This window comes from Poritiphilus flavus (genome assembly GCF_009901585.1).
In the GTDB taxonomy this organism is placed as follows: Bacteria; Bacteroidota; Bacteroidia; order Flavobacteriales; family Flavobacteriaceae; genus Poritiphilus; species Poritiphilus flavus.
Window position 1 is genome coordinate 1 of sequence record NZ_WXYO01000007.1, and the last position, 115343, is coordinate 115343.

General features: G+C 44.5%; 115 protein-coding genes and 1 other RNA gene (1 of these 116 running past the window's edge). 57 read left to right on the forward strand and 59 right to left on the reverse strand.

Annotated elements, in window-relative coordinates; translation table 11 throughout:
• Positions 1-783 precede the first annotated feature (783 nt).
• Both GTQ38_RS15075 and trhA read left to right on the forward strand, forming a co-directional pair.
• A complete protein-coding gene (locus tag GTQ38_RS15075; RefSeq protein ID WP_161436392.1) occupies positions 784-2121 on the forward strand; it encodes an amidohydrolase family protein in 1338 nt (445 codons plus the stop codon).
• The gene (gene trhA / locus GTQ38_RS15080; protein WP_161436393.1) at positions 2118-2744 is read left to right on the forward strand and encodes a PAQR family membrane homeostasis protein TrhA; all 627 of its coding nucleotides are present in this window, start codon (positions 2118-2120) and stop codon (positions 2742-2744) included. Before GTQ38_RS15075 ends, trhA begins: the two co-directional genes overlap by 4 nt.
• 5 nt (positions 2745-2749) lie before the next feature.
• On the opposite strand, the gene GTQ38_RS15085 is transcribed toward trhA, so the two are convergent.
• Both GTQ38_RS15085 and GTQ38_RS15090 read right to left on the reverse strand, forming a co-directional pair.
• The gene (locus GTQ38_RS15085) at positions 2750-3667 is read right to left on the reverse strand and encodes a ThuA domain-containing protein (protein ID WP_238857966.1); all 918 of its coding nucleotides are present in this window, start codon (positions 3665-3667) and stop codon (positions 2750-2752) included.
• Between the two features lie 47 nt (positions 3668-3714).
• A complete protein-coding gene (locus GTQ38_RS15090) occupies positions 3715-4386 on the reverse strand; it encodes a ZIP family metal transporter (protein WP_161436394.1) in 672 nt (223 codons plus the stop codon).
• An 80-nt stretch (positions 4387-4466) separates the two neighbouring features.
• Between GTQ38_RS15090 and GTQ38_RS15095 the strand changes: the two genes are divergently transcribed.
• Both GTQ38_RS15095 and GTQ38_RS15100 read left to right on the forward strand, forming a co-directional pair.
• On the forward strand, positions 4467-5630 hold the full coding sequence (locus GTQ38_RS15095) for a THUMP domain-containing class I SAM-dependent RNA methyltransferase (protein ID WP_161436780.1): 1164 nt from the start codon (positions 4467-4469) through the stop codon (positions 5628-5630).
• A gap of 3 nt (positions 5631-5633) precedes the next feature.
• A complete protein-coding gene (locus tag GTQ38_RS15100) occupies positions 5634-5864 on the forward strand; it encodes a hypothetical protein (protein WP_161436395.1) in 231 nt (76 codons plus the stop codon).
• Position 5865: 1 nt separating this feature from the next.
• Here GTQ38_RS15100 and GTQ38_RS15105 read toward each other — a convergent pair whose 3' ends face one another.
• The 3 genes from GTQ38_RS15105 to rlmD are packed head-to-tail and all read right to left on the reverse strand — an operon-like array spanning position 5866 to position 8594.
• Entirely contained in the window at positions 5866-6651 is a 786-nt protein-coding gene (locus GTQ38_RS15105; RefSeq protein ID WP_161436396.1) for a DUF6048 family protein, read from the reverse strand.
• Complete coding sequence (locus GTQ38_RS15110; RefSeq protein ID WP_238857967.1) at positions 6632-7183, reverse strand: DUF6452 family protein; 552 nt, start codon at positions 7181-7183, stop codon at positions 6632-6634. The genes GTQ38_RS15105 and GTQ38_RS15110 overlap by 20 nt, the downstream gene beginning before the upstream one ends.
• A complete protein-coding gene (gene rlmD, locus GTQ38_RS15115) occupies positions 7167-8594 on the reverse strand; it encodes a 23S rRNA (uracil(1939)-C(5))-methyltransferase RlmD (protein WP_161436397.1) in 1428 nt (475 codons plus the stop codon). Before rlmD ends, GTQ38_RS15110 begins: the two co-directional genes overlap by 17 nt.
• Before the next feature lie 208 nt (positions 8595-8802).
• Here rlmD and rocD point away from each other — a divergent pair, with 208 nt between their 5' ends.
• A complete protein-coding gene (rocD, locus tag GTQ38_RS15120) occupies positions 8803-10092 on the forward strand; it encodes an ornithine--oxo-acid transaminase (protein ID WP_161436398.1) in 1290 nt (429 codons plus the stop codon).
• Between the two features lie 77 nt (positions 10093-10169).
• On the opposite strand, the gene rplS is transcribed toward rocD, so the two are convergent.
• The 7 genes from rplS to GTQ38_RS15155 form a co-directional block, all read right to left on the reverse strand.
• On the reverse strand, positions 10170-10520 hold the full coding sequence (rplS, locus tag GTQ38_RS15125; protein ID WP_161436399.1) for a 50S ribosomal protein L19: 351 nt from the start codon (positions 10518-10520) through the stop codon (positions 10170-10172).
• A gap of 132 nt (positions 10521-10652) precedes the next feature.
• The gene (locus GTQ38_RS15130; RefSeq protein ID WP_161436400.1) at positions 10653-10976 is read right to left on the reverse strand and encodes a hypothetical protein; all 324 of its coding nucleotides are present in this window, start codon (positions 10974-10976) and stop codon (positions 10653-10655) included.
• A 72-nt stretch (positions 10977-11048) separates the two neighbouring features.
• Positions 11049-11726 (reverse strand): tRNA (guanosine(37)-N1)-methyltransferase TrmD, encoded by a 678-nt coding sequence (gene trmD, locus GTQ38_RS15135; RefSeq protein ID WP_161436401.1) that lies wholly within the window; start codon positions 11724-11726, stop codon positions 11049-11051.
• Between the two features lie 27 nt (positions 11727-11753).
• Positions 11754-12197: a GNAT family N-acetyltransferase gene (locus tag GTQ38_RS15140; RefSeq protein ID WP_161436402.1), complete on the reverse strand. Its 444-nt coding sequence runs from the start codon at positions 12195-12197 to the stop codon at positions 11754-11756.
• Positions 12198-12237: 40 nt separating this feature from the next.
• Positions 12238-12858 (reverse strand): tRNA (guanine-N1)-methyltransferase, encoded by a 621-nt coding sequence (locus tag GTQ38_RS15145; protein WP_161436403.1) that lies wholly within the window; start codon positions 12856-12858, stop codon positions 12238-12240.
• 139 nt (positions 12859-12997) lie between these two features.
• Positions 12998-14449: a glyceraldehyde-3-phosphate dehydrogenase gene (locus tag GTQ38_RS15150; RefSeq protein WP_161436404.1), complete on the reverse strand. Its 1452-nt coding sequence runs from the start codon at positions 14447-14449 to the stop codon at positions 12998-13000.
• A gap of 116 nt (positions 14450-14565) precedes the next feature.
• Positions 14566-15957 carry a trypsin-like peptidase domain-containing protein gene (locus GTQ38_RS15155; RefSeq protein ID WP_161436405.1) on the reverse strand — a complete coding sequence of 464 codons (1392 nt, stop codon included), beginning with the start codon at positions 15955-15957 and terminating at the stop codon, positions 14566-14568.
• Positions 15958-16092: 135 nt separating this feature from the next.
• Between GTQ38_RS15155 and dapF the strand changes: the two genes are divergently transcribed.
• From dapF to GTQ38_RS15175, 4 genes are all read left to right on the forward strand, one after another.
• A complete protein-coding gene (gene dapF, locus GTQ38_RS15160; RefSeq protein WP_161436406.1) occupies positions 16093-16869 on the forward strand; it encodes a diaminopimelate epimerase in 777 nt (258 codons plus the stop codon).
• On the forward strand, positions 16863-17387 hold the full coding sequence (locus GTQ38_RS15165) for a GNAT family N-acetyltransferase (protein WP_161436407.1): 525 nt from the start codon (positions 16863-16865) through the stop codon (positions 17385-17387). Before dapF ends, GTQ38_RS15165 begins: the two co-directional genes overlap by 7 nt.
• A 6-nt stretch (positions 17388-17393) precedes the next feature.
• Positions 17394-18437: an endolytic transglycosylase MltG gene (gene mltG, locus GTQ38_RS15170; RefSeq protein WP_161436408.1), complete on the forward strand. Its 1044-nt coding sequence runs from the start codon at positions 17394-17396 to the stop codon at positions 18435-18437.
• 147 nt (positions 18438-18584) lie between these two features.
• Entirely contained in the window at positions 18585-19217 is a 633-nt protein-coding gene (locus GTQ38_RS15175; protein ID WP_161436409.1) for a hypothetical protein, read from the forward strand.
• 57 nt (positions 19218-19274) lie between these two features.
• Here the strand turns inward: GTQ38_RS15175 and GTQ38_RS15180 are convergent, their stop codons facing one another.
• The 3 genes from GTQ38_RS15180 to dnaA are packed head-to-tail and all read right to left on the reverse strand — an operon-like array spanning position 19275 to position 21898.
• A complete protein-coding gene (locus tag GTQ38_RS15180; RefSeq protein WP_161436410.1) occupies positions 19275-20000 on the reverse strand; it encodes an SAM-dependent methyltransferase in 726 nt (241 codons plus the stop codon).
• A 1-nt stretch (position 20001) separates the two neighbouring features.
• On the reverse strand, positions 20002-20466 hold the full coding sequence (locus tag GTQ38_RS15185; RefSeq protein ID WP_161436411.1) for a low molecular weight protein-tyrosine-phosphatase: 465 nt from the start codon (positions 20464-20466) through the stop codon (positions 20002-20004).
• Positions 20467-20473: 7 nt separating this feature from the next.
• Positions 20474-21898, reverse strand: a complete 1425-nt coding sequence (dnaA, locus tag GTQ38_RS15190; RefSeq protein ID WP_161436412.1) for a chromosomal replication initiator protein DnaA — start codon at positions 21896-21898, stop codon at positions 20474-20476.
• Between the two features lie 207 nt (positions 21899-22105).
• On the opposite strand from dnaA, the gene GTQ38_RS15195 reads away from it, so the two are divergent.
• Positions 22106-22507: an acyl-CoA thioesterase gene (locus GTQ38_RS15195; RefSeq protein ID WP_161436413.1), complete on the forward strand. Its 402-nt coding sequence runs from the start codon at positions 22106-22108 to the stop codon at positions 22505-22507.
• Positions 22508-22520: 13 nt separating this feature from the next.
• On the opposite strand, the gene GTQ38_RS15200 is transcribed toward GTQ38_RS15195, so the two are convergent.
• Genes GTQ38_RS15200 through ribD form a run of 4 tightly spaced genes read right to left on the reverse strand, consistent with a single transcriptional unit; the run spans position 22521 to position 25681 of the window.
• Positions 22521-23123: an IMPACT family protein gene (locus GTQ38_RS15200; RefSeq protein ID WP_161436414.1), complete on the reverse strand. Its 603-nt coding sequence runs from the start codon at positions 23121-23123 to the stop codon at positions 22521-22523.
• Between the two features lie 11 nt (positions 23124-23134).
• Positions 23135-23998 carry an EamA family transporter gene (locus tag GTQ38_RS15205; RefSeq protein ID WP_161436415.1) on the reverse strand — a complete coding sequence of 288 codons (864 nt, stop codon included), beginning with the start codon at positions 23996-23998 and terminating at the stop codon, positions 23135-23137.
• 1 nt (position 23999) lies between these two features.
• Positions 24000-24602 carry an HAD family hydrolase gene (locus tag GTQ38_RS15210; protein WP_161436416.1) on the reverse strand — a complete coding sequence of 201 codons (603 nt, stop codon included), beginning with the start codon at positions 24600-24602 and terminating at the stop codon, positions 24000-24002.
• Positions 24599-25681: a bifunctional diaminohydroxyphosphoribosylaminopyrimidine deaminase/5-amino-6-(5-phosphoribosylamino)uracil reductase RibD gene (ribD, locus tag GTQ38_RS15215; RefSeq protein ID WP_238857968.1), complete on the reverse strand. Its 1083-nt coding sequence runs from the start codon at positions 25679-25681 to the stop codon at positions 24599-24601. The genes GTQ38_RS15210 and ribD overlap by 4 nt, the downstream gene beginning before the upstream one ends.
• Positions 25682-25865: 184 nt before the next feature.
• Here ribD and prmC point away from each other — a divergent pair, with 184 nt between their 5' ends.
• From prmC to GTQ38_RS15240, 5 genes are read left to right on the forward strand one after another with little or no spacing between them, the layout of a single operon-like run.
• Positions 25866-26732, forward strand: a complete 867-nt coding sequence (gene prmC, locus GTQ38_RS15220; protein WP_161436417.1) for a peptide chain release factor N(5)-glutamine methyltransferase — start codon at positions 25866-25868, stop codon at positions 26730-26732.
• Positions 26729-27310 (forward strand): LOG family protein, encoded by a 582-nt coding sequence (locus GTQ38_RS15225; protein ID WP_161436418.1) that lies wholly within the window; start codon positions 26729-26731, stop codon positions 27308-27310. Before prmC ends, GTQ38_RS15225 begins: the two co-directional genes overlap by 4 nt.
• Positions 27310-29304 carry an NAD-dependent DNA ligase LigA gene (gene ligA / locus GTQ38_RS15230; protein ID WP_161436419.1) on the forward strand — a complete coding sequence of 665 codons (1995 nt, stop codon included), beginning with the start codon at positions 27310-27312 and terminating at the stop codon, positions 29302-29304. The genes GTQ38_RS15225 and ligA overlap by 1 nt, the downstream gene beginning before the upstream one ends.
• Before the next feature lie 33 nt (positions 29305-29337).
• On the forward strand, positions 29338-29922 hold the full coding sequence (locus tag GTQ38_RS15235; RefSeq protein ID WP_161436420.1) for a M23 family metallopeptidase: 585 nt from the start codon (positions 29338-29340) through the stop codon (positions 29920-29922).
• A 24-nt stretch (positions 29923-29946) separates the two neighbouring features.
• Entirely contained in the window at positions 29947-30243 is a 297-nt protein-coding gene (locus GTQ38_RS15240; protein WP_161436421.1) for a hypothetical protein, read from the forward strand.
• A gap of 25 nt (positions 30244-30268) precedes the next feature.
• Here GTQ38_RS15240 and GTQ38_RS15245 read toward each other — a convergent pair whose 3' ends face one another.
• The 6 genes from GTQ38_RS15245 to GTQ38_RS15270 form a co-directional block, all read right to left on the reverse strand.
• Complete coding sequence (locus GTQ38_RS15245) at positions 30269-30721, reverse strand: hypothetical protein (protein WP_161436422.1); 453 nt, start codon at positions 30719-30721, stop codon at positions 30269-30271.
• A gap of 71 nt (positions 30722-30792) precedes the next feature.
• Complete coding sequence (gene ahr / locus GTQ38_RS15250) at positions 30793-31803, reverse strand: NADPH-dependent aldehyde reductase Ahr (protein WP_161436423.1); 1011 nt, start codon at positions 31801-31803, stop codon at positions 30793-30795.
• A gap of 106 nt (positions 31804-31909) precedes the next feature.
• Entirely contained in the window at positions 31910-34225 is a 2316-nt protein-coding gene (locus GTQ38_RS15255) for an FdhF/YdeP family oxidoreductase (RefSeq protein WP_161436424.1), read from the reverse strand.
• A gap of 15 nt (positions 34226-34240) precedes the next feature.
• A complete protein-coding gene (gene fdhD / locus GTQ38_RS15260) occupies positions 34241-35065 on the reverse strand; it encodes a formate dehydrogenase accessory sulfurtransferase FdhD (RefSeq protein ID WP_161436425.1) in 825 nt (274 codons plus the stop codon).
• 9 nt (positions 35066-35074) lie between these two features.
• Positions 35075-35989: a bifunctional metallophosphatase/5'-nucleotidase gene (locus GTQ38_RS15265; protein ID WP_161436426.1), complete on the reverse strand. Its 915-nt coding sequence runs from the start codon at positions 35987-35989 to the stop codon at positions 35075-35077.
• 3 nt (positions 35990-35992) lie between these two features.
• The gene (locus tag GTQ38_RS15270) at positions 35993-36757 is read right to left on the reverse strand and encodes a 5'-nucleotidase C-terminal domain-containing protein (protein ID WP_161436427.1); all 765 of its coding nucleotides are present in this window, start codon (positions 36755-36757) and stop codon (positions 35993-35995) included.
• A 66-nt stretch (positions 36758-36823) separates the two neighbouring features.
• Between GTQ38_RS15270 and GTQ38_RS15275 the strand changes: the two genes are divergently transcribed.
• The 6 genes from GTQ38_RS15275 (at position 36824) to porD (ending at position 41635) form a co-directional block, all read left to right on the forward strand.
• Entirely contained in the window at positions 36824-37363 is a 540-nt protein-coding gene (locus tag GTQ38_RS15275; RefSeq protein ID WP_161436428.1) for a DUF6913 domain-containing protein, read from the forward strand.
• On the forward strand, positions 37360-38250 hold the full coding sequence (gene dapA, locus GTQ38_RS15280; protein WP_161436429.1) for a 4-hydroxy-tetrahydrodipicolinate synthase: 891 nt from the start codon (positions 37360-37362) through the stop codon (positions 38248-38250). The genes GTQ38_RS15275 and dapA overlap by 4 nt, the downstream gene beginning before the upstream one ends.
• A 129-nt stretch (positions 38251-38379) precedes the next feature.
• Positions 38380-39210 carry an outer membrane protein assembly factor BamD gene (locus GTQ38_RS15285; protein ID WP_238857969.1) on the forward strand — a complete coding sequence of 277 codons (831 nt, stop codon included), beginning with the start codon at positions 38380-38382 and terminating at the stop codon, positions 39208-39210.
• The gene (locus GTQ38_RS15290; RefSeq protein ID WP_394350969.1) at positions 39207-39542 is read left to right on the forward strand and encodes a DNA-directed RNA polymerase subunit omega; all 336 of its coding nucleotides are present in this window, start codon (positions 39207-39209) and stop codon (positions 39540-39542) included. Before GTQ38_RS15285 ends, GTQ38_RS15290 begins: the two co-directional genes overlap by 4 nt.
• A gap of 1 nt (position 39543) precedes the next feature.
• Positions 39544-40749 (forward strand): bifunctional phosphopantothenoylcysteine decarboxylase/phosphopantothenate--cysteine ligase CoaBC, encoded by a 1206-nt coding sequence (coaBC, locus tag GTQ38_RS15295; protein WP_161436431.1) that lies wholly within the window; start codon positions 39544-39546, stop codon positions 40747-40749.
• Positions 40742-41635, forward strand: coding sequence for a type IX secretion system protein PorD (gene porD / locus GTQ38_RS15300; RefSeq protein ID WP_161436784.1), 894 nt, complete (start codon positions 40742-40744; stop codon positions 41633-41635). Before coaBC ends, porD begins: the two co-directional genes overlap by 8 nt.
• 53 nt (positions 41636-41688) lie before the next feature.
• On the opposite strand, the gene GTQ38_RS15305 is transcribed toward porD, so the two are convergent.
• On the reverse strand, positions 41689-42729 hold the full coding sequence (locus GTQ38_RS15305; RefSeq protein ID WP_161436432.1) for a GyrI-like domain-containing protein: 1041 nt from the start codon (positions 42727-42729) through the stop codon (positions 41689-41691).
• A 162-nt stretch (positions 42730-42891) separates the two neighbouring features.
• Here GTQ38_RS15305 and recN point away from each other — a divergent pair, with 162 nt between their 5' ends.
• The 7 genes from recN to GTQ38_RS15340 all read left to right on the forward strand — a co-directional run bounded on the left by recN (position 42892) and on the right by GTQ38_RS15340 (position 50480).
• Positions 42892-44544, forward strand: a complete 1653-nt coding sequence (recN, locus tag GTQ38_RS15310) for a DNA repair protein RecN (RefSeq protein WP_161436433.1) — start codon at positions 42892-42894, stop codon at positions 44542-44544.
• A gap of 102 nt (positions 44545-44646) precedes the next feature.
• On the forward strand, positions 44647-45456 hold the full coding sequence (locus GTQ38_RS15315) for an enoyl-ACP reductase FabI (RefSeq protein ID WP_161436434.1): 810 nt from the start codon (positions 44647-44649) through the stop codon (positions 45454-45456).
• Between the two features lie 70 nt (positions 45457-45526).
• The gene (locus GTQ38_RS15320; protein WP_161436435.1) at positions 45527-46561 is read left to right on the forward strand and encodes a glycosyltransferase; all 1035 of its coding nucleotides are present in this window, start codon (positions 45527-45529) and stop codon (positions 46559-46561) included.
• 4 nt (positions 46562-46565) lie between these two features.
• Positions 46566-47519 (forward strand): CdaR family protein, encoded by a 954-nt coding sequence (locus GTQ38_RS21195; protein ID WP_161436436.1) that lies wholly within the window; start codon positions 46566-46568, stop codon positions 47517-47519.
• Entirely contained in the window at positions 47516-48115 is a 600-nt protein-coding gene (gene coaE, locus GTQ38_RS15330; protein ID WP_161436437.1) for a dephospho-CoA kinase, read from the forward strand. The genes GTQ38_RS21195 and coaE overlap by 4 nt, the downstream gene beginning before the upstream one ends.
• 67 nt (positions 48116-48182) lie before the next feature.
• Positions 48183-49763: a sensor histidine kinase gene (locus GTQ38_RS15335; protein WP_238857970.1), complete on the forward strand. Its 1581-nt coding sequence runs from the start codon at positions 48183-48185 to the stop codon at positions 49761-49763.
• Positions 49764-49769: 6 nt separating this feature from the next.
• Positions 49770-50480, forward strand: coding sequence for a response regulator transcription factor (locus GTQ38_RS15340; protein WP_161436438.1), 711 nt, complete (start codon positions 49770-49772; stop codon positions 50478-50480).
• A gap of 48 nt (positions 50481-50528) precedes the next feature.
• Here the strand turns inward: GTQ38_RS15340 and GTQ38_RS15345 are convergent, their stop codons facing one another.
• The 8 genes from GTQ38_RS15345 to GTQ38_RS15380 form a co-directional block, all read right to left on the reverse strand.
• Positions 50529-51035 (reverse strand): gluconokinase, encoded by a 507-nt coding sequence (locus GTQ38_RS15345; RefSeq protein WP_161436439.1) that lies wholly within the window; start codon positions 51033-51035, stop codon positions 50529-50531.
• Positions 51022-51951 carry a tRNA (adenosine(37)-N6)-dimethylallyltransferase MiaA gene (gene miaA, locus GTQ38_RS15350; protein WP_161436440.1) on the reverse strand — a complete coding sequence of 310 codons (930 nt, stop codon included), beginning with the start codon at positions 51949-51951 and terminating at the stop codon, positions 51022-51024. Before miaA ends, GTQ38_RS15345 begins: the two co-directional genes overlap by 14 nt.
• Positions 51951-52799: an ion transporter gene (locus GTQ38_RS15355; protein ID WP_161436441.1), complete on the reverse strand. Its 849-nt coding sequence runs from the start codon at positions 52797-52799 to the stop codon at positions 51951-51953. The genes miaA and GTQ38_RS15355 overlap by 1 nt, the downstream gene beginning before the upstream one ends.
• Positions 52796-53914 carry an exonuclease domain-containing protein gene (locus GTQ38_RS15360; RefSeq protein ID WP_161436442.1) on the reverse strand — a complete coding sequence of 373 codons (1119 nt, stop codon included), beginning with the start codon at positions 53912-53914 and terminating at the stop codon, positions 52796-52798. Before GTQ38_RS15360 ends, GTQ38_RS15355 begins: the two co-directional genes overlap by 4 nt.
• Before the next feature lie 41 nt (positions 53915-53955).
• Positions 53956-54606, reverse strand: a complete 651-nt coding sequence (locus GTQ38_RS15365) for a YggS family pyridoxal phosphate-dependent enzyme (protein ID WP_161436443.1) — start codon at positions 54604-54606, stop codon at positions 53956-53958.
• A gap of 74 nt (positions 54607-54680) precedes the next feature.
• Positions 54681-55916, reverse strand: coding sequence for a DUF1015 domain-containing protein (locus GTQ38_RS15370; RefSeq protein WP_161436444.1), 1236 nt, complete (start codon positions 55914-55916; stop codon positions 54681-54683).
• A 3-nt stretch (positions 55917-55919) separates the two neighbouring features.
• A complete protein-coding gene (locus GTQ38_RS15375) occupies positions 55920-56810 on the reverse strand; it encodes a 3-hydroxyacyl-CoA dehydrogenase family protein (protein ID WP_161436445.1) in 891 nt (296 codons plus the stop codon).
• 44 nt (positions 56811-56854) lie between these two features.
• The gene (locus tag GTQ38_RS15380; RefSeq protein ID WP_161436446.1) at positions 56855-57814 is read right to left on the reverse strand and encodes a Gfo/Idh/MocA family protein; all 960 of its coding nucleotides are present in this window, start codon (positions 57812-57814) and stop codon (positions 56855-56857) included.
• 184 nt (positions 57815-57998) lie between these two features.
• Here GTQ38_RS15380 and GTQ38_RS15385 point away from each other — a divergent pair, with 184 nt between their 5' ends.
• The gene (locus GTQ38_RS15385; RefSeq protein ID WP_161436447.1) at positions 57999-58640 is read left to right on the forward strand and encodes a protein-L-isoaspartate(D-aspartate) O-methyltransferase; all 642 of its coding nucleotides are present in this window, start codon (positions 57999-58001) and stop codon (positions 58638-58640) included.
• A gap of 25 nt (positions 58641-58665) precedes the next feature.
• Here the strand turns inward: GTQ38_RS15385 and smpB are convergent, their stop codons facing one another.
• Positions 58666-59127 (reverse strand): SsrA-binding protein SmpB, encoded by a 462-nt coding sequence (gene smpB / locus GTQ38_RS15390; protein WP_161436448.1) that lies wholly within the window; start codon positions 59125-59127, stop codon positions 58666-58668.
• 113 nt (positions 59128-59240) lie between these two features.
• On the opposite strand from smpB, the gene GTQ38_RS15395 reads away from it, so the two are divergent.
• Positions 59241-59987, forward strand: a complete 747-nt coding sequence (locus tag GTQ38_RS15395; protein WP_161436449.1) for a DUF6503 family protein — start codon at positions 59241-59243, stop codon at positions 59985-59987.
• Here the strand turns inward: GTQ38_RS15395 and GTQ38_RS15400 are convergent.
• Positions 59965-60510: a SixA phosphatase family protein gene (locus GTQ38_RS15400; RefSeq protein ID WP_161436450.1), complete on the reverse strand. Its 546-nt coding sequence runs from the start codon at positions 60508-60510 to the stop codon at positions 59965-59967. The two genes, GTQ38_RS15395 and GTQ38_RS15400, sit on opposite strands and share 23 nt — an antisense overlap.
• Before the next feature lie 92 nt (positions 60511-60602).
• Between GTQ38_RS15400 and GTQ38_RS15405 the strand changes: the two genes are divergently transcribed.
• Complete coding sequence (locus GTQ38_RS15405) at positions 60603-62483, forward strand: PorP/SprF family type IX secretion system membrane protein (protein WP_161436451.1); 1881 nt, start codon at positions 60603-60605, stop codon at positions 62481-62483.
• A gap of 4 nt (positions 62484-62487) precedes the next feature.
• Here GTQ38_RS15405 and GTQ38_RS15410 read toward each other — a convergent pair whose 3' ends face one another.
• Positions 62488-63084 (reverse strand): TetR/AcrR family transcriptional regulator, encoded by a 597-nt coding sequence (locus GTQ38_RS15410; protein ID WP_161436452.1) that lies wholly within the window; start codon positions 63082-63084, stop codon positions 62488-62490.
• Positions 63085-63205: 121 nt separating this feature from the next.
• Positions 63206-65806, reverse strand: a complete 2601-nt coding sequence (gene clpB / locus GTQ38_RS15415; RefSeq protein ID WP_161436453.1) for an ATP-dependent chaperone ClpB — start codon at positions 65804-65806, stop codon at positions 63206-63208.
• 168 nt (positions 65807-65974) lie between these two features.
• On the opposite strand from clpB, the gene ytxJ reads away from it, so the two are divergent.
• Positions 65975-66370, forward strand: coding sequence for a bacillithiol system redox-active protein YtxJ (ytxJ, locus tag GTQ38_RS15420; protein ID WP_161436454.1), 396 nt, complete (start codon positions 65975-65977; stop codon positions 66368-66370).
• A 46-nt stretch (positions 66371-66416) separates the two neighbouring features.
• Here ytxJ and GTQ38_RS15425 read toward each other — a convergent pair whose 3' ends face one another.
• The gene (locus GTQ38_RS15425; protein WP_161436455.1) at positions 66417-67604 is read right to left on the reverse strand and encodes a hypothetical protein; all 1188 of its coding nucleotides are present in this window, start codon (positions 67602-67604) and stop codon (positions 66417-66419) included.
• A gap of 131 nt (positions 67605-67735) precedes the next feature.
• Complete coding sequence (gene fahA, locus GTQ38_RS15430; RefSeq protein WP_161436456.1) at positions 67736-69013, reverse strand: fumarylacetoacetase; 1278 nt, start codon at positions 69011-69013, stop codon at positions 67736-67738.
• A gap of 112 nt (positions 69014-69125) precedes the next feature.
• Between fahA and glyA the strand changes: the two genes are divergently transcribed.
• On the forward strand, positions 69126-70400 hold the full coding sequence (gene glyA, locus GTQ38_RS15435; RefSeq protein WP_161436457.1) for a serine hydroxymethyltransferase: 1275 nt from the start codon (positions 69126-69128) through the stop codon (positions 70398-70400).
• A 55-nt stretch (positions 70401-70455) separates the two neighbouring features.
• Here glyA and GTQ38_RS15440 read toward each other — a convergent pair whose 3' ends face one another.
• The 8 genes from GTQ38_RS15440 to GTQ38_RS15475 form a co-directional block, all read right to left on the reverse strand.
• A complete protein-coding gene (locus tag GTQ38_RS15440) occupies positions 70456-71130 on the reverse strand; it encodes a hypothetical protein (RefSeq protein WP_161436458.1) in 675 nt (224 codons plus the stop codon).
• Positions 71131-71295: 165 nt separating this feature from the next.
• Positions 71296-71967 carry a response regulator gene (locus GTQ38_RS15445; protein WP_161436459.1) on the reverse strand — a complete coding sequence of 224 codons (672 nt, stop codon included), beginning with the start codon at positions 71965-71967 and terminating at the stop codon, positions 71296-71298.
• Between the two features lie 11 nt (positions 71968-71978).
• Positions 71979-74057, reverse strand: a complete 2079-nt coding sequence (locus GTQ38_RS15450) for a tetratricopeptide repeat protein (RefSeq protein ID WP_161436460.1) — start codon at positions 74055-74057, stop codon at positions 71979-71981.
• A gap of 111 nt (positions 74058-74168) precedes the next feature.
• Positions 74169-74330 carry a hypothetical protein gene (locus GTQ38_RS15455; protein ID WP_161436461.1) on the reverse strand — a complete coding sequence of 54 codons (162 nt, stop codon included), beginning with the start codon at positions 74328-74330 and terminating at the stop codon, positions 74169-74171.
• A gap of 155 nt (positions 74331-74485) precedes the next feature.
• Positions 74486-75217, reverse strand: coding sequence for a LytR/AlgR family response regulator transcription factor (locus GTQ38_RS15460; protein ID WP_161436462.1), 732 nt, complete (start codon positions 75215-75217; stop codon positions 74486-74488).
• Positions 75218-75367: 150 nt separating this feature from the next.
• The gene (locus GTQ38_RS15465) at positions 75368-76921 is read right to left on the reverse strand and encodes a hypothetical protein (RefSeq protein ID WP_238857971.1); all 1554 of its coding nucleotides are present in this window, start codon (positions 76919-76921) and stop codon (positions 75368-75370) included.
• A gap of 2 nt (positions 76922-76923) precedes the next feature.
• On the reverse strand, positions 76924-77322 hold the full coding sequence (locus GTQ38_RS15470; protein ID WP_161436463.1) for an acyl-CoA thioesterase: 399 nt from the start codon (positions 77320-77322) through the stop codon (positions 76924-76926).
• On the reverse strand, positions 77309-78379 hold the full coding sequence (locus tag GTQ38_RS15475; protein WP_238857972.1) for a glutaminyl-peptide cyclotransferase: 1071 nt from the start codon (positions 78377-78379) through the stop codon (positions 77309-77311). Before GTQ38_RS15475 ends, GTQ38_RS15470 begins: the two co-directional genes overlap by 14 nt.
• A 212-nt stretch (positions 78380-78591) precedes the next feature.
• On the opposite strand from GTQ38_RS15475, the gene ffs reads away from it, so the two are divergent.
• The 3 genes from ffs (at position 78592) to fsa (ending at position 80287) form a co-directional block, all read left to right on the forward strand.
• An RNA gene (ffs, locus tag GTQ38_RS15480) (signal recognition particle sRNA small type) lies at positions 78592-78690 on the forward strand.
• Between the two features lie 71 nt (positions 78691-78761).
• Positions 78762-79571, forward strand: a complete 810-nt coding sequence (locus tag GTQ38_RS15485) for an SDR family oxidoreductase (RefSeq protein WP_161436464.1) — start codon at positions 78762-78764, stop codon at positions 79569-79571.
• 62 nt (positions 79572-79633) lie between these two features.
• Positions 79634-80287 (forward strand): fructose-6-phosphate aldolase, encoded by a 654-nt coding sequence (fsa, locus tag GTQ38_RS15490; protein ID WP_161436465.1) that lies wholly within the window; start codon positions 79634-79636, stop codon positions 80285-80287.
• 103 nt (positions 80288-80390) lie between these two features.
• Here the strand turns inward: fsa and GTQ38_RS15495 are convergent, their stop codons facing one another.
• Positions 80391-81770 (reverse strand): transaldolase, encoded by a 1380-nt coding sequence (locus GTQ38_RS15495; RefSeq protein WP_161436466.1) that lies wholly within the window; start codon positions 81768-81770, stop codon positions 80391-80393.
• Positions 81771-81945: 175 nt separating this feature from the next.
• Here GTQ38_RS15495 and GTQ38_RS15500 point away from each other — a divergent pair, with 175 nt between their 5' ends.
• Positions 81946-83574, forward strand: coding sequence for an ABC-F family ATP-binding cassette domain-containing protein (locus GTQ38_RS15500; protein WP_161436467.1), 1629 nt, complete (start codon positions 81946-81948; stop codon positions 83572-83574).
• Positions 83575-83600: 26 nt separating this feature from the next.
• On the forward strand, positions 83601-84734 hold the full coding sequence (locus GTQ38_RS15505; RefSeq protein ID WP_161436468.1) for a hypothetical protein: 1134 nt from the start codon (positions 83601-83603) through the stop codon (positions 84732-84734).
• 45 nt (positions 84735-84779) lie between these two features.
• On the opposite strand, the gene GTQ38_RS15510 is transcribed toward GTQ38_RS15505, so the two are convergent.
• Positions 84780-85499 carry a hypothetical protein gene (locus GTQ38_RS15510; RefSeq protein WP_161436469.1) on the reverse strand — a complete coding sequence of 240 codons (720 nt, stop codon included), beginning with the start codon at positions 85497-85499 and terminating at the stop codon, positions 84780-84782.
• A gap of 212 nt (positions 85500-85711) precedes the next feature.
• Between GTQ38_RS15510 and GTQ38_RS15515 the strand changes: the two genes are divergently transcribed.
• Positions 85712-86266, forward strand: a complete 555-nt coding sequence (locus GTQ38_RS15515) for a fasciclin domain-containing protein (RefSeq protein WP_161436470.1) — start codon at positions 85712-85714, stop codon at positions 86264-86266.
• A gap of 1 nt (position 86267) precedes the next feature.
• On the opposite strand, the gene pheT is transcribed toward GTQ38_RS15515, so the two are convergent.
• Positions 86268-88691, reverse strand: coding sequence for a phenylalanine--tRNA ligase subunit beta (gene pheT, locus GTQ38_RS15520; RefSeq protein WP_161436471.1), 2424 nt, complete (start codon positions 88689-88691; stop codon positions 86268-86270).
• Between the two features lie 126 nt (positions 88692-88817).
• Between pheT and GTQ38_RS15525 the strand changes: the two genes are divergently transcribed.
• Positions 88818-90038 (forward strand): peroxiredoxin family protein, encoded by a 1221-nt coding sequence (locus tag GTQ38_RS15525; RefSeq protein ID WP_161436472.1) that lies wholly within the window; start codon positions 88818-88820, stop codon positions 90036-90038.
• Positions 90039-90100: 62 nt separating this feature from the next.
• Here the strand turns inward: GTQ38_RS15525 and leuB are convergent, their stop codons facing one another.
• Together leuB and GTQ38_RS15535 are read right to left on the reverse strand one after the other, a co-directional pair.
• The gene (gene leuB, locus GTQ38_RS15530; RefSeq protein WP_161436473.1) at positions 90101-91219 is read right to left on the reverse strand and encodes a 3-isopropylmalate dehydrogenase; all 1119 of its coding nucleotides are present in this window, start codon (positions 91217-91219) and stop codon (positions 90101-90103) included.
• The gene (locus tag GTQ38_RS15535; protein ID WP_161436474.1) at positions 91220-92392 is read right to left on the reverse strand and encodes a 2-isopropylmalate synthase; all 1173 of its coding nucleotides are present in this window, start codon (positions 92390-92392) and stop codon (positions 91220-91222) included.
• A 146-nt stretch (positions 92393-92538) separates the two neighbouring features.
• Between GTQ38_RS15535 and GTQ38_RS15540 the strand changes: the two genes are divergently transcribed.
• Entirely contained in the window at positions 92539-94083 is a 1545-nt protein-coding gene (locus GTQ38_RS15540; protein WP_161436475.1) for a hypothetical protein, read from the forward strand.
• Here GTQ38_RS15540 and GTQ38_RS15545 read toward each other — a convergent pair.
• The 4 genes from GTQ38_RS15545 to panB all read right to left on the reverse strand — a co-directional run bounded on the left by GTQ38_RS15545 (position 94073) and on the right by panB (position 97628).
• On the reverse strand, positions 94073-94600 hold the full coding sequence (locus GTQ38_RS15545) for a DUF4252 domain-containing protein (protein ID WP_161436476.1): 528 nt from the start codon (positions 94598-94600) through the stop codon (positions 94073-94075). The genes GTQ38_RS15540 and GTQ38_RS15545 overlap by 11 nt on opposite strands.
• Before the next feature lie 48 nt (positions 94601-94648).
• The gene (locus GTQ38_RS15550; protein ID WP_161436477.1) at positions 94649-95335 is read right to left on the reverse strand and encodes an RluA family pseudouridine synthase; all 687 of its coding nucleotides are present in this window, start codon (positions 95333-95335) and stop codon (positions 94649-94651) included.
• A 196-nt stretch (positions 95336-95531) separates the two neighbouring features.
• Positions 95532-95915 carry a four helix bundle protein gene (locus GTQ38_RS15555; RefSeq protein WP_317169080.1) on the reverse strand — a complete coding sequence of 128 codons (384 nt, stop codon included), beginning with the start codon at positions 95913-95915 and terminating at the stop codon, positions 95532-95534.
• A gap of 894 nt (positions 95916-96809) precedes the next feature.
• Positions 96810-97628, reverse strand: a complete 819-nt coding sequence (gene panB, locus GTQ38_RS15560) for a 3-methyl-2-oxobutanoate hydroxymethyltransferase (protein WP_161436478.1) — start codon at positions 97626-97628, stop codon at positions 96810-96812.
• Positions 97629-97743: 115 nt separating this feature from the next.
• On the opposite strand from panB, the gene GTQ38_RS15565 reads away from it, so the two are divergent.
• The 3 genes from GTQ38_RS15565 (at position 97744) to GTQ38_RS15575 (ending at position 101337) form a co-directional block, all read left to right on the forward strand.
• The gene (locus GTQ38_RS15565; protein WP_161436479.1) at positions 97744-98196 is read left to right on the forward strand and encodes a nuclear transport factor 2 family protein; all 453 of its coding nucleotides are present in this window, start codon (positions 97744-97746) and stop codon (positions 98194-98196) included.
• 190 nt (positions 98197-98386) lie between these two features.
• The gene (gene dnaK, locus GTQ38_RS15570; RefSeq protein WP_161436480.1) at positions 98387-100294 is read left to right on the forward strand and encodes a molecular chaperone DnaK; all 1908 of its coding nucleotides are present in this window, start codon (positions 98387-98389) and stop codon (positions 100292-100294) included.
• Between the two features lie 101 nt (positions 100295-100395).
• Entirely contained in the window at positions 100396-101337 is a 942-nt protein-coding gene (locus GTQ38_RS15575; RefSeq protein WP_161436481.1) for a hypothetical protein, read from the forward strand.
• A gap of 58 nt (positions 101338-101395) precedes the next feature.
• On the opposite strand, the gene GTQ38_RS15580 is transcribed toward GTQ38_RS15575, so the two are convergent.
• Together GTQ38_RS15580 and GTQ38_RS15585 are read right to left on the reverse strand one after the other, a co-directional pair.
• The gene (locus GTQ38_RS15580; RefSeq protein ID WP_161436482.1) at positions 101396-101944 is read right to left on the reverse strand and encodes a GNAT family N-acetyltransferase; all 549 of its coding nucleotides are present in this window, start codon (positions 101942-101944) and stop codon (positions 101396-101398) included.
• On the reverse strand, positions 101941-102588 hold the full coding sequence (locus GTQ38_RS15585) for an alpha/beta hydrolase (RefSeq protein WP_161436483.1): 648 nt from the start codon (positions 102586-102588) through the stop codon (positions 101941-101943). Before GTQ38_RS15585 ends, GTQ38_RS15580 begins: the two co-directional genes overlap by 4 nt.
• Before the next feature lie 67 nt (positions 102589-102655).
• Between GTQ38_RS15585 and GTQ38_RS15590 the strand changes: the two genes are divergently transcribed.
• The 13 genes from GTQ38_RS15590 to GTQ38_RS15650 all read left to right on the forward strand — a co-directional run.
• A complete protein-coding gene (locus GTQ38_RS15590; RefSeq protein WP_161436484.1) occupies positions 102656-103078 on the forward strand; it encodes a PaaI family thioesterase in 423 nt (140 codons plus the stop codon).
• 1 nt (position 103079) lies between these two features.
• Positions 103080-104138 (forward strand): chorismate-binding protein, encoded by a 1059-nt coding sequence (locus GTQ38_RS15595; protein ID WP_161436485.1) that lies wholly within the window; start codon positions 103080-103082, stop codon positions 104136-104138.
• A gap of 46 nt (positions 104139-104184) precedes the next feature.
• Positions 104185-105930 (forward strand): 2-succinyl-5-enolpyruvyl-6-hydroxy-3-cyclohexene-1-carboxylic-acid synthase, encoded by a 1746-nt coding sequence (gene menD / locus GTQ38_RS15600; RefSeq protein WP_161436486.1) that lies wholly within the window; start codon positions 104185-104187, stop codon positions 105928-105930.
• A gap of 36 nt (positions 105931-105966) precedes the next feature.
• Positions 105967-106311, forward strand: coding sequence for a DUF2853 family protein (locus GTQ38_RS15605; RefSeq protein ID WP_161436487.1), 345 nt, complete (start codon positions 105967-105969; stop codon positions 106309-106311).
• Between the two features lie 69 nt (positions 106312-106380).
• A complete protein-coding gene (locus tag GTQ38_RS15610; RefSeq protein WP_161436488.1) occupies positions 106381-107211 on the forward strand; it encodes a CvfB family protein in 831 nt (276 codons plus the stop codon).
• A 154-nt stretch (positions 107212-107365) separates the two neighbouring features.
• A complete protein-coding gene (locus GTQ38_RS15615; RefSeq protein ID WP_161436489.1) occupies positions 107366-107962 on the forward strand; it encodes an SPOR domain-containing protein in 597 nt (198 codons plus the stop codon).
• A gap of 7 nt (positions 107963-107969) precedes the next feature.
• A complete protein-coding gene (menA, locus tag GTQ38_RS15620; protein WP_161436490.1) occupies positions 107970-108878 on the forward strand; it encodes a 1,4-dihydroxy-2-naphthoate octaprenyltransferase in 909 nt (302 codons plus the stop codon).
• Between the two features lie 58 nt (positions 108879-108936).
• Positions 108937-109689: a LytR/AlgR family response regulator transcription factor gene (locus GTQ38_RS15625; protein ID WP_161436491.1), complete on the forward strand. Its 753-nt coding sequence runs from the start codon at positions 108937-108939 to the stop codon at positions 109687-109689.
• Positions 109690-110429: 740 nt separating this feature from the next.
• Entirely contained in the window at positions 110430-112388 is a 1959-nt protein-coding gene (locus GTQ38_RS15630; protein WP_161436492.1) for a sensor histidine kinase, read from the forward strand.
• 22 nt (positions 112389-112410) lie between these two features.
• Positions 112411-113091, forward strand: a complete 681-nt coding sequence (locus tag GTQ38_RS15635; protein WP_161436493.1) for a metal-dependent hydrolase — start codon at positions 112411-112413, stop codon at positions 113089-113091.
• A gap of 75 nt (positions 113092-113166) precedes the next feature.
• The gene (locus tag GTQ38_RS15640; RefSeq protein WP_161436494.1) at positions 113167-114219 is read left to right on the forward strand and encodes an o-succinylbenzoate synthase; all 1053 of its coding nucleotides are present in this window, start codon (positions 113167-113169) and stop codon (positions 114217-114219) included.
• Positions 114210-115148 (forward strand): CPBP family intramembrane glutamic endopeptidase, encoded by a 939-nt coding sequence (locus tag GTQ38_RS15645; RefSeq protein WP_161436495.1) that lies wholly within the window; start codon positions 114210-114212, stop codon positions 115146-115148. Before GTQ38_RS15640 ends, GTQ38_RS15645 begins: the two co-directional genes overlap by 10 nt.
• Positions 115129-115343: the beginning of an AMP-binding protein gene (locus GTQ38_RS15650; protein ID WP_161436496.1), read on the forward strand. It continues 865 nt past the right edge of the window; only the first 215 of its 1080 coding nucleotides appear in the window; its start codon is at positions 115129-115131; the stop codon falls past the right edge of the window. The genes GTQ38_RS15645 and GTQ38_RS15650 overlap by 20 nt, the downstream gene beginning before the upstream one ends.

Below are 115343 nucleotides of genomic sequence, written 5' to 3' on the forward strand. Positions count from 1 at the left end.
ATCATGGATAGGCCGCCGCCTTCTTCAAAGACCCTTCACACTAGTGTGAGGGGTCTTTTTATTTTAAAAGGATAAAGACCAGGTGAGAGAGCCGCTGACGAAGCCCCTGGCTCGTCAGGGTCCTGATTCGCTAAAAAGGCAACGCCTTTGGCGACATCATGGATAGGCCGCCGCCTTCTTCGAAGACCCTTCACACTAGTGTGAGGGGTCTTTTTATTTTAAAAGGATAAAGACCAGGTGGGAGAGCCGCTGACGAAGCCTCTGGCTCGTCAGGGTCCTGATTCGCTAAAAAGGCAACGCCTTTTGCTGAATCATGGATAGGCCGCCGACACAAAACTTCCTGACCTATGGCGTCAGGATTTTTATTTAAAAGGATAAAGACCAGGTGAGAGAGCCGCTGACGAAGCCCCTAGCTCGTCAGGGTCCTGATCCGCTAAAAAGGCGAAGCCTTTGGCGACATCATGGATAGGCCGCCGCCTTCTTCGAAGACCCTTCACACTAGTGTGAGGGGTCTTTTTATTTTAAAAGGATAAAGACCAGGTGGGGAGAGCCGCTGACGAAGCCCCTGGCCCGTCAGGGTCCTGATCCGCTAAAAAGGCAACGCCTTTGGCGACATCATGGATAGGCCGCCGCACAAAACTTCCTGACCTATGGCGTCAGGATTTTTAATTCTCCGCCCAAAGCCGGAACCCCATGCACCTTTGGAAAACCCCAAACTTTCCCCTTGGTATTCTCCCCAAGAATAAGTAGGTTGTAGCATCTTTTAAACCAATCCTTTTAAGTATGCGAAATACTCTTTTATGCGCCGCATTCGCGTTCTGCGCTTTCCTGGGTTTTGGGCAAACGGAAAATATCAAGGCCCTGGTTGGAGGTACCCTGATAGACGGTTATGGTTCCAATCCAATCAAAAATAGTGTGATCATTATAGAAGGAGAACGCATTAAGGCGGTAGGCGACCAGAACAACACAGCAATACCTGAAAATGCAGAAGTGATCTCCACTGAAGGAATGACCGTACTGCCCGGATTGTGGGATATGCATGTGCACACCATGATCAATGGTCATGCGGATTACGCCTATTGGGATAGGACCTATCCCCCCTTATTCAAAGATGTGATCATGCCGGCCTCAGCTCATCAATTGCTTCTCGCAGGCGTAACCAGTGCCCGTGATCTTGGAGCTCCATTAGAGGAAAGCATTGCGGTTAGGGATGCTATTAACAAAGGTGAAATACCTGGCGCTACCTTGTATGTCTCAGGCCCTTTTATCCAGCACAAGCCTTACCCAAATACCGAAGCTTTTCGCTGGGGGGTAAATGGCCCGGAGGACGGGAGAAAGAAAATAAGAAAACTTGCCAATGCCGGAGTAGATGTGATCAAGTTGATAGATCAGGACCAAATGTCTATGGAAGAACTCAATGCGGTTGTAGATGAAGCCCACGAACATAATCTGAAAGTAGTCGCTCATGGTCATCGCCCGGAAGAGATCCGCCGGGGGCTGCAAGTTGGTGTTGATTGCTTTGAACATACCGGACTTTCTTCTGCTCCCAGATATCCTGAAGACGTCATGGAAATGATCCGGGAAAGGACGGCGCAAATGAATAAAGGCCCTCTTTTTTGGTGCCCTACAGTAGAAGGGCTTTATAATTATGAGTATGTAAGGGATAATCCGGAAAAACTGGATAATGATTCCTGGCATCTGGGTTTGCCAGACAGCATTATTACTGACATTAAGGAAAGTATTAAACACCCGGACCGATTACCTTACTTTCAACTGACACCTTCAAGAAAACCTACTCTGAAAACCAAGATCCATCAATTGCTGGATGCGGGAGTCGTACTGCTCATAGGGACAGACAGTGGTATCCCTATGAAATTTCACAGCCAGTCTACCTGGAATGAACTGGATGTATGGGTCAATGAGTTTGGTATTGATCCGATGTATGCGATCCGCGCAGCCACTTACTGGCCGGCATTGTGGATGGGTGTAGCAGATGATGTCGGGACGGTTACTCCGGGAAAATATGCGGATATCATAGCCGTAAATGGTGACGTCTTAAGGTATATCAGCCTACTCCAGGATGTTGACATGGTTATCAAACACGGAAAACGTTACAAGTGAGTTTATCCTATAGGGAAGAAGAAACCCTGAATGCAATTTCTCACGGCTTTGGGGCAGTACTGGGCCTGGTTGGCTTCGTATTGCTGCTCAAAAACAATACCCGCCACACAGAATACGCAAATTTTGCGATTATAACATATAGCTTATCCCTTATACTGCTGTTTGTCGCATCTGCCTGGTATCATTCTATTGCAGAGCCATCGCTAAAGAAAAAGCTACGGGTGCTGGATCACATCAGCATTTACTATCTGATCGCGGGAACCTATACCCCTGTATCATTAATTACTTTAGAATCTGGAAATGGCTGGACTATTTTTTATGTCGTCTGGGGGATGGCATTAGTAGGGACCTTGTTAAAGCTCTTTTTTACCGGAAGATTTGAAGTTTTCTCCCTGTTGCTCTACCTCTTTATGGGATGGATGATTGTTTTTGATTTCCGGAATCTTACCACTCAGTTATCGAAAGAAGGACTTTGGCTCATGGGACTGGGAGGAGCGTTTTATACATTGGGGATCCTATTTTATGCCATCAGACGGATCCCCTATAACCATTTGATCTGGCACATTTTTGTGTTGGGAGGAGCCATAAGTCACTGGTTTATGATATACCTGCATGTCATTTAAGTCTATCACGGCTTACCCATAGGAGCATCATCGCAGGCCAATTCTCCCGCCGCATACCGCATTCCGTCCGATAAAAACTTGAGAAGGCCACTATTATCGTAACTCTGAGCGTTGTGAGACAGTGAAGAGTAGAAAACACGCCCGTTTCCGTAGCGTTTTATCCATGAAATGTACTTTATGTTATCTTCTACCGGTTCCCTAAGGTCCGTAAGAGAATTGGCGTCCATATATAGCAAAGGCCTGAAGTCATAGTCAAAATAGGCGTTGTTGAAAAAGTATGGTTCGTCAATATGTTCAAACCCCTTGCCCTCAAAAGCACTTAACAATGGATGATCTGCGTCTACTAATTCAACTTTAATGTTTTGTTGTTTTGGATGATAGTCAAAACTCCCGCCTACCAGTTCACTAAAAGCATCCGATTTGTTCTGCATGGTAATGCCTCCGTGAAGTACGATTAATCCGCCTCCGGATCTTACGTATTCTAAAAGGTTGTTCTCCATCGCATTAGCCTGCTTTTCTGCCTGCTCTTTAGAAAGTGATTTGTTCTGGCTAAGCACATCCCAAAAAAGATTCCTTTTGTCTCTTTTAGAGCAATTATTGTTGAGTATTACCGCATCGTACTTCTTTAGGTTTTCCATTTGAAATTCCTGAATATCGAAACTGGTAACACTATTATAACTTTCAATTTTATCCACCAGTATTTCCATAACCGCGGCAGTATGCGGTATAGTCCAATGTTCATAGCCGGTATGAAGGGAGAAGATCAGGATTTGTTTTTCGGCACTGCCAGGCTCTTTAGCGGTCTCAGGAACCAGGTCCGAAATTTTGTTAAGCCAATCCTCGTTAAGTTCTATCGGTTTTAAATTTTGAGCAGATAGAACAAAGGAAAACAAGAACATTAAAACAAACAGGGATTCTCGCATGGCAAATGGTGTAATGGTTCATCTCCTAAATTACGATTTATGCCCCACTAAATGAAATAGGCCAATAGCACACCCAATAGAATTACCAATAGCTTTCTGAGATTGAATGTATGCCCCTCCGAACTCTCAAATAGTATTATGGTTGAGATATGAAGGAAAACCCCGATGACCAAAGCTGTTATCCAATCTGAGTACTTGCCTATTAACCCGTATTCACCGGCAAAGAGATATCCAAGCGGGGTCATAAGTGAAAATAACACAATAAATAGAAATACGTAAACCCTCTTGATCTTGGAGTTTATCAGAAACAAACTTAATATTAATGCGATAGGGATCTTATGCACCAGTATTCCGTAAAGTATCCCGCCATGCTGGTCTAAGGGGATCCCTTCAAGGAACGCGTGTAACGAAATACTTACGAAAAGTAAGAGCGGGAAATTCACATTATTGCTGTCCAGATGAACATGTCCATGTTCAGCGCCTTTAGAGAAAAACTCCAGAAAGATCTGGAGCACTATCCCTAAAATGATAAAACCGCCAATGGTCTTCGCATCGCTATTCTGATACACCTCCGGAAGCAATTCAAAAGTGGTCAGGGCCAATAGATAAGCTCCGCTAAAGGCCAGGAGTAACCGCATTCCTTCACCTTTTTCCGGACGAAAGGCATAAACAAAACCAAAGGGAACAAGAACGGAAAGAACTAATAAAAGATAGGTCATAAAGTATTTTGGCCAGGTATTGGACTAAAATTAATCCGAGCCAAAATTAGTGTATTTTTGTGGCATTCTTTCAGAAGTTTATGGACGGTAATTTTAGAATGGTCGCAAAGACCCTTTACGGCTTTGAAGAAATTCTTGCCAGGGAGTTGAGGAACCTTGGGGCGGGAGAGGTCAGAATAGGTGTACGCAACGTTTCGTTCTCCGGAGACCTTGGGTTTATGTACAAGGCCAACCTCTGCCTTAGAACGGCCTTAAAGATACTGAGGCCCATTACTTCTTTTTACGTTAGGGATGAAAAGGACCTGTACAAAAAGATCCACAGACTGCCATGGGAGCAATTTCTCAGTACAAAAAATACCATTCTGGTAGATAGCCTGCTTAAGTCGGACCACTTCAGGCATTCCTTATTTGTTTCACAGAAGGCAAAGGATGCGATTGTGGACAGATTTATGGAACGACAGGGTAGTCGTCCAAGTGTAGATCTGAAGACACCGGACATTAGGATCCACCTGCACATTCAAAGGAATCAATGCGAGGTTGCCCTGGACAGTTCAGGTAGTTCCCTACATCACAGGGGCTACCGCAAAGCCACTAACATTGCCCCGATTAACGAAGTGCTTGCCGCTGGCTTACTATTACTTAGTGGCTGGGATGGAAGAACTCATTTCCTGGACCCCATGTGCGGTAGTGGCACCTTATTGGTAGAGGCGGCCATGATCGCGTGTAACATACCGGCTAACATCAATCGAACGCATTTCGCATTTCAAAACTGGCTTGATTATAACCAGGAGTTGTTTGAGAAAATCGTTCAAGCCAGTCTAAACAGGACCAGGGAGTTTAATTTTAAGATCACCGGATTCGACAAGGCGCCGTCGGCTGTACGAAAGGCTATTGAAAATGTGGAGAACGCCAATCTCTCCGAATACATTAGCATAGATCAGCAGAATTTCTTTGAATCTTCTAAGTCTACAGACGGACCCTTACATATGGTATTCAATCCACCTTATGGCGAGCGTTTGAGTATCGATATAAAGGAATTTTACGGTAATATTGGGGATACGCTAAAGAAAGGATATCCCGGCACGGAGGCCTGGCTGATCTGTTCCAATATGGAGGCGCTGAAATATGTGGGACTACGGACCTCCAGAAAGATCAAAGTATTCAATGGAAAACTGGAATCGCGTTTTGTTAAATACGAAATGTACCAGGGAAGTAAAAAGGCTAAATACCAAAAAGAGATCTAAACTATGAGACCAAAATACAAAGCGTTATTATTTAATTTCATAGGGTTTGCCCTGCTTTTTATTGTGGTCCGCCTGTTACTTGGCTATTACTGGCCAATTAACCCCATTTTTCTGGCGGTTACCTCAGCCATCGTTGCCAATATCCTTGCGCCAAAATTCGGTGCAATCACAACAGAGCAAGGCGAGAAGATCATGATGAAATGGATCTTTATCAAAGGTATTCGGGAGATTTAGGTCATTGGCCCTGAGGAGCCTCTTCCACCTTTTTCTTTTTAGCTTTTTTATAAAGGGGCAAAAAGTAGCTAAGTGTATAGTTATAGCCCACACCGAAATTACTACCATCAGTGACTTTATTGAATCCCGGGATCCAGAGATTGGGAAATCGATCAGCTTCTTTATTTGTCACCAGGAAGGCTAGCCGTACGCTGGCACCCAGGAAGATATTTGCGAAGAGCTCCACTTTGGTTCCGAAGACGAACTCAAGCCAGGAGGCGCTCAAACCCCCAAATTCCTCAGGCTCAAGTGACCCGGGCACAAAACCATCCGGACTCCAATACCGATTACTGTCAAAAAGCGTATAATTGTTCAGGGTCTGGCTATGACTGCTGATGGCGTAACGGCCACCGATAAAAATGGAATTGTTCATTCCATACCAGTTTTCATAAGTGTTGTAATCCACCCCAAGCTTTAGGTAGCTTCCTGAAGTGGTAAAATTGTAAATCTCGAATTGACCCTCGTTAAGATCATTTCCCAATAATTCGCTCCGGGTCTTCTTTTCGTTTCCGAGTTCTGCCGCCAGGTAAAGTTTCCTGGTGATGCGGTAATCTCCGACGATCTCAAATCCCGTGTAATCATCATTCAGGAAAGTGATCAATGGCCGGTTAAGATCAATTCCCACCCTGATGCCGTAGGGTTCATCATAGCGCACGGTGTCTTTGGGTTGCAGATCAATGGATTCCTGTTGGGCCAATCCGCTAACTATCCAAAACAATCCTATAAGACTAATGAAATATCTTGACATGCGCGCTTATTTGGTTCGTAACCGTAGAAGTGACAACCTCAATTTCCTGTATCCAATTAGACGAATCGGAAGTAAGTTCAGGAGTTACTTCCTCATAATTAGCCACAAAACCACAGGCCCTCGAAACATATACCTCCTGGGTATTGTAGGAGAAGCTCAGGGTATCAATGTTTCCTGTTTCCACATCGTTCTCGTCGTCTTCGGACTCAAAGATCAGTTGAAAGGAAGTTGTGGGCTGATTTATTTGCAGGGGCAAACCTATGGAATCAATGCTACTCCGATCAGTAAAGGTATTCAAGGTACTTCCCTGACCCAGGCCAATTACCCTTAAGTTGGTTACCGCTTTGAATTCTGTAGTATCTTCTGCATCGTAAAAGCGGATCACTAAAAGCGGAGTATCCCCGTCCACGCAGATATCGTCTTTTTCACAAGCTTCAAATACCATAGCAGTCAAAAAGAAAAGGAAAACGTATTTCATTTTCCCCTCAGGTCCAAGGTTTGTACTAAGTATCCGTTTAATTACTCGCCTCATGCTTTTTACGTTCCAAAAGTACTACATTTTCCACATGATAAGTCTGTGGAAACATATCAACAGCTTGTACCTTTTTAATTATATAATCTTCCTTCATCAGGCTTAGGTCCCTGGCCTGGGTGGCACTGTTACAGCTTACATAAACCACTCGTTCCGGGTTAATATCCAGGATTTGCTGGACCACGGCTTTATGCATTCCATCACGTGGCGGGTCCGTAATAAGTACATCAGGTTTCCCGTGCTCCTTTACGAAATCGGCCGAGAAGATATGGCGCATATCCCCAACATAAAAGTCTGTATTGGAAATCCCGTTGAGAACAGCATTGGATTTTGCGGCTTCAATTGCATCAGGAACGGCTTCAATACCTACAACTTTGCGTGCCTTTGATGCCAGAAACTGCGCTATAGTACCGGTTCCGGTATAGAGATCGAAAACCAATTCCTCACCGCTAAGCCCCGCGAAATCTCTCACCACTTTGTATAACTCATAGGCTTGTTCTGAATTGGTCTGATAAAACGACTTTGCATTAATTTTAAAACGCAGCCCTTCCATCTCTTCAAAGATGTGATCCCTTCCCTTGTAGCAAATCACCTTCTGATCATATAGGGTATCGTTCTGCTTTTGGTTGATCACGTAAAGCAGGGAGGTAATCTCAGGGAATGAGTCGTAAAGATGTTCCAACAATCCTTCTCGCGCCACCTTATCATCCTCAAAGAACTGTATGAGTACCATTAGTTCACCTGTGGAGGCGGTACGGATCATCAAATTGCGAAGTAGGCCCCGCTGTTCTCTTAGATTGAAAAAGGACAAACCTTCTTTCCTGGCATAATTTTTAATCGTTGTTCTCAAGGCATTGGAAGGATCCCGCTGTAAATGGCACTTATCGATATCCAGGATCTTGTCCCACATTCCGGGAATATGAAAACCAAGGGCGGTACGGTCTTCTATGGGATCTTTGGATTCTATTTCTTCAGGGGTAAGCCAACGGCTGTCCGAAAAAGAGAATTCCATTTTGTTCCTGTAGAAGTATTGCTTTTCAGACCCCAGTATAGGTAATAATTCGGGAAGATCTAATTGACCAATGCGTTTGAGGTTGTTCTCTACTTCCCGTTGCTTGTAATAGAGCTGGTGCTCATAGGCCATATGTTGCCATTTACAACCACCGCACACTCCAAAATGCGAGCACTCCGGAGATACTCTTTTTTCGGAATAAGTATGAAAGGCGGTAGCCACCCCCTCAAAATACGCCTTGCGCTTTTTTGTAGTTTGAACATCGACTACATCACCCGGTACAGCATTCGTCAGGAAAATTACTCTGCCGTCAGGGGCTTTACCGATGGCCTTACCTTTAGCTCCCGCATCGGTAATCAGGACATTCTCAAAATACTTTTTCACGCGGTTTTTTCGCATGAGGCAAATGTAAGCTCTTTTTTAAGAAGATATGATGCCCATAAGATACTGTTAACAAAGTAAGCCTGCTCATGGGGTATTCCGGCCGTGGATTCATTTGATGAAAGTATTTTGCACCACTGATAAAATTTGTAATTTAGCCTTACTGCATGGATGATTTCTCTCCGTAAGAAGGAATTGCTGAAGTCTTATTTAAATTTTTAGAATCATGTCTGTAATGGAAAGAATCACTTCCGCAGATGCGATCGCTCTGGAAGAAAAGTACGGAGCGCAGAACTATCATCCGCTACCAGTTGTTTTGAGTAGGGGTGAAGGCGTCTATGTATGGGATGTGGAAGGTAAGAAATACTATGATTTCTTATCTGCCTATTCCGCGGTTAACCAGGGGCATTGCCACCCAAAGATCATTGCTGCCTTAAAGGAACAGGCTGAAAATCTCACCCTTACTTCACGTGCATTTTACAACGATATGTTGGGAAGGTATGAGAAGTATATGTCGGAGTACTTTGGTTTTGATAGGGTACTACCCATGAATACCGGTGCTGAGGCGGTGGAAACAGCCATAAAGATCTCCAGGAAATGGGGATATGAGAAAAAGGGGATCCATTCCAACCAGGCCAAGATAGTGGTGTGCCAGAATAATTTTCACGGGCGTACCATTACCATAATTTCGGCCTCGAATGACCCTATTGCCACGGAAAATTTCGGACCTTTTACGCCTGGTATATTGTCCATTCGTTACGATGATATCAATGCCTTGCGTGAAGCTCTTGAAGATCCGAATATTGCGGCATTCCTTGTAGAGCCTATTCAAGGTGAGGCAGGGGTCTATGTACCAGACGAAAACTATCTAAAAGAAGCCTACGATCTCTGCAAACAAAAAAATGTGTTATTCATCGCAGACGAGGTGCAAACCGGAATTGCCAGGACCGGAAGGCTTTTAGCTTCTTGTGGCGACTGTGGTTGTAGTGACAAGAATTGCAGTGGGGAGCCTGAAGTAAAGCCCGATGTGCTTATTTTGGGTAAGGCGCTTTCCGGAGGAGTGCTGCCAGTCTCCGCTGTGCTCGCGAACAATGAGGTCATGGAAGTAATCCGTCCCGGTAATCACGGCTCTACCTTTGGAGGCAACCCGCTTGCCTGTGCAGTGGCCATGGCTGCCTTAGACGTGGTGAAAGAAGAGAACCTGGCGGAAAATGCGGAATATCTCGGAGAGATATTCAGGCAGGGAATGGAAAAACTGATGGCTAAATCCTCATTAGTCAAATTGGTTAGGGGTAAAGGATTGTTGAACGCGATAGTGATCAACGATACTGAAGATAGTTCCACAGCCTGGGACATTTGTATAGCCCTTAAGGAAAACGGACTGCTGGCTAAACCCACCCATGGGAACATCATTCGCTTTGCGCCGCCACTGGTTATGACAGAGGAGGAACTCCTGGATTGCATCGCAATCATCAGTAAGACCATTCTTGATTTTGAAAAGAAAACTGGGCAATAAACACCATCCGGAAGAAAACAAGTCAAATAAAAAACCCTGGCCTAGGCCAGGGTTTGATTTTTTATCCGTTGGGGAGATTAAGAACGTACTTCTTTGATCCTCGCTTTCTTACCGGTAAGACCCCTGAAGTAGAAAATACGAGCTCTTCGCACTTTTCCTTTCTTGTTTATCTCAATCTTTTGCAGCGCAGGCATATTGATCGGGAAGATTCGCTCAACACCCACAGTTCCGGACATTTTGCGAATGGTAAAGGTCTCAGTAGCCCCGGTACCTCTTCTTTGAATAACTACTCCCTTGAAAAACTGGGTTCTTGTTTTTTCCCCTTCCTTGATCTCATAGTATACTGTGATGGTATCTCCGGATGAGAATTCAGGAAATTCTTTTTTTGGAACAAATTCGTTTTCAACAAATTTTACTAAAGATTCCATGATATTTTGTTTAATGGGTTTGTCAAAACCAACATTCACGGACCTCGTCAGAGGTTGATTTTAATCGACTGCAAAAATAATCAATAAATGTCAATCCACAAGTACCCGGCTTGCTTTTTTCCTATTTGTAAATCAGGCCTGTAATAAACGGTATTGCCTGATGTACTGTAGTATCAGTAAAAGCAGCCCAACAGCAAATATCAAATAACACAATTCCTTGAGAATTATTGTGATCCCCTGATACAGCACCAGATCTTGAGGGCTGTCCGCTAAAAGGCCGGAGAAGGCACTCAGTCCACTGAGCATCAAGGTGGTCAGGCTACCTATAAGCATGAGGATAGCTGCCAGAGAGCGTCGCCTGAACAGTAAAATAACACAGGCTACCAATACAGCGAACTGCGTAAGGAAGCCAAGTATGTATCCAATGCCGTATAGGGTCAAATGATTTTCATCCATTTTTCTGCGGTTTTAATGCGTTGACAGGAAATCTACCTGTTTCACATTACACTAACGCAAAAAGGCCCTGACTTATTTTTCCAGGAGGTCTGGCCTTAATTCCTGTGTTCGTTTAAGCGCTTCCTCCTCACGCCATTTTTCAATCTCAGGGAAATTCCCTCCTAGTAAAACTTCGGGAACTTTTAGGCCCTTGTAATCTCTGGGCCGCGTATATACCGGTGGTGCCAGGAGATTGTCCTGGAAGGTATCCGTCAAGGCCGAAGTTTCGTCATTAAGCACACCGGGAAGCAGTCTGATGATAGAATCGCATAGCACCGCGGCTCCCAATTCACCGCCTGAAAGGACGTAGTCTCCGATGGAGATCTCACGGGTAACCAAAGTATCTCTTACCCTCTGATCCACTCCTTTGTAATGCCCGCAGAGAATGATCAGGTTTTTCCGAAGTGACAAACTGTTGGCTGTTTTCTGATTCAGGGTTTCACCGTCAGGGGTTAGATAGATGACCTCGTCATAGGTTCTTTCCTTTTTTAGTGCAGTGATACATTTGTCAATAGGCTCAATCATTAAGACCATTCCGGCACCTCCGCCAAATTGGTAGTCGTCTACCTGCTTGTAGTTATCCTCGGTATAGTCCCTCAGGTTGTGCAAATGAACCTCCACCAAACCTTTTTCAATGGCCCTTTTTAGTATAGATGCCTCAAACGGACTTTTCAGGAGTTCCGGCAGAACCGTGATTATATCAATTCTCATGTCTGCAAAATACGATTTTCCTCAGGATCAGCCTGCCGTCCAGAAATAATGGAAGCAATGGGAATCCTTTACCCAGCCCAGGCGTTCGTATAGCTTTTGGGCCGGATTATCTACCGCGGTCTCCAGCGCTAAACCTTTGTAGTTGTTCTCTATACAAAACTCCTTGGCCCTGTTCAGCAACAATTCACCAACTCCTTGTTTTCGAAAATTATGATCTACAAAAAGATCATTGAGAATGTAAACAGCCTGCATGCTTACTGAAGAAAAACTGGTGAATAATTGGGTAAAACCTATGGCAGTTTCATTGGAATAGGCCAAAAAAACCACCGTTTCTTCGCGATAAAAGCGATCTTCCAAGAATTTTACAGCACCGCTGAGATCAGACTTTTGCTCATAAAAGACCCTGTAGGCGTCGAACAGCGGGGCTAATTCCGGAATATCTGATTTGTTGGCTTTGCGGATGTTGATCATATCGATGCCATTAAAAAAGCTCCCCGGAGGGAGCTTATCATTATTTCATTTTTTTGTACTTGTTTATCTCATCCTGGAGTTGTCTGCTTATTCTTTGCTCCCTTTCCAGTGCCCTTCGTCGGTGATCCTCATATTCTGTCTCCAGTTCGCTAAGGTTGGATTTGGCAATCTGGGTCAGGATGTTACTTCTTCTGAATTTATAAATAAAGAGAAGTAGCAACGCGAGCAACCCGGCAATGATGGTCCAGAGAATGCCGTTATAAGTTCCTTTTGAAACTTGTATACCCAGGAAAGACATACTATCCTTTTCGGCGGTAACTGAATTCAGGTTGCTGGTAGTATCCTCCAGCTTTTTATTCAGTGATGATATGGTAGCCTCATGAGTGGCTATTGTAGCGTTCAGCTCAGATTTTTTAGCATTTGCAGCGTTGATCGAATCTATGACGTTCTTTCTCAGTTTGTCCAGATTAATTACCCGAACCACCTCATATCGCTTTCCCTCAGCCCGGTAATTCCCGGACTTCTTGTAAATGAATTCAAACTGGCTGTCTATAGAGCCCTGGTCCAGGGAAAGTTCCTGCTGCGCCCCCGCATCTTGAGCATACTGTAAGTTAAAGGTCCACAAAGCAATTATAATGGATAGTATTTTATAACCCTTCATTTGTAGTTATTCTTGTATTATTAAATGATTTAGAGTGAGGCTAAAGTACTTCAATAAAATCAATTAAGAAAAAAATTCAACCACAACGTTTATCGCCCCCCGATAGGGACTTTAAACTTTCTGCCTCCGGTCAAAGGTATTAATAGTAAGTGAAACGGCGGACTTTTGCAATGTATTTTGCAAGCCTGATCACCTGATGGGCATAGCCGTACTCGTTGTCATACCAGACATACAAAATCAGGTTTTTGCCATCGGGGGATACAATGGTGGCCGTGCTGTCGTAAATGGCGGGAGCGGAGGTCCCGATAATATCGGTAGACACCAGCTCGTTGCTCAGTGAATATTTGATCTGCTCTACAAGATCGCCTTCCAGGGCGTATTTCTTTACAATGGTATTCAGGCTTTCCTTAGAGGTCTTGTGCTTTACTTCCAGGTTGAGTATGGCCAGGGATCCGTTGGGTACCGGCACCCGTATGGCATTAGAGGTAAGCTTGCCTTCCAGGTTGGGTAATGCCTTGGCCACGGCTTGGCCTGCACCGGTTTCGGTAATGACCATATTCAAGGCTGCTGCCCTTCCGCGTCTGTATTTGCCGTGCATATTGTCTACCAGGTTCTGGTCGTTGGTATAGGCATGAATGGTTTCCAGATGTCCTTTTTTAATACCCAGGGAATCGTCCACTACCTTGAGGATTGGCGTGATGGCATTAGTAGTGCAGGAAGCCGCGGAATAGATCGAGGTGATATCCGGATCGAATTCCTTCTGATTAACGCCGTGTACAATATTCGGTACTTCCTTTCCGGGAGCTGTAAGCAACGTTTTGGACACACCTTTGGCTTTCAGATGACGCCCCAGACCTTTTTTGTCCCTATAGGCTCCGGTATTGTCAATGACCAAGGCATCGTTGATGCCGTATTTGATATAGTCTATTTCTTCCGGTTTTTGGGCGTTGATAAGGTGTACGGTGGTCCCGTTTATGATAAGGGCTTTGTTCTGATAGTCTGCATCAACCGTTCCCATAAACTGTCCGTGAACGGAGTCTGTACGCAGTAAAGTGGCTCTTTTTTCCAGGATCTCTTCGGTAAACTCACCCCTGGTAACAATTGCCCTTAGGCGTAATTGATTTCCTTTTCCGGTTTTCGCCATTAATTCACGGGCCAAAAGTCGTCCTATCCTTCCAAAACCATAGAGCACTACATCTTTAGGGACAATTTCTTTGGTATCGTTCGCTCCCTTGAGCTTGTCAAGTACAAAGGCCTTTACATTGTGGTAGTTGTTATGATCATCGGTATGATATTCATAGGTTAACTTTCCAATATCAAGCTTTGAAGGTGGTAGTTTAATGTCGCCAATAGCCCTTAGGATCTCTACCGAATCAAAAATAGAGATGGGCTTTTGGACAAATTCGCCGGCATACTCATGCAGGTTTATGATATCGCTGACGTTCTTGTCGATGATCTGATTCTTGAAAAGGACTACCTCAATGGCCTTGTCATACCAGAGGTCGCTTACGATCTTAATAAACTCGGTAGTTGCCTTTCGTCTGTCTGCCTGAAAAGCTAGCTCCTTTTCATAAGATTTGATGCTGTTCATTAATTGTAGGGTTTAATTTTTGTTGCAAAATTATTCATTTCAAACGTTTTCGTCCAAGGAATTTGAACAAAAAAAAGCACCCTTTGCAGAGTGCTTTACTATAATGCTTTGTTCAATTATTGGAATATAAGCCTTTCGCGCTCCCCATCTTCGTTGAGCATGGTGATACTCGTTTTTCCATACCTGGAGATCTCACCGAAGAGTCGGCGTGCATCCTGAATATCTTTTACCTCCTTATCGTCTACTGCAACGATTATCTTGCCCTGAAGCCCATAACCCCTGTAAGTTTCCGGCACCCCGGTTATCTTGACGCCTTTTTTGGTTTTATAGGTCTTTTGATCGTCTTTTGAAAGATTCTTGACTTCCAGTCCCATTACAGGAACAACAAGGGACTGCCTCGCTTTCAACATTACCGGAATGGTGAGCAGATCTCCTTCTCGCTTCACTTTGACCTGTACTTCATCTCCAGGCCTTTTGGAAGAAATATATCCTGTAAGATCAGCAAATCGCCTTACTTTAACATCGTCAATTTGTCTTATAATATCGCCGGATTGCAAACCTGCCTCTGCGGCACCGGAGTCTTCCACCACATTGTCAATATATACTCCATCAATTTCGTTGACACCCTTCTCAACCGCATAGGGTGTATTTACTGGAATGGTATTGATGCCCAGAATTCCGTTTTGTACGTTCCCATACTCCATGATATCCTCAACTACCTTCTTGGCAATATTACTTGGAACGGCAAAAGAATAGCCTACATAAGACCCTGTTTGCGAGGTGATCGCGGTATTGATCCCTATAAGGTCTCCATTGGTATTTACAAGCGCACCCCCGCTATTTCCCGGATTTACAGCCGCATCTGTCTGAATAAAAGACTGCCTTCTACCCAGATCCCGGGCTTTTGCACTCACAATACCGGCCGTAACCGTAGAAGTTAGGTTGAACGGATTGCCAACCGCCAGCACCCATTCCCCGATCTTGGCATTATCTGAGTCCCCAAATGCAAGGTATGGAAGGCCCGTTTCAGCTTCAATCTTGATCAGGGCGATATCGGTATTCTGATCGGCCCCTATGATCTCTGCATCGTAGGTTTTATTGTTGTTAAGGGTAACCTTAACTTCTTTGGCTTTTGCTATAACGTGATTATTGGTTACTATATAACCGTCGGGTGAAATGATCACACCAGATCCGGTACCTACCTGAGGCTGCTGATTGCGTTCCGTACCATAGAAAAAGTCCCAAAGACTTCCGGAACCACTGCTCATAGTAACATTTTTTACGTGTACCACGGCATTTACCGTGTTTTCAGCTGCTATGGTAAAATCTACTTCGTTAATGCCAGACCCCTTATTAGAGGTGGGTGTATTGCTGGTAGTAAAAACGGGCATTTTGTCATCTGTAGAGACCAGCTGATAATCGGTTTTTTCAAAAAAAAGTTTGTAGGCTCCTAGGGTTATCGCTCCTGCAAAAAGGGCCATGAGGAGCAAACTTGCAATTTTCTTCATTTCTACTTAAGTTTTTTTAAATTTTTCCGCATGTTAAAATTAACAGTTTTCGTGCTTCTATATTTTGCTTTAACGACTTTTTAACTGCTAAAATAAGCTTAAATAAAGTACTATCTTTGTTGCTTATCGCAGAGGATGAATTACACATTCTTTAAATATCAGGGCACGGGTAACGATTTCGTAATGATCGACAATCGGGATAAATCCTTCCCCAAAGATAATGCCAAATTGGTGAAGCACTTTTGCGATCGCAGGTTCGGGATAGGCGCGGATGGGCTGATACTACTGGAAGATGACGAAGCGTCTGATTTCCGGATGATCTACTTCAATGCAGACGGCAATCCCGGCAGTATGTGTGGGAATGGAGGAAGGTGTGCGGTTGCCTTTGCGAATTTCCTGGGCATAATAAAAGACAAAACAACCTTTATGGCCGTGGACGGACTGCATCAGGCAGAGATCAACAAGAGCCAGGTAAGGCTTTATATGCAGGATGTTTCGGAGATCAGGGAAAAACCTCAGGCGGTATTTCTCGATACCGGTTCTCCACATCACATACAATTAGTTGAGGGGCTTGAGGATTTTGACGTATTTAAAGAGGGCCAAAGACTGCGCTATACCATCTACGGCGAATCCGGAAGCAATATCAATTTTGTGGAACAACAAAGCAAAGATGTTTTCGCTGTCAGAACCTATGAACGGGGGGTAGAAGACGAAACTTTGTCCTGTGGTACAGGGGTAACCGCTGTCGCCCTGGCGATGCACAAGTCCGGAAAAACGAAAAATAACCAGGTAACTGTAAAAACCAGGGGAGGGGATCTACATGTAGCCTTTGTAAACGGAGGAGGTACTTATACTTCCATCTATCTTGAAGGACCGGCAGAACAGGTATATAAGGGCCAGATATCATGGTGAACTTAAAAGGGGAACATATTTACCTAAGGGCCCTGGAACCTGAAGATCTGGATTTTTTGTACGAACTGGAGAACAATCCTGATATCTGGGAGATCAGCGGTACAGTTGCTCCCTATTCCAAACATGTTCTCAAACTTTATCTGGAAAATGCACATAGGGATATTTACGAAGTAAAGCAGTTGCGACTTTGTATTTGCAATGGCTCAGATGATTTAGTAGGTTTGATAGACCTTTTTGATTTTGACCCAAAAAACAGGAGGGCCGGAATAGGTATTGTAATAAGGAATGAAAAGGACCGAAACAAAGGAATGGGGGCAGAGGCCATTGAGTTGTTGTACAAATACGCCTTTTCTATACTCAACTTAAGGCAATTGTACGCCAATGTTGGTGAAAACAATACGGCGAGTCGCAATTTGTTCGAGAAATTGGGTTTTGAACAGACAGGGATCAAAAAGGACTGGGTACTGTCCGGGGGAAGCTTTAAAAACGAAATCGTTTATCAGAAGATCAATAATTAGAAATTAATGTATATCCGTAAGATCCTTATAACTGTAGTATTGCTGGGGCTTGTTGCCGCGGGCGCATTCGCATACTTTGTTTACAACGCCTTGTTTACACCTAATACCAGCTTCAATAATGATGAGGCTTATGTTTATATACCTTCTGATGCCGGTTTTAGTGAGCTAAGGGAACTGGTAACGCCTTTGATTGAAGATATGGATACCTTCGATGCGGTTGCCAGGCGCAAGAAGTACGACCAGAATGTCAAAGGTGGAAAATATGCGATACGCAAGGGTATGAATAACAATGACATCATAAACGCCTTGCGCAGTGGGAATATCCCTGTAAAGGTATCCTTTAACAACCAGGAAAGACTACCGGACCTGGCAGGACGCATATCAGAGCAGATAGAAGCAGACAGCATTTCGCTTCTACGGACCATGTCTTCAACAGAATTTCTCGAATCAAACGATTTTGATGAGAACTCGGCAATTTCCCTCTACATTCCCAACAGCTATGAGTTCTTCTGGAATACTAATGCCGAGGAGTTCAGGGCAAGGATGCTAAAGGAATACAATAGGTTTTGGAACGATGAGCGACGGGAAAAAGCCAGTGCCCTCGGACTGGATATCAAGAAAGTGAGTGCTCTGGCCTCTATTGTGCAAAAAGAAACGGCCAAAGTAGACGAACGCCCAAGGGTGGCCGGCCTCTATCTGAACAGGATAAAAAGCAATATGCGTTTGCAGGCAGATCCTACGGTAATTTTTGCGATCAAGCATCATACGGGTAATTACGATACCATTATTAAAAGAGTGCTTTACAGGGATTTAGAGTTAGATTCACCCTATAATACCTATAAATACCCGGGTATTCCACCGGGACCCATTACCATGCCTGATATTTCTTCAATTGATGCGGTTCTCAACGCTGAAAACCACAATTACTACTATATGGTGGCGAATGTCTCCAATTTTGGTTACCATAAATTTGCCCAAACCATTCAACAGCATAACCGAAATAAGTCGCAATACATCCGATGGATTAATGCGCAAAATATCAATCGTTAGGCTATTAGCCGGAAAATTCGCACAACTCGTCTAAAATCAGGTCGATTTTAAGAAAATCTTGGGTTTTTTGGAGGAATTGCGGCGTATCTTTACCCCCTGGAATTTGAAGTAGTTTTTTATTAAATACTGCTTTAAAAAATCAAATCTATGAGAAGGTGGATAAGCTTTTTTTGTCCTCTTATCATGATCTTTATTTTAGCGAGTTTCGGGTTTAAGTCCGGTGAAACCGTTCGAGTTCCCGAAAGCCTAATAGTCAGAGAACCTACACCGGTTTTGTATCCCAAAAACAAGACCGAATTTAAAACAGCTATGGTAGTGCCTCCCTTTGTGGGAAGCTCTTTCATTGGTTTTAGAGAAGCCTTGGCATTTAAAGAATCTCAAGGTAATTACTTTACTATCAATACGTTCGGATATCTTGGTAAATACCAGTTCGGTATTGGTACCCTGCAACTTATGGGTGTGTACAACGCTACTCAGTTCCTTAATAATCCTGAATTGCAGGAAAAAGTGTTCAGGACCAATATTGCGAGGAACAAGTGGATACTGAGAAGGGATATTGACCGTTTTGTCGGTAAAAAGATCCGCGGCGTTGAGGTAACTGAATCCGGCATACTGGCAGCAGCCCATCTGGCAGGAGCAGGAAACGTTAAAAAGTACCTCCGTTCGTATGGAGCTGTGGATGTAAAAGATGCATATGGTACCACAATTGCGAAGTATCTGAAGAAGTTTTCGGGCTACGACGTATCCGAGGTACCTCCTAAGAAGAATCCCAGGATATAGGACTTACATTGTAAAAACAGAACAAAGGCTCGAATTTTAAGGAATTCGGGCCTTTTTTTAGGCCTGAAAAATAAAAATTGCCGGTCTCTTGTGTAACTCGGGTAAATTCATGGACTTCCATTCTGTAATGGAACGGGTAAGGACAAATTCTGAATCAAGGGTTAAATCGGCCGCTACACAGAGTTGGGTGTGCTTTCCCAATACCCTGAGCAGTTCGGCCAGTAACTTATCGTTTCTATAGGGCGTTTCTATGAATATCTGTGTCTGCTGGCGTTCTTTGGAAATGCGCTCAAATTGCTTGATAGCAGATTTGCGGTCTGCGCTCTCTATAGGCAAGTAACCGTTAAAAGCAAAGTTCTGGCCATTCAGACCACTGGCCATCAAACCGAGAATAATAGAGGAGGGGCCCACAAGGGGTATCACACGGATGTTCTTTTCATGAGCTATTCGCACCACTTCAGCTCCGGGATCGGCAATGCCAGGGCAACCTGCCTCCGAAAGTATACCGACAGGGTATCCCTCCAGGCAAGGATCTAAAAAGCTTTGGATCTGTTCCGCTTCGGTGAATTTATTCAATTGCTCAATATGCAATCCGGGCTGTGACTTGCGAGGGCTGACCTTTTTAATAAAGCGCCGCGCAGATTTCTCGTGCTCCACAATATAATGGTCGATATCCTCTATAGCCCTTTTGATGGAAATAGGAAGTACCACAAGGGGTTCATTATCTCCCAGGGTAGTGGGGATAAGATAAAGCTCACCATAGTCATTTGAAAACCCTGTCATTTTACTTTCCTTTTGCCCTTAGCATTTCAGCAATTTCATCGCAGGCCTCATCGATAAGTGCGTAAACCTGTTCAAATCCCTCAGCACCTCCATAATAAGGGTCTGGAACCTCGCGGGTATCCGAAGCCACTACATCCAGTAGCAGTTGCACTTTGTCTCTTTCCTCCTGGTTCCGGGCCAAAACCACAATATCCCGATAGTTGTTTTGATCCATGGCATAGATGAAATCAAACTTTTTGAAATCCTCAGCCGCGAATCTCCTGCAATACTGATCGGAGATGTCAATACCGTATTTCCGCGCCACAGCCACAGACCTTCTGTCGGGGCTACTACCTACATGGTAGCCCGCCGTTCCGGCAGAGTCTACAAACACATTTTCGGTTTTGACTTTGGATTTGAGGATTCCTTCGGCCAATGGTGATCTGCAAATGTTGCCGAGGCACACCATTAAGACCTTCGTTTGCATAAGAAAATCAGGAAAATTTCTTGGTTAGATCTTCAATGTATTTTCGGAACTGTTTGTCCGTTTCAGCCAGGTTATCTACTGTTTTACAGGCATGTAAGACGGTAGCATGGTCTCTTTTTCCAATCTGAGAACCAATACTGGCCAAAGAAGCTTTTGTAAATTTTTTGGCAAAGAACATGGCCAGCTGTCTCGCCTGGACAATATGTCTTTTCCGGGTTTTGGATTGTAGGGTGGCCACATCCATTTCGAAATAATCTGAAACCACCTTCTGTATGTAATCGATAGAAACTTCGCGCTTGGTATTCTTTACAAACTTTTCTACCACCTGCTGAGCCAGTTCCAGGGTAACTTCCTTTTTGTTGAATGAAGACTGTGCGATCAGGGAGATTATTGCGCCTTCCAGTTCCCTTATATTTGTTTTGATGTGCTTCGCTACATATTCTACAATGTCTTCAGGCATTTCCACACCGTCGCGGTATAGTTTGTTCCTCAGAATAGATATTCTGGTCTCGTAATCCGGATTCTGAAGTTCCGCGGATAAGCCCCACTTGAATCGGGATAACAATCTTTGTTCTATATCCTGCATATCTACGGGCGCCTTGTCCGAGGTAAGGATTACCTGCTTTCCATTTTGGTGTAAGTGATTGAAAATATGGAAGAAAACATCCTGAGTACCCGATTTTCCGGACAGAAACTGTACGTCATCAATAATGAGTACATCAATCAACTGATAGAAATGAATAAAGTCATTTCTAGTGTTCTTTTTAACCGATTCAATATACTGCTGGGTGAATTTCTCAGCGGAAATATAAAGGACCGTCCTTTCAGGGTACTTGTCTTTGATCTCTACGCCAATGGCGTGGGCCAGGTGTGTCTTCCCAAGTCCAACACCTCCAAAGATCAAAAGGGGATTAAAAGATGTACCTCCTGGTTTATTGGCAACGGCCATTCCGGCAGATCTCGCAAGGCGATTCGAGTCGCCCTCGAGGAAATTGTCAAAATTGTAATTCGGATTTAATTGCGATTCAATTTTGATATTTCTTATCCCGGGTATGACGAAGGGATTCTTAAGCTCCGGATTTTTTGATTTGATCGGTACGTCCATTTCCTGCGGCATTACATTACCTCTGTTGGAACTCGGGATTCGCTCTGTAAATGGAGCCCGGTTTCCATAGGTATTTTCCATCTTTATAATATAGACCAATTTTGCATTCTCTCCTAATTCTTTTGTCAAAGCCACCTTAAGGAGTTTCACATAGTGCTCTTCAAGCCATTCGTAAAAAAATTTACTGGGAACCTGGATGCTTAATGCGTTTTCAGATAATTTAATGGGTTGGATTGGCTCGAACCAAGTTTTGAATGCCTGCGGTTGGATGTTATCTTGGATAAAAGCCAAACAATTGTTCCATACGGAATTCGCAGTAACACCCATCTTAAAAATTATCTTATTTTGTTGGTTAGTGACTTGTTAGTTGGTTGAAGAAAGGATAGCCTGACTGTCCCTCTTAAAGTGTGACAAATATGTGAACAAAAAACCTAAAAAAAAAATCATTTGATCTTGAATTTTTTCTTTTTTTTTTGCATGTTCTCGACCAATTTGGCCTAACCTCTTAAATATATAATTTTTACCCGAAACATTATGCATTTTAACAAAATTTCTTTCCGGGTTCGCTACGCTGAAACCGATCAAATGGGAGTGGTGTATCACGGAAACTATGCGCAATACTTGGAGTTGGGAAGGGTTGAGTGGTTAAGGGACCTGGGTTTTTCCTACAAAGAGATGGAAGAAAATGGTGTCGCCCTCCCTGTCATTTCTTTAAGGCTAAATTTTAAAAAATCGGCGGTTTATGACGAGCTGATAACTGTCGTAACCCGACTTGCAAAAACGCCCTCGGTTCGCATAGAATTCGACTATGAAATTTTCAATGAAATGGGTGAGATTTTAGTGGAAGCAAACACGGTTTTGGCCTTTATGGATACCCAAAAAAACAAGCCGGTAAAATGCCCGGAATACCTACTTAAAAAAATAGAAAGCGACTGATTTTTTGACCTTTCTATTCTGTAATTGCAATCTGAACTTCACGCAGATTGTTTAAAAGGTCCAGGGCTTTTTCCTTATCGCTTTTCCGTACGGAAAAACGAATTACACATTGGCTTCCCTGATCTATGGATCGGACATTCCATTTTTCCCGTTTTAGTAGCTGCATTACCTTGTTCATGGAAGGGTAGTCAAAAGTGATCTCAAAACCAAGTTCGACGGTAAATTCAGAAACATCAGCAGCCTCCAAAGCCAATCTTGCCGTGGATCTATAGGCGTTTATGAGTCCGCCAACTCCCAGTTTAACACCTCCGAAGAACCTGACCACAACCACCAGTACGTTTGTGAGATCAAAAGACTGGATCTGACCGTATATGGGCATACCCGCGGAATTCTTCGGCTCTCCGTCGTCATTTGCGCGATACCTGATCCTTTCAATGCCCAGTTGCCAGGCATAGCAGTAATGATTCGCATTCGGATGCTTTTCCTTAAGGGTATCAAGGCACTTATTGATATCGTCTTCTCCGTTTATCGGAAAGGCATATCCGAAGAACTTGCTTTTCTGATCTTTAAAAAGTACTTCAGCACCAGGCCGGGATATGGATCGGTATACATCCATCGAATCAAAAATTAAAACAAAGCAACCAAAATGATGCTTACTACTGCAAGGGCAACCCCCATCCAGTTTTTGGTACTTACCTCTTCTTTAAAGAGCAAAATACCCAAAATGGTAGAAAGCATTACAATAGCCACATTATTTATCGTAAATATAGAAGCACTGTTGAGGGTTTCGTGCTGTAATGCCTTGAGCAGAAAAAAAATCGAAAAGAAGTTTGGAACGCCAAGGGCTATACCTCCAAGCAGATTCCGCGAATTAAAGCTAAGTGGGGTTTTAAAGCTTTTAAACAGTATAATAACCAAACCTGCGCAGGCGGCACATCCAAATACCATGGCTGAGAACAATGGAAATTCCTCCGGTGGCACCTTCCGGTCCTCCATAAACTTTAGACTGGTATCTATGAGGCCGGAACTCAGGAATACCAATACCGGGAGAAACAGCACTCTTTTATCCAGCTTAAAGGAATTCTCCTTTACAGATGCATAGTAAACAGCCACCAGAGCCAGAACAATTCCCAGTATCTTAAGAATTCCCAGTTTTTCGTTATAGAGGAAGACCCCAAAAATTACGGGAATGGCCAAAGACATTTTTGTTGCTACAGATGCCACGGACACTCCCAGCTTTTGAGAGGTGATAGCCATAATATTAAAAACAAAAATAAACAGTACTCCAAGCGCGGCTGCCCCTGGAATCCAGGGTTTATTTATGATCTGACCCACTGGTACGGGATTCTCGAAGAAGATCAGACCAACAGTACAGGCCACCATATAATTCATAATGATGGCGTAAAAGGTCTGTACCTTATGAACTGCATAAAGCTTGAATATCACAAAAATAAGGCTGGAAGACAGTATACTCAGTACCAGTGGCAGCATATCAGATCTTGGTTTTTAGCTGAATGATGTCTTCCTGGCCCACCTTGAGGTTCCAGGTATGGATCCCCAGTTTCCTGGCTGCATTTGTATTTTCCTCAGTATCGTCAATAAAAAGGGTTTCCGAAGCTGGAAGGCCATTTTCATTAAGTACGAATTCGTATATCTCCGCTGATGGTTTTCTAAGTTTGATCTCATGAGAGAGGTAGAATTGCTCGAAGCTGTTGCGGAAGCGATTAAATCTAAGTTCACCCATTTGTTTTCTAAAATGAGGTATATGTAAGGCATTGGTGTTACTAAGCAAAAACAGCCGGTATTTCGCTTCCCTTGCCAGATCCTCCAAAAACTCCAGGCGATATTCGGGAAGATCCAAAAGCATACCATTCCAAACAGCGGCAATTTGATCTTTGGTCAGCTGGGGGAGGTAGTCTTGAAGCTGATCTAAAAAGGACTCCGGTGAAATCGCTCCCACCTCAAAGGCTTTGTTCAGTTCATCCAATTGCGGAAGCAAATGAAGTACGTTGAGCTTTTGCATTTCACGGAAAACGACCACCTTATCGAGATTGATAAAAACGTCTCCGAAATCGAAAATAATGTTTCTGATCATGGTTTTACTATTGTTAACTGATCCCGGTCCAACATACGGGTTTGTACTTCATGTCCACTAATTACAGGAGCCTTTAAACCTTTTTCGAAATTCACTGACCCCCGGAATATCCGGGCTTCATCCCATAGCCCCTCATCAATGAAGCTCTGCAATGTTCGGGCGCCGCCTTCAATTAATACACTTTGAACCTGATGCTGATAAAGTATCCTGCAAATCCGACTGGCCAGTTCACCCGAAAAGTCCAGGGCTTCATACACAATGCCATCCCGCCGTTTCTCCTCATCCTCGCTTTGGGTCAAAACCAAAGTTTCAACCGTACGGTCTAAGACTGCATAATGATGCGGCACCTTCAGGTCCTTATCCAGGATGATCCTCATCGGGGATCTGCCTTCCCAATCCCGGGTGTTGAGCTTAGGATTGTCCAGCAATACGGTATTTGTACCTACCAAAATACCCTGTTCTTCACTTCTCCACTGGTGCACTAATTGCCTGGAAGCTCTACCCGTAATCCAATATGGTGCTGGGTTTTCAGTACGGACGGCTGATTCCGGAGCGATGAAGCCATCAGCCGTTTCAGCCCATTTAAGAATAATATAGGGTCTTTGTTTTTCATGGAAGGTCAGGAAACGTCTGTGATGTTCCCGACAAGCGGCTTGCTCCAGGCCTACTGCCACCTCACAGCCTGCATCGCGTAGTTTCTGAATACCTTTTCCGGCCACCTTACTATGAGGGTCGGGAATTCCTATGATTATTTCTGGGATCTTGTGTTTAAGAATAAGGTCTGCACAGGGTGGAGTTTTACCATAGTGGGAACAAGGTTCCAGACTAACGTATAAGGTAGAGGAGCTCAAAAGATCCTTGTTGTTCACCGATGCAATAGCGTTGACTTCGGCATGTGGGCCGCCATAAGGACTGGTAAAGCCTTCTCCTATGATTTTTCCCTGATGCACAATTACACAGCCCACTATGGGATTTGGTGCGGTACTTCCAAGACCCTTCTTTCCCAACTGAAGACAACGAAGCATGAACATTTTGTCCGCTTTGGTCCATGCTCTTTTAGTTTCTTCTTTCACTATCATTGATGCTTGAAATATTTGCCTGACTGCCACCTAAAGTAAGGCTAATTCACGTATATTCACCGAACAAAAATAGGGCATTCGTTCTGAAAACAGCACAGCGGACTCGCGCAAATAAAATGAGGTCTGAATTGGCGTCGGAGAACCGTCTTTTTGGTGTATGTCCTGGCCCTGACATCCAAATAAAATGCAGTTAAAGCAGATCAAGGATATCTTTCACAGCGAGCTGGACGCGATCTATACCAAGGAGGAGGTAGATCATTTTTTCTATTGGGTAATTGAGCATTACCTGGGGTTGGAACGCTTTGTTTTAGTACTAAACCCTTTGGTATCAGTGAGTAGGGAGGAAGAGCAACCACTTTTTGAAGCCTTGGCCGGGTTAAAGCAGGAAAAACCGATCCAATACATTCTGGGTTCAACCCATTTTATGGATATGGAATTTGCGGTCAATGGATCCGTGCTTATTCCGAGGCCGGAAACCGAAGAACTGCTGCGTTGGATACTTGAGGATGTAAAAGCCGATGGTTTGGATGGGGAAGACCTGAACATTATAGATGTCGGCACCGGTAGTGGCTGCATTGCCGTGGTCTTGGCTAAAGAGTTACCCCAGGCAGCAGTTTACGGTATTGACGTATCTTCAGAGGCATTAAGCGTAGCAGGGCAAAATGCAGGGCGTCATGAGGTTAAGGTTAGTTTAATGGAAATGGATATTGCTTCCGTACCGGATGATTTGGTGCAATTCGACATCATCGTATCAAACCCACCCTACGTAAGGTATTCCGAAAAGGAAAGCATGCGCAAAAATGTCAAGGATTATGAACCTGCTTTGGCACTTTTCGTAAAAGATGATGATCCGCTTTACTTTTATAAGAAGATCCTTGATTTTACAAGAGATAATCTGAAACCGGGAGGTCGACTTTATTTTGAAATAAATCAGTATTTGGCAGAGGAGACCAAACAGCTTTTACAGCAACATAATTTTTCAGAAATTGAGTTGCGGAAAGATAGTTTTGGAAATTATAGAATGCTTAAAGCCATAAAACCAAGAAATTGAAGAGTATTGTAGTTTTTTCTGGAAGCAGTGAAGGGAATGACCCAGGCATCCTGAATATCGCATATGAATTGGGTGCTGTATTGGCTTCCAGGCAAATTAAACTGATCTATGGTGCAGCTAAAATTGGTGTCATGGGTCGGCTGGCACTAGGAGCCCTGGATCAGCAGGGAGAGGTTGTAGGGGTAATTCCGGAATTTCTAAAACTGAAGGAAGTGGTCCACCAGGACCTTCCCGAGCTGATCACTACAGAGACCATGCATGAAAGAAAGCTGGCCATGTACGAACTTTGCGAGGGAGTGATCACCCTCCCGGGAGGTTTTGGTACTTTGGAAGAGTTGCTGGAAATACTTACCTGGTCTCAGTTAGGTCTGCATCAGAAACCCGTAGGCTTACTTAATATCAACGGTTTTTTTGACCCGCTGCTTCATATGTTCAAAAACATGGTTGAAACAGGCTTTTTAAAACAAGAGAATCACGACCTGCTTATTGTAGAAAACAGTATAGAAGGATTGCTGGATAAGATGCATAATTATGAACCCGCCTGGGTGCCAAAATGGATTAAGAAAGAACAACTATAATGGACGCTAACCAAAAGATCGAAGCCCTGCGAAAGGAGTTGCGCGAACACAATCATCGCTACTATGTACTCGATGAACCTGTAATATCGGATTACGAGTTTGATATGAAACTCAAAGAGTTGCAGGATCTTGAGGAGAAATACCCGGAGTTTTACGACGAGAACTCTCCTACCCTCAGAGTAGGGGGCGCGGTTACCAAGAATTTTGAAACCGTGGTACACGAACATCGCATGTACTCCCTGGATAATTCCTATTCCAAAGAAGAACTTCTGGACTGGGAAAAAAGGGTACAACGGATCCTAGGGGGAGTAGAGGTGGAGTACACCTGTGAACTGAAGTACGATGGAGCCTCAATCAGCCTTAGTTATGAAAACGGGAATTTAGTGAAAGCGGTTACCCGGGGAGATGGTTTCCAGGGGGACGAGGTAACTACAAATATTAAAACCATACGATCTGTACCATTACGACTTCAGGGCTATTTTCCTGAAAAATTCGACATACGGGGAGAAATTATACTTACCCTGGAGGGATTCGCAAAAATGAACAAAGAACGCCTGGAAGCCGGAGAAGACCCATATATGAATCCCAGAAATACCGCATCGGGTAGTTTAAAATTACAAGACAGTGCCCTGGTTGCACAGCGACCCCTGGAGTGTTTATTGTATAGTATAGTAGGCAATAGACTTCCGATTAGCTCTCAATTTGAAATGCTTGAAAAAGCAAGGGCCTGGGGCTTTAAAGTTCCTGAGGTGGCCAAACTTTGCCATTCAACGGAAGAGGTTATGCACTTTATAGAGTACTGGGATATTCACCGGCATGAGTTGCCTTATGAAACTGATGGGGTGGTGATCAAGGTAAACGATCTTAGGCAGCAGGAAGAACTGGGTTATACCGCCAAATCGCCCAGATGGGCCCTGGCTTATAAGTTTAAGGCAGAACAGGCTGTGACCGTTCTGAATGAAATAAGTTATCAGGTGGGTCGTACGGGAGCTATTACCCCCGTCGCCAACCTGGAACCGGTGCTATTGGCCGGAACTACTGTCAAACGAGCCTCCCTTCATAATGCAGATCAGATCGCTAAACTGGATATCCGGGAAGGGGATACCGTTTTTGTTGAAAAAGGGGGGGAGATCATTCCCAAAATAACCGCGGTAGACTTTAGCAAAAGGCCTGAGAACTCTCAGCCTACCCAATACATCACCCATTGTCCGGAATGCCATACGGAATTGATCAGGCGGGAGGGGGAAGCCCAGCATTTTTGCCCGAATGATAGCGGCTGTCCACCTCAGATCACTGGACGTATTCAGCACTTTATCTCCAGGAAAGCTATGGATATAGAAGGCATGGGAAGCGAAACGGTGGAACTGCTATTCAAAGAAGGGCTGATCGCCAACTATGCGGATCTGTATACCCTGACGAAAGAGCAGGTAATGCCACTGGAACGGATGGCTGAAAAATCGGCCGAGAATCTCGTAAATGGTGTGGCGGCTTCTGTGCAGATCCCTTTTGAACGCGTTCTTTTTGCACTTGGGATCAGGTATGTGGGAGAAACGGTGGCCAAGAAACTGGCCAAGGCCTACAAAAATATAGACGCCCTTATAGCCGCCAGTGCCGAAGAACTTACAGCTGTAGATGAAATAGGGGAGCGCATTGCGGATAGCGTCGTTAGTTTCTTTGCTGAGGAGGAGAATCGTTTAATAATACAGAGGCTTAAGGAATATGGACTACAGTTTTCCCTGTCTGAAGAACAACTTCAAAACCAAACTGAAAAGTTAAAGGGACAGATCTTTGTGGTTTCCGGAGTATTTGAAAAAATGAGTCGGACCGAACTTAAAAAATCCATTGAGGATAATGGCGGTAAAGTAAGTTCTTCCATTTCTTCTAAAACTACTTATGTAGTTGCCGGGGCCAATATGGGGCCGAGTAAAAAGGCTAAAGCGGAAGGTTTAGGCATCGCGATCATTTCTGAGGACGATTTTATTGCTTTACTTTAAAGGGACTTTCCATACCAACGGATCTCTCATGTTATGATCACTAACACCACCCAAAGGTTCTGGAGTGCGCTTCTTTCCATTTTCTTCTTGTTATGGAAAGACAGGCAGACTCGTTTTTGGCTGGTAGTTCCAATGCTTCTGTTGTTGGCGGGCTTTCTACTACCGCAGCAAATGGTGATCCCAGTAAAAGGAGCGGGCCTCAACAACTGGGACGATGGATCTTTTTGGGCATATCCCTGGGGCAGTTCCGTGACACATAAAGGGATCGATATTTTTGCCGATAGAGGTACCGATGTGATCTCTTCCACACACGGGGTGGTAGTTTACACTCATGAAGGTGGAAAGGGAGGAAAGTCTGTGATGATACTGGGTCCTAAATGGCGATTCCACTACTACGCTCATCTGGATGATTACTCTGTAACTGCCTTAGAACCGGTCAGGTCCGGCTCGCCAATAGGTACCGTCGGAGATACCGGGAATGCAAAGGGAAAACCTCCGCATTTGCATTACGCCATTACAACACCTTTTCCATATTTTGCCAAATACGATGGAACAGCAGTCCAGGGTTGGAAAAAGATGTTTTACCTGGATCCGGATACCTGGCTTAGGCCAGATTGAGCAAAAAATCTTAATTTAGGACCTATGCCAAAGCCTAAAACCTATTTTGAATTCCGTGAAACCCTTAGCACCGAAGCGCCTCCTGAGCTCTGGCCGGAAGCCTTACAGGCATTGTGGTGGGATGCCAAAGGAAATTGGGGGGCTGCGCACGATATTATAGAGGACCTCTACAGCAACGAAGGTAGCTGGGTACATGCCTATTTACATCGCAAGGAAGGCGACCAGTGGAATGCGGGATATTGGTACAGAAGAGCAAATAAACCCTTTCCCGAAGAAAGCCTGGAAGAAGAACTGGAACATATCGTCAGCGCACTGCTATAAGCAGGCACAACCCATTTGTATTTTATTATTCCAGGTAAAACTTTAGCTGCGCATCCGGCACATATATGGAAGCTTCGTCCCCATATCCCAGATCGGGTATTCTAGGAAGGATCAACTCCAACGTACTATTTTGCTGTTCGTGTTCTACTTTTGTTTTGGGATCCGGCATATAGATCAGACCATTAAATTCTTCTCCTTTATAATAAAATACCAGATCGAAAAAATAGAAATTTTCCGGAGGGATATGTTCAGACCAGTTTACACTTTCAAAAAAGTATTTTGGGTGTTCTATGGCAAAACGACAGGGACTGATATCAAAATTGATGGTTCCCATAAAATAAGGGCTCAGATCCAAGCCTTTATTACTAAAAAAAGGAGCTTGGACCCTCAGTGTACCCTGGGGATACCGTCGATCACCACCCTTGCCTGATGCTACTCCGTAGCCGGGTTTTACCCGACCGTTTATGCTGTTTTTCATAGATGCTTCCCAGTCCATTGGAATTTCGCCGCAAAGTGAATATCGCAAAAATGCATCTCTGAAATTATTCCCTAGATCATTTTGAGTACCACCCGGTACCTGGCCTTACCATCCTCCAGGTGTTTCATGGCAGCATTAACCTCATCCAGTGGAAATTCCTCTACTATGGGGTAGATGTCGTGCCGAGCGCAGAAATCGAGCATGGTTGCCGTAAGTGCCGGACTACCCAGAGGGCTACCCGCCACGGATTTTTCACCCATTATCAAAGAAAAAGCCGGAATTCCCATAGGTTCCAATACCGCTCCAACTGTATGAAACCTTCCCTTAGGTGCAAGGGTAGTCAGAAAAGCATTCCAGTCCAGGGTAACATTAGTGGTGTTCAGGATGAAATCCAAACTGCCCTGGATGCTTTCCAGTTCTTCAGGGTCTCTGGAATTAATCACTTTGGTGGCTCCCATTTCAAGTATCTGATCTTTTTTGTCGGGATTGGAGCTAAAAGCGATCACTTCACAGCCCCACTTGTTGAGGAATTTTAAGGCCATATGTCCCAGCCCGCCAATTCCAATTACCCCAACAGTATCCGTTGGCTGAACCCCGGCAAGTATAATGGGGTTAAAAACGGTTATACCTCCGCAGAACAATGGTCCCGCCTTGCTGATATCCAGTCCTTCGGGTAAGGGAACCGTCCAGGACCAATGTCCTCTGACGTGATCAGCAAATCCTCCATGCCTTCCAACAATAGTAGACTCCAGATTGTTGCAGAGATGGTGTTCACCATGCATACACTGGTTACAGTGCATACAGGAAGCTGAGTTCCAGCCCATCCCCACAAGATCGCCAACAGAAACGGTCTGTACGTGTTCTCCAATGGCAACGACCTCACCTACGATCTCATGACCAGGTACAAAAGGGTATTGTGTCATTCCCCATTCATTATTCAACATACTGAGGTCCGAATGGCATATTCCGCAGTAATGTACTTTGATATCTACTTCCTCTGCACCGAGCTCTCCGAGTTCATAGGTAAAAGGATCTAGTTGGTTACCTGCCTCCAGGGCGGCATAGGCATTTATGGTACTCATAGCTAATTTATTAAAGTGAAAAAACCGATAGACCTAAAGGTACAACATATGGGCCTACCTTTTCTGTCTCCAGAAAAAAAACAATAGTTTCAGGGGCTACCACCTTTTAGGTATCTGCCTGATGATGCTTTATAGTAATTACCACGGATTTTGAAGTAGGGGTGTGGCTCTTTTCCGCAAAACTTGAAATAGGTACCAGTACGTTCGCTTCGGGAAAGTAAGTGGCGGCACATTTTCTAGGGATATCATAGGGTACCACAATAAACTTCCTGGCAACCCTGCTGATACCGTCGTGGTTATTGAATAGATCCACCAGATTACCTTCCTGCTGTTTGAGATCCCTTATATCTTCCGGATTCATAAGTACTACCCTACGCTCGTTGTATATTCCCCGGTATCGGTCATTCAGGCCGTAAATCGTGGTGTTGAACTGATCGTGACTTCTAATGGTCATCATCAGCAATTCCCCTTCTTCCAATTTGATGGGATCTATATGGGAAATACTGAACGGAGCCTTACCATCAGGGGTCTTGTAGTTGTTGTCCCTGGCACCATTGGGCAGATAAAATCCCGCGTCCTGCCTAACGCGCTTATTGTAATCTTCGAAACCCGGAATACAGGATTCGATCGCATCCCGGATGCTATCGTAATGTATAAGATATTCTGACCAGGGAATACGGCTATCCGGATTGACACTCTGGGCAAGCCTGCATACGATCTCGGGTTCGCTAAGCAATTTTTGAGAAACCGGTTTTAGTTTGCCAGTGGAGCTGTGGACCACACCCATGGAATTTTCCACGCTTACAAATTGCCTTTCTCCTTGTTTTACATCCTCATCGGTCCTTGCCAAACAGGGCAGGATAATAGCCTCTTCGCCATGAACCAGATGGCTGCGGTTGAGCTTGGTAGATACCTGAACCGTAAGATCGCATTTTCTTAGTGCCTCAGCTGTATAAAGTGTATCGGGAGTGGCAGAAAGGAAATTCCCACCCATGGCAAAAAATACCCTGGCAGATCCCTCATGCATGGCTTGTATACTTTCTACCGTGTTATGTCCTGCCGCCCTTGGCGGGGAGAAACCAAAGTTTTCTTCCAGCCTATCCAGAAAAGCCTGAGAGGGCTTCTCGTAGATCCCCATGGTGCGATCTCCCTGAACATTGCTATGGCCTCTTACCGGGCAGGTACCAGCACCTCTTTTTCCTACACTTCCCTTTAACAACAACAGATTTACAACTTCTTTTATGGTGTTAACCGAGTTCTTATGTTGTGTAAGGCCCATTGCCCAACATGCAATGATCTTCTGCTTATTTTCCAAAAGAGAAGCTACTTCTTTCAGAGTATCCAGTTCAACTCCGGACTCTTTTACAAGGCTCTGCAGATCCTGATCTCTAATATGATCCATATAAGATTGAAAGCCTTCTGTTTTTTGTTCGATGAAAGTCAGGTCGAATACTGTACCAGGATTTTGGTCCTCTTTCTCCAAAAGCAATTTTACAAGGGCTTGTAGCAAGGCCATATCTCCGTTTATCCTGGGCTGTAAATACAGGTCGGCCAGCCTGGTCTTGCCTCCGATAAGGCCTTTAAACTGCTGGGGATTGCTGAAATTCATAAGACCAGCCTCCTTGATCGGGTTTATGGCTATGATCTTAGCGCCAGCTTTCTTGGCCTTTTGCAGGGCAGCCAACATTCTCGGATGATTTGTTCCGGGATTTTGCCCCATGATCAGGATGAGCTCAGTCTCGTAGAAGTCCTGAAGCTTTACCGAGCCTTTTCCAATACCCAAAGTCTCGGAAAGCGCAACCCCGCTACTTTCGTGGCACATATTACTGCAATCCGGGAGGTTGTTTGTTCCAAATTCCCTGACAAACAGCTGATACAGAAAGGCCGCTTCATTGCTGGTCCTGCCTGAGGTGTAGAATATGACCTCATTCGGACTTTGCAATGTATTAAGTCGTTTTGCGATATGCTTGAATGCATCTTCCCAGGAGATCTCCTTGTAATGGGAGGCTCCTTTTTCCAGGAACATGGGTTGGGCGATCCGTCCTTTTTTGCCCAATTCGTAGTCAGACCAGGCACTGAGTTCCGCTACGCTGTATTTTGAAAAGAAAGAAGGAAGTAGTCTTTTTTGTGTGGCTTCTTCGGCAATGGCCTTAGCACCGTTCTCGCAATACTCCGCCAGAGTGCTGCGTTCGTCATCAGGATCGGGCCAGGCACAACCCGGGCAATCTATTCCATCTTTCTGATTGAGGTTCTTCAATACCTTGAAGGCCCTTCCCGGGCTCATTTCCTTCAATAGGTGCTTTCCTGAAGACAGTACCGCCGGCAGGCCCGCAGCCGTTTCTTTAGGCGCTGACTTTTTCAGGCCGGTAAGATCTTCAGGAGTCGTCGCTTTTGACAACTGTTTTTGACCTTCCTCTTTCATAAGTGATAAGATACCTTAAATTTCAATACAGTTCCCCTCATTATAGATATTGAAACCATGCCGTTTAAGAAAACCAATCAGGCTGATATTGAACTCCTTCGCCAGTTCCACGGCCAGGTTAGAAGGTGCTCCTACAGCCGCTACCATGGGAATACCGGCCATTACAGCTTTTTGTATTAGCTCAAAACTGGCTCTTCCACTCAATAACAACAGGTACTTTTCCAAAGGCAAGGTATCGTTCTGAAATGCCTGGCCGATGAGCTTGTCCAGGGCATTGTGCCTGCCTATATCTTCACAAAGCTGTAATAGTTCTCCTGAATTACTAAAAAGCGCCGCTGCGTGCAATCCGCCGGTTCGCTCAAATACGGCCTGTTGATCCCGCAATTTGGCAGGAAGCGTTTGAAGTACTTCAGATGATACTTTCCAATCCGTGCTGACCGATTTCCATTTGGGTGCCAGGCGTAAAAAATCAATGCTTGTTTTTCCACAGACCCCACAGCTGCTACTGGTATAAAAATGTCGTTCCAGTTTACTGAGATCTACAGTTTCTGCGGATTTTAGGGTGACCAAGGTCGAATTGTTCCCTTCAGCTACCTTCGCCACCTGACTAAAGTCGGTCAGTATGCCTTCAGTAAAGAGAAAACCCAGGGCAAGATCCGAATCCGCTCCCGGAGTACGCATGGTTATGGATATGGTCTTAGGAGCAGTATGTTCACTGGTGCCGGGAAGCTTGATAAGAATTTCAAGAGGTTCTTCACAGGCCAATAGGTCTTCCTCGAAGCTGATCTCCTTGCTCCGGATCTTCTTTATGCGAATATGCTCTACAGCCTCTTTTTCCATTCTGGGGGATTAAACGATAATTCGGACCCCTTCTGAAGACCGATTGTTCTGATCGTCAAAATAGAAATCTATCCTCCCCAGGTTCACTCCGTAGCAACCCACCTGATTCACCAGAGTTTCCAATCCTTTTCTATTGCGCATAATCACAGGCTTATCCAGGAAAGTATGAGTGTGCCCACCGATGATCAGGTCAATATCCTCCGTATTGGAAGCCAATATCAGATCACTGGGTCTTTCCGGTTTATCTTCATAATCAAATCCTAAATGGCTTAAGCAGATAACCAGATCACATTGTTCCTCCTTTTTTAAGACCCTGCTCATATCCTGCGCTATCTCAATGGGATCAAGGTACTTCGTTTCTTTGTACAATTCCTTGGTGACCAATCCGTTTAGCTTAATGCCCAGCCCAAAGACACCCACCTTGATACCATCCAGCAAATAGGTTTTATAGGCCTTGATACGGCCGTCCAGAACGGTGTCAGAGAAATCGTAATTGGCAGAGAGCAGATCAAAACTCGCATGTGGCATTTGCGCCAGAAGTCCCTCAATTCCGTTGTCAAAATCGTGATTGCCAATAGTAGCGGCATCGTACTTCAATTTGCTCATTAACTTAAACTCCAGTTCTCCTCCGTAAAAGTTGAAGTATGGCGTACCCTGGAATATATCTCCGGCATCCAGTAAAAGGGTATTGGGATTTTCCTGTCTGATCGAGTCAATTAAATATGCTCTTCGGGCTAAACCTCCCATATTGGGGAAGGCCCCATGATCCGTCGGGAAAGCATCAATATGGCTGTGAACATCGTTGGTGTGCAAAATGGTGATCTGTTTTTTGCCAAACCCGGAACAACTGTTCAAAAGCCCTCCACCGAAGCCCAGGAAAGCGCTTCCGGCCGCGGTTTTAGATAAAAATGCCCTTCTTTTCATGATTTAGTTGAGTTTAATGAACCGGTCGTCAACCACAGGTCTTAAGGTATCCGCTTTCTTGAAATAGTCGATCATTGCATTGCGTATGAGGTAGTTGGTATCCTCAAAACTTAAACCATCCTTGAAAAAACCCATATCATCACCACCGGTCACCAGGTAACTGGAAGTTGCCACAAAGTAATTCCGGTTCTCATCAAAAGGCTTACCCTGAATATTCACGGATTCTAGCCGGTTATTCCGGTCTATAACGATCTGCATTCCCGCGATTGGGTGAGGCCTGTCCGACTGTATCAAATGGGCGATCAACCGGCGGACCAGCTGACCGTTTAGTTCAACTACAGAAATATTATTCTCAAAGGGCATGACCTCATAGGCCGTTCTGGCTGTAACAGCTCCCTGGGAGATGATACTTCGAATTCCACCGTGGTTCAAGACCACAAAATCCACCGCTTTGCCTGACCTGGATTCGAATATCGGACTGGCCTGCTCCAGAATGATGTCCGCCATAAGATTCCCGGCAGGGGTATTGAGCTCACCCTCTTCTTTGGTAATAGTAAAAGCAGCGTAGGCCAGGGTGCTATCCAGTACCTCGTTCACGCGCCTGCGGTAGGGTGCAACAAAGGCTTCTATAGAATCTGAACGCATCAGGGAGTCGCTGATAGGCAGTTGTTTTCCCTTTACTTCGGCAAGGCTCTGAGGCTTGTCGCCGCAGGAAGCAAATCCAACAATTGTTATAAATATAACAAAATGTTTTATTTTTAAAATCATAAACCTTTTTACCTTAGCGCCACAGTTGCACGGATATTATTTACATTTGTATAAATGTAAAAGTACATGTTTTTAAAGGGACTTACGGATAAATTTAAGTACAAATCCGGACTTAAATATCTAAAAGAGGAATTAAGACATCCAACTTCCGAGTCAACCAGAGGCAAAGGGTTAAGGACCATTGGAGTGATCGTGGATCTCGACAAGTTTGACAAGGCCGAGGTTTTCTACGAGTTCGTAGAAGATTTTAATCTGAGGCCCAATGCGGTAAAAATTATTGGTTATAAAAGTTATTACGACAAGAATTCCCCTTACGCGACCCCGGTGTTCTCGGACAAGGATCTGGGGTGGAACGGGGCTATAGAAAACAGCTATGCATTGGAGTTCTTAAGTAGGGAGTACGATCTGCTGGTAAACTACTACAAGCAGGAAAACCTGCTTTTACAGCTAATGACAGTGAAGACCAAGGCCCGTTTTAATGTAGGTTTTAAGGAGGTTGATGCAAATTTGAACGACCTGATCCTTGAAACCAAAATGGAGGATTTTAAAACGTTCAAAAGCGAATTGAAGAAGTATTTGAAGGTTTTCAATGAAATTGAGATATGAAGGAATTATACGGAACTGGTGTAGCGTTAGTTACACCATTCAAAGATGATCTGACCGTAGACGAAGAAGCGCTTAGGCGCATCGTCAGACACTGTATCGAAGGAGGACTGGATTACCTGGTCGCACTCGGAACAACGGGAGAGGCCGTTACCCTGGGCAAAACAGAGAAGCAGCTTGTGATGAAGACCGTAGCTGACGAAAATGCCGGCAGACTGCCGCTGGTGGTAGGAATTGGCGGAAATAATACTGCACAACTGGCCGAGGAGCTTAGAAGTACTAATCTGGACCAATATGACGCGGTATTGTCCGTTTCCCCATATTACAATAAACCCACCCAGGAAGGTATCTATCAACACTTCGCTACTTTGGCCAAAGCTTCCCCAAAACCAATAATTCTCTACAATGTTCCTGGAAGAACAGGCAGCAATATGCTTCCGGCCACGGTGGTAAGGTTGGCTGAAGACTTTGAGAATGTGGTAGCGATCAAGGAAGCCTCAGGGGATATGGATCAGATCAGGGCGATTATCGAGGGCAAGCCCAGCGGCTTTGAAGTGATCTCCGGTGATGACTTTACAGCACTACCTACGGTACAGGCCGGTGGAACAGGGGTGATCTCCGTCCTGGGGCAGGGATTGCCAGCAGATTTCTCAAGAATGATCAACCTGGCCCTGGGAGGTTCCTATAAGGAAGCCAAGGAATTGCATCTGGCATTGGAAGAAGGAATGCATCTCATTTTTGAAGAAGGAAACCCCGCCGGTATCAAAGCTGTTTTTGAAACCCTCGGATTGTCGAATGCCAGGGTAAGACTTCCCCTTGTTGAGGCTACCGATAAATTAAAGGCCAAAATAGCCAGCTTTGTCCAGTCCCGGACCGGAATACCGGCTTAGCAGCTGCCAATATTGCGTTAAATCTTAGCAAAAATCCTTCGCTACTGTCTTGCAACCTATTACTTTAGTGGTAAAGAAATAGTTTCATATTCCGTATAGAATCCCTAATTTTGCAAAATGTTTTCGAAAATGAGGTCAGTTTTCCTGCTTGCTTTGGTTTTGGTACTGTTCAGTGCCTGTAATGAATACCAAAAAGTACTTAAGAACGAAGATGTCAAGGCTAAGTACGATTTGGCCGAACGCTATTACAATGAAGGTGATTTCAAAAGGGCCAATCGCCTGTTTGAACAAATTTCACCTAAGTATGTAGGAAAGCCCCAGGGTGAAAGAGTGATGTTTTTTCTCGCCAACTCCTATTTTCAGATCAAGGACTACAATTTTGCAGGGTATCAGTTCGAACGTTTTATAAAGTCTTACCCTAAGAGTGACAAGGTGGCTGAGGCTTCCTTCCTGGGGGCTAAGAGTTACTATAAACTTTCGCCGCGTTACTCCCTGGATCAGACGGATACGGAAAAAGCACTGATCAAATTGCAGAATTTCATCAATACCTATCCGGATAGTGAGTTTTTTGCTGAAGCCAACATCATGGCTCAGGAATTAACCACAAAAAAAGAGCGTAAAGCCTATGAGATTGCCAAGCAATTCACCAAGCTGGGTAAATCTTACATTCTGGATTACAATATTTCGGCCATCGCGGCATTGGATAATTTCATTTCAGACCATCCGGGTTCCATCTACAGAGAAGATGCCCTGTACCTCAAGGTTGAGGCTACAACTGCCCTGGCCCTGAACAGTACATTTGGTAAGAAAAGAGAAAGGCTTGACGACGCGAAATCAGCCTACAATAATTTAATGAAGTATTTCCCGGAAACTAAATATGCCAAGGCAGCCAATAATCTGATAGCCAAAGTTGACCGGGAGTTAGCAAGTATTACGGCACAAGAAAACCTTACAAGATGAATATGAACGATCTAAAGAATTCAAAAGCTCCGGTTTCTACGGTAACCATCAACCGAAACGAGTTTGATAGCAAAACCGAAAACATTTACGAAGCTATCTCCATTTCGGCCAAGAGAGCAATTCAGATCAATGCTGAGATCAAAAAAGAACTTCTGGAAAAACTGGAAGAGTTTGCTACCTATAGCGACAGTTTGGAGGAGGTATTTGAGAACAAGGAACAAATAGAGGTTTCCAAATTCTACGAGAAACTTCCAAAGCCTCACGCCCTTGCGGTTATGGAGTGGTTAGAGGACAAAATATACTACAGAAATACAGAGAAAGACGAGCAGTAAAATGTTGGGTGGCAAGAACATCCTTTTGGGAATTACCGGGGGAATAGCTGCTTATAAAACAACATTCTTAGTTCGATTACTTATAAAAGCCGGTGCTAAGGTTAAGGTAATATTAACCCCAAGCGCGGCTTCTTTTGTTTCTCCACTTACCCTTGCGACACTATCCAAAAATCCGGTGGTAAGCAGTTTTGTAAATGAGGAAGAAGGCAGTATTGACTGGAACAATCATGTTGAGTTAGGCCTATGGGCGGATCTGATGATCATCGCCCCGGCTACGGCAAACACCTTGTCTAAAATGACCAGCGGAACCTGTGATAACCTGTTGCTCGCCACCTATCTTTCAGCCAAATGCCCTGTATTTTTTGCACCTGCGATGGACCTGGACATGTACAATCACCCAAGCTCCAAAGCCTCCTTTGAGAAATTGCAGGAATTCGGAAATATCATGATACCCGCGGCTTCCGGGGAACTGGCAAGCGGACTGCATGGAGAAGGCCGAATGGCAGAACCGGAAGACATTCTGCAATTTGTAGTAGAACATTTAAGTGCGGGCCTGCCATTGAGTGGGAAAAAGGTGCTGATCACCGCGGGCCCGACTTATGAAGCTATAGACCCTGTACGCTTTATCGGCAATCACTCTTCGGGAAGAATGGGATTTGAACTTGGGGCCGCTGCTGCAGCCCTGGGCGCCGAAGTCATACTGATTTCCGGGCCTACACATCTTCAGTCTTCCGATCCGCTCATTACCGTAGTGCCTGTGATTTCGGCTGAGGAAATGTTCCAGGCAGCACATCAATATTTTGATCAGGTGGATATTGCCATTGCCGCTGCTGCCGTGGCCGATTACAGACCCGAAAGTGTTGCGGACCAGAAGATCAAGAAATCAGATCCGGAGCTGATCATTAAATTGGTGAAGAATAAGGATGTATTGAGATCTTTGGGTGAAAAGAAAAAGGATCAGTTTTTAGTTGGCTTCGCACTGGAGACGGAGAACGAGCTGGAAAATGCCAAAGCCAAACTAAAAAAGAAAAACCTGGACGCCATAATCCTGAATTCGCTTAATGATGCGGGTGCGGGTTTTGGAAAAGAAACCAATAAAATAACCTTTATAGACAAGAATTCAGAGATAAAAACGTTTGCTCTAAAAACGAAGGCTGCGGTCGCTAAGGACATTCTCAATGAAATTATTTCCCGGATACATGCGTAACTTCTTCATACTCTCAATCTCCTTGTGTTTCTCGCTTATTCTTAAGGGGCAGGAACTGAATTGCGTGGTAACGGTGAATTCGGATCAGGTGAACCAGACCAATCAACAAATATTCAGGACCCTGGAGCGTTCCCTTAACGATATGGTGAATAAAACCAAGTGGACCAACAGGGTTTATAATGAGAATGAAAGGTTGAATTGTCGCATGTTCATTACCGTGACCAATTTTGAGTCTAATCGTTTTGAAGCTACAATCCAGCTACAGTCTTCCAGGCCCGTATTCAATACTTCGTACGAAAGTCCCGTTTTTAACTATAAAGATGACAACTTTAATTTCGAGTATATAGAATTTCAACCCCTGGTATTCAATGAAACCGTATTCACTTCCAATCTTATTGGGGTGGTTTCTTATTACGTTTACGTTATGCTTGGTTTGGATGCAGATACCTTTTCACTGGAAGGAGGGACTGAACTTTACAAGAAAGCGCAGCAAATCGTTACTCAAGCTCAGGGAACCAATTTTGAAGGTTGGAGTCAGACCGCTACTGACAATCGTACCCGCTTTGAACTAATCGATAACCTGCTTTCAAATACTTTTAGGGAATACCGCATCGCCATGTATAATTATCACCGCAAAGGACTGGATATTCTTGGGGATAACAATAGTACCGGAAAACAGGTGATCGCAGGTACGATGAGACTTTTTGAGACCCTGGTAAAACGCAGGCCGAATGCCTTTTTGATTCAAACTTTTTTCGATGCGAAATCCGAAGAGATCCAAAACGTTTTCTCGGATGGACCCAAGGTTGATATCGTTAAACTAAAGGAGACCTTAAACCGGGTGGCGCCATTTTATTCCAGTACCTGGAACGATATTCAATACTAGCACTAAGGAAATAACAAAAAAAGCCCGGGTACTCCCGGGCTTACTGTTTTCAATTACTTTACCGGATAGTATATATCCGTTTGGATCTCATTGGGTTTTACGGTTGTCGGATCATTGACAAACATAGTGTAAATAGGCCCGTTGATGGTCAATTTGTTTTCGGCAATATAACTGGCAATTGCTCCATGAGCCTCATCATCCCCAACACCGTAATTTCCGAATTTGCTTACCATTACCACATCTCCTTTGGGTAATTTAACGCTCTCCATACCATCGGCAGCGGCCACATCTTTCATTAGGAATAGCCCAACAATAAAGTCAGTCTCTCCCTTTTCTTCATCCCATTTGGTATAGATAGCTCCGGGAACGTATTCTCCTGCTTCTAACCCTTTTTCAGCGGCGTACATTCCTGCTTTAGGCATAGAAGTTTCAAATATGTTCTTCATTCCATCAGAGTCAGCAATTTTTGCCGAGTGCGCATAGCCGATGAATTTCTGTGTATCCATGGGCTTTTTGCTAACCTCGCTATGTGAAGAGGCGTTCATCATTTCAGCATATTCGGCAGCCTGGATCTGGCTAATGCTATCTAACTTTTCAAGGCCTCTCTCATACATAGGTCCCATCATATTCTCGTAGCCTCCGCTAATGGCGCTAAAGAATTTCATAATATAAGGGGTGTTATCTGCCCGCATTCCCCAGGTGACCTCGGTACCTCCTTCAACCGGATTGAATTTCCAGAATGCTGTGGCTTTGCCCATACCACCAAAATCCAGGTCGTCTGACAAGGATTCGTAAGGTACAGCTTCTACCCGGGTGGCCTTACCGTCTCCCTGATCGCTGGTCCAGCTGTAGGAAACGCCGGGTCCTTTGGTCTTTTCGTTGTAGGTTGCAACGATACTGGGATCCTGTTCGTGCCAGGGACCCCAGGTTTCCCATAGTTTGTAATCGTCCACATTGGCATAAACGATCTCTGCGGGAGCTTTTAGTACCCGTGTTCGGCTAAATTCGTACTCGCTTGGTTGGAAATAGGCATAGATCCCTAAGGCTAGCGCTACGATCACCAGAAAGAGCAATACATACTTAAGAATTTTCATAGTTTATTACTTTTAGATTGTGAGTCTGCCTAAGGTACAAATTTTCAGGGCCTGAAGCTAAAATCGGTCTATCTCGACTGTACAAAAATCCTAAATCCGGGCATTCATCTAAACTTTTTCATTTGGGAATACTTATATTTACCACGCTTAAAACTAATCCTTTTGCTTACCCAACTTTCCATAAAGAATTACGCCATCATAGACGATCTCAATGTATCGTTTAAGGACGGCTTTACGGTGATCACCGGAGAGACCGGGGCAGGTAAATCCATTCTTTTGGAAGGACTTTCCATGGTGCTGGGAAAGCGTGCGGATCTCAATTCCTTAAGGGATAAGACGTCTAAATGTATTATTGAAGCCCAGTTCAGTTTAGGAGGCTATGAGCTTCAATCATTTTTCGAATCCAACGATCTGGATTATGATGTACAGACCATCGTACGCAGGGAAATATTGCCCAGCGGCAAATCAAGGGCTTTCATTAATGATACGCCTGTCACCCTGGAAGTGCTTACTGGTTTGGGCGGGAGGCTGATAGATGTGCATTCTCAACATCAGACACTGCTCTTGGCAGAGCACGACTTTCAGCTTAAGATCATAGACGCTATTGCCGGAAATTCAAAGCTGCTAAAGACCTACCGATCTTCGCTTGCGGCCTACAAAAATACCGCTACGGAGCTCGATGCCCTGTTGCAACAACAACAGAATGCGATCAAAGATCAGGACTACAACAGTTTTTTGCTCAATGAATTGGAGAGCACACCACTGAAGGAAGGTATGCAGGAGGAATTAGAGAACCAATACGAGCAATTGAACAATGTAGAGACCATCCTTTCTCAAATGTCTGCCGGCCACCAACTTTTACAGAACGAGAATTCAGGAATTCTGGCTCTGCTCTACGAACTGAAACTGGCTATTGGCAAACTGACTTCATTCGGATCCGCATATTCGGACTTGAACGAAAGGATCCAATCCCTGCACATAGAGGCGGATGACATCGCTTCCGAGATGCAGTCCCTGGAAGAATCCGTAGAGACGGATCCCAACCGTTTGGAAGAGGTTAATGGACTTTTACAATCCCTTTTCGACTTAAAGAAAAAGCACGGGGCAACAACAGTTACCGAGCTATTGGAAATCAGGGATGATCTTAGGGAAAAAGTGGATAGAACGGAACACCTGGACGAAGATATTGAGGTGCAAAAGAGCCTTCTTGCCAAACAGGAAGCGGAACTTCTGAAGCTGGCAGAGGAGTTGAATCTGAAGCGACAGGCTGCCATACCAGAGTTGAGCCGTCAGCTTGAGGAAGATCTGGCGGCACTTGGAATGCCGCATGCCACTTTCAAGATAACGCTGGAAGCTGCATCGGACTACGGAACAACCGGCAGGGACCGCATACTTTTCCTGCTGTCTTCGAACAAGGGTACTGATTACGGTCCCTTAAAGAAAGTGGCTTCCGGAGGGGAACTTTCCCGTATTATGCTGGTAATAAAGGCTGTTTTATCGCAGCACGAAAAACTGCCCACTCTGATGTTCGACGAGATCGATACCGGGGTCTCTGGCGAGATCTCGAACAGAATGGCCGATATCATGCGCAAAATGAGTCAGCATATGCAGGTATTCGCCATTACGCACTTACCCCAGGTGGCCTCCAAAGGGGACCATCACTACAAGGTTTATAAAGAAGACTCTGAACAAATGACCAGGACTGAAATGAAAAGGCTTTCCACAGACGAACGGATCGTTGAACTTGCCGAAATGTTAGGAGGAAAAGAACTTTCTGATTCCGCCCTTGCACATGCGAGACAGCTGTTGAATTGATCAGATCGATCTTCCTTTGAGCCGGGTATACCAGGGGCCTTATTTATATGTTCTTTAGTCTTTTTTAAATATCTTTGGCTCCAAATTAATAAGCAAACCGATATGTCTTACAATTTACTGAAAGGAAAAAAAGGGATCATTTTTGGAGCTTTGGACGAAAACTCCATAGCCTGGAAAACCGCGGAACGCGTACATGAAGAAGGAGGTGTCTTTGTGCTTACCAATGCGCCGATTGCCATGAGGATGGGGCAGATCAATGCCCTGGCGGAAAAGACTGGTTCCCAGGTGATTCCTGCAGACGCTACAAGCGAGGAAGATTTGGCCAATTTGGTAGAAAAGGCCATGGAGATCCTTGGAGGGAAGCTCGATTTCGTGCTGCATTCTATCGGCATGTCGGTGAATGTGCGTAAAGGAAGACACTATACGGATGAGAAATACGATTTCACTTCCAAAGGCTGGGATGTTTCAGCCCTATCTTTTCACAAGGTGATGCAAAGTCTTTACAAGGCGGATGCCATGAACGAGTGGGGCAGTATTGTAGCCCTTACCTATATGGCAGCACAAAGGACCTTTCCGGATTATAACGATATGGCCGATAATAAGGCGTACCTGGAGTCTGTAGCGCGTAGTTTTGGCTATTTCTTTGGTAAAGAAAAAAAGGTCAGGGTGAATACGATCTCACAATCCCCAACACCTACTACAGCAGGGCAGGGGGTAAAGGGCTTTGACGGTTTCATCAGCTATGCGGAAAAAATGTCTCCTTTGGGTAATGCTACGGCCCAGGACTGTGCGGACTATACCGTCTCCCTGTTTTCCGATCTTACGCGCAAGGTGACCATGCAAAACCTGTTTCACGATGGCGGTTTTTCCAAAACCGGCGTAAGCCAGGAAGTGATAGACAAGTTCTCTTAGGTTTGGCATCGTCCCAAGCCTAAGGTAATGGGCAATGGGGAATCACCCGCTGTCCCGTAAAAATTGATCCATGGACAAGGAGCCGGAAAAAGAGCTGTTCTTCTCTTTTGTAATCCCAGTGTACAACCGTCCCGATGAGATTCGGGAACTTTTGGAAAGTCTGGCTTCGCAAAGCTATGGGTCTCCTTTTGAGGTGGTTATCGTAGAAGACGGTTCCAGTATCAGTTCAAAGGAGGTGGTAGATTCATTTCAGAAGCAACTGGACATTGCGTATTTCTTCAAAGAAAATACGGGACCGGGAGATTCCAGAAACTATGGTATGGCTCGCGCTAAAGGAAATTATTTTCTTATCCTGGATTCAGACTGCCTCTTACCGGCTAACTATCTGTCTGAAGTTGCCGATGCGCTCAAAAAAGGTTTTGCGGATTGTTTTGGTGGTCCAGATACCGCACATGCTTCCTTTAGCCCGGTCCAGAAGGCCATCAATTACGCTATGACCTCACTATTAACCACTGGTGGTATACGGGGCGCTGAAGCCTCGTTAGGTAAATTTCAGCCCCGGAGTTTCAATATGGGCATTTCCAAAGAGGCTTTTGCTGCTACAGACGGGTTTGGAAATATCCACCCGGGAGAAGACCCTGATCTTAGTATAAGGCTTTGGAAGGCCGGATTTAAGACCAGTCTGATCCCTACCGCTTTTGTCTATCATAAAAGAAGAATAGACTTTTCTAAGTTTTTTGCCCAGATAAAGAAGTTCGGCAAAGTAAGACCTATTCTTAACCGCTGGCATCCGGATACAGCGAAGATCACTTATTGGTTCCCGACTGTATTTTGCCTGGGCGGGATAGCTGCCCTGCTTTCACTATTTCTGCTTCCGGATCCATGGAAGCTTATTCCGGCTGGCTTCTATGTCCTGTATTTTGTGTTGGTTTTTTTAGATGCAATGTTTAAAAACCGCAGTCTTTCTGTGGCATTTCTGGCCATTTTCGCAGTGCTGATCCAATTCCTTGCTTACGGTTATGGTTTTCTCAAGTCGGTAATCTTGGTTAATTTTAGTGGCAGAAGACCTGAAGAGGTTTTCCCGGAATTGTTTTTCAACACCTAAATCTGTGATTAACGAGATCAAAAACGGCTTGCAAAGAAGAAAAGTAAAGATCTTCCTGATTTTTCTTTTATGCTCTTTTTTGGCCTGGCTGGTCAGCCGGCTCTCCGAAACCTATACCAGCCGGACCACCTTTCATTTGGTTTTTACCAACGTGCCGGATAGCCTTTTGATGGATAAGGCCTCTAAAGACAAGGTTGAAGCGCGCTTAAGAGCGAGCGGATTTCAGTTTCTTGCTTTTAACTTCAATCCCAAACGAATTCAAATAGATCTGTCTGAATTGGATATGGTAGAATCTTCTTATTATGTCCCCCAGGGGAAGTATAGAAGTCAGATCGAAAAACAATTATCAGGCTCTATGAGCATATTGGACGTTGACAGGGATACGCTGTTTTTTGAATTTCTGCCTCTTTTTGAAAAAGAGATACCTGTTGACCTTAATATCGGAATAAACCTTGGGCCGAATTACCTGTTGGAGGGAGAGCTTGAGGTAGACCCGGATACTATCACTGTTAAGGGCCCTAAGGATGAATTGGCAGGAATTGATAGGGTCAGTACTCTGGAAATGGTCCTAACCGATCTTACGGATAGTTTCAGGACCACTGCAGCCTTGTACAAATCGGAAAGTCTTAAACATACGGTGTATTCGGCAAATTCCGTTCAGATATCGGGTAGGGTGTTCCGATTTTCAGAAAAGATCATTGAAGTTCCGGTAGAGGTCATAAATCTTCCTGAAGGAACAGAAATTAAGACTTTCCCAAATGTGGTATCACTTTTGTGCAAGGCCAGGATAGAGAAACTCAAGGAGATAGGCGCCTCTGATTTTAAGGTTGTGGCAGATTATGGCCAAACCAAAGAAACCAGGCAATTCCTTAATGTAGAATTGATCAGTAAACCGGAGAGTGTTCACAGCGCTCAGATCTTACAGACCCAGGTGGAATTTATCTTGAAAAGGGAATGATGATAATAGGGCTTACCGGAGGCATTGGCAGTGGCAAAACCACAGTTAGCAAAATTTTCAGATCCCTGGGTGTGCCTGTTTATGACTCGGACAAGGAGGCAAAAGAACTTATGGTGGCTTCGGAAGAGGTCGTAAAGGCCATAAAAGCCCTGTTTGGCTCCGAGGCCTACAAGGGTAAAAAGTTAAACAAAAACTATATCGCGGAGAGGGTTTTTAACGACAAAGAGCTACTGGGGCAACTCAATGCGATTGTTCATCCGGCGGTCAAAAAGCACTTTTTGTCCTGGGCAAAAAAGCAAAATGCCGCCTATGTAATTCAGGAAGCCGCGATCTTATTCGAAAACGGTTCTTATGTGAACTATGACAAAATGATCCTTGTGACGGCCCCAAAAAAGGAGCGTATCCGGAGGATCATGGCCAGGGACGGAAGTACGGAAGACCAAATTTTAGCCCGTATGAAGAACCAGTGGAGTGACAGAAAAAAACGAGGGTTAGCAGATTTTGTGATCGAGAATAAATCCCTGGAAAAAACGAAATCCGCAGTAGCCAAAATCCACGCTGAACTAGCCAAAACATCAGGCTCAGCCAAATTTTAACATTTTTGTTAAGGTTAGGTTAAACAAAGGATTCACTAGGGGTTAAATTTTTAATTTTACGAAAACAATGAATAAGAGATTATTTGTTCTTCTGGTCATTTTAATGAGCCTTTCTCTTATTGGGATCATCGCAGTTCAGTTGTATTGGATCAAGAGTTCGGTGGAAGACAAAGAGGAACAGTTTTCCAGTGCGGTTTCCGAGATGTTGAGCAAGGTGACCGACAAGATCGAGGATCGGGAGATGAAAGACTATTCCGATGAGTTCTTAAGACTCAAGGATAGCGTGGGAGAATTTAAGAGTTCTCATCTGAGCAATATCTTTTTTATAGATCGCGATCTTAACTCCAATGAAATCATGTTTTATTCACATGGAATTTTAGAGGAGGATTATAATATAGCTTCAACGTTCTTTGACAATGGCAACGGTTCTGATAGCACAACTATAAAGAATTTTACCAGTACCCGTACCAAAACCATATTTAGGGAAGAATACGGGTTGGATGGTAAGAGTTATAAGCTGAATCCTATTCAAAAATTGGAAAAGGTAGGCGGGCTCTCTTCCATAGATAAGGCGGTCTTTGACGATGTATACCGGGAATATGCTGAAAAAGTGGCCATTCACAAGCGCGTATCGCGTCAGGAAATTGAATTGCTGCTCGATCGCGAACTGAACAACCGGGGCATAGATATTGATTATGAATACGGAATTTATAGCCGGGGGCTCCCTACTAAGATCAGATCCAAGCGCTTTAAATTTGCAAAGAGCAATGTTTATAAGTCTCCGATCTTTAAGAACAGTGAAGGTGATAGCAATTTTTCACTATTGCTGACCTTCCCGAAAAAGGAGAAGTTTCTCTTACAGTCTATTCTTGGAATGGCTGTTCTATCATTCCTGTTCACCTTTATTATCGTGGTGGCTTACGCCGGGGCGATCTATCAGTTGATCCGTCAGAAACAGATTTCCGAGATCAAGTCGGACTTCATTAACAATATGACACACGAGTTCAAAACGCCGATCGCGACCATTAATTTGGCGGTCGAGGCGATTCGCAACCCTAAGATCATAAGCGATGAAGATAAAGTACAGCGATACCTTGGGATGATAAGAGAGGAGAACAAACGAATGCATGCGCAGGTGGAGAATGTGCTGAGGATATCCAAACTGGAGAAAAACCAATTGGACATCAGTAAGGACAGGGTTGACGTGCACGACATAATCAAAGACGCCATAAGCCACATGGAGCTGATTGCGCTGGATAGGGGAGGTTATATCCACACCAGCCTTAATGCGGAAAGGTCTGAAGTATTGGCAAATGCAATGCATTTTGAGAATGTCATTGTCAATATGCTGGACAATGCCATCAAATACTCTCCGGAGGCTCCAAGGGTCGATGTGGTTACCGAAGTTGCCAAGAACTATATTATAATTGAAATTAGAGACCAGGGTGCAGGTATGAGTAAAGCAGTAGTAAAGAAGGTCTTTGAAAAGTTTTACAGAGAACACACTGGAGATATACATAACGTAAAAGGCCATGGCTTAGGACTGGCCTATGTAAAGAAAATAGTAGACGATCACCAAGGGGAAGTTTATGCAGAGAGTGAAAAAGGAAAAGGAAGCACTTTCTACGTTAAACTACCTTTAATTTAATTTTTTATGGAAACAGCAGAAAAGAAGATTCTTTTAGTAGAAGATGATCCCAATTTCGGGATTGTCCTAAAAGACTATTTGTCAATGAATGATTTTGACGTTACGTTGGCAAAAAATGGCATGGAGGGATTCGAGAAATTTAAGAAGGATAGTTTTGACGTTTGTATTCTGGATGTGATGATGCCTTATAAAGATGGTTTTACCCTGGCCAAAGAAATACGAGAAAAGAATGAAAATGTCCCAATCGTCTTCCTGACCGCGAAAACAATGAAAGAGGATGTGCTTAAAGGATATAAGGCAGGGGCAGACGACTATCTCAATAAGCCTTTTGATTCTGAGGTACTGCTTATGAAATTGAAAGCGATACTTCAAAGAAAAGCTTCTAATACCCTGGCAGACAGTAAGCAATTCGAATTCAAAATTGGAAATTTCCACCTGAATTCAAAACTTCGATTTTTGAAATATAAGGACGAAGAGGCGATCAAGCTTTCGCCCAAAGAGAATGAATTATTGCGTCTCCTGGCCCTGCATGAGAACGATCTTATGCCCAGGGAATTGGCTTTGACCAAAATTTGGAGAGACGACAATTATTTTACTTCCAGAAGTATGGATGTATATATCGCGAAACTCAGGAAATACCTCAAGAGGGACGATACTGTGGAGATTTTGAATATACACGGTGAAGGTTTCAGGCTGGTTGTCAAGACCGAATCTTAAAACTGACACCAAAAAGAATTACTGAAGGCTTCCTTATGGGAAGCCTTTTTATTTGAACCCGCCCAAAGCTTCTTCAATTGCCAGGACGATCTCTTCTGGAGTCAATTTTATGGGCACATGGATCGCCCTGTCCGGGACTTCCAGTGCATTGAACTGAGATCGTAAAAGGCCTTTAGGCATAAAATGTCCCTTGCGGGCGTTAAGTCGTTCTTCAATTTCCTCGAAGCTACCCTCCAGGTAAATCCAGTGAACCCTGCCTTTCAGGGAATCCATCAGCATATCTCTATAGTGCGCTTTTAGCGCTGAGCAAGCGATTACTGCACCGGAACCGGAGTAGGATTTGGCCAGTTCATTCAATCGCCTCAACCAGCCTACGCGGTCCTCGTCCTTAAGTGGCGTACCTTTAGACATCTTGGCAATATTGGATTCCGGGTGAAAATCATCGCCGTCAAAAAAAGGTATATCCAGGCGCCGGGCAAGGAGTTCACCTACCGTGGACTTTCCGCAACCGGAAACCCCCATAAGGAAGAAAATTGCTTGGTCAGTTGTTTTCATGTGATACTTCAGTACTTCTTTGTTTAATGCGTTTTACAACCTCCTCGATCGGCGTTTCTGGCGTTACCCAGATCGTTTCTTTGTTCTTTCTAAACCAGGTAAGCTGCCTTTTGGCAAACCGTCTGGTGTTCTTTTTAATTTCCGAAACCGCTTCTTCAAGACTGATCGTACCCTCCAAATAATTAAAAAGCTCCTGGTAACCCACAGTCTGTAAGGCGTTCAGCCCTTTGTGTGGTAACAAAGCACGTACCTCCTCCAGCAGTCCCTGTGCCATCATTTGATCCACCCGCCGGTTAATCCTCTCGTAAACCACTTCCCTTTCCGCGTTCAGGCCAACAGAGATCGTGATAAATGGCCTTGGCGGTTTAGCTGTATTCAGGAAGGAAGAGTAAGCTTTTCCGCTGCCAATACAGACCTCCAGGGCCCGTATAAGACGGTGAGGATTTTCCCGGTCTACTTTGGCGTAGTACACGGGATCCATTTTTTCCAGTTGCTGTTGCAGAACGCTAATCCCTTCCTTTCGGTACTTTTCATTGAGATTAGTTCGTATCGCAGGATCTACCTCCGGAAATACGTCCAGGCCTTTGGTGATCGCATCGATATACAAACCACTACCCCCGGCCATTACCAGGAATTCTTTTTCCTGAAACCTGGCTTCTATAAGTTTTATAGCCTCCCTTTCAAAATCTCCGACCGAATAATTTTCAAAGATACTCTTGTGCTGTATGAAGTGGTGGCGGACAGCAGCCAATTCTTCCCGGGATGGTACAGCCGTGCCAATTCGCATTTCTTTGTAGAACTGACGTGAATCCGCAGAGATTATTTCTGTTTCAAACTGCTTTGCCAGGGCTATGGCCAGGCTGGTCTTACCTATGGCCGTAGGGCCTACAACTGAGATCAGAATTTTGGAGGGCATTATTTTTCACTCAGTTTATGCCCGCACTTACGGCAATATTTGGCATCTGCTCTCAAAACTTCGGATCCGCAGTCTGTACATGCTTCTCCATCGGCAAGTTTCGGTGGGGTAACCTGTCCCTTTTTTCGCTGAGCGGAATATTCTGCTGATACGATCCCCGTAGGAACGGCAATAATCCCGTACCCAATGATCATGATCAGGGTTGCGATTACCTGCCCAAAGCCGGTTTCCGGAGAGATATCTCCATATCCTACCGTTGTAAGGGTCACAATGGTCCAGTAAACACTGTGTGGAATACTGTTAAAACCGTGTTCCGGTCCTTCTACCAGATACATGATCGTACCCAGCAATACCGAAATAATGAGGACAAAAAATACGAACACAAAGATCTTAGTCCTGCTGGCTCTTAAGGCACGGAGCAGATTATTTGATTCACCCACAAAACGCACCAGTTTGAGTATCCTAAAGACCCTTAGCAACCTAAGCGCCCTGAAAGCGACGATATACTGAGAACCCACTACCAAATAAGAGAGGTATTTCGGAATGGTGGATAAGAGATCTATAACCCCAAAGAAGCTGAAAATATATTTGGACGGCCTGTTAATACAAATGATACGGAGTATGTATTCTATCGTAAAGAGTATGGTCACAATCCATTCCGATATGTTCAGAAAAGCGTGATACTTCACGTCTATCCTCGGAACGCTTTCAAGCATTACGATGATAATACTATAAACGATCACTACAAGCAATACAATGTCGAAGACCTTGCCAGCCGTGGTATGCGTTCCGTAAATTACCTCGTGAAGTTTTAATCTCCAGCCGCTATGTGGTACTTCTTTTTTCAATCCTTTTTACTCAGGGGAATGATTTTTAGAACCGTCCTTTTTTCCAGGTAGTTCACAATGATGTCAGTGGCTATAGAATTCCCTTCCATGGGAGTAATAATTGATTCTAAGATATGAATATTATTTATTTGATGGTTCAGATCAAAGAATCCGAGTCCTTTAAAGTGCCCCTCTTTTACCAAAATCGCGCTTCTTTCCCCCTCGGTCCTCCCGCGGTCTACGATAAGCAGATCTTCCTCGGGAAGCCGCTGATCAGCGCTTTTGTCAACATGCTGATGATCGTTTAGTGAAGTGCCCGGAACAAAATTGTACTTGGGCCTGTTCCTCAGCAGTTCTTCGTTTTCTTTGAGTAAGGCAACAAGTTCACTTCCGGTGAGTTCATAGGTTACCTTCTTGGTATCTTTTTGAAGTTGTCTTGCCCGGTCACCGCTTTTGATGAAATGCTGATTCACTCTTTTCTTCATATTCCGGCTCTTTCCCAGGAAGATGATGTCACCATCCTTATTATGCATGTAGTACACACCTGTTTCGGAAGGGGTGCTCTCCACAATGTCGAGTTGCCTTGCTGACAATTCACCCAGGGTTTCATCCCGGACAACCTCCCTGATGATACTTTTCTGAATGTCTTTGGATAGCAGTACTTTGAACAACTTCAGTGTGGCTATGGCATCTCCATCGGCGCGATGACGATCGCTTACGGCTATGCCCAGAGAACGCACCAGTTTTCCCAAACTGTGGGATTCTGCTTCCGGAATGAGCTTTTGGGACAGGGATACCGTACAGATGGTCTTTCTTTCATAATTGTACCCCAGTCTCCTGAATTCAGTCCTCAGTATGCGATAATCAAATTGAGCATTATGAGCCACCAGAACCGCATCCTGGGTGATCTCCACTATGCGTTTGGCTACCTCATGGAATTTAGGCGCGGATCTTAGCATTTTCTTGTTAATACCGGTAAGATTAACGACAAAAGGCTGGATCTCTCTTTCCGGGTTTACAAGGCTGACAAATTTATCCACGACGTGGTGGCCGTCAAAGCGGTGGATGGCGATCTCAGTGATCCCTTCTTCGTCGTATTTCCCTCCGGTAGTCTCTATGTCAAGTACGGCGTACATCAATTCTTTGTGTTTGAATAACTCCCTGCAAGCGGCATAAACTATGGGTAGTTCCTGGCACCAAAGATAGCACTTCCTATGCGTACCATATTGCTGCCCTGTTCAATCGCTATTTCGTAATCTCCGCTCATTCCCATAGAGAGTATGCTAAAACCAGGCCTTCTCGTCTTGCAATACTCAAAGAGTGAACTCAAAAACGCGAATTCTTTTCTTACTTGTTCCATATCCGGGGTAAAGGTGGCCATCCCCATAAGCCCGACCAGCTTTACGTGTTCCAATCCGTCCAACTCCAGTATCTCATCCAATTCTTCACGGTTCAATCCGAATTTAGAACTTTCCATGGCAATGTGCATCTGTAGCAGGCAAGGTATTACCCGCTGATACTTTTTACCCTGTTTATCAATTTCCCTAAGCAGTTTCAGGCTATCCACTCCGTGAATGAGGGTTACAAACGGAGCCAGGTATTTTACCTTATTGCGTTGCAAATGGCCAATCATATGCCATTCTATGTCATTGGGTAGCTCCTCCTGTTTCCGGACAAGTTCCTGAACCTTGTTCTCCCCGAAAACCCGCTGGCCCGCGTCATAAGCCTGCATTATCTCCTGATTGGACTTGGTTTTGGATACGGCCACCAGCTCCACATGATCCGGTAGCCTGGATCTTACCATTTTGAGGTTATCACTTATTGTCATAGTCCTTTATCCATTTAAAACGCCTGTTACCAAAGAGGTTTAGCTCTTTTTAGCTGCATTGATCCCCCTTGTAGTTACAGTTCATATATAGCCATTCCGCTTCTTAACTTTGGTTCGATATAGGTGCTTTTGGGCGGCATAACCAGGCCTTCGTCCGCAATTGCCTTGATCTCGTCCACAGTGATTGGCACCAGGCCAAAACCCACGGAAAAATTACCGGCATCTATCTCGTCCTTCATACGTATCACATTGTGTTTGCCAAAACCGTATTGAATGCGCTGATCGTTTCTCAGGTCTTTGATACCCAATATGGGCTCCAGCACTGTTTTAAAGAGGATCTGTGTATCCAGCTCACTCAGGGCGTCCGTGAATTCATAGATCTTCCTTCTTAGAAAAAGGGAATAGAATTCCCCGTCCAGGTACATGCTGAAATGGTGTTTCTTTGTAGGCTTATACAGGGAACTTCCTTTATTGGTAATCCTGAAGTATTCATCCAACTGCATTAGAAAGGCTTCTTTGGAAAGCCCATTCAGATCCTTTACCATCCGATTGAATTCAAAGATCCTGATCTCTGATTCCGGAATGAGGTAACTCATAAAGAAGTTGTAGGGTTCTGTTCCCCGGTGTTCCGGGTTTTTTGCTTGCATCCGCTTTGCCAGCAGGTCTGAGGAGGCACTTCTGTGATGGCCGTCAGCTATATAAAGGTTGGACATATCCTCGAATGCGGCCTCCAGACCCGATACGGTATCCTGCTCGTTGATCAGCCACAATCTGTGGGTAATGCCATCCGGCGTTGTAAATTCATATTCGGGATACTTTTCAGACTCTTTGGCGATGACCGAGGCAATTTGTGGGTTGTCCTCGTAAGTCATAAGCACAGGTTCCGCGTTGAACTTCACGGTTTCCAGGTAATCCGCGAATAGTTCCTCCCGCTTCTTTAGGGTGGCCTCGTGCTTTTTGATCACTCCCTGCCTGTAATCGTCAACACTGGTGGCGCAAAATAGCCCTGACGCCTTCAAACTGCCTTTTTCTACCTGGTAAAGATAAAAGCATCGCATGGCGTCTTTCATCAGTATGTTATCCTCCAAAAACTCCAGGTATCGGTTGTAAACCAGTTTAAAGCGTTTTGGTCCGCTAACTTTCTTGTCGAATTTAAATCCGGGATTGATGATATGTAAAAAAGAAAAGGGATTGAACTGCAGTTTGGCATCTCTTTCCTTTCTGCTGTACTCCTCATAAGACCGGGTCACCACAAAAGGAGCCTTATCTCTGGTGGGCCGTATAGCCCTGAAAGGTTTGACAATCGCCATAGCTTATTCGCTGAATTGAGCCGCTACCTTTTCCGCCTTGGAAGAGCCGGAGTAATCGTAAAAGCCTTCTCCGGTCTTTACCCCCAGTTTTCCGGCAGCTACCATATTGACCAACAGTGGGCAGGGGGCATATTTAGGATCTTTAAATCCATCGAACATAACATTCAAAATAGAGAGGCAAACATCAAGCCCGATGAAATCAGCCAATTGTAACGGACCCATAGGATGAGCCATGCCCAGTTTCATCACAGTATCGATCTCGGCTACACCGGCTACGCCATGGAACAGGGTCTCCATGGCCTCATTGATCATGGGCATTAAAATACGGTTGGCCACAAAACCAGGGTAATCATTTACCTCAGTCGGGGTCTTTCCCAGTTTGCGGGAAAGTTCCATAATTCGATTCGTCACCTCGTCAGAAGTACTGTAACCTCTTATGATCTCCACCAGCTTCATAATAGGTACCGGATTCATAAAGTGCATGCCAATGACCTGTTCAGGACGCGAAGTGGCTGCTGCGATCTGTGTAATGGAAATAGAGGAGGTATTAGTCGCGAGAATACAGTCCTTAGGGCATAAGGTGTCTAAATTGCTGAATATCTGCAATTTGAGCTCAGTGTTTTCAGTAGCGGCTTCAACCACAAGATCTGCCTTCTCAACTCCGGCAGACATATCGGTAAAGGTGCTGAGGTTTTGTAAAGTAGACTCCTTGTCCTGAGCGCTTATGCGCTCTTTGGCCAACATGCGATCCAGATTTTTTTCAATGGTCTGAACGCCTTTTTCCAGGGCCTTCTCAGAAATGTCGACTAAGTTTACCCGGAACCCGCTTTGAGCGAATACATGGGCTATTCCATTACCCATGGTTCCCGCACCTATTACTGCAATTTGCTTCATATATTATTTGTTCTAAGAGTTAGGTTAGTGTCCGATCAGAGGCCTCAGAATGAGCTAATGATCTCTAATGCGACCCTCAGCGCCCTGGTACCATCTTCCAGGCTTACCAGAGGTTCGGTATCTTTTTCTATGGCCTCTGCAAAGGTCTCCAATTCGTCCAGAATAGCATTGTTGAGATTGATCTCAGGATTCTCAAAATAGATCTGCTTGCGCACTCCTTCGGCATTTTGCAAAACCATGTCGAACTCCCCTGGATTTTCAGGAGCGTCTTTCATCTTGACCACTTCTACCTTCTTCTCCAGGAAATCCACCGAAATGTAGGCATCTCGCTGAAAGAACCTGGATTTACGCATATTTTTTAACGAGATCCTGCTTGCTGTAAGATTGGCCACACAGCCATTTTCAAATGCTATCCTGGCGTTGGCAATATCCGGGGAGTTACTGATTACCGAGACTCCGCTTGCACTTATTTGCTTTACCTCAGAAGGCACCACGCTCAGTATGGCATCTATATCGTGTATCATCAGGTCCAGGACAACCGGTACATCCGTGCCCCTTGGGTTAAATTCAGCCAGCCTGTGAGTTTCTATGAACATGGGGTTCTCAATAGCTTCCCTTACCGCCAAAAAAGCTGGATTAAATCGTTCTACATGTCCAACCTGCCCTTTTACCCCGTATTTTTTCTGAAGGGAGAGTAGTGCTTCTGCCTCTTCCAGGGTATTGGTTATAGGTTTTTCAAGGAATACGTGCTTTCCCTTTTCCATGGCCCTTTTGGCACAGTCAAAATGCGAAAGGGTAGGAGTAACCACATCAATTACATCTACAGCGTCTATAAGCGTGTTGATGTTGTCAAAGTAGGTATATCCGAATTCTTTGGAGACCGCTGAACCATTGATGGCATCGGCATCGTAAAAGCCAATTAGCTCATATTTAGCAGATTCATTCAGTAATCGAAGATGTATTTTTCCCAAATGCCCGGCACCTAATACGCCAACTTTTAGCATGCTTTGAATTTTTGCCAAAAATAAACATAGTTTGTGAGTTACAATCACATCGTTATAAAAGATTAACTGCCAATTCCAATCTTGGCCTCCAATCAAATACGGAAAACAATTTCTTGATCAGGACGAGAATTTATACTTCCTTCTTCAGTGAAACTTTCCTAATTTTACGGATAAAACCAAACCTTTGCAAGATACTTTGAAACATAGGGGAATGCGCAATAAGCTGGTTGATACCGTGGCCGGAAAAGGTATCAAGAGTAAAGCTGTGCTGGAAGCGCTCAGGGCGGTACCCCGACACCTTTTTATGGACAGTGGGTTTGAAAGCCATGCCTACCAGGACAAAGCATTTCCTATTGCCGCCGGGCAAACCATTTCACAACCTTTTACAGTAGCTTACCAATCGGAGTTGTTAGACGTTCAAAAGAATGATAAGATCCTGGAAATAGGTACCGGAAGTGGTTACCAGACAGCCGTTCTTCTTGAACTTAAGGCCAGGGTATATACCATTGAAAGACAACTGGAACTATTCAAAAAGGTCAAACTCTTTTTCCAAAAAATGGGATATCGTCCCAAGAAATTGATCTTTGGTGATGGATACAAAGGACTTCCCGAAGAAGCTCCTTTCGACGGGATCATTGTTACCGCCGGAGCCCCTGAAGTACCCAAAGCTCTGCTATCACAGCTCAAGGTTGGCGGGCGCCTTGTGATCCCGGTAGGGCAGGACGAACAGCAAATGACCCTGATTATACGTAAGTCTGATAAAGAATTTGAACGGAAAACCTATGGTGCTTTCCGTTTCGTACCGCTACTGGAAGACAAGAATTAGCGCATTGGGCAGGACTTCCTGATCCCTAGTTGTTGAAGTTCTTTTTGATCCTGTCCAGGTTCCTTTTGTTATCCCTGTCTTTGATCGTTTCACGTTTGTCGTAAAGCTTCTTACCCCGGGCTAGAGCTATCTTCATTTTGGCCAAACCGCGTTCGTTGATGAAGAGGTTCAGAGGAACGATGGTATTGCCTGAGGTCTTTACTTCTTTTCTGAGCTTTCGCAATTCCTGCTTGTTCAGCAATAATTTACGTTCCGCTTTTGGTCTGTGGTTAAAGTGAGAAGCATGGCTATACTCCTCTACGTGCATATTGATCACGAAAAGCTCCCCCGCCTCGTTGAATTCGCAGAAACTTTCGGTGATAGAGGCCTTCCCCAGCCGTATGGACTTGATTTCCGTACCTGAAAGTACCAATCCTGCAATATAAGTGTCCAGTAATTCATACTCAAACCGGGCTTTTTTATTTTTTATGTTGATGTTCTTCTGCATAAAGGCACAAAGGTGCGTATTTTTTTGTTAGTACTTTTGGAAAATATGCCGATTTCAATCGGGATTTGTAAAGAATTGGCCAATTTTACGATTATAAAAGAAACGACAGCAACATGAGATATTACCTGCTATTGGCCGTTTTGGTCACAGCTTTTGGATGCCGCAATGAACCTAAAGAACCTGTCGCACAGGAGATCATAGACAAGGCTATCGAGGTTTCCGGGGGCCCTCTTTATACCAGCAGTAACTTTTCTTTCGAGTTCCGCGATCGCAAATACACCCTGGAAAGGGATAAGGAAAAAATACTAAAGCGGATCACTCTGACAGATTCATCAGAGATCACAGACATCAAAGAACCCAGGCGTTTCAGGCGTTTGATAAACGGAGAAGAGGTTCAGGTGGTAGATTCCATGGCTCGTAAATATGCCAACTCCGTGAATTCTGTCCATTACTTTGCCTACCTTCCCTATGGCCTGAATGACCCGGCTGTAAACAAAAAATACCTGGGCGAGGAAGATCTAAAAGGTCAGAGCTACTACAAAGTGGAAGTCACTTTTGATCAGCAGGGGGGAGGTGACGATTTTGAAGACACCTATATCTATTGGTTCAATAAACAAACGTTCAAACCGGATTATCTGGCTTATGATTATCATACGGATGGTGGCGGCATGCGTTTTAGGGAAGCATTTAACGAGCGCTATGTGGGAGGAATTCGATTTGTGGATTACAACAACTACAAGCCTGAGTCTAAAGACATAGCACTGACAAGCATAGGTAAACTCTTCGAAGAAGACAAACTGGAGTTACTCTCCAAGGTTGAACTGGATAATGTGGTAGTTAATCCGGGCAATTACAATTGAAATTCAGCTTGGTACAACTTGTCTGATTTCCAACAACCTGCACTATAAAAAGGCTGCCGTTATCCCGGTCGTCCATACTGCCAAATCGCTCTTCTCCCAGCATTTTATTGACAAAATCCGGAGTAGTATTGCTGTGCCCGACCACGAGGACGTCTTTGCCAAGATTGTCCGCCTTAAATTGGGCAATATCAACCTCACCCGGACTGTAATACTGTACGGTAATGTCTTGCTTAACAGCCGATGGGGCAGCGGTCATTGAAGTTCTTTCGTAATCGGTGGTATAGATAGCATCCAGGGAAACATCGTTCAGGATCTCCGCCCAGTGCATCGCCCGTCCAAGTCCCTTCTGATTCAATTCAGGGTCAATGTCATCGGAATTGCTTCGGTCCTTTTCCGCGTGACGAATGAAATAGAAGGTTGAAACTTCTTGACTTTCAATGGTTTCCGAAGCCTTGTTTTCATCCTTACAAGCTATAAGAGTTATTAAAAAAAAAGCGAAGATTAGCAGATGATTAGTTTTCATAATTGATTGGATTGCATAAATTTGTCAGCTTGCTATTATTTAACTGATATTCAGTAAAAATAGTATTTAAAACCCAATGTTTTTACATTGCCATGACCAAACGTCAACTTGCACTTTTTGCGTTATTTATCGGTCTATTCGTCAGGTCTCAGGAGGTAGAGTTACCTCCGGATTTCAGGCAACTCAACCTTGTGGAATTTAACTCCAGCCTGTTGAATCCGGTATTTTCTCTGGATCGAAACAGTCCGGAGTCGGTGGCCCTGTGGACCCGATGGCAATGGCAAACCGTTGATGGAGATCCCACAACCCTCTTTTTGAATTACACACGGCAGCTCAATGCGGTTTCCAGTGTGGGAGCAGGTTTTTTACAGCACAATACCGGCGTCTTTTTGCTTACAGGAGGAGCCCTCAATTACGCTCGTAGTTTTGACCTTCCTTCCGACATGAAGATCGTACTGGGTCTGAATGTTCTGGGATATCAGCGGGAACTCGCGGCGGATCCCTTCGACCCGAATATCCAGGTGCTTCCGGGACTGGCAGAAAGCAATGATTTTATTCTTCAGGCTGCTCCGGGGGTGCAGTTCCAATATCAGCGATTCCGGATCGGCTTTGTAGGTGAAAACCTTTTGGAATACAATTTCAACAACAGTAGAACTGAATCTTCCTCAGATGAAAAGGTGTATGTGGGTTTGATGAGCTACAATTTTCCAGTTACCATCTTTGGATCTACGGATGAGTCTTTTATCCAGCCTACGGTATATCTGAAATCCCTTCCCGGTCTTGATGATCAATTCGGGTTCACGGCCCTTTTCTCGACACCTAAATTCTGGGCCCAAACGGGATACAACAACTTTTATGGGATTTCCGCCGGGGCAGGCGGACGCTTCTTTAAGAACTGGTCCATTGGAGCTTTGATGGAGTTTGGTACCAGCAGTGATCTGGAAGGGCAGGATCCTACATTTGAGTTCGTAACAGCTTATACTTTCGGACCAAAGGCCATCGAAAGAAGGCTGGTGGAAAATGATGAGGAAACCGAAGAAGAACTTGCCGCGGAAACTGAAGATGAGCAAGAGAAACAAGAGCAGGAGCTGGCCAAAGCAGAAGCCCTGGCCCAGGAGGCAGCTCAGAAAAGACAGGATTCCATAAACCAGGTTAGGGAAGCAGAGGCCCTGGCTGAGACGCAACGTTTGCAACAACAAAGAACCGATTCCATTGCAAGGTCCGAAAGGGAATCCGCGCTGGAGGCGGAGCGACTAAAACAACAGCAAACCTTAGATTCCATTGAAAATGCAAGAAGGCATGAGGCCCTTGCTGCGGCACAAAGAGAACGAGAAGAACGCCGGCAGGATTCAATAAATGCTGTGCGCAGGCAGGAAGCCCTGGCTGCGGCCCGGAAAGAACGAGAAGATCGCAGGAGAGATTCAATAGCCGCCGTTCGTGAGCAGGAAGCCATAGTAGCGGCCCGGAAGAAACGTCAAGATCGAAGGAGAGACTCCATAGCCGCTGTTCGCGAGCAGGAAGCCATAGCCTCAGCCCGTAAAGAACGGGAAGACCGTAGAAGAGATTCAATAGCCGCGGTTCGACAACAGGAAGCGCTGGCGGAGGCCAGAAGGGTGCAGGAACAAAAAAGACAGGACTCTATCCAGGCTGCAAAACTGGCAGAAGCAGAAAAAGAGGAGGTAAAACCAAAAGCCGGTGAAAAATACGAAGAGGTGGCAAACGCTGATGGCCTGCAACCAGGGTATTACCTGATAGCCAATGTCTTCGGAACCAAAAAATACTTTGAACGCTTTATGAAGACCCTTTCCGATCAGGGACTTGAGCCCAAGTCGTTCTACAGAAGTCTCAATAAATACAATTACGTTTACTTAAGGCGTTACAACACCATCGGAGAGGCAAGAAGGGCCAGGGACAGCAAATTTGGCGGAAGATATCCGGACAAGACCTGGATCTTCAGGGTAGTGGGCGACTAAAGGCCTATTTCTGTATTTCCTTACTGATCAGCAAATTCAAATAGGTAACAGTATTAAGCAGGTACTTACGGTCGTCGGTAATGGTCGCCATTGAAACAGCCCCCTGTAGCATTGTGTAAAGCTGTTTTGCAAATTGAAGTGGTGTAACCGGTAATCTAAGTTCTCCTTTGTTGATACCATCTTCCAGAACCAGGGCTATCTTCCCTTCAATATCTTTTACGGTTTCACGTACGGCAGCCGCCAGCAGCGGATTGTTATACTTACCATCTACCCCTACATTCAGGACAGGGCAGCCTCCCATCTCCTGGACAAATTCGTCATAGTTGCGATAAAAATCCGTCAGGGAATACAATTTCTGAAGTGCGTTTCCCTCATTGTCAAGCTGCTCTTCAATAGCCAGAAGCAATCGCTTGCTGTTGAATTCAAAAGCAGCCAGGGCCAATGCCTCCTTATTCTCAAAATTGCCGTAAAGAGCCCCTTTGGTAAGTCCGGTAGCTTCCGTGAGATCACTCATACTGGTGCCAACGTAACCGTGCTTGTTAAAAATCGGTGCAACGGTTTCGATGATATAAGCGGTGGTTCTCTCGGCTTTGGTGGACATAGAAGTGCTATTTTTTACGAATATAAAAAAACTAAGTGCTGCATAGAATAGGTTTTATAAAAAAAGCATGTCCAGAGGACTATACCCCGGACATGCTTTTAATAGTCATGAATAATTTTGCTTATCCTACGAGCTCAGACTGATTTCTAAAGACCAGTTCATCATCAAATGAATCGATCAAAACAATACTGTCTGCCGTGATACGGCCGCTTAATAGTTCCTTGGACAGTTTGTTCAACACCTCTTTCTGTATTACCCGCTTAATAGGCCTTGCCCCGTATTGAGGGTCAAATCCTTTTTTGGCAAGATAGCTCACGGCTTCGTCTGTGGCATCTATAGTGATATGCTGCTTGGCCACCATCTTCTTGAGCTGTTCCAGTTGCAGGCCGACGATCTTGGTGATGTTCTCCTGGCTGAGCGGAGTAAACATGATGATATCGTCTATCCTGTTCAGGAATTCCGGACGTATGGTCTTGCGCAACAGGCCGAGCACTTCCACCCGGGCTGCTTCTGTAGCGCTGTGAATATCATTGCTGTCCTCGAACTTTTCCTGAATGATATGGCTGCCCATATTACTGGTCATGATAATGATGGTGTTCTTAAAATCTGCCACCCTTCCCTTATTGTCCGTTAGCCTGCCTTCATCCAGTACCTGAAGCAGCACATTGAAAGTATCCGGATGCGCCTTTTCAATTTCGTCCAGCAGTACTACGGAATAGGGCTTTCTTCGGACGGCTTCGGTTAACTGTCCTCCTTCGTCGTAGCCGACATATCCGGGAGGGGCTCCCACCAGCCTGCTGACTGAATGCCTTTCCTGGTATTCGCTCATATCAATTCGGGTAATGGCGTTGTCATCGTCAAAGAGGAAGGCTGCTAGCGTTTTGGCCAACTCTGTTTTTCCCACTCCTGTTGTACCCAGGAACATAAAGGAACCTATAGGGCGTTTGGCATCCTGTAAACCTGCCCTGCTGCGCCTTATGGCATCAGAAACGGCCTCAATGGCTTCTTCCTGGCCTACTACCCGTTTGTGCAGTACTTCTTCTAACTGAAGTAGCTTTTCGCGCTCGCTTTGCAGCATTTTGGTAACAGGGATACCGGTCCATTTAGCGACAACCTCTGCGATATCCTCATTGGTAACCTCTTCTTTGATGAGGGTGCCGGCTTCCTGCTGCTTCAACAGTTCTTTCTGAAGCTTATCCAGGCTTTCCTGGGCTTCCTTGATCTTGCCGTACCTCAACTCGGCCACCTTTCCATAATCTCCGCTGCGTTCAGCTCTCTCGGCTTCCAACTTGTAATTCTCAATGTCCAGTTTCGTTTTCTGGATATTGTCCACAACGGTTTTTTCACTTTCCCATTTGGCAAAGATCTCGTTTCGCTCTTCTTTAATATTCGCCAGATCAACGTTCAATAGTTTTAGCTTAGCCTTGTCATCCTCCCGTTTAATGGCCTCAATTTCGATCTCAAGCTGCATGATCTTCCTGTCCAGAGCATCGAGTTCCTCTGGTTTGGAGTTGATCTCCATCCTCAGTTTAGAGGCGGCCTCGTCCATAAGGTCAATGGCCTTGTCCGGAAGGAAGCGGTTTGTAATGTACCTTTGAGAAAGCTCTACCGCCGCGATTACAGCTTCATCCTTGATACGCACTTTATGATGTGCTTCGTATTTTTCCTTTAATCCCCTTAGAATGGAGATTGCGCTCTCTGTATCGGGCTCATCCACCACAACTTTTTGGAAACGCCTTTCCAGGGCTTTGTCCTTTTCAAAATACTTTTGATACTCATCCAGGGTAGTTGCTCCAATAGCCCTTAGTTCACCTCTGGCCAGGGCGGGTTTCAATATATTAGCGGCATCCATGGCCCCCTGGCCACCGCCGGCACCTACAAGGGTGTGAATTTCATCAATAAAAAGAACAATGCTACCATCTGCCGAAGTAACTTCCTTGATCACAGCTTTTAAACGCTCTTCAAATTCTCCTTTGTATTTCGCTCCGGCAATAAGCGCACCCATATCCAGGGAATAAATGACCTTATCCTTTAGGTTCTCAGGGACATCACCCTGAATGATCCGGTGTGCCAGGCCTTCGGCTATGGCAGTTTTACCGGTCCCCGGCTCCCCGACCAACATGGGGTTGTTCTTGGTACGCCTGGATAGTATTTGAAGCATTCTCCTGATCTCTTCGTCCCGTCCTATCACAGGGTCCAGTTTCCCGCTATCCGCTAATTCATTGAGGTTCCTGGCGTATTTGTTCAGTGAATTATAGGTCTCCTCCGCGCTCTGAGAGGTAACTTTACCGCCTTTGCGTAGCTCCTCTATGGCCGATTTCAGATCCTTTTCATTCACACCCTGATCTTTGAGAATTTGGCCAATTTTACTTTTGGATTTGAATACCGCGTATAACAAATGCTCAATGGCAACGTACTCGTCCTCCATCTTCTTGGCGATCACACTGGCTTCGTTCAGGGTTTTACCGGCTTCCCCGGACAGCATTAATTGCCCTCCGGAAACTTTTGGGAAGCTTTCCAGTTCTTTTTCCAGGATCTGAGACACCAGATTGCTGTTGACATTGAGCTTCTTCAGAATAAAGGGCAGTACATTTTCATCTACTTCTGATATCGCCTTGTAGAGATGCTCATTCTCAATCTGCTGGTGCTCCATACTCTGGGCAATTATCTGCGCCTGCTGTATGGCCTCCTGCGATTTTATGGTGAAATTATTTATATTCATATCAAATGCTTTTTCAGTTTACCGTACTTTTGATTGGTAATCAGCAAGAATCCTACCAACGGAATCAGCCAGACAAAATGTCGGAAAAATCATCAAAAATAGAGACATTTCGGCAGTTGTAAGTATTTTGAAAGCTTGCGACTATTAACTCATAATTTAAATACTTATATGGGTTTATTGGATAGTTTATTCGGAAAAAAGAATGGGGTGCTTCAGGAGCAAAGGAAGGCGCTTCCCTGGGTTGCACTTACTTCAACTGCTCAGTTAGAAGATATTGTGGAACGGTCTGAACAAAGGCCGCAAGTGATCTTTAAGCACTCAACCACCTGCGGAATAAGCAGAATGGTGCTACAGATGTTCACTAATGATTATGACCTTTCCGAGAACTCGGTTGATCTGTACTATCTGGACCTTCATCAATACCGCGAAGTCTCAAACCAAACAGCAATGCAGTTTGGTGTAATGCATCAATCTCCACAGCTTATTGTAATCAAGAATGGCGATGTTGTCGTCCACGAATCACATGGAGCGATTACGGACATAGACCTTTCAGACTACCTATAAAAAACCCCGACGGTTCTGTCAGGGTCTTTATTATTAATTGAAGTTCTTAGTTGAACTTATGTCGTATTATGATGTCTTTCAGCCGGGCTTTCAGATCCTCACCCGCATCGTAAACCATTTGTTCATTGCTGGGGAAGGGTACTGCCCTCAGCGTTAACAGGTTTACCAGGTTGCTTTCCAATGCCCTTTTGTCTCCGTCGTAATTCGCGTACACGTGCTCAAAGACAAACTCACTGGAAATAGGATAGGAGTTTACAGCCTGCTTGGTCTGTAGATCAATGTATCTCACATTACCGGTTACCTGTGCGGCTTTGTGTTGGGTAAACTGATAGAAGTTACACCTTACCGTCTTCAACCGGTCTACTTTGATCTCATTTCCTAAACTATCTTTCACAAGATTACCATTTGCATCCTCAAGATAGGTATAACCATCCTTGATCTGTTTCTCCTTGATGATCTGTTGTTCGCTTATCTGCTCCGGTGAAATTAGAATATCCCTGAATGCAACCTGCATTTCATAGTCGTATTTCACGTTTTTGAGTGGATTCGCATGATATTGGGTCCAAAGATCGTTCAGTCCAAAGGTGTTGAAGTTCAGTAACTCATCTTCCAAACGCTCAGGAATGATCTGCTCCGTGTCATTGATAACATGTACCCTTACATAGTCAAGGCCTTTCTCATAAGCCTCTTCCATCTTTAGCTTAGTGTCAGAATAACCGGGATTGATCTCATCCAGGTACTTAAAATCATCATATGCTCTGCGGTAATCCTGCTTGTAGGTCGCATTGGTCAACAGATCATTGGCGTTGGCATAGAGGTAATCCGAAAGCTCTGTTTTAGCAGCAAGTATATCATTGTCGTAGTTCCTGAAGTCGAAATACGCGTCCCTACCTTCATCGTAGATCCTTAAAGGCAGCAAAGGCCTGATACGTTGCTGAATGGATTTCAAATGGCTGTAACCTTTGAAGATCGCTTCAAGGTTGGCGGGATTTCCTTCCTTTTGGAGAAATGCTATATGCTGTAACTCCCGTTCCGCGTTTTTTTGAAAGGCTTCTTCCAGCAACAAAATATAGCGCTGGTGTCCCTTTTTTGTTTTGTTTTCCGACAGGTTTTTTAGGGCCTTAGAGATTGCCTGGTTGTAGTTCCCTGTATTAATGGCCTCCTGGGTTCTTTTAACCCCTCCACAGGAGATCAAAAAAACCATAACTGTACAAATAAGTAATGCTTTTTTCATGGCTATTCAATTTATGATTTGGTTGGGTAGGTTCAATTGCTGTGCCAAAACCGACCTAAATCATAACGCAAAACGATAATGTATCGTATAAATCCGATGAAATCCGCAAATTGCTATGTATAAAGAATGCCCTATTGAATGGCGGGAAGTAACCTGGTACTGACCTCACCAAAGCCTATGCGTACCCCGTTTTTTTCGCAGTAGCCCTTAAGGGTTACCGTATCATTATCCGCGATGGAAGTCCGGGTTTCGCCATTGCTGAGTGCTACAGGTTTGGTTCCCTGCCAGGCCAGTTCCAGCATAGAACCGTAAGAATCCGGAGTGGGCCCGGAAATGGTTCCGCTACCCATCATATCACCACTGTTAATTTTGCAGCCATTAACGGTGTGATGGGCCAGTTGCTGCGCCATGGTCCAGTACATATATTTAAAGTTGGAGCGGGAAACCGTGGTTGGCTCTCCATTTTCAGGGGTGATGGCGACCTCCAGGTGAATGTCGAAGCTCTTATCTCCATTTTGCCGCAGATAGGGCAGGGGAGCTGGGTCTTGTGCAGGGCTGGCCGTCCTAAAAGGTTCCAGAGCGTCCATAGTCACGATCCAGGCCGAAATAGAACTTGCGAAATTCTTTGCAAGGAAAGGCCCTAGTGGCACGTATTCCCATTTTTGAATGTCCCTTGCACTCCAGTCGTTAAACAATACCAGACCAAAAATGTAGTCTTCTGCCTCCTCAACGGATATTGGATCGCCCAAGACATTGGCATCTGTGGTAATAAAGGCCATTTCCAGTTCGAAATCCACAATTTTCGAAGGGCCGAAAACCGGCTCTGAAGCCCCCTTGGGAAGCGTTTGGCCTTTTGGCCTCCGTATTGGAGTGCCACTTGGGATTATGGTTGAACTCCTGCCGTGATAACCCACGGGGATATGCAGCCAGTTGGGAAGTAAGGCGTTTTCAGGATCCCTGAACATCTTTCCTACATTGGTAGCGTGCTCCTTGCTGGAATAGAAATCAGTGTAATCCCCGATTTGCACCGGAAGCTGCATTTCTATTTCATCCAGGGTGAACAATACTATTTTGCGGTGTTCTTCATGATCTCTCAGGGCCGGGTTGGAGCTTTCGAACAGCTCGCTAATGCGGTTTCGGACCAGTCGCCAGGTCTTTTTGCCATCGGAGATAAAGTCGTTCAGGCTGTCTTGTAGAAAAATATCATCCGTCAGCGGAATTCCCTCGAAATACCCCAGTTGATGAAGTGCTCCCAAATCAATAGCGTGATCGCCAATGCGGGTGCCTATTGTTATGATATCATCCCTGGTCAGAAAAACGCCAAATGGAATGTTCTGTATCGGAAAATCTGAGTCTTTCGGTACATTTAACCAGGAAGTTCTGGAAGGATCATTTGTTTTATGAGGCATGTTCGGATTGTTAATTTTTCTTTGATAAATTCCTGATCAAATATATTATTTTCTTCTTATTAACGGGTGGCAATTTGTACTTTTACGCCTCATTTAACAGAAACAAAAAATCATGCAAAGAGACCAGCAAATTTTTGATCTGATCGAAGCGGAAAAAACCAGACAGCTCGATGGTATAGAACTAATTGCCTCTGAGAATTTTACCAGCCCGCAGGTTATGGAAGCCGCGGGGTCGGTGCTTACCAACAAATACGCTGAGGGCTATCCCGGAAAGCGCTATTACGGAGGTTGTGAGGTGGTGGATCAGGTAGAGCAGCTGGCCATAGACCGGGCAAAGGAGCTTTTCGGCGCGGTTTACGCCAATGTGCAACCACATTCCGGCTCCCAGGCCAATGCGGCTGTGTATCACGCCTGCCTGCAGCCCGGAGATACCATATTGGGCTTCGATCTATCCCATGGTGGGCATCTTACGCATGGTTCCCCGGTAAATTTTTCCGGGAAGTTATATCGCCCGGTTTTTTACGGTGTTGATGAAGAGACCGGAGTGCTCAATTACGACAAGATCCAGGAAATTGCCACCAAAGAACGCCCAAAGCTGATCATTGCAGGTGCTTCTGCCTACTCCCGGGATATGGACTTTGCTAAATTCAGGGAGATTGCCGATAGTGTGGACGCCTTTTTGCTGGCTGATATCGCGCATCCGGCTGGTCTTATTGCCAAGGGGATACTGAATGATCCCATTCCACATTGCCATTTTGTAACTACGACTACCCATAAGACCCTTAGAGGCCCGCGGGGCGGTCTCATCCTGATGGGACAGGATTTTGACAACCCTTTTGGGATTCGTCTCAAGAACGGAAACCTTCGAAAAATGTCTGCACTTATAAACCTGGCGGTATTCCCCGGTAACCAGGGAGGGCCCTTAGAGCATATCATTGCAGCTAAGGCTATCGCATTTGGCGAAGCCCTGTCCGATGAGTTTCTGCATTATATGCTACAGGTTAAAAAGAACGCCGCAGCCATGGCCGCAGCATTTGTAGAAAGAGATTACAAGATCATCTCCGGTGGTACGGATAACCATATGATGCTGATAGACCTGAGAAATAAAGGGGTTACCGGGAAAGATGCAGAAAATGCACTGGTTAAAGCGGATATCACCGCTAACAAGAATATGGTACCCTTTGATGATAAATCGCCTTTTGTTACTTCAGGAATCCGATTCGGAACGGCCGCGATCACGACCAGGGGATTGAAAGAGGATGATATGGGCACTATCGTTTCTTATATTGACGAGGTACTCAGCGCACCGGAAGATGAAGGGGTGGCAGAAGAAGTTCGTAAAAAAGTAAATGCACTAATGGCGGGTAGGCCGCTCTTTGCAGGATAGTTACAATGCCGTCAATGGAAAACCAATAGCCCTATTTATCGGTTTTCCATTATATCTAATGATTGAGCAGATATAGATCGCCTGAAACAATAGATTTGTTGCTCAGATCATAGATTACGGCATCATCTTCTGAGTCAAAATATAAGCCCCAGAATCCAAAGTAATCCTTAGTTTGATTATCCGCTTCCCTGATTTTAGAAAGCGTATAATCATTTTCAGGTATAGTATCTTCAAAGACTGGGACGTAGATCTCAAACGGCGTTTCGGAGAGCCCTTTGGTGAAATAAACATAATGTTCGGCAATAGTACTCAGAATACTTCCTAGCTGGTCCTTGATACTATTGCTATATATTTTTTTGACAATGATGGAGCAATCGTTCAGAAACAAACTGAACTCCTCCACGTCTATTGAAATCTCATTTAATTCCTGAAGCTGATCCAGAGCTCGTGCAAAGGAAGAGTTGGGTGGCAGGTCTTCCTCCTCAGATAAATTACCTCCCCAGGTTCCTTTCTGCAGATGATACAACATTTCCAACAGGTCCAGATTGCAATCCATCTCAATGACCAGATTTTCAGTCTTCGCGGCTTCCTTGAAACAAATCCTGATAGACACTTCCGAAAAATAGTCGCGCTCTAATGTCTTCTTGAAGGTTTGAAAACCGTGAAGCTGTGGATTATCATCCAACCTCAGTTTGAGATTATTTTTGAAATTTTCTAGATGTATTGACATAGCAATCCAGAAGTTAAGGATTAGGTTTTTTCAAAATTACCTTTAAAAAGTCATAGGGAGTTATAGAAAAACCTTAGAATTACTATGGTTTTTCTCTGGATTTTAATCTGGTCTAAGGCCTCCGGGGAAGGGCAAAGAGAGAGGGATGGCCTTGATTTTCAGGAGTTAAATGAAGCCTCTGTTCCTGGATTCGGTGATCAAGGCCTGGTCATTTTGTTTCTCTACACCAAAAAGCGCTTTTAAATGACGCTTGCGATTTTCAATGCTTGGGAGTGATAGGGAGATATGATTTACCATGTCCTTGGTTTTTGTGCCAATGGAAAGATGATAGAGGATCTTTTTGTCGTTCTCATCCAGGTTAATATCGTTAGCCATCTTCTTCCTGATGGCAGCCAATGCCTTTTGAGTATAGTAAGGTGGATTGGTAAGTACGGTCCTTACCATGGCCTGGAGGGATTTCTGGTCTATCTCTGTTTTTACCATATATCCATCGGGGTCTACCGATTTCATGATACTGTTGATACGATAGTTATCGCTGAAGGACGACATAAATACAATTTTGGATTCCGGGGAGATGTCCCGGGCCAATATCCCAAGGTCTTCCCCGGACTTGGCCGGGCCTCCGCCATTAGATTGCGCCAGCTGAATATCCAGCAAAAGGATATCGTATTTAAAGGACTTTAAGGAGCTTTCCAGTTTTGCCTTGGCCTCCTCAAAGGTCTTGGCCGTATCCATATGAACCTGGTAATCCTCAAAATCAGTATCCTCCAGGATAAACTTGTATCCCAGGGTGGTCATTTCATGATCGTCTACGGCCAATATTCTAATAATACTCATCCTTTTTTAATTTATGCTTCCTGTAAAACGGCATCTTCAAACGGATCCATTTCCTGACCCGAAGCCTGAATCTCATAGGGCACTTTTACTGACACTGTGGTGCCCGCTCCAATAGCGCTGACTACATCCCAACTTCCCCGTAGTTTTTCTACCCTGGACCTGATATTCTTATGACCTATTCCCTTTTTGCCTTTTTTGGTGTCAAATCCCTTTCCATTATCCCGAAGTTTTACCAGTATATGGTTTTCATCCGCATCAAAACTGAGTTTTACTTCAGTAGCCTCCGCATGTTTGATACAATTCTGAAGTCCTTCCTGAACAATGCGGTAGAGGTTGATCTTTATATCTCCCCGGATGGCGTCCCATTCCAGGTCTCCGTTGTGATCAAAGGTGTAATTCAGGCCTGCGGGGCTGGCAATGGATTTGAGGAGATCTTCAATGGATAATATAAAGTTATGGAATTTTTGATAAGCTGAATCGTTCAATTCATGAGAAATGGTCCGTATTTCTTCCTGAACCTGTTGCAGTTTTTCTATGGCCTGAGACCGCATGGAGACCGCGCTGTCGTCCGTCTTCTTATTCAGGCCCAGTAAGACCATGCGAATGCCGTTCATCTGGCCTAGTATACCATCGTGCAACTCCTCAGAGATCCTTTTTTGTTCAGATTGTTTACCCTCTTCGATCTTTTGGTTTTGGGATAACATCAGGTTAAAGATCTCTTCGTTGTTCTGCTGTTGCTGTTGCTCAAACTTTAACTTCTGGTTCCGTACTCTCTGGCGGATGATCACAAAGACCAGCACTGCCAGTATGAACAACCCCAGCGCGATCCCGATCCACATTTGCCTTTGCCTGGCCAGAAGCTCGTTTTCCGCAATGAACTCATCCGTCTCAAAACGGATACGGGCAAATTTGTTCCGCATTTGGCGTTCTACCTGTTGCAGGCTGTCGTTTAGGGTAATGTATTCCCGGGTATGGGCGGTTGCATTCTCCGGGTCTATACGCGTAAGCAGTTGCAGGGTTTCCAGCAGCCGTTTGTTATTGGAGCTTTGAAGTGCATACTCTTTGGCTTCCAAGGCATAGGCTAAGGCCGCTGCCGTATCCTCCTGTGCCAGGCCGAATTCCGCGAGATGGTATTTGCTGCGGGCCAGCCCTATATAATCCGCAATGCTGTCCCTTACCTGTCTTGCCTCCTCCAGGTCCGCTTTAACTCGGGTCACTGCACCATTCTTAAAGCGGCTATAGGCCAGATTGTCTAAAGTCCGCGCGTACAATTGCGGCTTTTCTGCACGTAGTTCCGGATCCTTTAGGACTTCTTCAAAATAGGAAATCGCTTTGGAATGCTGGCCCTGTTGCTGGAATACCAAGCCCAGATTGTTTAATGTACCCAGGTATTTGGTTCGGTCACCCGGGCTGTTGTCCAGATAAGACAAGGCCTGACCGTAATAGTCAGCAGCGCGTTCGTAATCCTTTAATTCTGTCGTAATCAAACCCAGGTTGTTATAGCAATTGTAGAGCTGTTGCTTCTTATTTAGGGGTTTGAGTAATTCTATGGCCCGGATGGTAGTGATCTCACTGCCGGTATAATCCTTTACCCGACCCTGCTCTACAGCCATATTATAGAGCATTCTTCCCGAGAAATATTCATTACCCTGGGCCTCAAAGATCCGTTGTGCTTCGGCATAATTGAAATAGGCACTATCAATAATAGAGTTGCGGGAATAAAAGGAAGCCAGGTCCCAATAGGAAGTCCCCAGAACGGTGGAATCCGAAATTTGTAAGGCTACTGCCAGGGCCTGTTGGTTAGATTTGCGGAACTGGGCGGAGTCGTTCAGCCGGAGGAAGGCCAGGGATACATCGGACAGCAGTTTGGTTTTTACGGTATCATTCGGCCTGTTTTGCACTTCGTCAAAAGCTTTAAGTAGCAGGGACCTTCGGATGACCACATCAATGGAATTGTCCCTTCCCTTGGCTACCCATGCCTGTATACTGTCAACCCGGGAATCCGCTTGTTGGGGTGTATTTTTGGTACTTTCTTTACAACCCAGGACCAGGAGACAGCAAAATGCCAGGCATGTAACAAATTGCTTCAAGAATTTTCCGTATTTACGTACTGTATTATGGTATAAAAATAAAAAAAGAGCCTTAAATAGGATGTACTTAAGGCTCTAAGAGGTGTTTTTATTTTAGATTAGCCGTGACAATTAGTCTCTATCATCATTGTCAACCTGACCGCCATCCGTGGCGTCCGAATCGCTAAGATTCTCATAAAGTGCCTGAGTTTCTTCTATACTGCTATCATCTTCGCATGAAAATAAACCTACACACATTACTGCTACTGCAAAAATACTCAATACCTTTTTCATAATTTGAAAGTTTAAGGGGGATTAGTTGTTGTTTTTGATTGTTTGTTTGCTATCGCTAAGCTAGAATTCGCGTTAGCCATTTGCACCGGAAAGAAAAAAGTTTTAGTATTTGCCCCTTTTTTGCGAGTATTTGTACTTTTTTTAAGAGGATTTTACTAGTTGAGGGTAGAAATGGTGTTTTTTGAAAGGTTCCTCTTAAGACCGTCTATGTTGGCCCGGTAGGATTTTGAAAAGGGCAATTGGGTGTTGTCGGTTTTTAATGCACATATGGATTTCCCATAATTGATCCTGGAAACATAATTGATGTTCAGGATATAACTCTGGTGCACTCTGACAAAATTATCCGGAAGCTGTTTTTCGAATGTTTTGAGGGTTTTAAAAGCACTGATCACCCTGCCATCTTTCATAATAAAATCAGTGGCATTGTTATCCGCCTTCAGGTACAGTATCTCATCGGTATCCAGGTAATGGAAATCCTTATAAGACTTAAGGCAAATGGTTTGGGAGGTTGCCTCCTTGGGCATTTGCTTCTTTAACCTTAAGATGGTTTTGCGAATGTCAAACTCATTATAGGGTAGTAACCAGTAATCAAAAAAGTTGTTCTTGATGGCTTCGTAGGCGTATTCTTTGCTTTTAGAAATGCCAATTAAGACAGGAATGTCCTGAACATACTGATGTAATTCCTTTACCATACTGAAATAGGAAAAGGCCTTATCATTCAGATTTACAAAAACAATATCGGGACTAAATTTCAGGATAGCATTAAGGCCGTCATCGGCATTTTTGGCTTCACCTACACATGTGAAATCTCCGTAACCTTCCAGGTAGTGCTGTAGTTGCAGATTGGAGGCAGCATCGGAATCTATTATGTTGTAGGTATATTCCATTGCTAGTTTTGTTGGGCACAAATTAGGAATACAAATTGAGAAAGTATTATAGATTTACCATAGAAAAACTAAGGTTTTCGTTATAATTCACTGAAAATGAGCATTCTTTGAGCGAAAAATCCTTCACCCGTCCGTCGAAGTGCAGATTTCTTAGTTGTCTGGTACGTACTGAAATGCGCCCAGGTCCGGCGGGCTGGGGCGATCCACGCCTAAAAGGTCCAGCGGAACGGCTAAGCTTCCCTGTGGGTCACCAGCGCCAATAGCGGCGGAATTTTCCCCGATACGGAAGTCGTTTTTCGCGGTGCTTAGAAATTCAGCCTCGGCGTTGAGGATGAGCCCGGAATACAGGCTGTTATCTGTAAAGTCGTATAAAGGGTTTCCCGTAAACTGCTCACCGGTATCCCGGAATTGCAGCATACAATTAAGAAAGCTGAAATTGAAGGTATTATTTCCATTTGCCTGAAGCGCTAATTCAAGCGAGGTATTTCCATCTATAATGCAGTTGAGAAACTCTGCTCTTGTGAGATCCTCATCCAAAGTTCCGCCACCGGAAACATTTTCAGTATTGCTCAGTTGCAGTGCTGCCCCTATTCGGAAACCGTTGCTCCAATAGTTGGCAATCGTACTGTGAATAAAAACATAGTCTCCTCCTAAGCTACAGGAAAGGGATGCATTTCCCGCGTTTCCCAGAACCAGATTGCTGCCTTCAATGACGCTCGTCCTGGCCCAGAGATTTGTGGTGGCACTGTTGTGGATCTGGCTGTTGGAAATACTGAGCGTGGGTTGGGGGTTACCCATACCTCCTTCAACCAGCATTCCAACGGTAGCGTTTTTTATGGTGAGGTAATTGACAGTGTTCGCGGCACTGCCCGGGGCAAGCCATATCGTGCCCCACTGGCCAGAAATATTGGCAAAATCGGGTTCCAGGCGGTCGCCTTCAAATATTACCTCGTTTTCCAAAAGCTCCTGGTCCGCACTGAGGCTTCCGTTGACTTGCAAGCTCCCCCCTGAGCCGACCAGCAAACCGGAATTCTCGTGAAAATGTACCCTGGCACCGGCATTTACGACCAGGGTTTTACCATCGCCTATTGCGGCATAACCGTAAATTACGTAGGGTTTCTCATTGGTAAACAGAAGCTCCTCATCTTCCAGAAGAAAGCCTTCGATCCGAATTTCATTCCCCTGCTCATCTATTCCCAATAACAGACTTTCCTTGCTACCGTTAGACAGCGTCCCTGGAAAAAGGAAAACCGCATCCTTAATCAGGGTTACCAGAGGTACCTGCTGCTCGTTAACACCAGAATCAAAAACAATGGCGTCCGTGTAGAGGAATTCGTTCTGATTTTCCGAACTGACGTCAAAGGTAGTTTCAATAAAAATGAACAGACTGTCCCTTGCGAGTATGGGAACGTCCGTGAAGGTCTTACCGGCCTCCCCGTCCACATTTAAGCGGTAATTGCTGGCAGTTCCCTGCCCGAGTCCCACGCTGGGTATCAGGATATCGTTCCCGGTGCGGTTATAGACCTTAAGGCTGTAAGTGCTGCTGCCTATGTTGGTAAAGACAGTGTCCAGGAAGACAGTATCTTTTGAGAATTCCAGCCTTCCAATATTCGGGGCGTATTCGAAATCCTTCCGACAGGAAAACCACAGCATTGCCAGCAACAGGGCTAAGAGTGGAACAATGTAAGATCTTGCTTTGCGCATTTTTAGGCCTTAGCTTCAAATACCTCACGGATCAGGTCGGAGATGCGCATAGGTCTTTGAGTTTTTGCGTTCAGAAGACACCATTTGGTCTTTGAGGATACTAACGGGGTATTTGTGCTTTCATTGTGCATTTCTACCGCCCGTATTGAGGTTGCTCCGGTACTTTCCACCACAAAGGTCTTTATTCGGATCCGGTCTCCCAATCTGGCCGGATTCCGGTAATCCACATTGTGATTAAGCACAACCCAGACCACCTGCTCCCTGAGTTGCTTCGGGGCCCTTTTTTGCCAGTGTTCCTCAGAAATATCCTGGATCCACTGTATATATCGCACATTGTTCACGTGGTCCAGGAAATCCAGATCATCTGCGGTGACCTCAATGAACTTTTCATAGATCTCCATCTTCCTTTTTCTTGATCCTGACTTCAAACAATTTGTCCCAATTCTTACCAGTTACAAAGAATGTACCCCTTTCCGGGTGGTAGGCGACTCCGTTGAGTACATCGAGCTTGTCATGCTGTTTTACGCGCTTTTTGAGTCCACCGAAATTAATAACCCCTTCAATAGCACCGCTTTTGGCATCGATGATCATCATGCTTTCTTTCTGCCAGACATTGGCGTAGATCTTTCCGTCGACATATTCCAATTCATTGGCTTTGTTGAAAATAGACTTATTGGTAACCGTCTGGATATATCCTTCTTCTACCAGGGTTTCCGGATTGAGGATCCATATCTTTTCAGTACCGTCGCTCTTATAGAGTTTTTTTCCGTCGTTGCAAAGGCCCCAACCTTCTTTACTTTCCCCGTACTGAAAACTATCCGATCTTTTCAGGCTGCTGAGATCGTAAATAAATCCCATTCTTTTCTGCCAGGTTAGCTGATAAACCTTGTCGTTCAATATGCTTATTCCTTCACCGAAATATTCCTTTTCCAGATCCGTCTGTTGCAAAACCTTTCCTGTCCGGTAATCTATTTTTCTCAGGAAGGATTTCCTGCCTTTACCGGAACCTGTTCCTTCGTAAAGCGTATCATTGTGAAATTCCAACCCCTGAGTAAAGGCCTCAATATCATGTGGGTATTCCTGAATCACTTCGTAAGTATAGATCTCCGGAGGCATTTTGGCCAGTACCTTTATTTTTTTGTCTATGGCGATGGAATTCCCTTCGTATGCTATTTTGGCTTCCAGTAGTTTGTTGCCCAGTTTTTCAATGTCCAGTACTATTTTGCCCGACTGGAAGGGCAATTCCTTTCCGTCAATAAAATAGCTGACATGGTCTATGGTCTTACCTTTTTTGTTTTGGATGGAAACACCAACGCTTTCTCCCTGCTGGAGCTGTTTCCTGTTTCCCTCAATTTGGATATCGAAAAGGTTCCTGGGGTTGGTTTCGCCCCCGCAGGCCAGGAAAAAGATGAGGATGCTACAACTAAAGAATTTCATTAAACCCATCGGATGTTTCATTTGATTTCTGGATTGCTCCGCATTTTAACTTTTAAAAATCGCCAGGCGATCATGCTGTTTTTGTACAGGGCTAAAATACTAATGTAAGCTGAGATAAGACAAAATTTGACTTTTTTTTACCAGTATTATAAACGGCCCAAATTTTAATTCATGCTATGAATAATTCCTGTGGAAATGATTTCTCTTCAAGGAAAAGGTTGTATCTTTGCAGTTGGCAAGTCCTACACGACCAGCTCCTGCAAAATCCCCCAGGGCGGGAACGCAGCAAGGGTATGCGGTCGTAGCGGTGCGATGTAGGTAGCTTGCCTTTTTTTGTACCCGGAATTCAACGCTTCGTTCGTTGGATTTAGAATTTCCCTCTTTATTCGTTTCTTTGTGACCAATGGACAGCAAGGTAGTTTTAATCACCGGCGGATCTTCTGGTATAGGCAAGGCCATAGGCCAATACCTGAATACCAAGGGATACAAGGTTTACGGCAGCACCAGGTCTTTGGAGAAGCACGCGGATTTTAAAGACTTCCGACTGCTGGAACTGGATGTCAGAGAAGCTGCCAGTATAGGTAAAGCTGTAAATCAAATTATTGATCTTGAAGGCAGGATAGATATTCTGATCAACAATGCAGGCGTTGGCATCACCGGACCGGTTGAGGAAACGCCCAGAGAAGAGATCCAAAAGGTTTTTGATACGAATTTCTACGGTCCACTAGGAGTAAGCAGAGCGGTACTACCGATCATGAGAAAACAGGGTGGGGGATTCATTATCAATATCACTTCTCTGGCCGGTTTTATGGGGCTCCCGTTCCGCGGATTTTACTCCGCTTCTAAAGGAGCCCTGGAGTTAATGACGGAAGCTCTTCGGATGGAAACCCGGAGTTTCGGTATAAAGATCGCAAATTTAGCGCCTGGAGATATCGCCACGAACATTGCCGCGGGCAGGTATCACGCTCCTTCCAAACCCGGTTCACCCTATGAATCTACTTACGGAATGTCTCTGGAGCTGATGAATGAGCATGTAGACCAGGGAATGGATCCCAAACGGGTGGCGGTGAAGGTCCACAAGATCCTGAATACCGCAAACCCCAAAGTACACTATACCATAGGCAGCCCTATGCAAAAGTTTTCCCTGATCTTAAAGAAAATTTTACCGGACAAAGTGTATGAGAGGCTACTTTTAAACCATTATAAGTTGTAGTTTTGTGATCTCAGAAAATTGCTTTATTAACCGCGTTTTAAGGCGCAAAATTCGCATCAACTATGAAGTTCTTTATCGATACAGCCAATCTTGACCAGATCCGGGAAGCTCAGGAATTAGGAGTTTTAGACGGTGTCACAACTAATCCGTCCCTTATGGCCAAGGAAGGGATCACTGGAAGAAATAATATTCTAAAACATTACGTGGATATCTGCGAGATCGTAGATGGTGATGTTTCCGCTGAAGTGATCGCTACAGACTTAAAGGCTATGATCAAAGAAGGTGAGGAACTTGCAGACCTGCATGAGCAGATCGTGGTTAAAGTTCCTATGATAAGGGATGGTGTTAAGGCATTGAAATATTTCTCGGACAAGGGGATAAAAACAAACTGCACTCTGGTGTTTTCGCCGGGTCAGGCACTACTTGCAGCTAAGGCTGGAGCCAACTATGTCTCTCCCTTCCTCGGTCGCTTAGACGATATCTCTACGGATGGTCTGAACCTGATTTCCGAAATTCGCCTGATCTACGATAACTACGCTTTTGAAACGGAGATCCTGGCTGCCTCTATCCGGCATACCATGCACGTTATAGACTGCGCCAAACTGGGAGCGGATGTCATGACCGGACCTTTGTCCGCTATTGACGGACTCCTTAAACACCCACTGACGGATATCGGACTGGAGAAATTCCTGGCAGATTACCAGAAGGGAAACTAAGGGTTCCTTTACACGTTCCATAACAACGAATATAGCCCTGCTTTGGTTAGTTAGTCCGGATCAGGGTTATCTTTTTCAATACCAAAATGGATTTTGAGGAAACTTAGAAGGAGGTATAGACATTCGCAAAAGCATCCACTATACGACCGTCTTTTGCGATGATACTTTTAAAAGGATCATAGACGATCAGGGTATGGGCAACATCTTCAAAATCACCAGCCCAGAACTGTTCCGTTTTGTCCAGATTATGGGCTTCTACGAGGGTCTTCCAACGAAGTTTGTCCGTCCTAAGGTTGATCCCCACGAAAGTGTATTCCGGGTGCTTTTTCTTAAGTTTCGCAACCCGCTTCTTGATATTTTTAAAATGCCCCAGTTCTACCCCGGACCAGAAGTAAAATACCACCTGACGGCCATTGGCTATGTCCTTAAGAGAAACCTGATTGTCTTCGGAATCCGTCACCAAGACATCCGGAATTTCCTTGTTGGGTTGTATTTTCTTAATACCCTCGTAGAGATTATTGATCTCCTCAATATGTTTGTTGTTTCCGGAAAGTTGATGGAATTCGTCAATGAAGGCTTTGATATTATCTTCGCAATCCGGTTTCAGGAGATAGTCTACGGCTACATTCCTAAAGAGGTTATCTCGTAATTCCTTTTGTTTGATCAGGGTATCTATGCACTTTAGTTTGTGCCGGTTAAAATGTAATTGATTGTGAGCAACTGAAACGCTACCTCCACAGTCTTTCCTGCAGGCCATATAAGAGAGGTTGCCCACGTGATACTTCATAAAATTATAGTAGGGCCTCAGGTAGGTGAGATGTTCGTTCTCAAAGTCAATCTGTTTGCGATAGTCGTAAAAACCTTCGGGAAGCACGTGAAAGTCTTTGTCTCCGGATTTCTTTTTGTGATAAAAGGGATAGGCTTCCCTGCTGATATAGTTTGTATAAGTAATCCCGGATCGGGCAATTTCATAGGCCCCGTCGGATAACCTGGACTCCGCATTGAGATCATTCAGTAATTGAAGTTTATCGTCCTTCAGGGAATCTATGCTCTTTATAAAATCTTCGGGTTCCAGCTTGTAAAGGGAATACACATGTTCCTCTTCGCTTTCGTTGATAAGAAACATTTCTAGAAGGAAGTTATTGACTTCTTCTCCTTTACCGGAAAACACCAATGACTCGTCAAACTCGGTAGTATTCAACCTTGCCTGAAGACTATCTCCCTTTTCAAAATAAATGTATTGAAGTTCCGGATGGTGATAAAAATGGTGTAGCCCTTCGCTAACGGAGTCTAGCGAGAAGCTGAACCTGTTATTGGCATCCAGTCGGGCAGAATCAATAACCTGGTCTCCCTTGTACAGGACGACATAATCGTTAGTAGGATTTATGATTTCACCTGCGAAAAACACAGTAGGGGACATCTTTTCTTTTTCTCCACATGACGCCAACAAGAAAAGAGCAATACAAACTATAATTTTATTCATAGAATAATTTATGCCGTAATGCAACAAAACTACGGAAACCACTAGGCTTCACTTGTTAATGGGGCGTTAAAAAAACCTAAGGGAAGTTAATAAATCGACCATTTGTAGGAGTTTTAAGATTATTGGTGCAAGGCTATTATTTTCACTATTTTTGCCGAAATTTTAAAGCTCGCTTATGTTATCAGTGTCGAACCTGTCAGTTCAATTTGGAAAAAGAGTCCTTTTCGATGAAGTAAACGTCAGTTTTACATCGGGAAATTGTTATGGTGTTATTGGGGCAAATGGTGCCGGAAAATCTACATTTCTAAAGATCCTTTCAGGACAGGTAGACCCTACATCCGGACAGGTACACCTGGAGCCCGGAAAACGCATGTCTGTACTGGAGCAGAATCACAATGCTTATGATGAGTTTCCGGTTCTGGAGACCGTGGTTATGGGCAATAAACCCTTGTTCGAGATCAAAAAAGAGATCGATGCGCTATATGCGGATTACAACGATGCCAATGCAGACAGAATAGGGGAGTTACAGGTGACCTTTGAAGAGATGGACGGATGGAATGCGGACAGTGATGCCGCCGCTCTGCTTTCCAACCTTGGGATTTCAGAAGCATTGCATTATACCGCTATGTCCGATCTGGATGCAAAACTCAAGGTAAGGGTACTTCTCGCCCAGGCCTTATTTGGTAACCCTGATGTGCTGGTTATGGACGAGCCTACCAACGACCTCGATTACGAGACTATCGCCTGGTTGGAGAACTTTCTTGCAGGATATGACAATACGGTAATTGTGGTTTCTCACGACAGGCACTTCCTGGACGCGGTTTGTACCCATATTGCCGATATTGATTTTGGAAAGATCAACCTCTTTTCCGGAAACTACACGTTTTGGTATGAAAGCAGCCAGCTGGCTGCCAGGCAAAGAGCCCAACAGAACAAAAAAGCTGAAGAGAAAGCCAAAGAACTGCAGGAATTCATCCAAAGGTTTAGCGCTAATGTTGCCAAGAGTAAACAGGCTACATCCAGGAAAAAAATGCTTGAAAAGCTAAAAGTAGAGGATATCAAGCCATCAAGCCGGCGCTACCCGGCTATCATTTTTGAAAGAGAGCGGGAGGCCGGCGACCAAATACTGAATATAGAGAATATGTCTGCTTCCACGGACGAAGGGGAATTGCTTTTTCAGCGCTTGAACCTGAATTTGGCAAAAGGAGACAAGGTGGCCATATTGTCCAGGGATTCCCGAGCTACTTCGGCCTTTTTTGAGATCATTACCGGCAATAAGAAGCAAGATTCCGGAGAATACAAATGGGGAATTACAACCACCCAGTCCTATCTCCCGGCGGACAACTCCAAATTTTTCCAGCAGGATATCAACCTGGTAGACTGGCTCCGTCAGTGGGCGAAAACAGAAGAAGAGCGGGAAGAGGTGTTTATTCGGGGATTTTTGGGTAAAATGCTGTTCAGTGGCGAAGAGGCATTGAAAAAGAGCAGTGTACTTTCCGGAGGAGAAAAAGTGCGTTGCATGTTGAGCCGAATGATGATGCTCAGGGCCAATGTGCTATTGCTCGATGAGCCTACCAATCACCTGGATTTGGAAAGCATTACGGCTTTCAATAATTCTCTCAAGAATTTTAAGGGTACAGTGCTGTTCACAACCCATGATCATCAATTCGCTCAAACTGTGGCAAATAGGATCGTAGAATTAACCCCCAAAGATACTATTGACCGATATTTGACGTTTGATGAATATATGTCTGATAAGTCTATTCGGGAACAACGAGATAAGATGTACGCCATTCCCGTTTAGCCGGCAGACACCCAAATTGTATCAGCATGAAAACCTACAGTTATTGGCTGGCCCTATTGGCCATGCTCGTTCTCGCCTGCGATTCCGGTGAGGAACCTACGGGCGATGAAAAAGAGACGGAGAGTGTGGATGCAGACTATTCCGTACTTCTTACAACAGATGAGATCCTATCCAGTGCACTTTTGAACGCGAATGCGGAGAGCATCGGGATTAATCCGGGTACAATTCCTTTTAGCAATTCCGCAGCTCCCGAATTGAGCTATAAAGAAGAAAAACTTTGGGGTTTTCTTACCGCCGATTCGGATTGCAGCGCGATTATCCGAAAATACGATTTCGAAACCTTTGAATCCGAAAGCCATTCGGTTTTTACCGACCCCTTAAACTGTAACCTACAAACAAGGGCACTGGCCTTTGGAGGTTCCGATTATTATATCGCCTATGAAATACCCGGGGCGGGAGTAGGGGAGAAAGACTACTTTATTCGCGCTTTGGATACCAGTGGCAGCGATAATACATTCCAGGACATTGAAACCGAGGATGCTCCTCTCCAAATGGTGGTTTCAGGCAGTAGAGTATTTGTATTGTCTCAGGAGGAGACCGATGATTTTTCACTAGCTGTTATTGACCGGAATACCAACGCCTTCGTACATGAGATTAACCTGGATTCGTCCGTTCTGAAATTGTTCAAGAATCCGGATGGGGACATCATGGTAAGCTATCCCAGCCAGCATCTCATTGTAAACAGTCAGAGTATGGCTATCACCAGTACCGTACGCTACGACGACGGGAAAGAACCTAAATTTGGCTATAAGGATGGTAGTTTTTTCGACCTTCCCGGCAATCTCTATTACCGCATGCCAACAGATCTGGATGGTACTGCATACCCCAGTATACCTGGAGTGTATGACTTTGAGAACAATACCGCCGTGCTGTATTTCTATGAGAACTTTTTAACCGAGGAGGAGCGGCTGTTTGAATTTGAAATTGAAGACACGCGGACCATCGGTTATGATCATAAGAATAACCTGATCCTGATTGGTTATCAAAAAAGTTCGGATCAGAGCAAAGGCGGTATATTAAGGATAAAACCGGTTCCGGACCCTGCCTTTATAGACAACATTGATCTCCCCGGGGTACCACTGGAAATATTTATCGACTAGTAATAGCTGGGCTATCGGACATGATTATCCGGGTATTCCTTTGCGTCAGGCATTAAAATATTTGCTGTTCCAGATCGCGTGGTTGAAATTCTTGCCCAACGCGAAGCCATAAAAGATCACTATGGCGGCAACGGATTTGAACATAAAGAAAAATATGATCCAAAACTCTCCCGTAGAATTATTCTTTGAAAAGAGTCCCTCCGGCACCATAAGTGTGAACAGATAACTCATCAACAGCACCAGCAGGCTTAGGTTGATGATATTTTTAAATGGCCATACAAAAAGCCGGCGCAGCGGATGCAGATCATTCCCCCAATGGTGGATAAGGTAGAAATAATCATTCCCTATGGGAGCAAAGAGCAAAGGATCGTTCTTATCTTCCAGTTTGAAAAGTTTGGAAGGCGCTACTATTTTGAAACCTTTTAAGCTTGTATCGTGCTGGGTCTCCAGTCTTTTGATCCTGCTTAAGGCTTCCACCGGGATCTCACCTTTAAAGTATCTGGAATCCAAAAAACGAAGCCGGTATTCGATACAGATCTTTTTGATCTGCTCTTTGTGGAAGATCCGCCCGGTCTCCAGCTGATCAAAATCAAAAGAGTTAGTGAGTGTGCCTTTTCCCTTTGAAAGGGTTTCGAGAATTTCGGAATCCTTGGCTTCCTCTTTTCGGAGTATTTCCTTAACTTCCCGAAGAAGTACTTCTTCATTCACTTCCCTGTCTCGCAGGGCTGATAATTTTTCTGGAATGTTAGTGGTTTTCAGTCTCATTTTTTTCTTTTTCTAGCAATTCCTTCAAAAATACGGAATAGCTGAATCTATATCAATCCTTAAGGTATGAATCAGACTGTTAATATTTTGTTAATTTCTATGAACTGCATTTTGGACTTAGGGAATTTTCAGGCTGAAATTGTATATTGTCGATGAAAGTATGCAGTTTATCGATACTTTTATATAACACGAAACTTAAAACCAGTTCCCCTATGAAATGCATGGCTGCCCCACTCGCCTTAATGCTCTTTCTCTCTGTCTCTGTTACCCAAGCCCAGTATCGCCCTGTAATGGATTACGACTCGAACAGTCAGCAGAACACAATCATTGAAACGACCCAGGAATCTCAGAACCACAAGACCTTATTAGCTGCGGTACGCGCGGCAGACCTGGAGGAGACTTTAGGCAGTGCCGGTCCTTTTACCGTTTTTGCACCTTCAGACGTGGCTTTTGAACAACTTTCCGCCAGTCAAATTGACCGCTTACTCCATCCGGAAAACAAAAAAGAGTTGAAAGCCATGCTTACCTATCATATAGTGGCGGGCAACCTGACTGCCTCTAAGATCCTTAAGGCCATGTGCCGTGGAGCAGGTACAGCCACCTTTACAACGGTTAATGGTGATGAGCTTACCGCCAGTATGGACGGTATAGATATCGTTCTGAGGGATTGCTACGGAAATACCGCGAGGATTACCACTGCTGATGCCGGTCAGAAGAACGGTGTGATCCATGTCATTGACCGGGTGATCTTACCAGCACAAATGTAAATTACCGCAGTTCCGCACCCAGTTCAGACTCGTACTGCTGCTGTAATTTGTTCATGATTTTGTCTATCTGCTTGTCGGTAAGCGTCTTTTGCTTATCCTGAAGGGTGAAGCTCACAGCATACGATTTTTTGCCTTCCGGGAGGTTCTTACCGGTATAGACATCGAACAAGGACACATTTTTTAAGAGTTTACGCTCAGACCGCAACGCGATATCGTGAATTTGCCTGAAGGTCACATGATCATCGATCAACAGGGCGAAGTCTCTTTTAACTTCCGGGTATTTGGGAATTTCATCAAAAACGATGGAAGTGGTTCCGGCAAGCCGGACCAGATGATCCCATTCCAGGTCTGCATATAGCACTTCCTGTTTGATATCAAAAATCTGTAGCACAGCAGTTTCGACAACACCAAGTGAAGCCAGTCGGGTTTTACCTTTGAATAAGGCAAGTCCCTCAGAGACTAATTCGCTCTCCAAAGGTTCGCTGCTCAATCCGGAGATGCCCAGGCGCGCAATTACGGCTTCTACTATGGCTTTAAGGAAATAAAAATCCGACTTCCTGTTCTCCAGGATCCAACTGTCCGAATGGCGGTCTCCACTGATCAGTACGGACAAGTGGGTGTTTTCCTGTCGGCCTTCATCTGCCTGATGATAGGTCTTACCAAATTCAAAAAGCCTCAGGTTGGATCTTTTTCTGTTAATGTTGTAAGCCACTGCTTCCAGACCCGAAAACAGCAAAGATTGTCTCATCACTGAAAGTTCTCCGCTCAACGGATTGAGGATACTCACCTGTTCCGAATTGGAAATGGACAAGATCTCCTCGTATTTCGGATTGGTCAGGCTATTGGAAAGAATCTCAAAAAAGCTTTTGGAAGCCAGAAAGTCGCCCACTACATTTTGCAGGCGATAGTCTTCATACCTGGAACTTGGGGCCACAGAGGTATTGAATTTATCATCAAAGTGAACATTGTTATATCCGAAAACCCTGAGGATCTCTTCAATCACATCCACCTCCCTTTCTACGTCTACCCTGTAGAACGGTATTTCCAGGCCCAGTCCGGATTCCGTGACACTTTTCACCTGAATATCCAGTGAAGCCAGTATAGACTTAATAGTGTCTTTCGGTATTTCCTGACCTACCAGGGAATTGATCTTTTCGAAGGTCAGAAAGACCTGCTGGTTAGACTTCTTTTTAGGGTAAAGGTCTACAATATCAGAAGTGATATCCCCTCCGGCGATTTCCTTGATCAAGAGCGCGGCCCTTTTAAGGGCATATTCCACATTGTTGATATCCACTCCTCTTTCGAACCTGAAAGAGGCGTCAGTACTCAGGCCATGTCTCTTTGCGGTACGCCTGACGCTCACCGGATCAAAATAGGCGCTTTCAAGGAAAATGGAGGTGGTATCTTCTGTAACTCCGGTATTGATGCCTCCGAAGATCCCGGCAATACACATGGGTTTTTCCCCATCACAGATCATAAGATCATCCTCGTGTAATTCGCGTTCCTCTCCGTCCAGGGTCATAAACCTGGTGCCTTTTTTCGCATTCCTAACCACGATCTTTTTATCGTAGATGCGGCTGGCGTCAAAAGCGTGCAGGGGTTGCCCTAACTCGTGGAGCACGTAATTCGTTACATCAACTATATTGTTTATCGGTTTCAGACCTATGGCTTTGAGGCGGTTTTTAAGCCAGTCCGGGGAGGCCTGTACAATAAGATTGCTGATGGTAAGGCCACAGTACCGCGGTGCCAGGTTGTGGTCTTCCACGTCTACATCCAATTTTAAGGAGCGATTGTCTATTCTGAAATTGCTGACAGATGGCGTATTCAACTGAGGCTGAAGCTCGCGTTGGATAAGGCCTGCTTTGAGATCCCTGGCCACACCAAAATGGCTCATGGCATCAGCACGGTTGGGAGTCAACCCGATCTCAAAAACCTGGTCGTTCTCAATATCAAAGATCTCTTTACACGGGGTGCCGGGCTCAAAATGATCGGCAAGGACCATAATGCCATCGTGATCCTCTCCCAATCCAAGTTCGTCTTCGGCGCAGATCATGCCATGACTCTCTTCCCCTCTGATCTTACCTTTTTTGATCTTCCATGGCGTTCCTTCGGCGTCATATAGGGTAGTGCCAATGGTAGCGACCGGAACTTTCTGTCCCTTATCCACATTGGGAGCTCCACAAACGATCTGCACTGGCTCTCCTTCGCCAATATCTACTTGAGTTAATTTTAGTTTATCCGCATTGGGATGCTTTTCACAGCTCAGTACATGGCCTACGACCACGCCTTCCAGTCCGCCCTTAACAGACTCAAAAGAACTGATACCCTCAACTTCTAAACCCAGATCTGTCAGTAGTTCGCCGGTTTTCTCCGCTTCCCAGTCTATTTGGAGAAATTGCTTTAACCAGTTATACGAAATGTTCATCCCCCCGTTTTAAGCCCCCAAAGATAAAACAATGCTTCCTTACATTCAACCACCCGCTATTGAATTGCTGCGTTTTTTGTCGTAAGTTCCACTCGCTAATTCTGATTTATCAAAGATCCTTAAATTATGAGAACAGTTCTATGTCTGGCTATTGTAATGCTGCTCTTTTGTGGTTGCGGGGAAAGACAGCATGCCGAGATGAAGCAAGGTGACTGGCTGGGCAAACTCTATCTGATGGACGATCAGATCTTACCTTTCAATTTCAAGCTAACTAAAAACGGAGACGCCTATTTCATGGAAGTTTACAATGCAAATGAAGTGGTCACTATCGATGAGATCTCTGTGGATGCCGACTCAATTCACATTAAAATGCCGGTCTTTGAAGGTTATATTGCCGGGCGATTTGGAGAATCCAGCATTACCGGCGATTTTATTAAGGAAAGTCTTAAAAGGGTAGTGCCATTTAAGGCCACCTATGGTAAAAAACCTCGTTTTGAGCAGTTAAGGCCCGCAGAAGTGAATGTTTCCGGGATCTGGGAAGCGGAGTTTAGCGCGAATACCGAAGACAGCTACATGGCCAAAGGTATCTTTACTCAAAATGGGGATAAGGTAACAGGCACTTTCAGAACCACTACAGGAGACTATCGCTATCTGGAAGGAGTAGTAGATGCAGACTCCCTTAAGCTCTCCACTTTTGACGGAGCTCATGCATTCTTGTTCGCGGCTAGCATATCAGACAGTACCCTTAATGGCACTTTCTATTCAGGTAACCATTTCAAGGAACCTTTTACGGGCAAACGCAATGAGGCATTTGAATTACCGGATGAGGATTCCCTTACTTATCTAAAGGAAGGTTTTGACCGCCTTGAATTCTCTTTCCCGGATGCCTCTGGTAAAAATGTTTCCCTCAGCGATACCCAATTCAAGGATAAGGCGGTTGTGGTTCAGATCATGGGCACCTGGTGCCCCAATTGTCTGGATGAGACTAAGTTTTTGGTGGAATACCTGGAGCAGCATGATCATCCGGACTTTCAGGTAGTAGCACTTGCCTTTGAATATGCAAAAACCCCGGAAAAAGCTTTTGAAGGGATCTCCAGGTTACGCGAGCGCATTGGAGTTCCCTACCCCATATTGCTGGCTCAGTTTGGTACTTCTAACAAAGTTAAAGCTAATGAGAAATTACCTATGTTAAACCATGTTTTGTCTTATCCCACCACAATTTTTTTGGATAAAAGCGGGGCTGTAAGAAAGATACACACGGGTTTTAACGGTCCGGCAACAGGATCCAAATACACTGAATTCAAAAAGGAATTCGGCGATTTTGTCGAAGTTTTGCTTAGTGAATAAGGGATGTGAAATAAAAAAACCTTCCAGCTAAGGAAGGTCTTTTAGGCGAAAAAAAAATGTAATTAAATGATAGTGGATTTTCCCAATCCGATGTTTTCCTTGTTCATACTCTGGTAATCGTCCGAATCTACGATATTGCTTGCTACAAACTCCCCAACTTCGTCCGTGCCGTATTTGCTCTGTGCATCCAGGTCTTCCGTTACTATGCCTTTTTTCATAGACTTGTTTATCGCTGCAACAACCGCTTGAGCTTCTTCAGTTAACCCAAAATGATCCAATAACATGGCTGCTGAAAGTATGGACGCCACAGGGTTGGCCATGTTCTTTCCCTTAGCCTGTGGGTAGGAGCCGTGAATGGGTTCAAACAATGCGTGCTGCTCTCCTACCGAAGCTGAAGGTAAGAGGCCAATCGATCCGCCTATTACACTTCCTTCATCCGAAAGGATATCCCCAAACAGATTGTCGGTAAGAATGACATCAAACTGCCTGGGATTCAATATGATCTGCATGGCGGCATTGTCTGCAAACAGGAAATCGAGTTTTACTTCAGGGTAACTTTCCGCGATCTTTGAAACAACCCTGCGCCACAACCTGGAAGATTCCAATACATTGGCCTTGTCCACAAGGGTTAGCTTTTTCTTTCTTCCTTTGGCGGCTTTGAAAGCCAGATGCGCAATTCTACTGATCTCTTTTTCCGTATACACACAAAGATCCGAAGCCCGTGTACCATCCTCGCTTAATGTCTTTTCTCCAAAATAGATCCCTCCGGTGAGCTCGCGATAGATTACAAAATCCGTTCCTTTGATTATCGATTTACGCAGCGGGGACTGGTCCAGCAAAGAAGGAAAAACCTGTACCGGTCTTATATTGCTGAACAGCCCTAACTCCTTGCGAAGTCTTAGCAGGCCTTGTTCCGGCCGTACCTTGGCATCTGGTTGATTGTCGTATTTAGGATCTCCGATAGCCCCGAACAACACGGCATCTGACGCTTTGCACAGGTCCAATGTGGCTTCTGGTAGGGGGTCTCCGGTTTCTTCAATAGCAATGGCGCCTACAGAGGCAGAAGTAAATGTAAATTGATGTCCAAAGGTCTCCTCAACCGCCTGAAGGCATTTTACGGCCTGTGCGGTTACCTCTGGGCCGACCCCATCTCCGGATAGCAGGGCGATCTTCAAATTCATTTAAGCAATGCTTTCGATATTGACCTTGCTGGCAATTACGATCTGATGGATATCCTCATCCAAAATCTCCTTTTTGCGATCTGCAAACTTCAGGAATTCATCGTAGACGCTGTCCAGCTGAACCTTGGTAAGCTCATAACCCACTTTTTTGGCCCGATAGGCCAGGGCAGCCCTTCCGCTTCTCGCGGTCAGCACTATAGAAGATTCATTGACTCCTACATCCTCAGGATCAATGATCTCATAAGTCTCCCTTTTCTTGATTACCCCGTCCTGGTGTATTCCGGAGCTGTGGGCAAAGGCATTGGAACCAACGATAGCTTTGTTGGGCTGCACAGGCATACCCATTTTTTGAGAAACCATCTGGCTTGTACTGTACAACAACTTGCTGTTAATCCCCGTATCCAGATTGAGATCCGGGTGCTGCCGCAGTATCATCACCACCTCTTCAAGGGAAGTATTGCCGGCACGCTCTCCAATACCATTGATGGTACATTCAATTTGCCTTGCCCCGTTTATTACCCCTGAAATGGAGTTGGCGGTGGCCAGGCCAAGGTCGTTGTGGCAATGACAGGATAAAATAGCTTTTTCTATCCCTTTAACATTCTCTTTCAGATACTTCATTTTGGCTCCATACTCTTCAGGAAGGCAGTATCCCGTAGTGTCAGGAATGTTCAGAACAGTGGCGCCGGCTTTGATAACCGCCTCACATACCCTTGCGAGGTATTCGTTATCGGTTCTTCCCGCGTCTTCAGCATAGAATTCGATATCCTCTACGAATGATTTCGCATACTTTACTGCTTCTACCGCTCTTTCCAGGATCTTTTCTCGAGTGGAGTTGAATTTAAATTTGATGTGTGAGTCCGAAGTTCCGATTCCGGTGTGAATTCTGGGTATCCTGGCAGATTTAAGCGCTTCCGCCGCGACTTCAATGTCTTTTTTAACCGCTCGGGTCAGCCCGCAAACTGTAGCCTCTTTGACCACTTTGGCAATTTCGGATACCGATTGGAAATCCCCAGGGCTTGAAATGGGAAATCCGGCTTCTATGATATCCACTCCCAACTGGTCCAGACGTTCTGCAATGACCAGCTTCTGGGACGTGTCTAACTTACAGCCGGGAACCTGCTCCCCATCCCTTAAAGTGGTATCAAAAATGTGTACCTTATCTTTACGCATTATATTTACATTCTTTATGTCACCTATACGAATATATACTTAGCTTATCGAACACCCTGAAAGTAAACAGGGTATTTACAATGTTAAGTTACATTTAAGGTTATGTAATTTACTGGTAAACAATTATTTAAATTGTATTTTTTACGATGACAAATACCCATAAAGATGCCTTGTTTGTCTTGGTCAAGTCGCTTTCCAAATCCGAAAAACGTCAGTTTAAGTTGTACGTCGGGCGGCTTGGGGTAAATACTGATGCCAAATTTCTTGCCCTATTCAATTTACTAGACAAGATGAGGGCTTATGATGAAGGGATCATCATAGAAAGCGGGATCGTAAAAAAGACCCAACTCTCCAATCTCAAAGCCCATTTATACAGGCAGATCCTGGTTAGCCTTAGGCTAAATCCTGTTAACCAGAATATCCGTGTACAGATCAGGGAACAACTGGATTTCGCGACCATCCTCTATCAAAAAGGCCTTTACAAACAAAGCCTCAAGATCCTGGACAAAGTGAAGGCGACAGCGATAGAAAACGAAGAAAAGAATATTGCTTACGAGATCGTGGAGTTGGAAAAGATCATTGAGACCCAGTATATCACCCGAAGTATTCCAGACAGGGCAGATGAATTGGCGGTTCAGGCAAAAACGCTTTCGGAGCAGAATGTGATGACCAGCAAGCTTTCCAATCTTTCACTTCAGTTATATGGTATGATGCTAAAGGTTGGGTATGTCCGAAATGATGAGGATTTTCAGAAAGTACAGCGCTACTTTGATGCCCATTTGCCAAAATACCAGATCGAAGATCTGGGTTTCCGGGAAAAACTGTGGCTTTATAAGGCACACCTTTGGTACAGTTTCCTGATCCAGGATTTCTTGTCGTGCTACAAATACGCCAACAAATGGGTAGATCTTTTTTACGAACAGAAAGAGATGATCTACCTGAATCCCGTTTTTTTTCTAAAGGGAAATCATTATTTGTTAGAGTCTTTGTTTTTTGTAAAATATAGCACTCAATTTAAAGTGACACTTGATAAGCTTGAGGCCATTGTCAGTGAACCCAATTTTCCTAAGAACGACAATATTGCCTCCCTGGCTTTCCTGTATATCAATGCCAACAAACTGAACCTTCACTTCCTTGAAGGGACTTTTGAGAAAGGCCTGTACCTGGTCAAGATCATTGAGTACGGGATCGCAAAACACAAAGACCGGATCGATGCCCATCACGTTATGGTATTTTATTACAAAATAGCCTGTCTGTATTTTGGTGTTGGCGACAACAAAATGTGCATACAGTATTTGAAACGCATCATCAACAATAAGAACCTTAAAATGAGGGAAGACCTCATGTGTTTTGCCAGGGTGCTGAGCCTGGTAGCTCACTATGAAGCCGGAATGGATTATCACCTGGAAGTGCAGCTAAAAAGCACTTACAAATTCCTGCTTAAAATGAATGATCTCCATGAAGTCCAGAAAGAAATGATTCGCTTTTTGAGAAACCTGGGAGACATTTATCCACATGAATTGAAACAGGAATTCCGGAAGCTCTACGACCGCTTAAAAAAGTACGAGAATCACCCTTATGAAAAGAGGGCTTTCCTCTATCTTGATATCTTGTCATGGCTGGAAAGCCATTTACAAAATAAGCCTGTAGCCCAGATCATAAGGGAAAAGGCTATGGTACTTACTCGTTAACCAAACCCGGAGTTTTGACGTTAAAGTGCTGGATGAGGCCTTCATCCAGGTTCTCAAAGTGTTTACTTTGAGCCATTTGTTTGATTTTAACCGGATCGAAATTCCCATTGAAATAGATGAAGGAGCCACTGCGTTTGTTGTTGTTGTAGATCAGGATCTCCTTAACCGTATTTCGCCTTTCCCGAATAGAGACCACATGCCTCTTGAGCTCGTCGTTATTTCGGAAGACTTCAATAAAGGAAGTCCCGGTTATATTGTTCATTTGGGAATTAAGGAACCTGGTCTGGGAATCTGTTGTGCTGGGAAAAGACATAAATCTGAGGTCTTTTGTATTCCCGACCAATGAGCCCATTTCCGGGGAACTACCGGCTATCATGGACAGCAAGAATTGTGGGACCCGGATCGCGGTTACCTTGTCATCGTTCTTATGGGCCTCATAAAAGCGATCTATAGAGTTGTAACTGCCACAACTCACCAGAAGGAGCAGGCAGCAAATGGATAGTGTTTTTTTGAGCACGGTATAGTGTTTTGTCTTGGCATCAAGCCTTCTAAAGGTATAAAAAAATCAAATGCAGGAGGCCCAGATCGGGTCAGCGGGAGGAGGAGCTACGATCTGTAGCGGAGTTTTTTTAACGGGATGTACAAATGAGATACTCCTGGAATGTAATGAAATACTACCGTCCCTGTTGCTCCTCGGGGCACCGTATTTCAGATCACCCCTTATCGGGCTACCAATAGCGGCAAGTTGGCAGCGTATCTGATGATGTCTTCCTGTTTCCAGTTGGATCTCCAGCAAATAATAATTGTCTAGCTTCTGCCTTAAGCTGTAATTGAGGATGGCCTGCTTACTATCCGGTACTTCCTTGGGATAGGCATAGGATTTATTTTGACGGGGATTCCGCTTTAACCAGTGGATCAACTTCCCGTTTTCGGCCTCGGGTTTATTCTGCACTAGCGCCCAATAGGTCTTTGTAACGGTTTTCGCAACAAACATCTTATTCAATCTGGGTAAAGCCTTAGAGGTTTTTGAGAATATTACGGCGCCTGTAGTTGGCCTGTCTAACCGGTGAACCACTCCCAGGTAAACGTTACCTTCTTTTTTATATTTCGCTTTTAGAAACCGCTTAACGATCTCACTCAAGGGAATATCTCCGGTCTTATCGCCCTGAACAATATCACCGGATCGCTTATTGATCGCGATTAAGTGATTGTCTTCGTATAATACTTCCAGATTTGAAGGGTTAGATCGCAAGGTTTTGGAGGTTGGGAGGGTTGGATTATTAGACTATTAGATTTTTAGACTGTTGGATTTCTGGACTTTTAGATTTTTAGACCGTTGGACCATTAGATTATTGGATTATTGGATTGTTAGACTGTTTGACTGTTGGATTTCTGGACTTTTAGATTTTTGGACTTACGGATCACTATATTCGTTTGGCAAACCTTTCCTATTTCATCGTGGACTTGAACTTAGATGTCATTTTTATGATTGATTGCAAATCCGAATTTATGGTATTAAAGATACTGCTGTCAATATAATTCAGGTCTTGGGCGATCAGGAGCTGTGTTTCGATTTCATATAAGGATCCGATGGCAAAGTCAAGAAACCTTCTAAAATCTTTCTTAGTCCTTCTTGAAGTTCCTTCAGCAATATTTGAGGGTACGGAAACCGCCGCTCTCCTCAATTGAACTACAAGCCCGAATTTTTCAGTATCTGGAAAGTCGTTCGTCAATCGATAAATTGATGTACAAAAAACTCTGCTCCTTTTCCAAATATCAAGCTTTTTAAAGCTATGCATCTTCGCTGAAATTAATCCATCCCATGGATTCACAAAAAAGCAATTATTTTGCATTCCAGCCCTCTAAAGACCCAAATGTCAAGAAATCTATACTTCCATCCGTCTAGCCGTCTAATCATCGAACCATCCAACTATCCAACCCTCCAATCATCCATCCGTCTAACCATCGAACCGCCTATCAATTTAGTTGATAGTTAACCGTTGGTAGTTTTCTGGCTTCAAAACTTGAAATCCTCAATTTCACAGTTTCACAATTTTACACTTTCACAACTTCCCGATTTCTCATTTTCAAATTTTCAAATTGTCAAACCTTCAAATTGATTCATTGTTACATTTCCAAATGTTCAAATAAAGTCTTAGCCTTTCTGCTTTCGAATTGCAGTAATCAGTGAACAGTGAACAGTAAACAGTGAACAGTAAACAGTCTCCCTTACAAATTGAACCGGATCTTAAGCTTACGCTTTGACTTGGACTTAGTCTTCGTATTTCCTGCTTTTGAATTGCAGTCAAATCAGCTAACTTGAGATTGGGGAGGGGTTTAGAACCCCGAGTTCAGTTGGCAGTGAACAGTGAACAGTAATCAGTAAACAGTGAACAGTAATCAGTTTACCGTCTAACCATCGAACCATCCAAACGTCTAACCATCTAGTTATCCACCCATCCATCTAATCGTCCATCCGTCTAACCGTCTACCCCTCCAACTATCTAACCGTCTAATCATCCAATCATCCATCCGTCTAACCATCCATCCGTCTAACTATCCAACCCTCCAATCATCATCCGCCTAACCATCGAACCGTCCAAACGTCTAACCATCTAGTTATCCACCCATCCATCTAATCGTCCATCCGTCTAACCGTCTAGCCCTCCTTCTACTCGTCCAACCTTCTAACCGTCTAACCATCCATCCGTCTATCCTTCTAACACTCAATACTGCTCCTCGTCACTCGGGAAATCCTGACTTTTTACATCGTTCACATAACTGGAAATGGCATTCCCCATATCTTCGTATAGATTCATATAACGCCTCAAAAATCTCGGATTGAATTCGTGGGTCATACCCAGCAAATCATGAATGACCAGTACCTGCCCGTCCGCGTATTTACCACCGCCGATACCAATTGTTGGAATGGAAATACTTTCGGAAACCTTTTTGGTGAGTTCGGCCGGAATTTTCTCCAACACTATACCAAAACAACCCAGTTTCTCCAGCATTTTGGCATCGTCCATCAGCTTGTCCGCTTCATCTTTTTCCTTGGCCCTAACGGTATAGGTCCCAAACTTGTAAATGGATTGAGGTGTTAAACCCAAATGCCCCATTACCGGTATCCCGGCATTTAGGATCCTTTTTACCGATTCCTTTATTTCCACACCCCCTTCAACTTTAACCGCATGAGCTCCGCTTTCCTTCATGATCCTTATTGCGGATCGAAGCGCTTCTTTGGGATCGCTTTGATAACTGCCAAAAGGAATATCCACCACTACAAGAGCCCTTTTCACTGCTCTTATCACCGAGGAGGCATGATAGATCATTTGGTCCAGGGTGATAGGTAAAGTAGTCTCATGACCGGCCATGACATTACTGGCTGAATCACCGACCAGGATCACATCCACTTTGGCGTTATCTACGATTTTAGCCATGGAATAATCGTAGGCGGTGAGCATGGAGATCTTTTCACCCTGCTGCTTCATTTCAACGAGCGACTTTACCGTCACGCGTTTGTACTCTTTTTTTGCGGTAGACATCTTAGAATGGTTTAGAGGGCTAAATGTAAGGAGATTTGTTGGAATGCCACCGCGACTATTTAAACAGCCATATTAGATGTTTTAGGCTATATTTGGACAAAGCTAAAACCCGGATATGAAAAACATTACCCTCTTAGTTATTTTGCTTTTGTCTCTGCATGTCGCTGCCCAGTCCGAGGAAATGGCAGTTCAAAAGACCATTGAAGCTTTTTTTGACGGTTTCCACAAACAGGATTCCATCATAATGAAGCAAACGGTTTCTGAAGAACCTATTTTACAAACGATAGGAAAAAATAAAGAGGGTGAGACCCTGGTACGGACGGAGAAATTTGAAAAGTTGATCAAGTCGATTGTTTCTATTCCCGACAGCGTTAAATTCCAGGAAAAACTACTTTCCTTCAATATCCAGATTGACGGAGCCATGGCCAATGCCTGGACCCCATATGAGTTCTGGTTAAATGACAAATTCCATCATTGCGGGGTAAATTCTTTCCAGCTTTTCAATGACGGTTCCGGTTGGAAGATCATCTATCTAATCGATACACGAAGGCGCGAAGGCTGCCAGTAAATCAGCAATTCAATACTTCACTACTGAGCTGATTTTTGCCAGATCCCACTAGAAACACTTGAAATTACAGGGCTAAACAGGCCTACAGTCATAATTGCAATGACATCATGTCAGTTTTGCTGTATTGGCATATTGTTTGACACTGTCAAGTTGATTTAAACTGAGAAACACGAATTTAAAACAACATATAATGAGTAAGATAATTGGAATAGATTTAGGAACAACAAACTCTTGCGTTTCAGTGATGGAAGGTAATGAGCCCGTTGTGATCCCTAATGCGGAAGGAAAGCGCACCACACCCTCCGTAATTGCGTTTGTAGAGGGTGGTGAGATTAAGGTGGGGGATCCGGCTAAGAGACAGGCGGTAACGAATCCGCATAAGACCATTTATTCCATAAAACGCTTTATGGGGAACAAGTACTCTGAATCTCAAAAAGAGGCAGACAGGGTACCATATAAAGTGGTAAAAGGAGATAATAACACTCCCAGGGTAGATATTGACGGACGTTTGTACACTCCTCAGGAATTATCAGCCATGATCCTTCAGAAAATGAAGAAAACCGCGGAAGATTACCTGGGGCAGACAGTGAGCCAGGCAGTGATCACGGTTCCTGCTTATTTTAACGATGCTCAAAGACAAGCTACAAAAGAGGCGGGTGAGATTGCCGGACTTAAGGTTGAGCGAATCATTAACGAGCCTACTGCGGCTTCCCTTGCGTACGGACTGGATAAAAAAGATACAGATCAAAAAATAGTGGTCTTCGATTTTGGAGGGGGTACACATGACGTTTCCATCCTGGAACTGGGTGATGGTGTATTTGAGGTATTGGCCACGGACGGTGACACTCACCTGGGTGGTGACGATGTAGATCAAAAAATAATTGACTGGTTGGCGGATGAGTTCAAAAAAGATGAGGGAATAGACCTTAGAGATGATGCTATGGCCTTGCAGCGCCTGAGAGAGGCTGCTGAAAAGGCAAAGATTGAATTGTCTTCCTCTGCCCAGACTGAGATCAACCTGCCCTATGTTACGGCTACGGCTTCAGGACCTAAACACCTTGTAAGGACCCTGGCAAAGTCTAAGTTCGAGCAGTTGATCGCTGATCTTGTTAAAAGAACTATCGAACCTTGTGAGACCGCTTTAAAGTCTGCCGGACTGTCTAAAAGCGATATCGATGAGATTATCCTGGTAGGAGGTTCCACCCGGATCCCTGCTGTTCAGGAAGCCGTTGAGAAATTCTTCGGTAAGAAGCCGTCAAAAGGGGTAAACCCTGATGAGGTGGTTGCTGTTGGTGCCGCAATTCAAGGTGGGGTACTTACGGGAGATGTGAAAGACGTATTGCTTTTGGATGTAACACCTTTATCCCTTGGTATTGAAACTATGGGCGGTGTAATGACGAAATTGATCGATGCCAATACGACAATCCCAACAAAAAAGTCTCAGATATTTTCAACCGCGGCAGACAATCAACCCTCAGTGGAAATTCACGTGCTTCAGGGAGAGCGTCCGATGGCAGGAGACAATAAGACCATAGGAAGGTTCCATCTGGATGGGATCCCTCCTGCACCTAGAGGTACTCCTCAGATTGAGGTAACCTTTGATATTGATGCCAATGGTATCATCAAAGTATCTGCCACAGATAAGGCTACAAATAAAACCCAGGATATCCGTATCGAAGCTTCTTCAGGACTTACAGAAGAGGAGATCGAAAAGATGAAAGCCGAGGCCGAAGCCAATGCGGAAGCTGATAAAAAAGCCAAAGAAACAGCAGATAAGCTCAACGAAGCGGATAGTATGATCTTCCAGACCGAGAAGCAACTTAGCGAGTTTGGAGATAAGCTGTCTGAAGACAAAAAGAAACCTATCGAAGACGCGTTGGAAGAGCTGAAAAAGGCATACGAATCCAAGGATCTGGCAGTGATCAGCCCTGCGCTGGAGAAGATCAACGAAGCCTGGAAAGTTGCTTCTGAGGAGATGTATAAAGCACAGGCTGAAGCCCAGCAGGCCACTTCTTCAAACGGAAGCGATACCGCATCCCAGGATCAGTCTAAAGAAGGAGATAATGTAGAAGACGTAGACTTCGAAGAAGTGAAATAAGAATAACTAAGTTTATGCGTTAATAAAAAGGCGGGTTTTTCCCGCCTTTTTTTGGTATACATTTTGTTCTAGTTGAAGGAGAATAAAGTAATTTTGTGTATATGATAAAAAACTACTCTGATACATTTTGTAAGATTTTATCCATTAGCTGGCTGATACTGGGTGCAACTTTGTTGCGAGCACAGGAACCCAAAATCTTTAGCAGGGCGGACTTTGATCTGAAGGGAAGAGTAAAATCCTGCCTTGTTATTACTGATTACGGTAAAGAAGAATTCGAATTTAACGAAGCCGGTCTGCTGACAAAATCCGTGACGCGGTTCAATGAAAAAGACTACGATGTTACCTACTACAAATATCAGGGAGATGAATTGATTGAACGCCGAAATGAAAACTATCGGGACGGACTTTTTGACAAGTATACCTCAATAGCCCATATTTACGAAATAGATACCCTGGAGAACAGGAAGGTAACAGAAAGAATTCTTTCCTACGCCAAAGAATTCCTGGATCAATACGAATATTTGTACGACGAAGAGAACCGCCTGGTCAAAATAACCCGTTCTAATAACGAAGGAATAGACGAAACCAAAATAGAATACACTACCTACAAGGACGAGAACACCCAATCCACCTACCTCAACGGTAGTCTTTTAAGATCTGTCAGAACTTCGGCAAAGAAGAAAAAAGGCATTGATTACAAATTGGTGCTGACCAAAGATTTTATTCAGGGAATTCCCAGTAAAGCTGTGGAGGCCCTATACGATAAGGAAGGAAAGTTGATCTCTGAACAGGAGTTTCAGTATGACGAATCCAAGAAATCTTTTAAGCCTTCCAGCCTTATAAATTATAGTTACAACGAAAACGGTTTGCTTAGTGCAACCGCCCGAACCTCTGGATCCCTTGAAGAACGCAAGGAATACATCTACCAGTTTGACGGAGGGGCAGACGGGAACTGGATCAAGCAGATCATCACTCCTGAAAATTCCTATACCACCAGACGGATCGTTTATTTTGAACCCCTGGAGGCAGAGGTAGAAGAGTAGGGGGTACAGATCCCAACCCCAGAAATGTTGAAGCCACTTACGGCATAAATGAGAGAAACTATTTATCCCATTCCTCTTTAAGGATTCCGTAGCAACAGGTATTCCTTTTGAAGCCATCGGTCAGATAGATGTTCTTCCTCAAAATACCTTCAAGTACGGCCCCGAGCTTTTCCACGGCTTTACGGGACTGAATATTGCGTTCATCCACCCGGAATTCCACTTTTTCCATCCCCATTTCCTCAAAAGCATAGTCGATCATCAGCTTTTTCATATGGGTATTCAGACCACTGCCGTGAAATTCCCTGCCTATCCAGGTGGAACCAATCTCTACGGTTTTATTTCTCCCGTCGATATGCATATAACGACTGCTTCCGGCATATTTGGAAGAGCGTTTGTCAAAGATGATCAGCGGTAAAGCGCTGCCCTGGTCTTGCAGTTTGAGGGCCCTGATCACATATTGCTCCAGGGCTGATGACGTACTGATTTCTGAAGGAGAATACTGAATGAGTCTTTCCTGGGAGGCTACTTCCAAAAGATGATGATAGTTATCCAGGGTCAATGGGGATAAAAGCACTACTTCATCTTCCAGTATCAATGTTTTGCTCATGAGATAAGTTGTTGAATGATGGATTTTTGTATTTCGTGACCTCCTTCGAAAGTGATGGCATCAACTTTTTGCGGAAACAGGCTTTGTAACCTCACTAACTCCTGCTGATATCTTTGTGGTGTTATGAATTCATCCTCTGTGCCTGCAATCACCGTGACGCGGATATCGGCATTTTCCAAAAACCTGAAGTCCTCCTCGCTCAATTCCTTGGGAACACCACCCGCATAGAGTATCAACCTGTCGCACTTGGGCCTTCTTAAAGCCAGCCATCTCAAGGCGATAGACACTCCTTGTGAAAAACCGAATAACAGTCTTTCCACATCATCGGGCAGATCTTCAGCCTGGTAAACCTCGTCCAGGTAATTCATCACGTTTTCAATTTCCTCGGCGGTATTTTCACGCGTCAGCCAGCTGGCACCTACATGTTTATAGGCATTGCCAAGATAATACTTGGCAGGTGCCTGTGGTGCGATGAAATAGTTCGCTTTGGGATCAAGATCTTCAAAGTACCTTAGAAAGTAACGACTCAGGTAGCCTATTCCATGAAAGACCATCCAGATATTCCGGGTTTCAGGAGTTATGGCATTTAAAGTGGCATAGGTGTTGGAGGCCTTGTAGTGCACTCTCTTCTCACTTGAATTCATAAATCAAATATAAGGCAATAGGCATTCTTATTCGTATGGCTTAGCTTTGCAAAAAAAAATAGACTTTATGAACGAATACAAGGAAAAGATTCTCAGTGTTTGCAATGAGATTTGCAAGGGGACCCTAATGGAAACCCTGGAAATTGAATATATAGATGTGGGCGAGAATTTTCTTGTGGCCAGGATGCCGGTGAGCCCTAAGGTTCATCAACCGGATGGCGTACTTCACGGAGGGGCCACCGCAGCACTTGCCGAGAGTGTTGGCAGTGCGGCCTCTTACGTATTTCTGGATGGAAAGAAGTTCTTTGTGCGGGGCATAGAGATCTCTGCAAATCACGTAAAAAGCATCAAAGAGGGTGACGTTTTTGCCCGGGCTACCTTGCTCCATAACGGACGCACAACGCAACTGTGGGATATCAGAATAACAGATAAGGATGAACAACTGATCTCCTTATGCAAGTTAACGACAATTGCCCTGCCCAGGGAGTAAGATGGATTTTGAAAATTTCTTACTGAAAGCTGAGGACCATCTCACTCGTAAAATTCCTTTCGTTCTCTACAGAAAGCCTTCTGATCCTTTGGTAAAAGGTATTTTTCAAAGGGATGAGCATTCCTTCTTCCTCAGTGACTTTACAGAAAGAGGTTTTGTTTTTGCTCCTTTTAATTCGAACAAACCAGCGTTGTTATTGAGGCCGGACGAACAAGTCAGCACATCTTACCAGCATGGCGCGAATAAGACTGGTCAACTCACCGAGCCTCCAGCGGCTGATACCCAAGCTCAGCAGTTCCATCTGGATCTGGTCGCTAAAGGCATTGCTAAAATTAAGGCCGGGGACTTGGAGAAGGTTGTGCTTTCCAGAAACATCGAGGCCAGGGGTCATCATTCCCCTTTAAAAGTATTCCAAACTCTGCTAAATAAGTACATTACCGCATTTTGTTATTTATGGTACCATCCGGTTTCAGGCCTTTGGATGGGAGCCACGCCAGAAACACTAGTGTCCATTCGTAAAAATGAGCTGACTACCATGTCCCTTGCTGGCACATATTCCTATCAGGATGGAAAGCCACCGGTTTGGACCACCAAGGAAAGGAAAGAACAGGGTTTAGTGACAACTTATCTTTTGGATAAACTTAGACCATTTACCACGGCGCTGGAACTAACCGAAGAAAATGCGGTAAGGGCTGGACAACTCTGGCATTTGATGTCCCAAATAAGGGGTAGGTTAAAAAAGAATGAATTGGGTGAGGTGATCAGGGCATTACATCCGACTCCGGCGGTTTGTGGTATCCCTTTGGAGGTAGCCAAAGATTTTATCCTGGAAAAGGAAGGATATGACAGGGAGTTTTACACCGGCTATCTCGGGGAATTGGGCTTGGATGGCGAGTCTGATTGTGACCTTTACGTGAATCTTCGGTGCATGCAACTGGTCAATGATATGGCCCTTGTTTATGTTGGTGGTGGGATCACCGCTGAGTCTGATCCGCAAAGTGAATGGGGGGAAACTGTGGCCAAGAGTAATACTATGCTAAAAGCCCTATTTAATTCATGAGAATTATTGGGAAGAAGTTAGTTGCGTTGTATTTTTGAATGTTTTTATGAAATATTCCAATATTCCCGCTGCACAATCTGTAGTTTATCATTGCAAGGCCCGAGCTGTAAAAGATATTGTGATATCTCCGGGTTCCAGAAATGCCCCACTGACCATTGGTTTTACGGAAGATCCATTTTTTAATTGTTACAGTATTGTGGATGAGCGATGCGCGGCTTTTTTCGCCCTGGGAATAGCACAACAGACCGGGCGGCCCGTGGCTGTTGTATGCACTTCCGGTAGTGCGGTGTTGAACTACTTCCCGGCAGTTTCTGAGGCTTTTTACAGCGATATTCCTATGCTGGTAATTTCTGCGGACCGCCCCCCAAAAAAGATCGATATAGGGGATGGGCAAACCATAAGGCAGGAAAACGTTTTTGGCCATCTAATAGGATACTCGGCAAATCTGAAATTGGATTGTCGCGCTGAGGAATATTCAGAGGAAACGCTTTCAAACCCGGAAATCTCCAAAAAGCAGGAAGAGGTGCAACATCATAATGATGGTGAATTGAATAAGGCTTTCAACATCGCGATAAAGGATAAGTGTCCGGTTCATATCAACGTTCCTTTTGAAGAACCGCTTTACGAAAAGTTTACGGAAATGTCAGTTTCGCCTGTGGTATTGGAATCCGATGAGGTGTCAGGCCAACGGGATTCACTTTCAGACCTGGATCAGTTCGCGGAGATCTGGAATTCGAGTTCCAGGAAAATGATCCTGGTTGGGGTTTCATCACCGGGAGCCCTGGATCAGGATGTGCTGGACGCTTTGGGAAATGACCCGACGGTGCTGGTGTTGACCGAAACCACCTCGAACCTGCATCACCCCAATTTTTTTCCCAGCATTGACAGCATCGTTGCGCCCATAGAAAAATCAGAAGATAAAGACGGTTTATTTTCCGATCTTCAGCCGGAAGTACTGCTTACCTTTGGTGGAATGATCGTTTCCAAGAAGATAAAGGCCTTCCTGAGAAATTACCAACCCAGCCATCACTGGCATATAGATACTAAAAAAGCCTACGATACTTTCTTCTGCCTTTCAAACCATTTTGTATCAGGAGCCAATGACTTTTTTAAAGCCTTTCTTCCCCTATGTAAGACTTCCGAAGAGGGCTATTATAGCCGGTGGGAATCGGTAAGGCAGCGGTATCTCGCAAAGCGATCTGAATACCTCGGGCAGATCCCTTTTTCTGATCTGAAGGTGTTTCAGCACATTCAGGGCACCATCCCTAAAGGCTACCAGGTTCATTTGGCCAATAGCTCAACAGTGCGATATTCTCAACTAATGGATATGGACGCCTCCCTGAGGGTTTTTAGCAACCGGGGAACCAGTGGGATAGATGGCAGTACCTCCACCGCTATTGGCGGGGCCTTGTACGATACTAATCCTACACTTCTCATCTCAGGGGACCTCAGCTTCCTTTACGACAGCAATGCACTTTGGAATAATTATATACGTGCGGATTTCAGGATGATCGTCATCAATAACGAGGGAGGTGGTATTTTCAGGATACTACCAGGCAAAGAAGAAACGAATAACTTCAAGGACTATTTTGAGACTGTTCATAAACTGGATTTTGCCAGGCTCTGTGCACTTTATAACATCGATCATTCACTGGTGACCGATGAGGAGGGACTAAGCCGGGAACTCTCTGGCTTTTACGAGCCCTCGCATACCCCTAAACTTCTGGAGATTAGGACTCCCAGGGATCAGAATGACAAAATTTTGCTTACATATTTTGATTTTCTATCTTAGGCCATCTGTTATAAAAACTATATAAACACTAACGTTATGAGCAGTAAAAGAGATGAATTGATCGAGCAGTACGCCGCCGACATCCAGACAAAATTTGACCAGAGTCCGGACATGGATCTTCTAACTAAAGTGACTATTGGCCTGGGTCCGGCAATCTACAATCTTGATGCTTCCAAAGTATCCGGTTCCGATGAGGGCGAACTTGAAACCGTGAAAAACAATTTCCTCATTAAAAAGCTGGGTCTTGCGGATTCCCCGGAGCTTATGGAAGCCATAAAAAGCGTTATCAATACTTATGGCGCTTCCGAAAGAAATAAACACCGAGCGGTGGTGTATTATATGCTCGCCAGGCATTTTAACAAGGAAGCTGTTTACAACTAATCCGAAGTAAAAATAGGATCAGGCCGCCATTTACTGGCGGCTTTTTACTTTTAAACCTACCTTTGCAATATGGTTGAAATTGGCAACTACAACAGCCTGAGTATTCTGAGAAGTACAAGGGTAGGCTTGTTTCTGGGCGATGAGGATGTGGATGACCTTCTGCTCCCGACGAAATATGCTCCTCAGGACTTTGCGATTGGTGATACTTTGGAGGTATTCTGTTATCTGGATCACGAAGAAAGGCCGATCGCTACAACTTTAGATCCCTTTATCAAACGCAACGATTTTGGTTACCTGCGAGTGGCCGAGGTGAACGAGACCGGCGCTTTTTTAGACTGGGGTCTGGAAAAACACCTCCTGGTGCCGTTCAGGGAACAGCCCGTTCGAATGGAAGAGGGAAAGTGGTATGTGGTTTTCTGTTATTTGGATGAGAAATCTTTCCGGCTGGTGGCCAGTGGAAGGGTGGAAAAGTTCCTTTCCAACAACAATCTGGATGTAAAGCAAGGCGAGGAAGTGCAGCTACTGGTTAACAGGAAAACCGATCTGGGCTGGGATCTTATCGTAAACAATCGCCACCGGGGCCTGGTTTATGCCAATGAGGTTTTTAAAAAGCTTGAGGTGGGCGACCGGATCCAGGGCTTTGTAAAGCAGATCAGGCCGGACAATAAACTGGACATTTCCCTGGAACCTTTGGGTTTTGACAGACTGGAACCTGCAGCACAAATGATTTACGAACAACTGCTTCAGGCTGATGGTTTTTTGGGAGTCCATGATAAAAGTTCCCCGGAGGAGATAAAGAGCTTGTTCCAGATGAGTAAGAAGACCTTTAAAAAGGCCATCGGGACACTTTACAAAGCGAGAAAAATTGAGATCAGACCTGATGGGATCTACAAAGTGTAGAGAGACATCCTAAGTAAGCGAAAAGCAGGTTTTTAAACTTAACGTACTGAAACAGAATCCTTACCACTAACTACTTCAAACTCACAACATTTATTTTGTTGATTTTAAGGTTTTTATTTACTTTTAGCGACAAATCCCCTAAACCCAATTAATTATGCCATTTATAGAGGAAAGTGATTTGCTGGAACTGCACAAAGACATCGATAAGGCCCAGATCATTAACGAGCGTCTTTTAGATCAAATCAAGTTCAAGAACAAGGAACTTAAGCGCAGTAAGATCCAGCGTAATGTCCTGGCCGGGTTTACCGCGGTCTTCCTCATCGGCGCGCTTGCGCTTTTCTCATTTACCGCAGGCCTTAGTAGTTCAAAAGGGTTGGAGAATCAAAGTCTTTTAGTATCCATTGACAGCCTGGACGCTGTTAAATCAAGAATAGATAACCTCAGTCAGCAAAACGAAGAATTAAGCCTGGTCAAGGAATTCTACCTGGCTAAAAGCTTTTTGGAAAAGGAGAAAGTGTATTCCGTTCAGGTAAAATCCTTTGTTGAAAATAATGTTACCCTGGCTTCTGAGGCACTTACCAACACCATGTTTGTAAAGACCAATCCTTTTTATTCCTATTCTTTAGGGAATTTTGAAACCCTTCAGGAAGCCCAGAAATTCCGTGCTCAGTTAGTGGAAATGGGATTCAAGGATGCTTTTGTGGCTTCTTATAAGGACGGTAAACGCATTAAGATAGAGGACCCTTACTAAACACGTTTTGCCAAAATTCAAGGCATGGCTCAGCGCAGCCCGCTTGCGCACATTACCCCTTTCAATTTCCGGGATACTGGTAGGTACAGCCCTGGCTAATCACAACGATTACCACAACTGGCGAATACTGGTTTTGGCTTTACTCACTACGGTGGGATTTCAGATTACTTCTAATTTTGCGAACGACTACGGCGACGGGGTCAAAGGTACAGACAATGAGGACAGGATAGGGCCACAACGGGCATATCAGAGCGGAGCTCTGAGCCGCAAGGAACTCAAGTCGGGCATCCTCATTTCAATTGTAATAAACCTCTTTCTGATAGCAGCCTTGTTAGTGGTCTCCTTTGGACAGGAAAATCTGGTGTATATACTGTTGTTCTCTTTCCTTGGCTTGTTGAGCATCTGGGCAGCGATCCGGTATACCGTAGGAGAAACGGCATATGGTTATCAGGGCCTGGGCGACCTGTTTGTCTTTTCTTTTTTTGGATTGCTTTCCGTAATCGGATCTCAGTTCTTGTACGTAAAGCTCATTGTACCCAATGCCATATATCCTGCTATCACCATAGGATTATTGAGTACTGCTGTGCTTAACCTGAACAACCTAAGGGATCAGGAAAATGACAGGAAAGCCGGTAAAAATACGCTCGTTGTACAATTGGGTTTTAAGAACGGCAAGCGATATCATATGCTTTTGATCGTAGTTGCATTTCTCAGTATGCTGCTTTTTGGCATTCTTGAATTTGAAGGCTGGAAGGACTGGATCTGCATGTTGGCCTTTCTTCCAATATTTATACATCTGAGAAGGGTGCTGAAGGTAAAGGACCCCGCATTTTTTGATCCTGAACTCAAGAAAATAGCATTGAGCACCTTCCTGCTGGCCTTGCTAATTTATATAGTGTTCAATAATTTTTTGTAAATTTGATTCGTTATAACTACTAACAGACAGGCATATAACCATCTAAACCACTCTTACCTTGGAACAACCTATTAGAATATTAATCGTTGAAGACAATGTCATCATTGCAGACGATATGCAGTCCATGCTGGAAGAAATCGGGTATGAGATTGTAGACAATGTGATCGTTTATGAACAGGCAGAGGAAGTGCTTAAAAATGAGCATGTTGACCTTGTTCTCATTGATATTATCCTGGCTTCGGATAAAACCGGAATAGACCTCGGAAAGCATATCCGGGAGAATTATAACATCCCATTTATTTTTGTTACGTCTAACTCAGACCGGGCTACGGTTGAGAACGCCAAAACCGTAAAACCAAACGGATATCTGGTAAAACCTTTTGAGCAACAGGATCTGTATACCTCAATTGAGATCGCCCTGTCTAATTTTGATTATTCAGAGAAATCCAATGGGGGTTCGGCAGATTCGGCCGAGGAGAAGGTAGTGTCCAATTCCGTACTGAAGGATTCCATTTTTGTCAAAAAACAGCATTTGTATTATCGTATCCAGTTTGGAGATATTCAATTCATAAAGGCGGATAATGTTTATCTGGAGGTTAACACCGTAGACAAAAAATTCCTGGTAAGATCTCCCTTAAAGGATTACCTGGAGAAACTGCCAAAAAATAAGTTCTACAGGGCGCATAAGTCTTATATCGTTAATGTGGATCATATTGATGCCATCAACTCAAAGGATATTATGATTAATAATACATTGATTCCGATATCCAAGGACTTCAAAGAGTTCATCATCTCCGCGATGAATTCCTGATACAACTATAACATTCGAAAAAATTGTAAAAGACACCCCTAGGGGTGTTTTTTTATTATTCCCTTTCTGTTTTTGCAGATCACAACACTTTTGGGCACCTTCACAACATTATTTTGGCAGTGGAAGAGGTCTGCCGTACTTTGGTATCAGAATTAGGAATTAATTTTTTTCATTTTCATATAGTGTTCTCGTAAAAGAGTCTTACAACAAAGCGTAAGGCTCTTTTTTTATGGGGTGATTTCAGCCGTCCGGGATCGAAAAGTTTTCAAGTGAAAACGCCTTTTCCATGAAATGCACAAAAATCCGATGAAATGCAGTTTGCAACGCTGAATGTAGTTTTCACAACAAAAATCAGCACTTACACAACAAACTTCTCAAACAAGGGTTTCTGCATACTATTTTTGAAGCGTTCCCCATGTCTTACCATTTACTTACCTTCTTTTCTGAGGAATAGACCCCATTTTAAAAAGTCCTTTTAGTAACCCCTAATCTGTTTTCTGCAGATCGGATACAACAGAAGGCCTGGTGTTTTTCAAAGGATGTTATGGTGTCACAAACTCCGCTTACATAATAAGTTAGGTGGGAGGTGACAAGAAGAGGCGAAAAACGCTCACCACAGTTTCAATCTGCTTGACAACAAAAATTTAGCGGAATCGGCTATTTGTGGTATGTTTAACGCCCGTATAACACGGCATTTAAGACTTGGCGTAAAATTGAGCAAATAGATTTCTAAGCATGTTATGGCAAATCCGCTTGGCAAAATTTTTTATGTAATATTCCTCATCGCTTCGCTTCAGGGTTTGGCTCAGGAACTCAGTTCCGGCGAGGTCAACATCTTGAAAAAATTCGAGAATACCTCAGATATTTCCGAAAAGTTCAGCTTCTTTTTCGGTACCCCGAACCGATACGGGGAAAACTCTGCTTACGATTGGCTGGATACTGTAAATGACTATTTGAACAATGCCAGCCAGTCTGGCGATTCTGCAGCAATCCAAAAATTCCAGCTAATACAATCCCAAATTTACTTTGATCTTGGTGATTATGAGAAAAGTGTGGCCCTGGCCAACGAGCTATACGCAGACAAAGCCAAACTGGACGGCGGCCTTACGGAGGTTATGCTCAACCTGATCGACGAAAACTACGCTCAACTGGAGCTTTACGAAAAACAGATCGAGATCAGGCAGGAGAAAAGGGATCTCGGTATCACGGAGAACATCGCATTCTACGATATTTATTCTAACCTCGGGATGCACCGAAGGGCGATGCGAGATTATATTATGGACGTAAAAAAGAACATAGATGACAGTGATCTCTATGGTCTTGCGGAGTACCACAACAATGTTGGAAGGTACCTGTTACTGGATAAGTCCGCGTCTGTAGCCCTCAAGAATTTCAAGACAGCCAAGGGCTATGTAGACGTATATCTAAACGATCTCAGCAAAGTAAAAACGGAAAAGGAGATCCAGGAAGCTAACCTGCTTAAGGGGATCGTAGAAGGAAACATCGGAAAGGCCCATATCCTGTTACGCCAATATGAAGAAGCCCTGCCTTACCTGGAGAATAGTGTCGGGATAATACAGGAATACAATATAGGACGCTACTCTAATGATGTGGTGGAAAATAACCTCGCCATTGCGGAATCTCATTTGCAACTGGAAAATTTTGCCAAAGCCAAGGAGTATTTGGATACGGATCTGACACTGATCAAAACAGATCATATCATTAAAAAGAACAAATTGCTGGCTTCATACTACGACAATGTGGAAGACTACAGGAATGCTGTGTACTACTTGAAAAAGAATGCCAAGATCGCGGATTCCATAGATACGAACGACACCTCCTTAAAGACACAGCAGCTGGCTACGATTGCCCGTTTCGACCTGGATAATTCCAGAAGGATGATCGATGAGCAGAAATTGGAAATGGAACGCGCCAGGAGTGAAATGCAGGCAAAGGATGAGCGGATCAACCTGGTTTTCATTTCGCTGATCTTTACTTTGCTGGGATTTGCCGGACTGGTTTACGCCTACCTCAAAAGTATCAAGAATCAACGCTTGATCGCGGAGCAAAAACACATTATTGAAAATTCACTGGTAGAGAAAGATTCCCTACTCAAGGAAATTCACCACAGGGTTAAGAACAACCTCCAGATGGTCTCCAGCTTGTTGAGCTTACAAACAAAGAATACTCGTAGTAAAGCGGCAATAGAAGCCCTGGAAGAAGGGAAGACCAGGGTAAAGGCCATGGCCCTGATCCATCAGAAACTCTACCAGAACGACGATCTGTCCGTTATTGAAATGCAGGGGTATATAGAAAGCCTTATCAACAGCGTGCAGTCTGTGTTCAAAAAGGGCGGCCACAATATCAACGTCACCATTGATGCCGAAGGCGTGGAGCTCGATATTGACCGCGCTATCCCTTTCGGGCTCATTCTGAATGAGTTAGTTTCCAATTCTTTTAAATATGCCTTTCCGGAGGATGATGACAACGGCAAGATCTACATTCACCTCAGGAAGAATGGCGAACACGGATTTTTTGAGTATACTGATAACGGGATTGGGCTTCCGGATGATTCAGAAGAAAGGGTTAACTCTTCCATGGGAATTCGCCTGATGAACCGCCTGGTGAATCAGCTACAGTCCACCTTGAATATTGACAAAACCTCTGAGGGCGTTCGTTTTTGGTTTAACTTTAAGTAGTTTTAACCTAAAACTTAAAAGCATGCGACTTACATTTTTGGGCCATGCGTCCCTTCTCATTACAACTGCGGATCACAGTCTGCTCGTGGATCCATTCATTTCCGGGAATGATAAAGCCAGTGGATTGGTCAAATTAGACGATTTGGATCCGGATTACATATTACTGACACATGCCCATCAGGATCATACCCTGGACGCGGAGAGCATCGCCAAAAGAAGCAATGCCACCATTGTGAGTAATTATGAGATCGCCATGTATTATCAGCAGAAAGGACTGAATATACATCCCATGAATCACGGAGGTAATTGGAAATTTGATTTTGGAAACCTAAAGTACACCCCGGCCATACACACCTCCTCATTTCCCGATGGCACTTATGGCGGGCAACCCGGTGGTTTTCTGATCTCTACTGAAAACAAACAATTATACATTGCCGGTGATACCTCCCTGACCATGGATATGAAATTGATAGGTATGTCCTCCAAACTGGATCTGGCTGTGCTACCTATTGGGGATAATTTCACCATGGGTATAGATGATGCGATACTGGCAGCGGAATTCGTAGGTTCTAACCGCATTATGGGCTATCATTACGACACTTTTGGATATATTGAAATAGATCATAAAGAAGCTGTAGAAAAATTTAGGGTATCCGGCAAAGAATTATTACTTCCTTCCATTGGTGAATCTATTGAAGTTTGATTACTGCCAGTTAGCTGCAGTTCGATCCCGGATGATTTTATCATCGAAAATATCCTTAAGTTTGGGTACTATCCGATGAAAGCACATTACAAGAAACACATCCTTCAATTCAAAAGACCCAGCGGCACTTCCCGTGGCATTTTGACCGAAAAAGAGACCTGGCTTTTAATACTGGAAGATCAGGGGAAGTTCGGTATTGGAGAGTGCGGCTTGTTAAGGGGACTCAGTATAGACGATCGCCCGGATTACGAAGAAAAACTGAAATGGATTTGCGATCAGATCGCCCTTGGAAACATAAACCTAAGAGGTCAGCTGCAAGAATTCCCAAGCATTCAATTTGGCCTGGAACAGGCCCTTCTCTCCCTGAGAGCGGAGGATCCGTTCCTGCCCTTTCCGTCAGATTTCACTGCTGCCAAAGCCAATATACCTATCAATGGCCTTGTCTGGATGGGGGACGAAGCTTTTATGCGGGAACAGATCGCGGAGAAGCTTGCCGCGGGATTCCATTGCGTTAAAATGAAGATAGGAGCTATCGATTTCAATCAGGAGTTGGATCTAATTGCGTCGATTCGTAAAACCTACTCCGCAGACATGATAGAGCTACGGGTAGATGCCAATGGAGCATTCCCGGCTGAGGAAGCCCTGGAGAAACTCGAACGTCTTGCGGCCTACGATATCCACTCTATTGAACAACCGATTAAGCCTGGAATGAGAGAGGAAATGGCGTCCCTTTGCTTAGAAACTCCAATTCCAATCGCCCTGGATGAAGAACTTATCGGCATATTCGATGTAACAGAAAAGGAAGAATTGCTACAAACCCTTAAGCCGCAATACATCATTCTTAAACCCAGTTTAATAGGTGGGTTTGAAGGATGCCGGGAATGGATTATCTTGGCCGAAAAATACGCGGCCGGCTGGTGGGTCACCAGCGCACTGGAAAGCAATATAGGGCTGAATGCCATCGCGCAATGGACTTTTACACTTAACAGCCGAATGCCGCAGGGTCTGGGTACCGGAGGGCTTTATGAAAACAATTTTGACAGCCCTTTAACCGTAATTGAGGGAACCCTGAAATACGATACTAATAAAATGTGGAAAGCTAATCTAATCGAAGAATTATGTATATAGAACAAGGATATAAAGGGGATATCGGATTGTGGAAGTTTTGGGTACTTCCCCTGGGGTTTATCGCTTTCATGGTGTTTAATTACATCTCCCTGATATACTCACCTGTGGACGTTAACGTAATGATGGCCAACATGATCGAGCAACTCGGGTCAAATGTGGTTTTTGTACTGCTCGTAGGTCCGCTTGCGGCTTTTTTGTTTATCGTATGGGGCTGGGTAAAACTGGTACATCCTCAGCCGATCAGGGCCTTAACCACTTCCAGGGCGAAAGTAGACTGGAAAAGGATCTTCTTCGCATTTTTCCTTTGGGCTATTGTCACGGTTGCGATCACGGGTATAGATATCCTTGTCTCCCCTAAGGACTATGTGTTTAATTTTCAGCCAGTGCCATTCTTTGTACTGGCTATAATCGCCATTATACTGATCCCGTTGCAAACCAGTTTTGAAGAATATTTATTCAGGGGGCATATGATGCAGGGACTTGGGTTGACCTTTGGCAACCGATGGGTTCCACTGGTAGTAACCTCTGTGCTGTTTGGCTTAATGCATTTGGGCAATCCTGAAGTCAGTCAGTTGGGCTACGGCATCATGGTTTATTATATAGGAACAGGCTTCTTTCTCGGGATCATTACTTTGATGGACGAAGGCCTTGAACTGGCCCTGGGATTCCATGCCGCGAACAACCTGATCACCGCGCTGCTGGTAACATCGGATTGGACCGCTTTTCAGACCAACTCCTTATTTAAAGACGTTTCGGATCCCGTACTGGGATGGGATATTCTGATTCCGGTGCTGGTGGTTTACCCTATCTTACTTTGGGTGTTCAGCAAAAAGTACGGTTGGAAGAACTGGAAGGACAGGTTGGCCGGAAAAGTACTTTCCAGGGAAGCCATTGCAGACATAGAACAAAATGGTACAGGAGTTAGTTAAGGTACACCCGGAGTTCAGGTTTAACGGAATACATTTTTCTGAAAGCGAGCTTGCAGAAGTCGCGTATAGCCTGATCAAAGAGGGGGAGGATTTTGAGATAGCCATAGGTGATTTTATCCTGGATTGGTTGTCAGATTCGGATGAGATCGCGGTAAAGACCTCAGGATCTACGGGTGCTCCTAAGAACATATATTT

Bases quoted from the DNA above. Each gene is read 5' to 3' on its own strand.
- clpB (WP_161436453.1), bottom strand. From the start codon at position 65,806: ATGAATATAAATAATTTCACCATAAAATCGCAGGAGGCCATACAGCAG.
- GTQ38_RS15175 (WP_161436409.1), top strand. From the start codon at position 18,585: ATGAGAAGGTGGATAAGCTTTTTTTGTCCTCTTATCATGATCTTTATT.
- GTQ38_RS15460 (WP_161436462.1), bottom strand. From the start codon at position 75,217: ATGGAATATACCTACAACATAATAGATTCCGATGCTGCCTCCAATCTG.
- trmD (WP_161436401.1), bottom strand. From the start codon at position 11,726: ATGAGAATTGATATAATCACGGTTCTGCCGGAACTCCTGAAAAGTCCG.
- GTQ38_RS15410 (WP_161436452.1), bottom strand. From the start codon at position 63,084: ATGTCCACCAAAGCCGAGAGAACCACCGCTTATATCATCGAAACCGTT.
- GTQ38_RS15180 (WP_161436410.1), bottom strand. From the start codon at position 20,000: ATGACAGGGTTTTCAAATGACTATGGTGAGCTTTATCTTATCCCCACT.
- rocD (WP_161436398.1), top strand. From the start codon at position 8,803: ATGTCTGTAATGGAAAGAATCACTTCCGCAGATGCGATCGCTCTGGAA.
- GTQ38_RS15590 (WP_161436484.1), top strand. From the start codon at position 102,656: ATGAACGAATACAAGGAAAAGATTCTCAGTGTTTGCAATGAGATTTGC.
- GTQ38_RS15375 (WP_161436445.1), bottom strand. From the start codon at position 56,810: ATGAAGCAAATTGCAGTAATAGGTGCGGGAACCATGGGTAATGGAATA.
- GTQ38_RS15475 (WP_238857972.1), bottom strand. From the start codon at position 78,379: ATGAAACATCCGATGGGTTTAATGAAATTCTTTAGTTGTAGCATCCTC.
- GTQ38_RS15305 (WP_161436432.1), bottom strand. From the start codon at position 42,729: ATGAAAATTCTTAAGTATGTATTGCTCTTTCTGGTGATCGTAGCGCTA.
- GTQ38_RS15315 (WP_161436434.1), top strand. From the start codon at position 44,647: ATGTCTTACAATTTACTGAAAGGAAAAAAAGGGATCATTTTTGGAGCT.
- coaE (WP_161436437.1), top strand. From the start codon at position 47,516: ATGATGATAATAGGGCTTACCGGAGGCATTGGCAGTGGCAAAACCACA.
- GTQ38_RS15515 (WP_161436470.1), top strand. From the start codon at position 85,712: ATGAAATGCATGGCTGCCCCACTCGCCTTAATGCTCTTTCTCTCTGTC.
- pheT (WP_161436471.1), bottom strand. From the start codon at position 88,691: ATGAACATTTCGTATAACTGGTTAAAGCAATTTCTCCAAATAGACTGG.
- GTQ38_RS15445 (WP_161436459.1), bottom strand. From the start codon at position 71,967: ATGAGTATTATTAGAATATTGGCCGTAGACGATCATGAAATGACCACC.
- GTQ38_RS15085 (WP_238857966.1), bottom strand. From the start codon at position 3,667: ATGCGAGAATCCCTGTTTGTTTTAATGTTCTTGTTTTCCTTTGTTCTA.
- GTQ38_RS15645 (WP_161436495.1), top strand. From the start codon at position 114,210: ATGTATATAGAACAAGGATATAAAGGGGATATCGGATTGTGGAAGTTT.
- fsa (WP_161436465.1), top strand. From the start codon at position 79,634: ATGAAGTTCTTTATCGATACAGCCAATCTTGACCAGATCCGGGAAGCT.
- GTQ38_RS15150 (WP_161436404.1), bottom strand. From the start codon at position 14,449: ATGAACAGCATCAAATCTTATGAAAAGGAGCTAGCTTTTCAGGCAGAC.
- GTQ38_RS15540 (WP_161436475.1), top strand. From the start codon at position 92,539: ATGACAAATACCCATAAAGATGCCTTGTTTGTCTTGGTCAAGTCGCTT.
- GTQ38_RS15270 (WP_161436427.1), bottom strand. From the start codon at position 36,757: ATGATTTTAAAAATAAAACATTTTGTTATATTTATAACAATTGTTGGA.
- rplS (WP_161436399.1), bottom strand. From the start codon at position 10,520: ATGGAATCTTTAGTAAAATTTGTTGAAAACGAATTTGTTCCAAAAAAA.
- GTQ38_RS15165 (WP_161436407.1), top strand. From the start codon at position 16,863: ATGGTGAACTTAAAAGGGGAACATATTTACCTAAGGGCCCTGGAACCT.
- mltG (WP_161436408.1), top strand. From the start codon at position 17,394: ATGTATATCCGTAAGATCCTTATAACTGTAGTATTGCTGGGGCTTGTT.
- GTQ38_RS15185 (WP_161436411.1), bottom strand. From the start codon at position 20,466: ATGCAAACGAAGGTCTTAATGGTGTGCCTCGGCAACATTTGCAGATCA.
- GTQ38_RS15130 (WP_161436400.1), bottom strand. From the start codon at position 10,976: ATGGATGAAAATCATTTGACCCTATACGGCATTGGATACATACTTGGC.
- GTQ38_RS15235 (WP_161436420.1), top strand. From the start codon at position 29,338: ATGATCACTAACACCACCCAAAGGTTCTGGAGTGCGCTTCTTTCCATT.
- miaA (WP_161436440.1), bottom strand. From the start codon at position 51,951: ATGCCCTCCAAAATTCTGATCTCAGTTGTAGGCCCTACGGCCATAGGT.
- GTQ38_RS15495 (WP_161436466.1), bottom strand. From the start codon at position 81,770: ATGAATAAAATTATAGTTTGTATTGCTCTTTTCTTGTTGGCGTCATGT.
- GTQ38_RS15090 (WP_161436394.1), bottom strand. From the start codon at position 4,386: ATGACCTATCTTTTATTAGTTCTTTCCGTTCTTGTTCCCTTTGGTTTT.
- rlmD (WP_161436397.1), bottom strand. From the start codon at position 8,594: ATGCGAAAAAACCGCGTGAAAAAGTATTTTGAGAATGTCCTGATTACC.
- GTQ38_RS15465 (WP_238857971.1), bottom strand. From the start codon at position 76,921: ATGCGCAAAGCAAGATCTTACATTGTTCCACTCTTAGCCCTGTTGCTG.
- GTQ38_RS15075 (WP_161436392.1), top strand. From the start codon at position 784: ATGCGAAATACTCTTTTATGCGCCGCATTCGCGTTCTGCGCTTTCCTG.
- GTQ38_RS15110 (WP_238857967.1), bottom strand. From the start codon at position 7,183: ATGAGGCGAGTAATTAAACGGATACTTAGTACAAACCTTGGACCTGAG.
- GTQ38_RS15140 (WP_161436402.1), bottom strand. From the start codon at position 12,197: ATGATCAACATCCGCAAAGCCAACAAATCAGATATTCCGGAATTAGCC.
- fdhD (WP_161436425.1), bottom strand. From the start codon at position 35,065: ATGGAAAAAGAGGCTGTAGAGCATATTCGCATAAAGAAGATCCGGAGC.
- GTQ38_RS15155 (WP_161436405.1), bottom strand. From the start codon at position 15,957: ATGAAGAAAATTGCAAGTTTGCTCCTCATGGCCCTTTTTGCAGGAGCG.
- dapF (WP_161436406.1), top strand. From the start codon at position 16,093: ATGAATTACACATTCTTTAAATATCAGGGCACGGGTAACGATTTCGTA.
- dnaA (WP_161436412.1), bottom strand. From the start codon at position 21,898: ATGGGTGTTACTGCGAATTCCGTATGGAACAATTGTTTGGCTTTTATC.
- GTQ38_RS15370 (WP_161436444.1), bottom strand. From the start codon at position 55,916: ATGGCGATTGTCAAACCTTTCAGGGCTATACGGCCCACCAGAGATAAG.
- GTQ38_RS15275 (WP_161436428.1), top strand. From the start codon at position 36,824: ATGTTTTTAAAGGGACTTACGGATAAATTTAAGTACAAATCCGGACTT.
- porD (WP_161436784.1), top strand. From the start codon at position 40,742: ATGCGTAACTTCTTCATACTCTCAATCTCCTTGTGTTTCTCGCTTATT.
- GTQ38_RS15510 (WP_161436469.1), bottom strand. From the start codon at position 85,499: ATGAGACTGAAAACCACTAACATTCCAGAAAAATTATCAGCCCTGCGA.
- GTQ38_RS15440 (WP_161436458.1), bottom strand. From the start codon at position 71,130: ATGTCAATACATCTAGAAAATTTCAAAAATAATCTCAAACTGAGGTTG.
- GTQ38_RS15630 (WP_161436492.1), top strand. From the start codon at position 110,430: ATGGCAAATCCGCTTGGCAAAATTTTTTATGTAATATTCCTCATCGCT.
- GTQ38_RS15535 (WP_161436474.1), bottom strand. From the start codon at position 92,392: ATGCGTAAAGATAAGGTACACATTTTTGATACCACTTTAAGGGATGGG.
- GTQ38_RS15400 (WP_161436450.1), bottom strand. From the start codon at position 60,510: ATGAAAACTAATCATCTGCTAATCTTCGCTTTTTTTTTAATAACTCTT.
- fahA (WP_161436456.1), bottom strand. From the start codon at position 69,013: ATGCCTCATAAAACAAATGATCCTTCCAGAACTTCCTGGTTAAATGTA.
- ribD (WP_238857968.1), bottom strand. From the start codon at position 25,681: ATGATAGTGAAAGAAGAAACTAAAAGAGCATGGACCAAAGCGGACAAA.
- GTQ38_RS15320 (WP_161436435.1), top strand. From the start codon at position 45,527: ATGGACAAGGAGCCGGAAAAAGAGCTGTTCTTCTCTTTTGTAATCCCA.
- GTQ38_RS15285 (WP_238857969.1), top strand. From the start codon at position 38,380: ATGAGGTCAGTTTTCCTGCTTGCTTTGGTTTTGGTACTGTTCAGTGCC.
- GTQ38_RS15635 (WP_161436493.1), top strand. From the start codon at position 112,411: ATGCGACTTACATTTTTGGGCCATGCGTCCCTTCTCATTACAACTGCG.
- GTQ38_RS15255 (WP_161436424.1), bottom strand. From the start codon at position 34,225: ATGAAAGAGGAAGGTCAAAAACAGTTGTCAAAAGCGACGACTCCTGAA.
- GTQ38_RS15210 (WP_161436416.1), bottom strand. From the start codon at position 24,602: ATGATCAGAAACATTATTTTCGATTTCGGAGACGTTTTTATCAATCTC.
- panB (WP_161436478.1), bottom strand. From the start codon at position 97,628: ATGTCTACCGCAAAAAAAGAGTACAAACGCGTGACGGTAAAGTCGCTC.
- GTQ38_RS15615 (WP_161436489.1), top strand. From the start codon at position 107,366: ATGCCATTTATAGAGGAAAGTGATTTGCTGGAACTGCACAAAGACATC.
- GTQ38_RS15395 (WP_161436449.1), top strand. From the start codon at position 59,241: ATGAGATATTACCTGCTATTGGCCGTTTTGGTCACAGCTTTTGGATGC.
- ahr (WP_161436423.1), bottom strand. From the start codon at position 31,803: ATGAGTACCATAAATGCCTATGCCGCCCTGGAGGCAGGTAACCAACTA.
- GTQ38_RS15500 (WP_161436467.1), top strand. From the start codon at position 81,946: ATGTTATCAGTGTCGAACCTGTCAGTTCAATTTGGAAAAAGAGTCCTT.
- GTQ38_RS15095 (WP_161436780.1), top strand. From the start codon at position 4,467: ATGGACGGTAATTTTAGAATGGTCGCAAAGACCCTTTACGGCTTTGAA.
- GTQ38_RS15100 (WP_161436395.1), top strand. From the start codon at position 5,634: ATGAGACCAAAATACAAAGCGTTATTATTTAATTTCATAGGGTTTGCC.
- dapA (WP_161436429.1), top strand. From the start codon at position 37,360: ATGAAGGAATTATACGGAACTGGTGTAGCGTTAGTTACACCATTCAAA.
- GTQ38_RS15365 (WP_161436443.1), bottom strand. From the start codon at position 54,606: ATGACAATAAGTGATAACCTCAAAATGGTAAGATCCAGGCTACCGGAT.
- GTQ38_RS15525 (WP_161436472.1), top strand. From the start codon at position 88,818: ATGAGAACAGTTCTATGTCTGGCTATTGTAATGCTGCTCTTTTGTGGT.
- ligA (WP_161436419.1), top strand. From the start codon at position 27,310: ATGGACGCTAACCAAAAGATCGAAGCCCTGCGAAAGGAGTTGCGCGAA.
- GTQ38_RS15640 (WP_161436494.1), top strand. From the start codon at position 113,167: ATGAAAGCACATTACAAGAAACACATCCTTCAATTCAAAAGACCCAGC.
- GTQ38_RS15565 (WP_161436479.1), top strand. From the start codon at position 97,744: ATGAAAAACATTACCCTCTTAGTTATTTTGCTTTTGTCTCTGCATGTC.
- GTQ38_RS15580 (WP_161436482.1), bottom strand. From the start codon at position 101,944: ATGAGCAAAACATTGATACTGGAAGATGAAGTAGTGCTTTTATCCCCA.
- GTQ38_RS15195 (WP_161436413.1), top strand. From the start codon at position 22,106: ATGCATTTTAACAAAATTTCTTTCCGGGTTCGCTACGCTGAAACCGAT.
- GTQ38_RS15200 (WP_161436414.1), bottom strand. From the start codon at position 23,123: ATGGATGTATACCGATCCATATCCCGGCCTGGTGCTGAAGTACTTTTT.
- GTQ38_RS15380 (WP_161436446.1), bottom strand. From the start codon at position 57,814: ATGCTAAAAGTTGGCGTATTAGGTGCCGGGCATTTGGGAAAAATACAT.
- GTQ38_RS15470 (WP_161436463.1), bottom strand. From the start codon at position 77,322: ATGGAGATCTATGAAAAGTTCATTGAGGTCACCGCAGATGATCTGGAT.
- GTQ38_RS15105 (WP_161436396.1), bottom strand. From the start codon at position 6,651: ATGTCAAGATATTTCATTAGTCTTATAGGATTGTTTTGGATAGTTAGC.
- glyA (WP_161436457.1), top strand. From the start codon at position 69,126: ATGCAAAGAGACCAGCAAATTTTTGATCTGATCGAAGCGGAAAAAACC.
- GTQ38_RS15245 (WP_161436422.1), bottom strand. From the start codon at position 30,721: ATGAAAAACAGCATAAACGGTCGGGTAAAACCCGGCTACGGAGTAGCA.
- GTQ38_RS15340 (WP_161436438.1), top strand. From the start codon at position 49,770: ATGGAAACAGCAGAAAAGAAGATTCTTTTAGTAGAAGATGATCCCAAT.
- GTQ38_RS15505 (WP_161436468.1), top strand. From the start codon at position 83,601: ATGAAAACCTACAGTTATTGGCTGGCCCTATTGGCCATGCTCGTTCTC.
- GTQ38_RS15425 (WP_161436455.1), bottom strand. From the start codon at position 67,604: ATGAAAAAAGCATTACTTATTTGTACAGTTATGGTTTTTTTGATCTCC.
- GTQ38_RS15290 (WP_394350969.1), top strand. From the start codon at position 39,207: ATGAATATGAACGATCTAAAGAATTCAAAAGCTCCGGTTTCTACGGTA.
- coaBC (WP_161436431.1), top strand. From the start codon at position 39,544: ATGTTGGGTGGCAAGAACATCCTTTTGGGAATTACCGGGGGAATAGCT.
- GTQ38_RS15585 (WP_161436483.1), bottom strand. From the start codon at position 102,588: ATGAATTCAAGTGAGAAGAGAGTGCACTACAAGGCCTCCAACACCTAT.
- GTQ38_RS15240 (WP_161436421.1), top strand. From the start codon at position 29,947: ATGCCAAAGCCTAAAACCTATTTTGAATTCCGTGAAACCCTTAGCACC.
- GTQ38_RS15360 (WP_161436442.1), bottom strand. From the start codon at position 53,914: ATGTACGCCGTACTTGACATAGAGACTACCGGAGGGAAATACGACGAA.
- GTQ38_RS15145 (WP_161436403.1), bottom strand. From the start codon at position 12,858: ATGAAGGGTTATAAAATACTATCCATTATAATTGCTTTGTGGACCTTT.
- menD (WP_161436486.1), top strand. From the start codon at position 104,185: ATGAAATATTCCAATATTCCCGCTGCACAATCTGTAGTTTATCATTGC.
- GTQ38_RS15595 (WP_161436485.1), top strand. From the start codon at position 103,080: ATGGATTTTGAAAATTTCTTACTGAAAGCTGAGGACCATCTCACTCGT.
- GTQ38_RS15605 (WP_161436487.1), top strand. From the start codon at position 105,967: ATGAGCAGTAAAAGAGATGAATTGATCGAGCAGTACGCCGCCGACATC.
- dnaK (WP_161436480.1), top strand. From the start codon at position 98,387: ATGAGTAAGATAATTGGAATAGATTTAGGAACAACAAACTCTTGCGTT.
- GTQ38_RS15345 (WP_161436439.1), bottom strand. From the start codon at position 51,035: ATGAAAACAACTGACCAAGCAATTTTCTTCCTTATGGGGGTTTCCGGT.
- GTQ38_RS15265 (WP_161436426.1), bottom strand. From the start codon at position 35,989: ATGAAAAGAAGGGCATTTTTATCTAAAACCGCGGCCGGAAGCGCTTTC.
- smpB (WP_161436448.1), bottom strand. From the start codon at position 59,127: ATGCAGAAGAACATCAACATAAAAAATAAAAAAGCCCGGTTTGAGTAT.
- ytxJ (WP_161436454.1), top strand. From the start codon at position 65,975: ATGGGTTTATTGGATAGTTTATTCGGAAAAAAGAATGGGGTGCTTCAG.
- GTQ38_RS15405 (WP_161436451.1), top strand. From the start codon at position 60,603: ATGACCAAACGTCAACTTGCACTTTTTGCGTTATTTATCGGTCTATTC.
- prmC (WP_161436417.1), top strand. From the start codon at position 25,866: ATGCAGTTAAAGCAGATCAAGGATATCTTTCACAGCGAGCTGGACGCG.
- GTQ38_RS15205 (WP_161436415.1), bottom strand. From the start codon at position 23,998: ATGCTGCCACTGGTACTGAGTATACTGTCTTCCAGCCTTATTTTTGTG.
- GTQ38_RS15335 (WP_238857970.1), top strand. From the start codon at position 48,183: ATGAATAAGAGATTATTTGTTCTTCTGGTCATTTTAATGAGCCTTTCT.
- leuB (WP_161436473.1), bottom strand. From the start codon at position 91,219: ATGAATTTGAAGATCGCCCTGCTATCCGGAGATGGGGTCGGCCCAGAG.
- GTQ38_RS15575 (WP_161436481.1), top strand. From the start codon at position 100,396: ATGATAAAAAACTACTCTGATACATTTTGTAAGATTTTATCCATTAGC.
- GTQ38_RS15485 (WP_161436464.1), top strand. From the start codon at position 78,762: ATGGACAGCAAGGTAGTTTTAATCACCGGCGGATCTTCTGGTATAGGC.
- GTQ38_RS15455 (WP_161436461.1), bottom strand. From the start codon at position 74,330: ATGAAAAAGGTATTGAGTATTTTTGCAGTAGCAGTAATGTGTGTAGGT.
- GTQ38_RS15610 (WP_161436488.1), top strand. From the start codon at position 106,381: ATGGTTGAAATTGGCAACTACAACAGCCTGAGTATTCTGAGAAGTACA.